The 115,343-nt window shown below is 39.0% G+C and carries 94 protein-coding genes and 1 tRNA gene (2 of these 95 only partly in view); 40 read left to right on the forward strand and 55 right to left on the reverse strand.

Features of this window, described 5'->3' with window-relative positions:
• The 15 genes from MR054_RS03460 to MR054_RS03530 all read left to right on the forward strand — a co-directional run.
• Positions 1 to 1,274, forward strand: partial view of an autotransporter outer membrane beta-barrel domain-containing protein gene (locus tag MR054_RS03460; RefSeq protein ID WP_242156190.1) — the 3' portion only. It extends 67 nt beyond the left edge of the window; 1,274 of the gene's 1,341 nt are visible here — the last part of the coding sequence; its start codon lies off the left edge, out of view; its stop codon occupies positions 1,272 to 1,274.
• Positions 1,267 to 2,043: an MbnP family protein gene (locus tag MR054_RS03465; RefSeq protein ID WP_242156191.1), complete on the forward strand. Its 777-nt coding sequence runs from the start codon at positions 1,267 to 1,269 to the stop codon at positions 2,041 to 2,043. Before MR054_RS03460 ends, MR054_RS03465 begins: the two co-directional genes overlap by 8 nt.
• Before the next feature lie 62 nt (positions 2,044 to 2,105).
• Positions 2,106 to 3,173: a cytochrome-c peroxidase gene (locus MR054_RS03470; protein ID WP_276520140.1), complete on the forward strand. Its 1,068-nt coding sequence runs from the start codon at positions 2,106 to 2,108 to the stop codon at positions 3,171 to 3,173.
• Positions 3,174 to 3,277: 104 nt separating this feature from the next.
• Complete coding sequence (locus MR054_RS03475; protein ID WP_242084011.1) at positions 3,278 to 3,607, forward strand: HesB/IscA family protein; 330 nt, start codon at positions 3,278 to 3,280, stop codon at positions 3,605 to 3,607.
• Between the two features lie 48 nt (positions 3,608 to 3,655).
• Positions 3,656 to 5,104, forward strand: a complete 1,449-nt coding sequence (sufB, locus tag MR054_RS03480; protein ID WP_242084010.1) for a Fe-S cluster assembly protein SufB — start codon at positions 3,656 to 3,658, stop codon at positions 5,102 to 5,104.
• A gap of 46 nt (positions 5,105 to 5,150) precedes the next feature.
• Entirely contained in the window at positions 5,151 to 5,573 is a 423-nt protein-coding gene (locus MR054_RS03485) for a hypothetical protein (protein ID WP_242084009.1), read from the forward strand.
• 25 nt (positions 5,574 to 5,598) lie between these two features.
• Positions 5,599 to 6,351, forward strand: coding sequence for a Fe-S cluster assembly ATPase SufC (gene sufC, locus MR054_RS03490; RefSeq protein WP_242084008.1), 753 nt, complete (start codon positions 5,599 to 5,601; stop codon positions 6,349 to 6,351).
• Positions 6,352 to 6,444: 93 nt separating this feature from the next.
• Positions 6,445 to 7,758, forward strand: coding sequence for a Fe-S cluster assembly protein SufD (gene sufD / locus MR054_RS03495; protein ID WP_242084007.1), 1,314 nt, complete (start codon positions 6,445 to 6,447; stop codon positions 7,756 to 7,758).
• Positions 7,759 to 7,879: 121 nt separating this feature from the next.
• Positions 7,880 to 9,094 carry an aminotransferase class V-fold PLP-dependent enzyme gene (locus MR054_RS03500; RefSeq protein WP_242156192.1) on the forward strand — a complete coding sequence of 405 codons (1,215 nt, stop codon included), beginning with the start codon at positions 7,880 to 7,882 and terminating at the stop codon, positions 9,092 to 9,094.
• Positions 9,095 to 9,236: 142 nt separating this feature from the next.
• Positions 9,237 to 10,310, forward strand: coding sequence for a zinc metalloprotease (locus MR054_RS03505; protein ID WP_242156193.1), 1,074 nt, complete (start codon positions 9,237 to 9,239; stop codon positions 10,308 to 10,310).
• A gap of 78 nt (positions 10,311 to 10,388) precedes the next feature.
• On the forward strand, positions 10,389 to 11,183 hold the full coding sequence (locus MR054_RS03510; RefSeq protein ID WP_242156194.1) for an META domain-containing protein: 795 nt from the start codon (positions 10,389 to 10,391) through the stop codon (positions 11,181 to 11,183).
• Positions 11,184 to 11,223: 40 nt separating this feature from the next.
• Positions 11,224 to 11,646 (forward strand): SufE family protein, encoded by a 423-nt coding sequence (locus tag MR054_RS03515; protein WP_242156195.1) that lies wholly within the window; start codon positions 11,224 to 11,226, stop codon positions 11,644 to 11,646.
• Between the two features lie 4 nt (positions 11,647 to 11,650).
• Positions 11,651 to 11,974, forward strand: a complete 324-nt coding sequence (locus tag MR054_RS03520; protein ID WP_242084002.1) for an SUF system Fe-S cluster assembly protein — start codon at positions 11,651 to 11,653, stop codon at positions 11,972 to 11,974.
• 53 nt (positions 11,975 to 12,027) lie between these two features.
• Entirely contained in the window at positions 12,028 to 12,540 is a 513-nt protein-coding gene (locus MR054_RS03525) for a DUF2480 family protein (RefSeq protein ID WP_242156196.1), read from the forward strand.
• Positions 12,541 to 12,604: 64 nt separating this feature from the next.
• Positions 12,605 to 13,549 (forward strand): DUF3078 domain-containing protein, encoded by a 945-nt coding sequence (locus MR054_RS03530; protein WP_242084000.1) that lies wholly within the window; start codon positions 12,605 to 12,607, stop codon positions 13,547 to 13,549.
• 44 nt (positions 13,550 to 13,593) lie between these two features.
• On the opposite strand, the gene MR054_RS03535 is transcribed toward MR054_RS03530, so the two are convergent.
• A complete protein-coding gene (locus MR054_RS03535) occupies positions 13,594 to 15,909 on the reverse strand; it encodes a penicillin-binding protein 1A (RefSeq protein WP_242156197.1) in 2,316 nt (771 codons plus the stop codon).
• Positions 15,910 to 17,124, reverse strand: a complete 1,215-nt coding sequence (hflX, locus tag MR054_RS03540) for a GTPase HflX (protein WP_242083998.1) — start codon at positions 17,122 to 17,124, stop codon at positions 15,910 to 15,912.
• A gap of 73 nt (positions 17,125 to 17,197) precedes the next feature.
• Here hflX and MR054_RS03545 point away from each other — a divergent pair, with 73 nt between their 5' ends.
• Entirely contained in the window at positions 17,198 to 18,199 is a 1,002-nt protein-coding gene (locus MR054_RS03545) for an endonuclease/exonuclease/phosphatase family protein (RefSeq protein WP_242156198.1), read from the forward strand.
• Between the two features lie 13 nt (positions 18,200 to 18,212).
• Here the strand turns inward: MR054_RS03545 and MR054_RS03550 are convergent, their stop codons facing one another.
• Together MR054_RS03550 and MR054_RS03555 are read right to left on the reverse strand one after the other, a co-directional pair.
• Complete coding sequence (locus MR054_RS03550) at positions 18,213 to 19,571, reverse strand: DUF5689 domain-containing protein (protein WP_242156199.1); 1,359 nt, start codon at positions 19,569 to 19,571, stop codon at positions 18,213 to 18,215.
• 8 nt (positions 19,572 to 19,579) lie between these two features.
• Positions 19,580 to 22,348, reverse strand: a complete 2,769-nt coding sequence (locus MR054_RS03555) for a carboxypeptidase regulatory-like domain-containing protein (RefSeq protein ID WP_338081501.1) — start codon at positions 22,346 to 22,348, stop codon at positions 19,580 to 19,582.
• Between the two features lie 102 nt (positions 22,349 to 22,450).
• Between MR054_RS03555 and MR054_RS03560 the strand changes: the two genes are divergently transcribed.
• Positions 22,451 to 23,539: an endonuclease/exonuclease/phosphatase family protein gene (locus tag MR054_RS03560; protein ID WP_242156200.1), complete on the forward strand. Its 1,089-nt coding sequence runs from the start codon at positions 22,451 to 22,453 to the stop codon at positions 23,537 to 23,539.
• A gap of 19 nt (positions 23,540 to 23,558) precedes the next feature.
• On the opposite strand, the gene MR054_RS03565 is transcribed toward MR054_RS03560, so the two are convergent.
• The 10 genes from MR054_RS03565 to uvrC all read right to left on the reverse strand — a co-directional run bounded on the left by MR054_RS03565 (position 23,559) and on the right by uvrC (position 38,277).
• Entirely contained in the window at positions 23,559 to 23,999 is a 441-nt protein-coding gene (locus MR054_RS03565; protein WP_242156201.1) for a hypothetical protein, read from the reverse strand.
• A 94-nt stretch (positions 24,000 to 24,093) separates the two neighbouring features.
• Positions 24,094 to 26,679: a TonB-dependent receptor gene (locus MR054_RS03570; protein WP_242083993.1), complete on the reverse strand. Its 2,586-nt coding sequence runs from the start codon at positions 26,677 to 26,679 to the stop codon at positions 24,094 to 24,096.
• 159 nt (positions 26,680 to 26,838) lie between these two features.
• Positions 26,839 to 28,458 carry a glucose-6-phosphate isomerase gene (pgi, locus tag MR054_RS03575; RefSeq protein WP_242156202.1) on the reverse strand — a complete coding sequence of 540 codons (1,620 nt, stop codon included), beginning with the start codon at positions 28,456 to 28,458 and terminating at the stop codon, positions 26,839 to 26,841.
• Between the two features lies 1 nt (position 28,459).
• Positions 28,460 to 29,779, reverse strand: a complete 1,320-nt coding sequence (locus MR054_RS03580; RefSeq protein ID WP_242156203.1) for a M23 family metallopeptidase — start codon at positions 29,777 to 29,779, stop codon at positions 28,460 to 28,462.
• The gene (locus tag MR054_RS03585; protein WP_242083990.1) at positions 29,737 to 30,657 is read right to left on the reverse strand and encodes a tryptophan 2,3-dioxygenase family protein; all 921 of its coding nucleotides are present in this window, start codon (positions 30,655 to 30,657) and stop codon (positions 29,737 to 29,739) included. The genes MR054_RS03580 and MR054_RS03585 overlap by 43 nt, the downstream gene beginning before the upstream one ends.
• Before the next feature lie 3 nt (positions 30,658 to 30,660).
• Positions 30,661 to 31,467 carry a DUF3108 domain-containing protein gene (locus MR054_RS03590; protein WP_420838781.1) on the reverse strand — a complete coding sequence of 269 codons (807 nt, stop codon included), beginning with the start codon at positions 31,465 to 31,467 and terminating at the stop codon, positions 30,661 to 30,663.
• A gap of 131 nt (positions 31,468 to 31,598) precedes the next feature.
• A complete protein-coding gene (hppD, locus tag MR054_RS03595) occupies positions 31,599 to 32,759 on the reverse strand; it encodes a 4-hydroxyphenylpyruvate dioxygenase (protein ID WP_242156204.1) in 1,161 nt (386 codons plus the stop codon).
• Between the two features lie 82 nt (positions 32,760 to 32,841).
• On the reverse strand, positions 32,842 to 33,999 hold the full coding sequence (locus MR054_RS03600) for a homogentisate 1,2-dioxygenase (RefSeq protein WP_242156205.1): 1,158 nt from the start codon (positions 33,997 to 33,999) through the stop codon (positions 32,842 to 32,844).
• A 179-nt stretch (positions 34,000 to 34,178) separates the two neighbouring features.
• Positions 34,179 to 36,419 carry a patatin-like phospholipase family protein gene (locus MR054_RS03605; protein WP_338081502.1) on the reverse strand — a complete coding sequence of 747 codons (2,241 nt, stop codon included), beginning with the start codon at positions 36,417 to 36,419 and terminating at the stop codon, positions 34,179 to 34,181.
• 64 nt (positions 36,420 to 36,483) lie between these two features.
• On the reverse strand, positions 36,484 to 38,277 hold the full coding sequence (uvrC, locus tag MR054_RS03610) for an excinuclease ABC subunit UvrC (RefSeq protein WP_242156206.1): 1,794 nt from the start codon (positions 38,275 to 38,277) through the stop codon (positions 36,484 to 36,486).
• Between the two features lie 84 nt (positions 38,278 to 38,361).
• Here uvrC and MR054_RS03615 point away from each other — a divergent pair, with 84 nt between their 5' ends.
• From MR054_RS03615 to MR054_RS03630, 4 genes are read left to right on the forward strand one after another with little or no spacing between them, the layout of a single operon-like run.
• The gene (locus MR054_RS03615; RefSeq protein WP_242156207.1) at positions 38,362 to 38,805 is read left to right on the forward strand and encodes an ATP-dependent zinc protease family protein; all 444 of its coding nucleotides are present in this window, start codon (positions 38,362 to 38,364) and stop codon (positions 38,803 to 38,805) included.
• The gene (gene rimK / locus MR054_RS03620; protein WP_242156208.1) at positions 38,783 to 39,658 is read left to right on the forward strand and encodes a 30S ribosomal protein S6--L-glutamate ligase; all 876 of its coding nucleotides are present in this window, start codon (positions 38,783 to 38,785) and stop codon (positions 39,656 to 39,658) included. Before MR054_RS03615 ends, rimK begins: the two co-directional genes overlap by 23 nt.
• 3 nt (positions 39,659 to 39,661) lie before the next feature.
• Positions 39,662 to 40,633 carry a succinylglutamate desuccinylase/aspartoacylase family protein gene (locus MR054_RS03625; protein ID WP_242083983.1) on the forward strand — a complete coding sequence of 324 codons (972 nt, stop codon included), beginning with the start codon at positions 39,662 to 39,664 and terminating at the stop codon, positions 40,631 to 40,633.
• Positions 40,634 to 40,636: 3 nt separating this feature from the next.
• On the forward strand, positions 40,637 to 41,203 hold the full coding sequence (locus tag MR054_RS03630; protein WP_242156212.1) for a 5-formyltetrahydrofolate cyclo-ligase: 567 nt from the start codon (positions 40,637 to 40,639) through the stop codon (positions 41,201 to 41,203).
• Here the strand turns inward: MR054_RS03630 and MR054_RS03635 are convergent.
• The 8 genes from MR054_RS03635 to panC all read right to left on the reverse strand — a co-directional run bounded on the left by MR054_RS03635 (position 41,200) and on the right by panC (position 50,787).
• Positions 41,200 to 41,832 carry a lipoprotein signal peptidase gene (locus MR054_RS03635; protein ID WP_242156213.1) on the reverse strand — a complete coding sequence of 211 codons (633 nt, stop codon included), beginning with the start codon at positions 41,830 to 41,832 and terminating at the stop codon, positions 41,200 to 41,202. The two genes, MR054_RS03630 and MR054_RS03635, sit on opposite strands and share 4 nt — an antisense overlap.
• A 127-nt stretch (positions 41,833 to 41,959) precedes the next feature.
• A complete protein-coding gene (locus tag MR054_RS03640) occupies positions 41,960 to 42,334 on the reverse strand; it encodes a TraR/DksA family transcriptional regulator (RefSeq protein WP_242083980.1) in 375 nt (124 codons plus the stop codon).
• A gap of 4 nt (positions 42,335 to 42,338) precedes the next feature.
• Positions 42,339 to 45,761 (reverse strand): isoleucine--tRNA ligase, encoded by a 3,423-nt coding sequence (gene ileS, locus MR054_RS03645; protein ID WP_242156214.1) that lies wholly within the window; start codon positions 45,759 to 45,761, stop codon positions 42,339 to 42,341.
• Positions 45,762 to 45,906: 145 nt separating this feature from the next.
• A complete protein-coding gene (radA, locus tag MR054_RS03650) occupies positions 45,907 to 47,265 on the reverse strand; it encodes a DNA repair protein RadA (RefSeq protein ID WP_242083978.1) in 1,359 nt (452 codons plus the stop codon).
• Positions 47,266 to 47,364: 99 nt separating this feature from the next.
• Positions 47,365 to 48,516: an alpha/beta hydrolase gene (locus tag MR054_RS03655; RefSeq protein ID WP_242156215.1), complete on the reverse strand. Its 1,152-nt coding sequence runs from the start codon at positions 48,514 to 48,516 to the stop codon at positions 47,365 to 47,367.
• A gap of 85 nt (positions 48,517 to 48,601) precedes the next feature.
• On the reverse strand, positions 48,602 to 49,567 hold the full coding sequence (locus MR054_RS03660; RefSeq protein WP_242156216.1) for a lysylphosphatidylglycerol synthase transmembrane domain-containing protein: 966 nt from the start codon (positions 49,565 to 49,567) through the stop codon (positions 48,602 to 48,604).
• A 4-nt stretch (positions 49,568 to 49,571) separates the two neighbouring features.
• Positions 49,572 to 49,922 (reverse strand): aspartate 1-decarboxylase, encoded by a 351-nt coding sequence (panD, locus tag MR054_RS03665; protein WP_242083975.1) that lies wholly within the window; start codon positions 49,920 to 49,922, stop codon positions 49,572 to 49,574.
• 13 nt (positions 49,923 to 49,935) lie between these two features.
• The gene (gene panC / locus MR054_RS03670; RefSeq protein ID WP_242156217.1) at positions 49,936 to 50,787 is read right to left on the reverse strand and encodes a pantoate--beta-alanine ligase; all 852 of its coding nucleotides are present in this window, start codon (positions 50,785 to 50,787) and stop codon (positions 49,936 to 49,938) included.
• Between the two features lie 108 nt (positions 50,788 to 50,895).
• On the opposite strand from panC, the gene MR054_RS03675 reads away from it, so the two are divergent.
• The 6 genes from MR054_RS03675 to MR054_RS03700 all read left to right on the forward strand — a co-directional run bounded on the left by MR054_RS03675 (position 50,896) and on the right by MR054_RS03700 (position 60,458).
• Positions 50,896 to 51,705: a glycogen/starch synthase gene (locus MR054_RS03675; RefSeq protein ID WP_242083973.1), complete on the forward strand. Its 810-nt coding sequence runs from the start codon at positions 50,896 to 50,898 to the stop codon at positions 51,703 to 51,705.
• 28 nt (positions 51,706 to 51,733) lie between these two features.
• On the forward strand, positions 51,734 to 53,392 hold the full coding sequence (locus MR054_RS03680; RefSeq protein ID WP_242156218.1) for a BamH family beta-barrel-assembly machinery protein: 1,659 nt from the start codon (positions 51,734 to 51,736) through the stop codon (positions 53,390 to 53,392).
• A gap of 120 nt (positions 53,393 to 53,512) precedes the next feature.
• Entirely contained in the window at positions 53,513 to 55,360 is a 1,848-nt protein-coding gene (gene glmS / locus MR054_RS03685) for a glutamine--fructose-6-phosphate transaminase (isomerizing) (protein ID WP_242156219.1), read from the forward strand.
• 227 nt (positions 55,361 to 55,587) lie between these two features.
• Positions 55,588 to 58,407, forward strand: coding sequence for a TonB-dependent receptor (locus MR054_RS03690; RefSeq protein ID WP_242156220.1), 2,820 nt, complete (start codon positions 55,588 to 55,590; stop codon positions 58,405 to 58,407).
• Positions 58,408 to 58,572: 165 nt separating this feature from the next.
• A complete protein-coding gene (gene atpD, locus MR054_RS03695) occupies positions 58,573 to 60,081 on the forward strand; it encodes a F0F1 ATP synthase subunit beta (RefSeq protein WP_242083968.1) in 1,509 nt (502 codons plus the stop codon).
• A gap of 98 nt (positions 60,082 to 60,179) precedes the next feature.
• Positions 60,180 to 60,458 carry a F0F1 ATP synthase subunit delta/epsilon gene (locus MR054_RS03700; protein ID WP_242083967.1) on the forward strand — a complete coding sequence of 93 codons (279 nt, stop codon included), beginning with the start codon at positions 60,180 to 60,182 and terminating at the stop codon, positions 60,456 to 60,458.
• 159 nt (positions 60,459 to 60,617) lie between these two features.
• Here MR054_RS03700 and MR054_RS03705 read toward each other — a convergent pair whose 3' ends face one another.
• From MR054_RS03705 to MR054_RS03735, 7 genes are all read right to left on the reverse strand, one after another.
• Complete coding sequence (locus tag MR054_RS03705) at positions 60,618 to 61,700, reverse strand: acyltransferase family protein (RefSeq protein WP_242083966.1); 1,083 nt, start codon at positions 61,698 to 61,700, stop codon at positions 60,618 to 60,620.
• Between the two features lie 43 nt (positions 61,701 to 61,743).
• Positions 61,744 to 62,463, reverse strand: coding sequence for a LytR/AlgR family response regulator transcription factor (locus MR054_RS03710; RefSeq protein ID WP_242156221.1), 720 nt, complete (start codon positions 62,461 to 62,463; stop codon positions 61,744 to 61,746).
• A gap of 15 nt (positions 62,464 to 62,478) precedes the next feature.
• The gene (locus MR054_RS03715; RefSeq protein ID WP_242156222.1) at positions 62,479 to 63,549 is read right to left on the reverse strand and encodes a sensor histidine kinase; all 1,071 of its coding nucleotides are present in this window, start codon (positions 63,547 to 63,549) and stop codon (positions 62,479 to 62,481) included.
• 76 nt (positions 63,550 to 63,625) lie between these two features.
• Complete coding sequence (locus MR054_RS03720) at positions 63,626 to 66,940, reverse strand: VCBS repeat-containing protein (protein WP_242156223.1); 3,315 nt, start codon at positions 66,938 to 66,940, stop codon at positions 63,626 to 63,628.
• 116 nt (positions 66,941 to 67,056) lie between these two features.
• Complete coding sequence (locus MR054_RS03725) at positions 67,057 to 68,727, reverse strand: SusD/RagB family nutrient-binding outer membrane lipoprotein (RefSeq protein ID WP_242156224.1); 1,671 nt, start codon at positions 68,725 to 68,727, stop codon at positions 67,057 to 67,059.
• A 14-nt stretch (positions 68,728 to 68,741) separates the two neighbouring features.
• The gene (locus tag MR054_RS03730; RefSeq protein ID WP_242156225.1) at positions 68,742 to 71,900 is read right to left on the reverse strand and encodes a SusC/RagA family TonB-linked outer membrane protein; all 3,159 of its coding nucleotides are present in this window, start codon (positions 71,898 to 71,900) and stop codon (positions 68,742 to 68,744) included.
• 321 nt (positions 71,901 to 72,221) lie between these two features.
• The gene (locus MR054_RS03735; RefSeq protein ID WP_242083960.1) at positions 72,222 to 72,665 is read right to left on the reverse strand and encodes a LexA family protein; all 444 of its coding nucleotides are present in this window, start codon (positions 72,663 to 72,665) and stop codon (positions 72,222 to 72,224) included.
• 369 nt (positions 72,666 to 73,034) lie between these two features.
• Here MR054_RS03735 and MR054_RS03740 point away from each other — a divergent pair, with 369 nt between their 5' ends.
• Entirely contained in the window at positions 73,035 to 73,508 is a 474-nt protein-coding gene (locus tag MR054_RS03740) for a regulatory protein RecX (protein WP_242156226.1), read from the forward strand.
• On the opposite strand, the gene MR054_RS03745 is transcribed toward MR054_RS03740, so the two are convergent.
• The gene (locus tag MR054_RS03745) at positions 73,501 to 74,367 is read right to left on the reverse strand and encodes a cupin-like domain-containing protein (RefSeq protein WP_242156227.1); all 867 of its coding nucleotides are present in this window, start codon (positions 74,365 to 74,367) and stop codon (positions 73,501 to 73,503) included. The genes MR054_RS03740 and MR054_RS03745 overlap by 8 nt on opposite strands.
• Positions 74,368 to 74,917: 550 nt before the next feature.
• Positions 74,918 to 76,006, reverse strand: coding sequence for a biotin synthase BioB (bioB, locus tag MR054_RS03750; RefSeq protein ID WP_242156228.1), 1,089 nt, complete (start codon positions 76,004 to 76,006; stop codon positions 74,918 to 74,920).
• Positions 76,007 to 76,100: 94 nt separating this feature from the next.
• Here bioB and MR054_RS03755 point away from each other — a divergent pair, with 94 nt between their 5' ends.
• Entirely contained in the window at positions 76,101 to 77,027 is a 927-nt protein-coding gene (locus tag MR054_RS03755; protein WP_242156229.1) for a Gfo/Idh/MocA family protein, read from the forward strand.
• A gap of 83 nt (positions 77,028 to 77,110) precedes the next feature.
• Here the strand turns inward: MR054_RS03755 and MR054_RS03760 are convergent, their stop codons facing one another.
• From MR054_RS03760 to MR054_RS03785, 6 genes are all read right to left on the reverse strand, one after another.
• Positions 77,111 to 78,166 carry an agmatine deiminase family protein gene (locus tag MR054_RS03760; RefSeq protein ID WP_242156364.1) on the reverse strand — a complete coding sequence of 352 codons (1,056 nt, stop codon included), beginning with the start codon at positions 78,164 to 78,166 and terminating at the stop codon, positions 77,111 to 77,113.
• A gap of 5 nt (positions 78,167 to 78,171) precedes the next feature.
• Positions 78,172 to 79,059 (reverse strand): carbon-nitrogen hydrolase, encoded by an 888-nt coding sequence (locus MR054_RS03765; protein WP_242156230.1) that lies wholly within the window; start codon positions 79,057 to 79,059, stop codon positions 78,172 to 78,174.
• Between the two features lie 91 nt (positions 79,060 to 79,150).
• Complete coding sequence (locus MR054_RS03770; protein WP_242156231.1) at positions 79,151 to 80,302, reverse strand: beta-ketoacyl synthase N-terminal-like domain-containing protein; 1,152 nt, start codon at positions 80,300 to 80,302, stop codon at positions 79,151 to 79,153.
• A 21-nt stretch (positions 80,303 to 80,323) separates the two neighbouring features.
• Positions 80,324 to 81,589: an adenosylmethionine--8-amino-7-oxononanoate transaminase gene (gene bioA / locus MR054_RS03775; RefSeq protein WP_242156232.1), complete on the reverse strand. Its 1,266-nt coding sequence runs from the start codon at positions 81,587 to 81,589 to the stop codon at positions 80,324 to 80,326.
• The gene (bioD, locus tag MR054_RS03780; protein WP_242156233.1) at positions 81,586 to 82,197 is read right to left on the reverse strand and encodes a dethiobiotin synthase; all 612 of its coding nucleotides are present in this window, start codon (positions 82,195 to 82,197) and stop codon (positions 81,586 to 81,588) included. Before bioD ends, bioA begins: the two co-directional genes overlap by 4 nt.
• A gap of 79 nt (positions 82,198 to 82,276) precedes the next feature.
• On the reverse strand, positions 82,277 to 83,566 hold the full coding sequence (locus MR054_RS03785) for an aminotransferase class I/II-fold pyridoxal phosphate-dependent enzyme (protein WP_338081503.1): 1,290 nt from the start codon (positions 83,564 to 83,566) through the stop codon (positions 82,277 to 82,279).
• Here MR054_RS03785 and MR054_RS03790 point away from each other — a divergent pair.
• A complete protein-coding gene (locus MR054_RS03790) occupies positions 83,565 to 84,116 on the forward strand; it encodes a GNAT family N-acetyltransferase (protein ID WP_242156234.1) in 552 nt (183 codons plus the stop codon). The genes MR054_RS03785 and MR054_RS03790 overlap by 2 nt on opposite strands.
• Before the next feature lie 95 nt (positions 84,117 to 84,211).
• Entirely contained in the window at positions 84,212 to 84,664 is a 453-nt protein-coding gene (locus MR054_RS03795; RefSeq protein ID WP_242083949.1) for a DUF3157 family protein, read from the forward strand.
• Between the two features lie 30 nt (positions 84,665 to 84,694).
• Here MR054_RS03795 and MR054_RS03800 read toward each other — a convergent pair whose 3' ends face one another.
• From MR054_RS03800 to gdhA, 4 genes are all read right to left on the reverse strand, one after another.
• Complete coding sequence (locus MR054_RS03800; protein WP_242156235.1) at positions 84,695 to 87,103, reverse strand: TonB-dependent receptor plug domain-containing protein; 2,409 nt, start codon at positions 87,101 to 87,103, stop codon at positions 84,695 to 84,697.
• Between the two features lie 3 nt (positions 87,104 to 87,106).
• Positions 87,107 to 87,826: a DNA repair protein RecO gene (recO, locus tag MR054_RS03805; RefSeq protein WP_242156236.1), complete on the reverse strand. Its 720-nt coding sequence runs from the start codon at positions 87,824 to 87,826 to the stop codon at positions 87,107 to 87,109.
• Complete coding sequence (gene porZ, locus MR054_RS03810) at positions 87,826 to 90,168, reverse strand: type IX secretion system anionic LPS delivery protein PorZ (RefSeq protein WP_242156237.1); 2,343 nt, start codon at positions 90,166 to 90,168, stop codon at positions 87,826 to 87,828. Before porZ ends, recO begins: the two co-directional genes overlap by 1 nt.
• Positions 90,169 to 90,282: 114 nt before the next feature.
• The gene (gene gdhA, locus MR054_RS03815) at positions 90,283 to 91,626 is read right to left on the reverse strand and encodes an NADP-specific glutamate dehydrogenase (protein ID WP_242156238.1); all 1,344 of its coding nucleotides are present in this window, start codon (positions 91,624 to 91,626) and stop codon (positions 90,283 to 90,285) included.
• Positions 91,627 to 91,870: 244 nt separating this feature from the next.
• On the opposite strand from gdhA, the gene MR054_RS03820 reads away from it, so the two are divergent.
• On the forward strand, positions 91,871 to 92,710 hold the full coding sequence (locus MR054_RS03820; protein ID WP_242156239.1) for a THC0290_0291 family protein: 840 nt from the start codon (positions 91,871 to 91,873) through the stop codon (positions 92,708 to 92,710).
• Between the two features lie 73 nt (positions 92,711 to 92,783).
• Here MR054_RS03820 and MR054_RS03825 read toward each other — a convergent pair whose 3' ends face one another.
• Positions 92,784 to 93,248, reverse strand: a complete 465-nt coding sequence (locus tag MR054_RS03825) for a DinB family protein (protein WP_242156240.1) — start codon at positions 93,246 to 93,248, stop codon at positions 92,784 to 92,786.
• A gap of 57 nt (positions 93,249 to 93,305) precedes the next feature.
• On the opposite strand from MR054_RS03825, the gene MR054_RS03830 reads away from it, so the two are divergent.
• Both MR054_RS03830 and MR054_RS03835 read left to right on the forward strand, forming a co-directional pair.
• A complete protein-coding gene (locus tag MR054_RS03830; RefSeq protein WP_242156366.1) occupies positions 93,306 to 93,662 on the forward strand; it encodes an arsenate reductase family protein in 357 nt (118 codons plus the stop codon).
• 244 nt (positions 93,663 to 93,906) lie between these two features.
• Positions 93,907 to 94,599, forward strand: a complete 693-nt coding sequence (locus MR054_RS03835) for an SGNH/GDSL hydrolase family protein (RefSeq protein ID WP_242156241.1) — start codon at positions 93,907 to 93,909, stop codon at positions 94,597 to 94,599.
• A 64-nt stretch (positions 94,600 to 94,663) separates the two neighbouring features.
• Here the strand turns inward: MR054_RS03835 and MR054_RS03840 are convergent, their stop codons facing one another.
• Positions 94,664 to 95,917 (reverse strand): hypothetical protein, encoded by a 1,254-nt coding sequence (locus MR054_RS03840; protein WP_242156242.1) that lies wholly within the window; start codon positions 95,915 to 95,917, stop codon positions 94,664 to 94,666.
• Positions 95,918 to 96,098: 181 nt separating this feature from the next.
• On the opposite strand from MR054_RS03840, the gene MR054_RS03845 reads away from it, so the two are divergent.
• The gene (locus MR054_RS03845; RefSeq protein ID WP_242156243.1) at positions 96,099 to 96,869 is read left to right on the forward strand and encodes a DUF6090 family protein; all 771 of its coding nucleotides are present in this window, start codon (positions 96,099 to 96,101) and stop codon (positions 96,867 to 96,869) included.
• Between the two features lie 18 nt (positions 96,870 to 96,887).
• Here MR054_RS03845 and MR054_RS03850 read toward each other — a convergent pair whose 3' ends face one another.
• From MR054_RS03850 to MR054_RS03890, 9 genes are all read right to left on the reverse strand, one after another.
• Entirely contained in the window at positions 96,888 to 97,247 is a 360-nt protein-coding gene (locus MR054_RS03850; RefSeq protein ID WP_242156244.1) for a hypothetical protein, read from the reverse strand.
• A gap of 10 nt (positions 97,248 to 97,257) precedes the next feature.
• Entirely contained in the window at positions 97,258 to 98,460 is a 1,203-nt protein-coding gene (locus MR054_RS03855; RefSeq protein ID WP_242156245.1) for a hypothetical protein, read from the reverse strand.
• A gap of 174 nt (positions 98,461 to 98,634) precedes the next feature.
• A complete protein-coding gene (locus tag MR054_RS03860) occupies positions 98,635 to 99,396 on the reverse strand; it encodes an outer membrane lipoprotein-sorting protein (RefSeq protein ID WP_242156246.1) in 762 nt (253 codons plus the stop codon).
• Positions 99,397 to 99,414: 18 nt separating this feature from the next.
• The gene (locus tag MR054_RS03865) at positions 99,415 to 101,793 is read right to left on the reverse strand and encodes an efflux RND transporter permease subunit (RefSeq protein WP_242156247.1); all 2,379 of its coding nucleotides are present in this window, start codon (positions 101,791 to 101,793) and stop codon (positions 99,415 to 99,417) included.
• Positions 101,790 to 102,404, reverse strand: a complete 615-nt coding sequence (locus MR054_RS03870; RefSeq protein ID WP_242156248.1) for a DUF2461 family protein — start codon at positions 102,402 to 102,404, stop codon at positions 101,790 to 101,792. The genes MR054_RS03865 and MR054_RS03870 overlap by 4 nt, the downstream gene beginning before the upstream one ends.
• Before the next feature lie 3 nt (positions 102,405 to 102,407).
• On the reverse strand, positions 102,408 to 103,130 hold the full coding sequence (locus MR054_RS03875; RefSeq protein ID WP_242083934.1) for a hypothetical protein: 723 nt from the start codon (positions 103,128 to 103,130) through the stop codon (positions 102,408 to 102,410).
• A 22-nt stretch (positions 103,131 to 103,152) separates the two neighbouring features.
• On the reverse strand, positions 103,153 to 104,289 hold the full coding sequence (locus MR054_RS03880) for an acyl-CoA dehydrogenase family protein (protein ID WP_242156249.1): 1,137 nt from the start codon (positions 104,287 to 104,289) through the stop codon (positions 103,153 to 103,155).
• A 113-nt stretch (positions 104,290 to 104,402) separates the two neighbouring features.
• Positions 104,403 to 105,266, reverse strand: coding sequence for a helix-turn-helix domain-containing protein (locus tag MR054_RS03885; protein WP_242083932.1), 864 nt, complete (start codon positions 105,264 to 105,266; stop codon positions 104,403 to 104,405).
• Positions 105,267 to 105,728: 462 nt separating this feature from the next.
• Positions 105,729 to 105,800: transfer RNA gene (locus tag MR054_RS03890), tRNA-Arg, on the reverse strand.
• A gap of 573 nt (positions 105,801 to 106,373) precedes the next feature.
• Here MR054_RS03890 and MR054_RS03895 point away from each other — a divergent pair.
• Positions 106,374 to 106,619 (forward strand): hypothetical protein, encoded by a 246-nt coding sequence (locus MR054_RS03895; RefSeq protein WP_242156250.1) that lies wholly within the window; start codon positions 106,374 to 106,376, stop codon positions 106,617 to 106,619.
• 510 nt (positions 106,620 to 107,129) lie between these two features.
• Positions 107,130 to 108,593, forward strand: a complete 1,464-nt coding sequence (locus MR054_RS03900) for an MltF family protein (RefSeq protein ID WP_242156251.1) — start codon at positions 107,130 to 107,132, stop codon at positions 108,591 to 108,593.
• Positions 108,594 to 108,822: 229 nt separating this feature from the next.
• Here the strand turns inward: MR054_RS03900 and MR054_RS03905 are convergent, their stop codons facing one another.
• Genes MR054_RS03905 through MR054_RS03915 form a run of 3 tightly spaced genes read right to left on the reverse strand, consistent with a single transcriptional unit; the run spans position 108,823 to position 111,400 of the window.
• Entirely contained in the window at positions 108,823 to 110,211 is a 1,389-nt protein-coding gene (locus MR054_RS03905) for a hypothetical protein (RefSeq protein WP_242156252.1), read from the reverse strand.
• A 23-nt stretch (positions 110,212 to 110,234) separates the two neighbouring features.
• On the reverse strand, positions 110,235 to 110,858 hold the full coding sequence (locus MR054_RS03910) for a porin family protein (protein ID WP_242083928.1): 624 nt from the start codon (positions 110,856 to 110,858) through the stop codon (positions 110,235 to 110,237).
• An 8-nt stretch (positions 110,859 to 110,866) separates the two neighbouring features.
• Positions 110,867 to 111,400, reverse strand: coding sequence for a T9SS type A sorting domain-containing protein (locus MR054_RS03915; RefSeq protein ID WP_242156253.1), 534 nt, complete (start codon positions 111,398 to 111,400; stop codon positions 110,867 to 110,869).
• Between the two features lie 618 nt (positions 111,401 to 112,018).
• On the opposite strand from MR054_RS03915, the gene MR054_RS03920 reads away from it, so the two are divergent.
• The 3 genes from MR054_RS03920 to MR054_RS03930 form a co-directional block, all read left to right on the forward strand.
• Positions 112,019 to 112,606, forward strand: coding sequence for a hypothetical protein (locus tag MR054_RS03920; protein ID WP_242156254.1), 588 nt, complete (start codon positions 112,019 to 112,021; stop codon positions 112,604 to 112,606).
• A gap of 179 nt (positions 112,607 to 112,785) precedes the next feature.
• On the forward strand, positions 112,786 to 114,837 hold the full coding sequence (locus MR054_RS03925) for an ATP-binding protein (protein WP_242156255.1): 2,052 nt from the start codon (positions 112,786 to 112,788) through the stop codon (positions 114,835 to 114,837).
• A gap of 206 nt (positions 114,838 to 115,043) precedes the next feature.
• On the forward strand, positions 115,044 to 115,343 hold the 5' end (the start) of the coding sequence (locus MR054_RS03930; RefSeq protein ID WP_242156256.1) for an alpha/beta hydrolase. 855 nt of this gene lie beyond the right edge of the window; the window shows 300 of its 1,155 coding nt (coding positions 1-300); it begins with the start codon at positions 115,044 to 115,046; its stop codon lies off the right edge, out of view.

Raw genomic sequence — 115,343 nt, forward strand, 5'->3', positions numbered from 1 at the left:
CGAAAGAACCGGATAACCCTTCAGACCAGGAAAAAATAGCTTTTGTAAAAACGCTTGGCGGTACAAATAATGATAGTGGCCGATCCATAATAAAAACTGCAGATGGCGGATATGCCATCGCGGGCTATACCCAAAGTGTAGATGGAAATGTTACCGATAAATCAAACACCAGTTTCGATTATTGGTTGTTGAAATTTGATGCTAATGATATCATACAATGGCAAAAGACTTATGGAGGCACAGATGAAGATAGAGCAAACGATATGGTCCAAGCTACAGATGGTGGATTTGCCATTTTAGGATTTAGTAAAAGTTCTGACGGTGATGTAACGGCCAATGAGGGCTTAACCGATTTTTGGTTAACTAAATTGAATCCAAATGGCGAAATAACTTGGCAAAAGCAATTTGGGTTTTCTGGGGCAGACAATGGTATTTCTTTTATTCCCACTAATGATGGAGGATATTTACTCACTGGAATTCTTGATGTTACGGCTTCAAATGGGCTTGGCAACAGTAAAACAGTTGCTGCAAAGCGGCATGCTGGTGGAGATTATTGGGCCATTAAATTGGATGCTTCTGGAGTCCGACAATGGAGTAGATATTACGGCGGCACCTTTACCGACACTCCAAATGGAGTGGTTCAAACTCAAGACAACGGTTACATTATGGTTGGCTTTTCAGATAGTACCGATGTGGACATTTCCAATAATCTTGGCACCTATGACTTTTGGGTCATTAAAATTTCGGAAACCGGAGCGCTAATTTGGGAAAAATCCTTCGGGGGTAGTGAAATTGATGAAGCTTGGGCCATAACGGACTCTGGTGATGGTAATTATCTCATTGTGGGTAATACTAGAAGCGACGACAAAAATGTTTCTCAAAATAATGGTGCTGCAGATTTATGGCTTATAAAAATAAATGATAATGGCAATTTACTTTGGGAAAAAAGCCTTGGAGGAAGCAATTTTGATGTGGGCAGATCCATTTCTAAAACCCATGATAATGGCTTTATAATATCAGGAAATTCACGAAGTGAAAATGGAAACGTATCGGAAAATAAAGGTCAGAATGATGTCTGGGTGATTAAAATAGATGACGAGTCCAACATACTTTGGCAAAAAACTATTGGAGGCTCCAATATTGATCTCGCCTTTGATGCTGTCGAATTAGAGGACAAGAGTATTATGGTCGTGGGAGAGTCTAATAGTGCCGATCAAGATATTAAAGAAAATAAAGGATTTACCGATTTACTAATTATTAAAGCCATTGAATAGAAAAGTCTGCATACTACTTGTTCTTCTATCTCTTTTATCTTGCCATACCGATAGCGATGATAAAATATCTAATGTTACCATTTCTTTCCATTTCTCACATCTTTGGGATGGCACACCGGTAACAAACGAAGATTTTAATGATATCAAGTTTACTATTGAAAATGGAGAACGACTGAGTATAGAGCGACTGCGCTATTTAATTTCGGACCTTACATTTACGAATCCAAATGGAGATGTTTGGGTTATTGATGCTTATAATTTGGTAGATGTTACCAATGCTGAAAACTTGACGTTTTCACCTGAAAGTTCCATTCCTGGTGGCGTGTATTCGAATGTATCTTTTACATTCGGTCTTAAAAACGAAAAAAATATGGACGGGGTCTATCCGGATCTTAACTCGACCTCCTGGAATGTTCCCCAAATTTTAGGTGGAGGTTATCACTATATGCAATTTGACGGAAAATTTTTAACCAACACCAACGTCGAGCAGGGATATAATTATCATGCCATTAGAGCAGTAGATAATTCGGGAGACCAAATAACATATCCACAGGACACCTTCATCATTGTTAATTTAGGCCCGGTTACCCTAATCAATAATGCCATGTTCCAAATAGAAATGAATATCGCTGAGTGGTTTAAAAACCCTAATACCTGGGATTTAAGCAGCTTGAACCAAATGTTAATGCCAAATCCCACTGCCCAAATAATGATGTATGAAAATGGACAAAATGTCTTTAGCTTAAAATCTGTGGAATCATCCCCATAAAGTGGTTAAAAATTGAAATGAGATATAGAAGGCTTCAACAAAAAATAACTTAGTATAAAATCTTGCAACACTGGTTAGCACATATTAGTTTGTTTCTGACACTGATTGGACTCTCCTGTTCCAATGAAGGTGTAGATGCCTATAGCCCTACACCAAGTTCTTTAAAGATCCCTCCTTTATTTCAAGAAAAAATATTAAACCCGATACTACCTAGTGATAATCCGCAAACCGTTGAAGGCATCACCCTGGGTAAAAAGCTCTTTTTTGATCCCCTATTATCAGGTGACAACACACAAGCTTGTGCCGATTGTCACATGGCCAAAAACGCCTTTACCGATACTCGAAGATTCAGTGAGGGCATAGATGGTTCCATGGGAACAAGAAATTCAATGCCTTTATTTAATTTGGCCTGGAATTACGATGAAAAATTCTTTTGGGACGGTCGCGTTTTTAGTTTGGAACATCAGGCCTTTCAGCCTGTAACTGATCCCGGAGAAATGAAAAGCACATGGGTACAAGTTGTTCAGAAACTGGAACAGCATCCGGAGTATCCCGTTTTATTCCGGCGTGCATTTGGCCAATCAAGCATAGATTCCATTTTAGTTACCCGAGCTATTGCTCAATTTGAGCGCACATTGATCTCCTCCAATTCCAAATTTGATAAATTCCTTATGGGGAAATCCACCCTAACTGTAGAAGAACAAAACGGGTTTGATGTGTTTATGGATGAAAACAGGGGCGATTGCTTTCATTGTCATGGTAGCGATAACAATCCCCTTTGGACGGATAATTTATTTCATAATAATGGTTTAGATGAGACATTTACAGATTTAGGTTTAGGCAAATTTACAGGTGATCCTGCCGATAATGGAAAATTTAAAACCCCATCGCTTCGCAATCTGGCATTCACGGCGCCGTATATGCATGATGGGAGATTTACAACATTGGAAGATGTTATTAACCACTACAGCGAGGGTCTAAAACATTCTCCAACCATAGACCCGTTAATGAAAAAAGTAGCACAAGGCGGTGTGCAATTATCAGCCCAAGATAAAGCCGATTTAAAAGCCTTTCTCTTATCGCTATCGGATTTTGAATTCGTCATTAATCCTGACTTCAATACCCAATAACAAAAAACTATCAACCCATATACCAATATAATGTTAGGTTATATGGTTTTGCAGGACTTATATTGTATATTTGCACTCTATTTAGAAGAAATCTAATTAAGGATATGATTAAAGTTTCAGAAACAGCTAAAAAAAAGGTCATTGAACTTATGACTGAGGATGGCTATAACCCATCAACAGATTATATTCGTGTTGGCGTAAAAAGCGGGGGTTGTTCTGGACTATCTTACGATTTAAAGTTCGATAGGGAACAACAGGATGGTGACAAATTATTCGAAGATAACGGGGTTAAGATAATTGTAGATAAAAAAAGCTTTTTGTACCTTATAGGGACAACCTTAGAATATTCTGGAGGATTAAACGGTTCCGGTTTCGTATTCAATAACCCCAATGCCAATCGTACTTGTGGATGTGGGGAATCTTTTTCACTATAGCACGATTTGTCCTTCCCTATCAATTAATTTTAAAACCCAGCTCAACAGATGAGTAAATATACCGAAGACGATTTAAGAGAAGAACTGAAAACCAAGGAATATGAATACGGTTTTTACACCGATATTGAATCAGATACGTTCCCCAATGGTTTAAATGAAGCTGTCGTTAAGGCTATTTCAATAAAGAAAGAAGAACCCGAATGGATGACCGAATGGCGTTTGGAATCTTTTAGAATTTGGCAGCAAATGACCGAACCGGAATGGGCTAACGTTAAATATAAAAAACCTGATTTTCAGGCCATTTCCTACTATTCCGCTCCAAATAAAAAGCCAAAATATAACAGTTTAGATGAAGTAGACCCGGAATTGTTAGAAACTTTCAACAAATTGGGAATTTCCTTGGACGAACAAAAACAATTAGCCGGTGTTGCCATGGATGTGGTTGTCGATTCGGTTTCGGTAGCAACGACCTTCAAAAAAACCTTAGCCGAGCAAGGTATTATTTTTATGAGTATTTCAGAGGCCATCAAGGAGCATCCTGAACTTGTAAAAAAATATATTGGTACCGTTGTCCCTCAAAAGGATAATTTTTATGCGGCCTTAAACAGTGCCGTGTTTAGTGATGGCAGTTTTTGTTACATCCCCAAGGGTGTAAAATGCCCTATGGAGCTGTCCACTTATTTTAGAATTAATCAAGCCGGCACAGGACAGTTTGAACGAACATTGGTCATTGCAGACGAAGGCAGCTACGTCAGTTATCTTGAAGGCTGTACGGCACCAAGTAGGGATGAAAATCAATTGCACGCTGCAGTAGTGGAGCTTATTGCTTTAGAAGATGCCGAAATTAAATACAGTACGGTTCAAAACTGGTTTCCAGGAGATGCTAAAGGAAAAGGTGGGGTTTTCAACTTTGTAACCAAAAGAGGACTTTGTGAAAAGAATGCCAAAATCTCATGGACACAGGTTGAAACAGGATCGGCCATAACATGGAAATATCCAAGCTGTGTGTTAAAAGGTGATAATTCCGTAGGTGAGTTTTACTCTATCGCAGTAACCAATAATTACCAACAGGCTGATACCGGCACTAAAATGATTCATTTGGGGAAAAATACAAAATCCACTATTATATCCAAGGGAATTTCGGCAGGGAAGTCTCAAAATAGTTACCGTGGATTAGTACAAATAAACTCTCGAGCCGATAATGCACGAAATTTTTCGCAATGCGATAGCTTATTAATGGGGAATGAATGTGGGGCACATACGTTTCCTTATATTGAAGCCAAAAATAAATCGGCTAAAATTGAGCATGAGGCCACTACCAGTAAAATTGGTGAAGATCAAATTTTTTATTGTAACCAGCGTGGTATAGATACCGAAAAAGCAATCGCTCTCATTGTTAACGGTTTTAGTAAAGAGGTGTTGAACAAACTCCCCATGGAATTTGCTGTTGAAGCCCAAAAATTATTGGAAATAAGTTTAGAAGGATCTGTAGGGTAATAAGTAAATATTTAAGATCCATCAGGTATTATATTGACACAATAACATGATAAAAAGAGCATTATTTATAATTGTAGCTATGGCCATATTGTTAAGCTGCAAAAATGAAACCAAATCAACCCAGGAGGAACTTACAAATACTGCTGATGGTCCGGAGCGCACTGCAAAACAAAGCGATGGTTTAACCCTATTAAAGGGCGAATTTGTCTACTTTGATGGTGCAGCTGTATTGCAAACCCATGCGGACATCTATGGCGTTTTTATAACAGATAAAATGCGGGAATTGGACAAATTGGTACAGCCTTATAAAACCGTGCCAACCGATATGGTTCCGGTAGAAATTAGAGGAAAAATTACGGACAAAAAAGATAATGTAATTCTTTGGGAACACAAAGTAGAGATCGTGGAAATACTCCATATTTATGAGCCCAAAAAAGAAAATAATGATGTCGTGAACTTAAGCAATTAAAAATTAAAGATTTTAATATAATGATATGCTAAAAATTGAAAATTTACACGCAAGTGTTGAAGATAAGAACATATTACAAGGTATTAACCTTGAAGTGAATGCAGGTGAAGTACATGCTATTATGGGTCCCAATGGATCTGGAAAAAGCACTTTGGCATCGGTCATAGCAGGTAAGGAAGACTATGAAGTAACCAAAGGTAGTATTCAATTTAATGGTGAAGATATCGAGGAATTAGATGCCGAAGAGCGCGCCCATAAAGGCGTGTTCATGTCCTTTCAATATCCCGTTGAAATTCCAGGAGTGTCGGTTACCAACTTTATTAAAACAGCCATAAACGAATCGCGTAAAGCACAGGGTTTGGAGGAGATGTCTGCAAAAGATATGCTAAAACTTATCCGTGAAAAGGCTGATTTGTTAGAAATTGACAGAAAATTTTTATCCCGTTCACTTAATGAAGGGTTTTCAGGCGGTGAGAAAAAGCGAAATGAAATTTTCCAGATGGCTATGCTTGACCCTAAATTAGCCATTCTTGATGAGACCGATTCTGGTTTGGATATCGATGCATTGCGAATTGTGGCCAATGGCGTCAATAAATTAAGGAGTAAAGACAAAGCCATTATTGTAATTACGCACTATCAAAGGCTTCTAGATTACATTATACCTGATTTTGTTCATGTCTTGCACAATGGTAAGATCGTAAAATCTGGCACTAAAGAATTAGCTCATGAACTCGAAGAAAAAGGTTACGATTGGGTGAAGGAAGGCGCAAGTGTGTAAGGAATTTTGGTATTCCTGCTAAGGCAGGAATACCTATTAATAGCATTTAATTACAATTTAAAAAATTCCTGCCTTAGCAGAAACTAAAGTAATATGGATTTAAAAGAAAAACTATTATCATCCTTCATGATTTTTGAGGACAAAGTAGATGCAGATACCTATGTCCACAATGTGAGAAATGATGCTATAAAAACATTTGAAGAAAAAGGATTCCCTACAAAAAAGGAGGAAGCTTGGAAATATACCAGTTTAAATAAAATTTTAAAAGAAGATTATAGCGTATTTCCAAAACAGGAAAATGCTTTGGAGTATAGGGATGTGAAAAAATATTTTATTCATGACATAGACACCTATAAAATTGTGTTTATTGATGGTAAATATTCATCGCATTTGTCACAAACGACACATGAGGGTATGGATGTTTGTTTAATGTCCGCTGCTTTTTCTAAACCTAAATACCGATTGGTCATTGAGAACTATTTTAATAAAGCGGCAGGTAAAGACGGTTTATCCTCGTTAAACACGGCATTTTCGAGTGAAGGCGCATACATTTTTATCCCAAAAAACAAGTTGGTAGAAAAACCTATTCAAATTATTCACCTGTCAACTGGAAACGAATCTGCTTTAATGCTCCAACCAAGAAATTTAATTGTAATTGGAGAAAATTCATATGTGCAAATTATAGAACGCCATCAAAGTTTAACCGATAACCCTGTTTTAACCAACAGTGTCACTGAGATTTTTACCAAAAAACGTGCTATTGTAGACTACTATAAAATTCAGAATGATAATTTAAATGCCTCATTGATAGACAATACATTTATCAAGCAACAACAAGAGAGCATTGCCTCAATGCATACGTTTTCATTTGGCGGTAATTTAACGCGTAACAACCTTAATTTCTATCAGGAAGGTGAACGTATTGATTCTACTTTAAAGGGTGTTACCATTATTGGTGACAAGCAGCATGTAGATCACAATACACTAGTGCATCACCTAGAACCGAACTGCGAGAGTCATCAGGATTATAAAGGTATTTTTTCTGACAGCTCCACGGGGGTGTTCAATGGTAAAGTGATTGTTGAAAAGGAGGCCCAAAAAACAAATGCATTTCAGGCCAACAATAATATTTTGGTTAATGACAGAGCGACCATAAACACCAAACCCCAACTGGAAATATTCGCAGATGATGTAAAGTGCTCACATGGTTGTACCATTGGGCAATTGGATGAAAATGCTCTCTTTTATTTACGCACACGGGGTATCCCCGAAAAAGAGGCCAAAGCGCTATTAATGTATGCCTTTAGCAATAATGTGCTGAGTTCTGTGAAAATAGCCGAACTAAAACAACGCATCACGAAAATCATTGCTAATAAGTTGGGAGTCAGTATTGGGTTCGATTTATAATATTTCTTGAAGCTGTTTCCCGTTTTCAGCAGTCGTTCTTAAACTTTTATCTCCGCTATATTAGCTGTGACAGTTTAAGTAGCTTTAACAAACGCCGCAGAAGGAGCTTAAACAAAAATTCATGTTCAACATAGAAGACATCCGAAAAGACTTCCCAATTCTTTCCCGTAAAGTTAATGGGAAACCTTTGGTATATTTCGATAATGCCGCTACATCTCAAACCCCCAAACAGGTTATTGATTGTATAGTGGCCTACTATTCGAATTACAATGCCAATATTCATCGGGGAGTGCACCGTTTAAGTCAGGAGGCCACAGATGCCTACGAACATGCCCGTAAAACAATACAAAGGCATTTCAATGCAAAGTATACCCATGAAATCATTTTCACGTCAGGAACAACCCATGGTATTAATCTAGTAGCTCATGGATTTTCTTCCTTTTTAAAGCCTGATGATGAGATTATAGTTTCGGCTCTTGAACACCACAGTAATATTGTGCCCTGGCAAATGCTTTGTGAGCAAACAGGGGCGACTTTAAAAGTCATTCCTATGAATGAGGATGGCGAATTGGTGATGTCAGAATATATAAAACTTCTTTCAAGCCATACCAAGCTGGTATTTGTAAACCATATTTCCAATGCCTTAGGCACTATAAACCCCATTGCGCATATTATTGAACAGGCACACCAAGTTGGTGCCGCCGTTTTAATTGATGGAGCACAAGCTTGTCCGCACATAAGACCGGATGTACAAGAACTCGATGTTGATTTCTATGTCGCCTCGGCTCATAAAATGTGTGGCCCCACGGGTGTAGGGATCCTGTATGGAAAGGAATCATGGCTAAATACACTTCCTCCTTATCAAGGAGGTGGAGAAATGATAGCCGAAGTAACCTTTGAAAAAACCACTTATGCCGATTTACCGCATAAATTTGAGGCAGGAACTCCCAACATTTGTGGGGGTATTGCTTTTGGTGCAGCAATTGATTATTTGAACGGGATTGGTTTTAAAAGTATTGAAGCCTATGAAAATGATCTTCTTGATTATGCCACTCAAAAGCTTTTAGACATTAAAGGTTTAAAAATATACGGTACATCAAAGCATAAAACCTCGGTCATTTCATTTAATTTGGAAGGCATTCATCCTTATGATGTGGGTACCATTTTAGATAAACTGGGTATTGCGGTACGTACCGGACACCATTGTGCACAACCTATAATGGACTATTATAAAATCCCCGGTACGGTTCGTGCCTCGTTCGCTTTTTACAACACCAAATCCGAAATAGATGCTTTAGTGGAGGGCATTAAAAAAGCCCAAACAATGCTGTCATAAGGGATTACTTTTTTTACTATCAGGGCAATAACAATTAATATATTGGTGTTTTTATCGAATACTTTATACCTATAAACAAATTTTGTCATAGCTTTAATAATAATTTATAATTTAGTGTTATCCGTATAAAAAACCATAACAAATGAACACTTATCTATTAAAAATTACAACTGTTTTATTATTGGTATCGTCGTGTAACAGTTATGACATGGATCCTGCGCAACAACAAATGGATATTGACATGAGTGACTTTTTTGTCTATACCGAAACGCCTTCAGATTTATTGTCAAAAACAACAGCAAGCAAAACCGATAAACGAAGTTGTTATACCATGCTTAACTTAAACAGGCTTTTGGATGAAAATCCGGGTCTGGAAAAACGCATGTATGCCATAGAGTACCAGACAAGAAAATTTATGGCTTCAAAAAAGCCCTCCGGCACACCAGGTAGCGGCCCTCCAGGCAGCAACCAAGATCCAACCCCCGAACCCTCGATTCCCTACGATGGAACTGTATATATTCCTGTTGTTGTGAATATTATTGAAAAATATAACAATGAAGTCAGCGATGCCCAGATTACGTCACAAATAGATATTTTAAATGAGGATTTTAATAATGCCAACTCCAATACCGCTGGTGTTCCCGACGTATTTAAAAATTTGGTGGCCAATTATAATATTCAATTTCGAAGAGCTGCTGTTAATAGAATAGTTTCCAGTAAAAACAGCTGGGGCACAAGAGATGCCATGAAATCCTCAAAGAAGGGAGGAATTGATGCAACCGACCCGTCACATAATTTAAATATTTGGGTTTGTGAAATAGGTGGGGGTATTTTAGGATATGCACAATTCCCTGGCGGCCCCGAACAAACGGATGGTGTCGTAATTGGCACCGACTATTTTGGCGAAACTACAGGTCCATATGGTGATGGAAGAACCGCAACCCATGAAATTGGCCATTGGTTGAACCTGAGACATATTTGGGGCGATGGCGGATGTTCTGTCGATGATTTTGTAGAGGATACGCCCGTTTCCAATGGTCCAAATTATGGCTGTCCCGGTGAAACCATAAATTGCGGATCTATAGATATGACCATGAACTACATGGATTATGTATATGATGACTGTATGTACATGTTTACTATTGATCAAAATACACGATCGCGAGCGTTATTTGCAAGTGATGGCTACAGAAGTAGTTTTGTCACTTCAAACTAAACTCTTTTTAATAAAAAACGAAAAGCGCCCGGTTTGGCGCTTTTTTTGTACATTAAACCTAAACTGTTTGAAATACTTATGAAACTTCATTTAGTGCTATTGAGTTTAATTATGTTGACATGCTGTTGGGGCCCTTCAGAATTTACTTTATTGATGAAACTTCAACAAGACGATCATATGGATAAAACACTACATGGGAATTACCTCATAAAGGAACTGGGTAAATCAGATGTCTCTATTTATAATCTTAACATGACCTTCACAACCAATTCTAACCAGGTTTTTGGTTATTCGGGTTGCAACCGGTTTTTCGGTAATTTTTCCATTACAGGTAATAACATAGTATTTCGGCATTTAGGTATGACCAAAATGATCTGTAACGATGAATCCAATCGTATAGAAAAAAAACTTTTCGATGTATTACAAGATGTTAATGTTTTGCTGTTTAGTGAGAATGGTGTGTCATTTGCTAAAAATAAAACCATACTGTTACGGGCCACGAAAGAAATGCAGGAAGACAGCCTAAGAATTGAATATGCTGCCTCCTCCAGAGGCTTTTACAAGCATATTGTGATTACACATAAAACCATTTCAACCGAAACCAAAAGAGGAGAAAATGCGCTAATTAAAGCGTGCTCCTCTTCAGATTGGGAACGCCTAACCCAGGCATTACAGGAGATTGATCTTGCCGCTATCCCAGACCTCGATCCCCCTTCAAAGCACCATCAGTTTGATGCTGCAGCTGTTGCCCGATTAACTGTAAAGATCAAGGGAAAGACCTACAAAACACAAACATTCGATGATGGTAACCCCCCGAAAGAAATTGCCAAACTTGTTAAAGAAATCTTATCAATTTCAGAAAACATTGAATAGCAACATTTGTTGTTGTATTTTTGCATAAAAATTTATGATTGTGACTATAGAATCTATACAAAATGAAATAATTGACGAATTCTCCATGTTTGAAGATTGGGAAGAACGCTACCAATATATGATCGATTTGGGAAAAGAATTACCCTTAATTGAAGAGCAGTACAAAACGGAAAGCAATATTATTAAGGGTTGCCAAAGCAAGGTTTGGGTGCATGCTGAAATGAAAGATGATAAAGTAATATTTACTGCAGATAGTGATGCCATTATCACCAAAGGTATTATCGCCATATTAATACGCGTGTTTTCAAATCAGCATCCAAAGGACATTATTGATGCCGATACCAGTTTTATAGATGACATCGGATTAAAAGAACACCTATCACCTACTCGCGCCAATGGCTTGGTGAGTATGATAAAACAACTGAAAATGTATGCCATAGCATACCAAACGCAATTAAATTAATATTATGAGCAATACTATAGATACTGCCTTATTAGGTGAAAAAATAGTGAACGTTTTAAAAACGATATACGACCCTGAAATCCCAGTGGACATATATGAACTTGGACTCATCTACGATGTGTTTGTTAATGAAGATTACGATGTAAAAATTCTAATGACCTTAACGACACCCAACTGTCCGGTAGCCGAAACATTACCTCTTGAAGTAGAAGAAAAAGTTAAATCTCTGGACGCTGTTAAAAGTGCAGAAGTAGAGATCACATTTGATCCCCCTTGGACCCAAGAACTAATGAGTGAAGAAGCCAAATTGGAATTGGGAATGTTGTAAAAAATGATACACTTTAGACTTATTGATCGGCATAACCTTAATAAACTCTCTTTATGAAGGACGACATCATAAATCGGGTAGCGAATAGTAAATTAATGACCCTGGATCTAGAAGATTACTATCCCAAGGGGAAACGCATCTTGTTGGATTTAAAAGAATGGCTTTTTGAAGGGTTGGTATTACGTGAAAAAGCGTTTAGAGAGATGGCCTCAGAACACGATTGGTCTCAATACCAAGATACCTATGTGGCGGTAACCTGTAGTAGTGATGCAATAATTCCGGGCTGGGCCTATATGCTATTGGGTATTCAATTAGAACCCTTTGCTAAACAGGTGGTTGTTGGGGACCTTGAAGCTCTGGAAACAGCAATATATCAGGAAGTATTGAACAGGCTTGATCTTTCAGCATTCAAGAATAAGCCGGTCATCATTAAAGGATGTTCTAAAAAACCTGTCCCCAGAAATGCCTATATAATGGCCATAAATAAGCTTAAACCCATAGCCACATCCATCATGTATGGAGAGGCATGTTCTTCAGTTCCCCTATATAAAAAGAAGGCAACTTGAGTTTATTTGATATTTAATCGTTCTTAAATATTATCTTTGCCTAAATTTTTAATCCCAAGAATAAATGAAATATTTAGTACTCACTGCGTTTTTATGTTTTGCAAACTGGTCAATTTATGCACAAACTAAGGAAGAACTACAAGCAAAAAAAGCTGAAAAACAGGCTGAGGCTGATGCGGCATTAAAAGAAGTAAAAGCCATTCAATCCCAAATAGATGCTTTACCGGGCTGGCGTATTGGAGCCTTTGGCACCATTGGCGGTAGCTTGTCCAACTTTAACAACTGGTACGCCCAAGGGGCACCGAACAACGCTTCAGGGAATTTTGGTATTTCCTTTAATGGATATGCCAATCTCATTGAGGAAAAATTCTTTTGGCGAAATGCATTGTCTGCCAATTTAAACTGGCTGAAATTTGATAATAAGGACATTGATACCGACGATAGTAGTTTTAACCCCACTACCGATGTTTTTAACCTATCTTCACTTTATGGTCGAAACCTGAGTAAGGTTTTTGCGCTATCCGGACTCATGGAATACCGAACCACCCTTCTTGATAATTTTAACGATCCCGGCTATTTGGATGTTGGAATTGGGGCTACCTGGTCCCCTATTAAAAATCTAATAGTGGTTGTCCATCCATTAAACTATAACTTCGTATTTAGTAGTGGTGATACTGTTTTTGAATCTTCAATGGGGGCAAAAATAGTTGCGGATTATACCAGGCAAATTGGTGCCATAAATTTTAAAACCAATTTGTCCATGTTCCAAAGCTATAAAAGCGCCGATTACTCGAACTGGACCTGGACCAATTCTTTTGGTTATACCCTTTGGAAAATGATAGGTATTGGTTTCGATTTTGGTTTGCGAAGTAATAAACAAGAGGCTCTGAATTATGCCTTGGGACAATACGATCCGCTTGCGGTTCCAACTCAAACCGAGCCAACTTTTGACAATATTGACAATAAATTGCAAACCTACTACACGATTGGTTTAAGCTACAAGTTTTAAAGTATTGAGGTCTTAAAATTCAAAACGAATGCTTTTCCAGTTGCTTACTTGTTCCCTTTAAAAGTCTTTTTTTGGCGCTTAGATCTGAACAAGCGTTCTAAAAAACTATCTCTTTTTTCAGGTTTACAGTCAAGGTCTTTAATGACCTGAGATGAGCTAACTTCAAATTTAGATTTTGTAATGATGTCAAACTTTGAATCTGCATTTAGTTTTTGGTAGAACTTGGCGAAAATGGGTAATGCAGAATTAGCCCCCTGTCCCAATTTAGTGGAACTAAATCCGATATTATGATTATCATTACCAACCCAAGTTACAGTAACTAACTTTGGGGTAATTCCCACAAACCAGCCGTCCTTATTGTTCTGCGTGGTCCCGGTCTTTCCAGCAATATCATTTTTTAAATTATAGACGTGTCTTATCCTTGAAGCCGTGCCATGGTTAACCGTAGATTTCATTATTTCCAACAAGACCTGCCGCGTATAATTACTGTATGCAGGTGTAAGGGCGACTTTAGGCTTTATGGAAGCAATAACCTTTCCAGCTCGATCTCTAATTTGCGTAATACTGTATGGTTTTACAAACTTACCATCATTCACATAACTGGCATATGCCCCTGTAACTTCCTTTAAAGTAACTTCAGCTACCCCTAAAGCCAGAGACGGTTCATGAGGTAATTTTTTTGAAATGCCTAATTTTTGGGTTAGCTCAATAACCTTAGAAATCCCAACCTTGTTCAAAACTTTTACAGCTATGGTATTGACTGAATTACTTAAAGCCCTTTCCAAGCTATAATTTAAATACTGATCTTCTGTTTCTTCACCGGAATTTGTTGGTGTCCAATTATCATAATTGGTATAGGTGATGGGTCTTACTGAAAAATAAGTACAAGGATTCATCCCATTTTCTATGGCTGCAGTGAACACAATAGGCTTAAATGTTGAGCCCATTTGCCTTTGACTTTGTGAAATATGGTCGAATTTAAAATACCTATAATCTATACCTCCCACGTAAGTTCTTATCGCTCCGGTAGCAGGTTCAATTGATAACATTCCTGTATTTAAAAATTTTAAGAAATGTTGTAAACTATCCGTTACGGTCAGTTCCTTTATGGTGTCACCTTCCCACCTGAAAAGTTCTATTTTTCGTTTTTTATTTAAAGAATCCTGTATTTGTTTGTTATTTAATTTTGCGTTCAAATACGATTTATAGACCGGTAAATTTCTTAATGCGGCATGAATCAGCTTAGTATTTGTTACCCATGGTGCCCTGTCGCCAAAAGCGCTTTCAAAATTACGCTGCAATACCATTAAGTGTTCTCTCATAGACGCTTCTGCAAGTTCTTGCATGGTGGCATCTAAAGTGGTATACACTTGTAACCCATCCTTATACAAATCGTAAGGTTCGCCATCAGGTTTTTTTAAAGAATCTAAAATAGTTTCTAACTCTCTTTTAACCTGTTCTCTAAAATAAGATGCCAAACCTACATTATGGTTGAAGGATCTAAATTGTAATTTTATACTATCCTGTGCTAATAGGTCTAAAGAATCCTTGGAGAGATATTGGTATTTAACCATTTGATGTAAGACGACATTTCTTCTTTCTTGACAACGTTTTGGGTGTAATCTGGGGTTATAATAAGTATTAGCCTTTAAAGTCCCAATTAAAACGGCCGATTCCGCTAACGATAAATCTATAGCCGATTTATTAAAAAACTTTTGGGCGGCACTCTCAATACCATAGGTATTATCAGGAAAAGGTACGGTATTCAGGTATAGTGTTAAAATTTCTTTTTTATTGTAAATCTCTTCAATCCGTCGCGCTATTACAGACTCCCTGAGCTTATTAATAACCAAACTGGCAAAGGCGTAATCTTTACGTCCAAATAAGTTTTTCGCCAATTGAAGTGTGATGGTGCTTCCTCCTCCCGAAGATTTATCCTGTAGGAGAATAGACTTAAAAAACACCCTAAATAAACTAATATTATCAATGCCATCGTGTTCATAAAAGCGAATATCCTCTGTGGCGATTAGAGCATCTATGAGATGTTTTGGAATATCTTGATATTCCAGTGGCTGTCTGTCATAAATAAAATATTTCCCAAAAAGTTGCCCATTTCGATCATACAATTCGGTAGCAGCCTCTTGTTTTATGGAGCTAAGTTCTTTTTTAGAGGGGATGACTCCAAAAGCCCCCAGATAAATACTGATATAAAACCCTATAAAAGCTACAAGTACACCACCAAGGACTATAAACGACCACTTTAGCTTATTTTTTCCCGGACCCGTTTTAATCCATTTGAATGCTTTGGTGTCTTTTATCCTTTCAAAGGATACGTTATGTTTCTCCGTATGCTTTGGCATTTAATCATTGCTTTCTTGATAGTCTGGATATAAAAAGTTGTTATATGGAAAACGTGTCACATGAATTTTTCTTACTTCATCATACACTCGTTTTTTAAACTCCTCCAAGTTTTTTTTGTTCAGTGCTGATATAAAAAGTGCATTCTTCCCCACTTTACCCATCCAGGTATTCTTCCACTCCTCCAAAGAGTAATGCCGTTCTGTTTTTTCAACTTCCAAATCGTCTTCATCAATGGGTTCGGCTCTATAAGCATCAATTTTATTAAAAACCATGATAGTAGGCTTATTACTACTATCGATCTCCCCTAAAATTTTATTTACAGATTCTATGTGTTCTTCAAAATTAGGATGTGAAATATCCACAACATGCAACAATAGGTCTGCCTCACGAACCTCATCCAGAGTACTTTTAAAGCTTTCAACCAGTTGTGTAGGCAATTTTCGAATAAATCCGACAGTGTCACTTAATAGAAAGGGCAGGTTTTGAATAACCACTTTACGAACGGTCGTATCCAGGGTAGCAAATAATTTGTTTTCTGCAAACACCTCACTTTTACTAATTACGTTCATCAAGGTAGATTTACCAACATTAGTGTAACCTACCAATGCTACACGCACCATTTTGCCACGGTTACCGCGTTGTACCGACATTTGTTTATCGATGGTTTTAATGCGCTCTTTTAACAAAGCAATTTTATCCCGAACGATACGTCTGTCGGTTTCAATTTCAGTTTCACCAGGACCACGCATTCCAATACCTCCTTTTTGGCGTTCCAAGTGGGTCCACATACCTCTTAATCGTGGCAGCAGGTATTCGCATTGTGCCAGCTCAACCTGGGTACGGGCATAACTTGTCTGAGCACGTTGAGCAAATATATCGAGGATCAAATTAGTCCTATCCAATACCTTTACGTTTAGAATTTTACTGATATTTCGCTCTTGAGCTGCCGATAGTTCATCATCAAAAATGGCCGTACCAATATTGTTGTCATCAATAAAACGGCGAACATCGTCCATTTTTCCAGAACCTATAAAAGTTCGTGGGTTAGGCATGTCCATTTTTTGAGTAAAACGTTTAATGACTTCACCACCAGCCGTATAGGTTAAAAATTCCAACTCATCCAAATATTCTTTAGATTTATTTTCGTCTTGCTCTTTTGTAATTATACCTATTAATACGGCTCTTTCTAACTCAATTTCCTTTTTCTCAATCATATTATCAAATAATACGCAAAGTTACGTAATTACAGACATTTTAATTTTTATATTTTTAAGGAATAATTTATGAATGACGGCATACACGAAATATGATATTGTTCGGCACGACATGCAAACTATTGCATTTTATAACCTAGAAAATTTATTCAATCTTGTTGATGACACCCTTAGCAATGATCCAGATTTATTGCCAAGATCACCCAAAAAATGGACGCATAGACGCTACCAAAACAAACTGAGAAAATTAGGCTTCGCCATTGGGAATATAGGTAAAAAAGAAACAGGCAAACATCCCGCTATTGTGGGGTTGGCAGAAGTTGAAAATGCCAGTGTTATTGAAGACCTTATAGCCTCTAAACCCTTAGAGGACTGTAACTACAGTTATGTCCATTATAATTCTCCCGACGAACGTGGTATGGATGTCGCCTTACTTTATGATACAACTTCTTTCGAAGTTTTAGAATCTGAAACCTTTACCATTGACCTCAGCAATGAAAGTGGATGTCCTGAATATACCAGGGATATTTTATTGGTCACCGGGACTCTGGATGCAGAACTAATCCATGTTGTAATTAACCATTGGTCTTCCAGGCGTGAAGGCATAAAAGAAACAGAAACTAAACGCCTGGCATCTTCCAGAAAATTGAGAGCCATTATCACGGCCATACAATTAAAGTTTGAAAATGCTAAAATTGTGGTTCTCGGCGATTTTAATGATGGCCCTCACAACACAAGTATCAAACAATTGGTCAAGGATCTGAACTTATATAACCCCATGGAAACATTACAATCTTATCACAGAGGTTCTGTTTTCCACTTCGGCAGGTGGAATTTATTTGATCAAATTCTATGTACTACTAATTTTTTTAACTGGTCTAAAAAAGGGTTCGAATTTCATAAAGCAGAGATTTTTGACGAAGATTTTTTAAAATTAATTAAAGGCCCCTTTAGGGGAACCCCATTTAGGACTTTTGTTGGAAAAAAATATAAAGGTGGTTACAGCGATCATTTTCCAGTGTATGCTATTTTTAAAAAATCAGATAAACTTACTGGATTAAACGAGGTAATTTAATTATTTATTAGGGTTATTCCCCCCTAACCTTGACATTATCTATTTCGTAGGTTGATGACCCTGTAACGGTGGATCTGTACCTAAATGCTATGAATAAATTACCCCCGACTGCCTCGGATACATCGATATCTCCTGAATCCTTCCAGGAAGACCAACTCCCCGTGTTCGTATCTAAATTAGCGTTGAGCATTACCCAAGTTCCATCACTATTGGGGTCACCACCTTTATAATTCGTGGACATATAAACTTCTAATGATGGTCCACTATATCGAACAACAGATTGAAATGTTAACGTAGCCGCGCTGTATGGGCTTAAATCAATTGCATTTGAGATTAACCAATCGTCATTAGGTTGATTCTCTCCATTAAACCCTGACATGGTGGCGCTATCCCTTGGGTTTCCATACGAATTATAATACCATGTTTCATCTCCAAGGGTGCTATATATCGTCCAGTTATTCAAGTTTCCTTGACTGAAGGTATCAAAAAAGACAGGATCACATCGCGCATCTGTAAAATCAATATCATCAATATCATTTAATACCATAACTTTTTCTTTACCTCCATAACTTTGGGTAATAATTCCAGATAGGGTTCCTTTGGCATCAAGTGGTAAGGGTACCTGAGTGAAATTTGCAAAGGAACTTGTTTCTATGGGAAATTCAAAGTCACTATCACAACTTCGTATATTTCGCTGCGTATCAAAATCATCGTTGGGGTCTAAAAAGGTTTTGCCTTGTAAGTCAAGATCAAATTGGACATTTTCAAAAGCCAGAAACATCCCTAAATGTGAATCGTCCACTAATGAGGGAGGAACCCCCAATGGCACAATTTCCATAGTGTTTTTTGACCTAAAAATATGATTAGGTATTTGATTTGCCGTAATTTGTCCCACATGATCACCATCTACTGTGCCTCCAATGGTTAATACTTCCAATGCATTCTTACCCAGATATAAGCCTTTTAGCTTAATATATACCTCACGTCCAATATTAAACTGATTGTACGAATCCAACTGATTTAAAACCACATTAATTCCTACTGTTGGATTTTCAGGAACATCTTGCATATAAAATTCTTTATAGAAATTTCCAGTTCTATCTGAAGAGGTGACATAACCCTTTGTAACAATATCGGATTCAATCAAAGTCACCTGACCCTTGTATAACCCTAGTAACTCAGAAAGACTTATTTCTGTTATACCACCATTTTGAAGTTCTTGAATAATCTCTTGTAACTGTGCGTTCTCTTCATTACCTAAAAGTTTAGGAATGTTGTAATCATCATCTTTCAAACACGATATCAGTGTCATAATCACAATAATTAACCGGATTTTTAATAGCTTAGCGTTCCTCATTGTTATTGTTTTCATTTCAATTTTTAAAATTGAATATTCATATTAAAAAAGTAAGTTGCCCCACGACCAAACCAATACTTTGGACCGAACACCTGTTTTGGACCAGCCAGATCCTCTCTCAATTCCTTGTAATTTGAGTTTCGCCCTTGTTCAAATCCACCTGTTTTAAATTCATTATCCAGCACATTGTTCACACTAATAAAAGCACTTATATACTGGTCTCCTATTCTCCAAGACTTTCCACCAATCAAGTTTCCTACTATATACGGATTGAACTTTTCTTGTTTTAATAGGACACTGACCAAATCTTCATCATAATTATTAAATGGCAACCCATCCTCATCCAAATAAAAATTTGAGGTTCGAATCAATTTATTAATATCTAAATAGGCATTTGAAAATACGTTTATGGTAGCTCCAAACCACCAGTTATCCGGGTCCCTATATTCAAACCCAAGCGAATAAGCCCGCTGGGGTCCACCGGCGATTTTATAATTTTTTAAATAGGACTTCCCGTAAGCAACCGTACCGTCAGCTGAGGTAAAACTTGAGGAGGTTAAATATAAATTAGGGTTGTTATTGTAAGTATATTGGCCCACAGAAGATGCGCCCTTTAATTTAATTGTTGGTGTTACTTGAGCCTCAATTCCCAATTCCAGACCAAGATGCTTTTCATTAATCCCTTGAAGCACTTCCTGCACAAATGCAGAAGTCCGGTTATCTTCAATACGCCCGCTAGCACTGAGGCCATCAGCATAATATCCACTAACATCGATAGCATCATAAATAGTGATATAATATCCTGTGAGCTTTGCCTTAACAAAAGGCGATCTAAAATGGTAACTAACATCGCCGTTCATAACCTTTTCATTAACCATATGTTTAACGACGTCATGGTTTTCCCTTACGTTAGTATAGATGTTTTGTAAATTCGGAGCTTTTGTAATATATCCCGTATTTATATTTAAAATATGCTTCCCGGAGAATTTATAGGTTAGTCCCGTTTTAATCCCTATTCCTGTAAAAGCCCATTCTCTTCCTTTACCAAGCGAGGAACTTCCCGGAAACCGACTATGTTCCCACAAACCTTCTCTTTGGTATTTTGTTTGGGTAATACGCCCTGCAAGATATAGGTCTATTTTTTTAAAGTTAAACTGACCCTGACCAAAACCTGAAATCACCTTTCCAAAAAGATTATAGGAATACCTATATTTTTCACCTTTCCCGACTAATCGATCAGGATTTTGGGCATCATATTGGTACCGATTAAAAGGATCAACATTTAATAACCCTACATTAGACCCCAATAGATTAATGACCTCGGCAAAGTTTTCAGAGATTAGCGTTTTATATTGAACGGAAGCATTTAATTGGATATGTTCGTTAAGTTTTGAGCTCAAAATAGAATTAATGGTCCATTGTTTATCATCAGTCCTATCCTCATATAACCCATAAGCGGCGTTTAGACCGCTAGTATTATTAGTTAGATTGGCATCAAAAATTCGTGACCAATCTATTTGTCCATATGTAATAATCCGTTGTTCTAATTGGTATGCCAAGGCATAATTTGGACCTTCAGGATCTGACAGGGCATAACTCGGTAATTTTTGATAATACACCGGACTTGGGTTTGCCCCGGCGGAATAATCCAATCTGGAATTTCCTAACCTTCCAGACTGATATCCAATATTGGTATTCCATTTTAAATTAGGTGAAACAGTCCAATAATGATTGAGTATAAAAATAGGCTCCTTGACGTCTTTAATACGTGAATTTCTAATTTCCCCATTTAAATAACCCCAATATTCACTGTATCTCCTCCCCTTTAAATCATAAACTTCCTGGGTGTTAGGTGACGATTTACCACGTTTATTTGGGGCATAAATGGTTAAAAAATTTATATCATGTTTGTCATTGATTTTCTTTTCAATGGAGGCAAAGAAGGACTGTGATTCGTATAAGGTCCCTTTTTGATACCCTTCATGGCCCCAACGCGTGCCTAAAGACAGGCTTAAGGACCAGTTATTTTTTGACCACCCTGATATATAGGTTGCCATCAAACGGTTTACATAGCTTCTGTTGGATGAAGAATAGGTTATTTTAAAACCGGGCCTGGATTGGGATGCTCTTAGATTGATATTCGTTGTTCCCAGCACACCACCAAAATTATACCTTGACGGACTTAATCCCCAGGTCAGCTCTTGATTACGCATCACATCATTTATACCACCCCAATTACTCCATTGTGGTCTCCCATGATAAAGTTTATTCATTTCAATACCATTAATTAAAACGGTCCCATGATCGGAATTCAAACCCCTAACCTTAAAAAAGGAAGGACTAAACTCGAAAGCAACAGCTTTTTGAAACATATCTCTTGAAGACACCAGTAAACCTGATATATTATCGGCATTGTTAGAATCCTCATTAAGCGCATCGTCCGAAAGAATTATGGTATATAACTCTAAGGAAGACACATCCTTTTCTAAAGTGATAGAATCCATATTTACCTCTTGATTTTCATTAACTACAATGGGGTATCTTTTGGTAACATATCCGTCTTTTGAAATCTTCAGGGTTTGTTCTCCTAAAGGGAGATGGGATATGAATTGGAATGCACCCAATTGGTTGGTTCGCACAGTTTGGCCTGTTTCTTCAATCGTAACCCTTACATTAATGACTGGATGCTGAGTCAATGCCTCTTTTACAATCCCTTTAATAAGCGTGGATTGCGCAAAAGTCATACATACCGAAAAAAACCCAAACCCCATACACCATACATTTCTATTCACAATTTAAATATTTTTATAATTTTTTATAGGTTAAAGATTACAAATATAATTATTTGTAGGATTTTATTATATTTGTAATAAGAAATAATTTAAAAAATGACTATGAATAGGAGTAAAATAAAGGAGCGATTAGTTATTTTAGTACTGTTCCTGTTAACAACAGGTAATGCACAGGAGAAAATGTATATCATACATACTATTGCCTTTTATAATTTGGAAAACTTGTTTGACACCATTAACGACCCCCATAAATTAGATGAATTAAGCCCCATAATGAAAATGAAATCTAATAAGTCTTATGCTTTTGAGAAAAAAATAAGAAACATGGCCAGGGTTATTGCCGACATTGGTAAAGATATTGCACATAACGCTCCTGCTATTATAGGCGTTTCGGAAATTGAAAACATTGCTGTTTTAGAAGCGCTTGTTAATACCCCTGAATTACTGGGGAAAGGGTATGGCATTGTACATTTTGATTCCCCTGATGCCAGAGGCATAGATGTGGCCTTACTTTACCAAAAAGAAATTTTCACTCCGACCCATATCAGTAAACACGAACTGTTCCTTTTTGATGATACTAGAAGAAAGCGCATCCATACACGTGACCAATTGTTGGTGAGTGGTAAACTTAATGATGAACGCATTCATATAGTAGTGAACCACTGGCCGTCCAGACGTGGAGGCGAAGCCCAAAGCCGACCCAAAAGAGAAGCTGCCGCAAGGCTTAATAAACAAATTATAGATTCATTACAACATATCAACCCCTACGCCAAGATATGTATTATGGGCGATTTAAATGATAACCCCATTAATTCGAGCCTGAAATCTGTTTTAAAAGCCAAAAGGGATAAAAATAGTCTGGCGTTAAAGGCTATCTATAATCCATTTGAGAAGCTCTATAAAAGAGGTTTGGGGACGACGGCCTATCAGGATACCTGGAGTTTATTTGACCAGATTCTTATTACAAAACCGCTATTGGAAAAGGACCGTAAATCCTTTCGCTTCTATAGAGCGGGTATTTTTAATAAAAATTATTTAATTACCCAAGCCGGACGCTACAAAGGGTATCCGTTTAGAAGTTTTTCCGACGCCTCTTTTACGGGTGGGTATAGTGACCATTTTCCTGTGTATATTCAGGTCATCAAAGAAGCCCCCTCAGCTTTACTGGTGGTCACTTCTGAATCAAATTAATTCCTTTCCTATGAAACTATTAATTCAACCAAGTATTCCATGGGATTCTGGATAAAAGCAGTAACAGTGCAAGACTGTAAAAAATGGACAGTATCTTAAACTTGGCCTTTGAGGTCAATTTCTTTTTATGCTTGGAATAACCTATGGTGATTAAGGCTATCGCGATAATATTGACCAGAGGATGTTCCACCAGATAAAGTCGCGCTATGGCATCTCCCATAACACCTCCCCCTAATTCACTCCACAATTCAAATCTCGGAGTTGTAAAGTAGAGTACGAATCCTATCAATAACTGAATATGGGATACTATAAGTGCAAAAAGTGATATTCTAAAATCCTTCGCACTGTATTCCTTACTTGAAACCGATTTAAACAAGGCATTCCCGGTAGAAAGTATAACGATTAGCAGGACCAAATAAGCCCAATATGAATGGAGATTAAGAAGGGTTTCGTATAACATGGTGTAATTTTAAAGGATTTTAGCAAATGTAATAATTTAAACGCATAAAAAACCGCTTCATAAGAAGCGGTTTAATTTTACTCTAATTAGTTACTTAAAAGTTGTAACGCATACTCACGTTCCAAGTTCTGCCGTAACCAAATCTAACGCCGTTATTTACATTAACACCCTTCCATGCTGTATCCCCTGAGTCAACATGAATGTTATCTCTTGAATTTTCAATATAAACCTCATCAAACAGGTTATTAATATTTACACGAAATTGTAACGAGTTTTTATCATCTTTACCTAATAACCATTTATATGAAACTCCAGCATCCACGGTATCATAGGACGGCAATTTAATTGATCCCCTGTTGTTTTCATTTTCAAACTCATCACTACCAAAATCCGCAGCACCATATAAATTATCATATTGGTTCCAATTAGCTCCAACTCTAAAGCGAGGTAAAATTTCATAATCTGCACTAATACCCGCCGTAAATTGTGCCGCTTGACCAACTTTAGCCCCATCTATATAACTGGTATCTCCTTGAGAAATTATAGATCCCGTATCATCTCTAGTTAATGTTGTTATGTCACCCTTATAGGTCCAGTCTCCCACTGATATGAATCCATTTATATCAAGTCCTTCCATAAAACGAGTAAATACTTCAAGTTCTACACCCATATGAACTTGCTTTAAGGGGCTGGTTTGTGTAAATAAATCATCAAAATTATCGTTATCCGTATCTCTTGAGCTATAGTCTATCTTGTCATTCCAAGTGGTATGATATAGGTTTAAGTTAGCAGAAACTTGATCACCCAAAAACTGATATCCAGCTTCAAATCCAGTAATCTTTTGATTTCCTTTAACAAAGGGATTCAATTGATTTGAAGATCTGTCATCGACAAACAAGTCGGAATGGAAAGGTTGACGGGAATAGTGCCCTGCATTTATAAACACAATGTTATTTTCGTTAAAATTGTAAGATGCTCCAACCTTTACATTAAATCCGGTATTATTAATCTTATCGGATTCTTCTGATACACCCTCAGCCGCTGCATAGGCATACTCAGTTCTTACATGGGATTGAGTAGACACAGAACCCTGGAAAAATGCAGAAAAATTATCGTTGGCATATTCTAATTGACCAAATGCACCGTAATAGTTAATATCCTCTTCATAATCGTAATTTCCGGAACCATGTAATCGCTGTCTGTGATCATCGTTAGGGTTAAAGAATACATTCCATGGATTTATGCCGCCGAAAACTTTCGTAATTTCATATGAACCTCCATTATAAGCACTTGAAGCACCAAGAGAATTCCCAACAAGAAATTCATTAACACTTCTAAAGTGGATACCATTATAAAGTCTGGTATCTATACCTACATTTAAACTAAAGTTCTCATTTAACTGATTGGTATAGTTACTCAACAAACCATACCAGTTGTGATTGTTATTTGAACCTCTGGCATATTGTGGAACACGAGGAGTACCTCCAGTTCGTGTGGATGCAAATGCTCCTCTACCCGCAGAGGCATATAACACCGATGACAAAGAAGAATGATCATTAATAGTCAAGTCCCAGCTTAAATTAGCTACGGGTTTATGATAAACATTTCTTCCTGTTGGATAAAATCCGCCTTTCAATAAATTTGGACTATCAACCCCTGTATAAGCAAAATTATAACGTCTGCCTCTTTCTAAATAGGTCTCAAGGCTATTAAAACCATCAGCTGCATGCCATTGAGGTGCTCCGGTAATCATTAAATTAAAAATATTATTGTCATTGGGTTTATAACCTATAGATAAAAAATACGTTTGTCCTTGTCCGTCCGTATGGTCCTTCCATCCGTCTCCTTGCCAGTGACCCAATAATGCGGTAAAAGCCCAACCCCCTTTTAACATTCCAGTTGAATAGGCGGCTGTCGTTTTTGTATAATTATCGTTGGCAACCATCTGTTGTAAAAATCCACCTTCTCTTTTATCAATCGTTTTAGTAACAATATTAACGGTACCACCAACAGATGAAATAGCTAACTTAGATGACCCTAAACCGCGCTGTACTTGGACGGCCTGGGCGACATCCAGTACACCTGACCAGTTAGACCAAAACATTCTACCATCTTCTGGACTATTTATAGGTTGACCATTTAACATAAAAGCTGTATTCACCTGATCAAAACCTCTTAAAAATAATTGTCCATCACCAAAACCTCCACCTTGTATGGATTGTACCGAAGGTGTCGATTTTAAAATTTCAGGTAAGTCTGAATTACCCGTTTTCTCTTGAATTTGGTTAGCCTTAATAGTGGATACTGCAATAGGCGTTTGTCTATCTTCAGCTAAGTCAATAACTCCTGATCCAATAATAACTATTTCATCTAAAGAATTATCTGAAGCCAATTTTATACTACCCAGATTAGTACTCCCGTCAAATGACAAGGTAATTGATTCATAACCCACATAAGAAATAACTATTTGTCCGGAAGAGGCCTCAGTAGTTAATGTAAAATTACCGTCGAAATCTGTAGAGGCACCATTGGTTGTGCCTTTTTCAATAACATTCGCCCCCGGTAATGGCGAATTAAGATCTACATCCCTTACTGTTCCAGTAATAGTGCTTTGTGCAAACAAGGCTGATGAGCATATAATACATACAGCCACCAATAAAAATTGAGTAGTTTTTTTCATAATTAATTATTTGAATTAGTCGAAACAAAATTAAGGATAATGACCTGATTATCATTACCTCAATGTTAAGAAATTTAACATTTGTTAATAACTAAAAAAACTATTAACATTTTTGACGTTAATAGTTTTTTACCCCGTTTTATTTGGTATTATCTTATTTTAAGCCTTCTTTTTGTAATGATTTAATAAGTGAAGCGTTGAAGAATCGTGTTTATTAACAGTGTCACTGTTAAATTCCTGTAAAATTTTGGTTGCCAATTGCTTCCCAAGTTCGACTCCAAACTGGTCGTAACTAAAAATATTCCAAATTATCCCCTGTACAAATATTTTATGTTCATACATCGCAATAAGTTTACCTAAACTTTCGGGGGATAGTTTATCAATAAATATGGTATTGGTTGGTTTATTGCCTTCAAATATCTTAAAAGGAACAATGTCTTGCTTTGTTCCTTCAGCAATTACCTCGGCTTCAGATTTCCCATTTAACAGGGCTTCGGTTTGTGCTAAGAAATTAGACGTTAATTTATCCTGATGGTCCTGATTGCCGTGAAGACACTTTACGAAACCTATAAAATCGGCAGGGATCAATTTTGTCCCCTGGTGTATCAATTGAAAAAACGCGTGCTGTGCATTGGTTCCGGGCTCTCCCCAGATTATGGTTCCTGTTTGGTAATGTATAGGATTTCCGTTTCTATCCACACACTTGCCGTTACTTTCCATAATGCCTTGCTGTAAATAGGTTGCAAATTGATTGAGGTATTGGGAATATGGAATGATCGCCTCACTTTCGGCGTTAAAGAAATTATTATACCAGACACTAATTAAGGCCAGGATAACCGGAATATTACTTTTAAAGTCTTCATTTTTAAAATGGTTGTCCATTTTGTTCGCGCCCCTTAACAGACTATCAAAATGGTCATAGCCCACTGCTAAACTTATGGTTAGACCTACCGCACTCCACAATGAAAACCGTCCACCAACCCAGTCCCACATAGGGAACACGTTATTTTCATCGATACCAAATCCTTTTACGGCATCCATATTGGTTGACACGGCTACAAAGTGCTTCGCAATATCCTCTTTGGAAGCCGATTTTAAAAACCATTGTTTTATGGTTGTCGCATTGGATAAGGTTTCCTGAGTGGTAAACGTTTTGGAAACTACAACAAATAAAGTGGTTTCCGGATTTAATTTTTTGATGATTTCATTAACATGGTCGCCATCTACATTACTCACAAAATGAGTGGTCAAATGGTTTTTATAATATTGCAAGGCGTCTACAACCATGGCTGGTCCAAGGTCCGAACCACCAATGCCAATATTCACAATATCGGTAAAGGCTTTCCCGCTATATCCTTTTAAGGTACCACTAACAACCTTGTGTGTAAAGTTTTTAATTTTCTCCTTGACTTCATACACTTCAGGAATGACATTGACCCCATCAACATAAAACGTATCAGATCTTGCCGCTCTTAACGCACAGTGAAGAACAGATCGCCCTTCCGTCTCATTAATCTTCTCCCCGGAAAATTGACTTGTAATCGCGTCTTTTAAATGAACCTCATCGGCTAATGCTAAAAGAAACTTTAAGGTCTCTTCGGTAATTCGGTTTTTGGAATAGTCCACGTAAAAATCATCCCATCTTATGGTAAACTTAGCTGCTCGTTCCGGATTTTGTTCAAATAAATCCTTCATTTTTATACTTGAAACCAAGTTATAATGATCCTTCAGTTTGGTCCAGGCTTTTGTTCGTGTTGGGTCGATGTTTGGAAGTGCCATATTACGATTCTGCTTGTTTTATTATCGGTTCATTGAATTCATTATTATCTCGTACTTCTGGTTCGAAAAAAATATTATCCAACTGATATTTTATGGGTTTAATATAATCTAAATACTTTTCCTTTAAACTATCGGATATCGGTTTGGCCTCAGGAAGTTTTTCTCTAAACGGATCGACTTGCCTCCCATTTTTCCAAAAGCGATAACACACGTGGGGACCTCCGGTATTCCCCGTCATACCAACATAACCAATCACATCCCCCTGTTTCACAAACTGTCCGACATTAACATGACGTCTGCTCATATGTAAATACTGGGTTTCGAAAGTGGCATTATGTCTTATCTTAACATACTTGCCATTACCCCCCCGGCGTGTAGACTCTGTTACGGTTCCATTCGCCGTTGCTCGAATTGGGGTGCCTACAGGTGCAGCAAAATCGGTGCCTTTATGCGGACGTAATTTATAACCGTAATAGGCTATGCGTCTCTTCAGGTTATAACGTGAGGATATCCTTCCAAAGGCTATAGGTGATTTTAAAAAGGCTCTACGGAGGTTTTTGGCTTCCTCATTAAAGTAATCGACAATCCCTTTCAAAGAATCGGTTTGAAAACGAAATGCATAAAACGGTTCATTATTGTGTTCGAAATAAGCGGCCTTAACATCATGAATACCACCATAAATCGTATCGTCTATATACTTATCCGTATAAATTACCTTAAAACGATCGCCTTTTTGTAACCGATTAAAATCAATAGTCCAGGCATAAATTTCGTCGGCCAACTTATTGGTTAACACCGGGCTAATTCCCTGTTCGTCCAAGGTTTCGGAAATACTGCTCGTTATAACCCCTGTGACCGTTTTTTCAATATATTTAATGGGTTTTTTCCGTTTGTAAGCATGAATGGAATCCTTAAAATAGATAACGACATAGTCTTCTCTAGTGGGCTGATAAACAAACAATTCGGGCAACTCCAGGGAGTCTTTGGAGAACAATAAGGTATAGGGCTTACCAATCTGCAACTTTCTGATATCGAACGTATCTTTGGCCTTTTCCGCAATATGAAATATTTTAGGATATCCTAACTTATTGCGTTCCAAAATCACACCAAAACTATCTCCCTTCCTGATAGTATCACGCTTCACAATGAAGTCGTTTAATTTAAACCCAAATTCAAACACCTCTTTGGGCTGCTCTACCTTTGCAATATCTTCTTTTATTTCCGGTTCTGGTTTGTCGTTTTTGCAGCCATAAAATGCCATGCTTAGCGCTGCTAGAATTACATATTTGTTCCCCAATTGTCTCGTTCTTTTGTTGTCCATAATTCTGGAAAGAATATTCGCTTTTGATATTTTGGATGCATATATTTTACCCACTCGCTACCCCCTGTAGCTTCGGCTGTCTTACCACCAATGTTTAAATAATGATTAGCTGTATTATAATGTGCCATTACCCATTTTATGTTGACCGTATAATCGTAATGCCGCATGGCTTTAACCAAAGCTTTATTAGTTTGCTCCTTGGCTGGTAAACTTTTAAATTTAGACCAAAGATTATTTTTGTTATAAAATTGCGTAAATCTAATAAATTCGTCTTTATATCGTTCCTCAAAAACTGTTAAAGTGTAAGACTTCTTTCCTGTTTTATAATCTTTGCCTGCAGCCTGCCAGTAGAGGTGCTCGAATGCATTCTCGTAGGACGAATTTCTATCAATGGTATTCCTGAAACGCTTGTCTATAAGGTTGATGAGTTCTGTGGATGCAAACTCAATTTTCCTGTATTGTGCACTTTGAAATCCGCTTGCCGGGGTTAAGGTGGTTCTAAACTTATTGTATTGTTCTACATCCATACCATCTTTCATGATACTGAATGACGAGGTAAGCACATCAAAATATCTGCTTACACGCATAATTTTATCGGCAAAAACAGAAGCCGTTAACTTGGGGGCTTTAGCCACTTGTTCTATCTCACTTAAAATCATTTTAAAAAGTAATTCGGTAACCTGATGGTACATGATAAACACCTTCTCGTCCGGGAGGGAGGTTCTGGTTACTTGAAGATTTAACAACACATCTGTTTGTATATAATCCCAATAGTTCATGGGTTTACTGTAAAGCAGTCCGTCGAGATGGGTCTCAAGATCCTGACCTAAGCTTTTATATTTTTCTTCAAGTTTATGGGTAATGCCTTCTTTTAGCATGCTTTATCTATTAACAACTATTTTAAAAGGGTGTTTTAAGCCTTTAAAGGCCTCAAGATCTGCTCTTAATGATCCCACAGCTAAATCGGCCTTAATGCGCAAAGGTACTTTATTTTTATCTTTTGAAACCCACAGGGTAAGACTTTCCTCCTCCTTGAAAACGCGTCCGGCCATAACATAAGGCCTGAATTTCAATGCCTCCACAATTCCGAAATCTGTATTGATGGTGTCTTCTCCCAAATATTTCAGTTTGAAGCCATAGTTTTCTTGATCAAAAAACATGTCAACCCTTACTTCATCCCCTTTTTGTAATTTCTCTGTATCAAGGTTATTTCGAAGATAATAGAACGTAGATACCATATCCTGAATATTTGGTCTGGTATCGAAAACCGACTTTTCATTGTGCTTTTTATCGTTGACGAAAGCTTTATTATTTTCTTGATCGAATTCAATCTCGATATCCTTGGTATGACCGCCTTCATCAATATTTCTTATAAACCGATATGGTTTTATGGTATGCTTGTCGAAATAGCTTTCATAACGATCCTTTACCCTAAAGAACCACTTAATCATACCAGTGGTCCACCCCTTACCTATTACGTGGTATACATCCTTGTCTTTGAAGGTAGACTCCTTTAGTGTAAGTGTTGCGTTTCCGGCCTTCAAAAAGCCACTGTAACTCATCTTGAATTTAAACCATTCTCCCGAGTCAAAAGCAGATTCACTGGTGTTGGCTTTCATGAAATGAGATTGGGCAATTCCCATTTGAGTAAAAAAAATGATTAATATGCCGAGTTTTATCTTATTCATAGTATTCGCATCATTGTAAACTAATGGTCTTTGTTCTTGACAGAAATTACAATTACTGTTCCAAAAGTATTAAAACAAAAAAACTCCATCAAAATTAATTGATGAAGTTTCTTATAATGTTTGATCTAACATTATAACGTTCCTCGCTTGGCCTGTTCCCTTTCTATAGACTCAAACAGGGCTTTAAAGTTACCAGCTCCGAAGCCTCTTGCCCCCATCCGTTGAATAATCTCAAAGAAAAGCGTTGGCCTGTCTTCAACGGGCTTTGTAAAAATTTGCAGTAAATACCCCTCATCATCTGCATCGATCATAATGCCCAAACTTTTTAGGGTCTCAATATTTTCCCTCAGCTGATGACTGTGTTCTTCTAAACGCCCGGGAACCGCTTTATAATATTCTTCGGGAGGGGTGGATAAAAACTCCACTCCTCTAGCTCGTAATTGACTAACCGTACTAATGATATCATCGGTAGCCACGGCAATATGTTGCACCCCGGCTCCTTCATAAAATTCAAGGTATTCTTCTATTTGTGATTTCTTCTTGCCTTCTGCAGGCTCGTTAATAGGAAATTTAATTCGCCCATTGCCATTACTCATGACCTTGCTCATAAGCGCCGAGTATTCGGTGTGAATCTGTGTATCGTCGAATGACAGGAAGTTTTCAAATCCCATCACATCCTCATACCACTTCACCCAGGTATTCATTTGGCCCCAACCTACATTGCCCACCATGTGATCTATATATTTTAACCCCACCGGAGTCGGATTATAATCACTTTCCCAGGCGACATATCCGGGTAAAAAATTACCCTTGTAATTTTTACGCTCTATAAATAGATGGACTGTTTCCCCATAAGTGTGAATTCCGGATTTTACCACCTCACCGTATTCATCCTGTTCTGCAACAGGTTCCATATAAGAGGTTGCACCGCGACTTGTCGTTTCCCGATAAGCCTGTCGGGCATCATCGACCCATAAGGCAATGACCTTTACACCATCGCCATGTTTTACAATATGGTCATTTATTGATGACTTACTCGTAAGTGGTGTGGTTAAGACCAATTTGATTTTATCCTGTTTAAGAACATAACTTACCGCTTCCCTTGAACCGGTTTCCAGACCTTTATAGGCATAGGATTGAAAACCAAAAGCGGTTTTGTAGAAATGCGCCGCTTGCTTTGCATTGCCCACATAGAATTCTACGTAATCTGTTCCAAGAAGAGGCAAGAAATCTTGAGCCCCTTCAAATATCTTTTCTAAACCGTAGTTTACTGATTTTATCTCTTTGCTCATTTTTAAATTTTTGTTTTATTGAATTTCGATGTCCTGATATCAATCGATAATCGATATTCAGCAACATACAGAAATCCCAATCTTAGTCTAACCATGATGTATAATAGTCATTATCAACTATTTTAATTGCGTCCTCCGTAACCATTAAAGGTTTAAAGGTATCCACCATAACAGCCAATTCATCAGTTTTAACCTTACCAATGCTCCTTTCAGTTGCGCCGGGATGCGGTCCATGAGGTATTCCTGCCGGATGTAAGGACATATGTCCGGCTTCAATATCATTTCTGCTCATAAAATCCCCATCTACATAATATAACACTTCGTCACTGTCGATATTGCTATGATTATATGGAGCCGGTATGGATTGCGGATGATAATCATACAAACGAGGCACAAAACTACATACTACAAAGGCATCGGTTTCAAAGGTTTGATGTACCGGTGGGGGTTGATGAATGCGTCCGGTTATGGGTTCAAAATCGTGAATGGAAAATGCATATGGGTAGTTGTATCCATCATAACCCACCACGTCAAAAGGATGTGAGGCATAAACCATTTCAATAATATCCCCTTGCTTTTTAACTTTAATCAAAAAGTCTCCTTTCTTATTATAGGTCTCCAATTCCTGTGGCCTGCGAATGTCCCGCTCACAAAATGGGGCATGTTCCAATAATTGCCCAAACCAATTACGGTAACGTTTCGGGGTATAAATGGGACGATGGGACTCCACAATGAACAATCTGTTGTCCTCTGTATCAAAATCTATTTGATATATGATTCCTCTGGGAACTAAAAGATAGTCTCCATATTTAAAATCGAGATTACCCAACATGGTACGTAATTTACCCGTCCCTTTGTGAATGAAAATCAACTCATCCGCATCCGTGTTCTTATAAAAATAATCCTTCATTGACTGTTCAGGTGCTGCCAGAACAATGGCACAGTCGCTATTTACCAAAACCGTTTTACGACTTTCTAAAAAATCCCTTTCCGGTTTTATCTGAAATCCTCTTAAACGATATGACTGAATGTTATTGGCAATAGCTATTTTTGGGGCTACTCTATATTGCTTTTTAATCGCTTTTACCTGGGTTGGCCGTTGCTCATGATAACTGTTGGTGTACATTCCATCGAAACCTATTGTACCAAACAATTGCTCGGAGTATAAACTCCCATCAGGCTTTCTAAATTGTATATGACGTTTGTGGGGAATAGTCCCGAGTTTATGATAAAATGGCATTTTTTTAATATTAAAGGTTAGATATTAAAGGTTTAAAACCTTAGATTCCAATTACATATAAAAATACAAAAAAAAGCCCGCTTACTCAGGATTTCTCTTGATAAGATCGTGTAGAAATAGCAATAAATCGTTCCAATACCATTGCATAGGCAACAAATATCGTAATTTTATGACATCTTTTAAAACCAAAAACCAACATTAAAAAACCAAATACTTTGTTTTTGTTCCGTAGAGTAGGAATATTTTGCCTGTACGGGTCCGATAAATGTATTAATCGCATAACCTATGGCGTAACCCCTATAATCGGGTAGGGTAAACCATTCTCCGTTTTCAAATAAGTCATCATCCACATTTGCCCAGTTACCTTCTATGGAAATATGATGATTTTTCAAGAACTCATAATCAATCAAAGCCGCTCCCTTTACATAACTATTCCCCGTAATAGAGATGAAATCATAACCAACAAAAGGAATAAAATTATTAATAAAATTGTTGCCATATCCTCCCAGGGCAAAATCAAGCGTTTGGGTTGATTTATCTCCTAATTTAAACCCACCACTAACATCCAAATTAATGGCTATTTTACTGGACATAGAAAACGCATAACCCATATTAGCCCGAACAATTGAAAAATTATCGAAATTTTTATTGAACTGTGATGCCCACAAGTACCAATGTATATCCCCATTAAAATACACTCCCTTTTTAGGAAAATATTTATTGTCGTAAGTATCCAGTTTTACATTTCCAAACAAACTGATATAATCTGTATTTTCAAATATAAATTCATCATTCGGGTTAGTGGAGGAAATGGTTTCAGATTTTACCTCCAATCGTTTATGTTCCAATCCTAAACTCAAGGCAAAATCCTTTCTAAATAGGGTCTGTAAATAAAATTCATTCGTTTGGTCCTCCAATTCAACATCAATTTTATTTATCCCTGTAGCGTCAATTTCGCCATCGTCCAGTAATAGTTGCGCATTTATGCCTTTGTTAAAGGCATTGTATCTAGAACGAAGGCCTATACTCCAATAAAAACCCTTGTCAATTAAATATTCGAAATTATAACGCACATGATCCCCCAAAATAACATCCAATGAAGCAATATCGTTATTAAATAAAAATCTTTTTTTTGTAACATTAATTAACGCAGCACTTTTATACAAATCGTCATAGTGGAGTCCTAGTTTTAAAAAAGTTGTTGATTTGGATTCCCGAAGATTAGCCTGTAAATCATAAATCCCTTCCTGTGTTGCTTCATCAAATTTAAAGTAAAAAGATTCAAAATTATTAGTCGCTACGAGGTTATTTACCCCCCTTTCAAAATCTTGGTAACTTATCTTTTCCTTGCTTTTAACTTTTAACTTCCCAAGAACATACGCTCTTGTGTACTTATTAATTCCGTTAACATGTATTTGATTTATTTGAATACTATCAATTCCTGTCCTCTTAATTGCTATTTCTTTCTTATGATCCTGCTGCCTTATTAGGTCCTTTAAATCCTTAATTTTAGCCAAGGCGGCTTCCTTCCCCATTTTAACGATGGATTCGCCTTCATTGAATGAAACTACGGTAAAATCCTTAATCATCGGCTTGATATATATGTCGGTCTTTTTAGATTTCAATTTCATGGCATTTATGGTTCTGAAATTATTTACCTGTAACAACACATCTGGGGCAGATGTTAATTCATCTCTACCTAATAAGCCATCTTGCACATCTACCCCTATAACAATATCAACTCCTTTTGCACGTAATTCATCAACAGGATAATTGTTAACCACACCTCCATCTGTCAAGACCTCATCCCCTATTACAACGGGCTGAAACAGGGTAGGGAGCGCCCCACTTGCCACAATGGCCTGAGCCAGATTGCCCTGTTCTAAATGCACCTGCTCCCCTGTTTCTATGTTGGTAGCAATACAAAAGAAAGGGATTGGCAAATTTTCAAAATTTTCTATATGACTAACATGCAACAACAATCTTGTCAAGGCGTTATACGCATTTTGACCTCTCGATAATGCAGAGGGCAATTTTAATTTAAAATTCTCAAACGGTAAGGAAATGGCGTATTTTTCTGAATTACCACGTTCAAAAAAGGCCTTTGAGGCCCTGGGAAGAGCATCATTTATAATTTTATCAAAATCAATCTTTTTAAAGATGGAATCCAATTCATTTCCTGAGTAACCCGCGGCATATAATGCTCCTATTATGGCTCCCATACTGGTTCCCGCCACATAATCTATAGTTACACCCAAGCTGTCAATGACTTGTAAAGCCCCTATATGGGCCAATCCCTTCGCCCCACCACCACTTAATACCAAACCCACTTTGGGTGTCGTTGGTTCCTTGATGTCTTGTGCTTTTACGGGAAACGCAAGAAGAAGACATACAATGATTATGGTGATGCTTGGTTTCAAATTAATGTATAGGTATTATATTAACTTATTTGGTATTAATGGTTTAACATGAAATCTGTTCAAATCACTTGTTGTTATAGTAATTATAAACTTTCTCTGCACGGGACCTTCCCACTACTCCTTCAAGTTCATCCAATTTGGCATTAGCGACCCGCTTCGCCGATTTAAAATGCTTTAACAACTCAACAACCGTTTTTTCGCCTACCCCATTAATGGTTTCCATTTCCGTACTTAAGGCACTTTTACTTCGCTTATTTCTATGATGCTCAATTCCAAAGCGATGGGCTTCGTTACGTAATTGTTGTATGATTTTTAAAGTCTCGCTTTTTTTATCTAAATATAACGGAATTGGATCATTTGGATAAAACAATTCTTCTAAACGTTTTGCGATCCCAATAATAGCTATCTTTCCTCTTAAGTTCAAGGCCTCCAAACTTTTCAATGCGGACGATAATTGGCCCTTGCCCCCATCAATGATGATCAATTGTGGTAGGGACCGGCCTTCCTCCATCATCCGCTTATACCGTCTGTATACCACCTCTTCCATAGAGGCAAAATCATCCGGGCCTTCAACGGTTTTTATATTAAAATGTCTGTAGTCCTTTTTACTGGGTTTACCATTTTTAAACACGACACAAGCGGCTACCGGATGAGTTCCCTGTATGTTACTGTTGTCAAAACATTCTATATGTCTCGGTGCGTCATTAAGTCTCAAATCGGCTTTCATTTGTGCCATAATGCGGTTGGTATGCCGATCGGGATCCACAATTTTGATTTGTTTAAACCGTTCCATCCTAAAGTACTTGGCATTGCGGACTGATAAATCCAGTATATGTTTTTTATCCCCCAATTTAGGCACGGTAACTTTAATATTTTCGCCTAAATACACTTTAAAGGGCACATAAATTTCTTTCGAATTAGAATGAAATCGTTGTCGAATTTCGGTAATTCCCAATTCCAATAATTCCTTATCGCTTTCGTCCAATCGCTTTTTTAGTTCTAAGGTATGAGACCGAATAATAGATCCATAAGACAGTTGTAAAAAGTTGATATACCCGTAGCTTTCATCACTCACTATGGAAAACACATCCACATTGCTAATCTTAGGGTTTACAATGGTGGATTTGGCCTGATAATTCTCTAATACTTCAATCTTTTCCTTCATCTTTTGTGCTTCTTCAAACTGCATATGTTCAGCAAATCCTCGCATTTGCCTTTTAAATTGATGCAAAGAGTCCTTGAAATTCCCTTTTAAAATTTGTTTAATGGCTTTAATATTTTCGTTGTATTCCAATTCGGTCTCCAACCCTTCGCAAGCCCCTTTGCAATTGCCCAAGTGATATTCCAGGCATACTTTAAATTTACCTGCTTCAATTTTTTCCTCAGATAATTGATAATTACAGGTCCGCAAACTATAAAGTCCTCTTATGAGTTCCAAAAGGGTATGCACTGTTTTAACACTGGTATATGGACCGTAGTAGTCCCCTCCCCCTTTAATGACACGACGCGTAGAAAATACCCTTGGGAAGCGTTCATTTTTTATACAAATCCATGGATAGGATTTGTCATCCTTCAACATGACATTATAACGCGGTTTGTGTTTTTTAATGAGGTTGTTTTCCAATAACAGGGCGTCCGTTTCAGTGTCAACCACAATATGCTTAATCTTGGCAATTTTTTTAACCAGCACCCTCGTTTTGCCGCTATCATGTGTTTTTGTAAAATAAGAACTTACCCGCTTTTTTAAATTTTTAGCCTTTCCTACGTAAATAATAGTACCTTCCTTATCAAAATATTGATAAACTCCGGGCTGATTTGGTAGGGTCTTAATTTGTAACTCTAAAGCTGGGATATCCATTTTCTCAAAGGTAAATAATATTTGAAATCTAATGTATTTTGAATGAACTAATTTATTACCTTGCGCCACTTTTTAAATACGCTAATGAGCAAAAAAATTATTGGTCGGGTAGATAAAGTGGACTTCCCAAAACTAGGCTTGTACCATATTGATGTAAAAATGGATACCGGTGCCTATACCTCCGCTATTCATTGTTCAGAAATCATAAAGGAAAATGACACATTACGCTGCATTTTTAATAGTGCAGTGCATCAAAATTTTGGTAAAACCGAAATTGTATTTCATAATTACAGGCATACTAATGTTAAAAGCAGCAATGGATACAAGGAAAACCGATATAAAGTAAAATCTGAAGTTATATTTTTTGGAAAAACGTACAAGATTAACTTAACTTTAAGCACGAGAGACGACATGAAGTTTCCTGTACTTATCGGCAGACAATTTTTAAAACAGAAATTTTTAGTTGATGTCGATTTAGAAAACGTTTCTCATTTATCAAGACAGTATGAATATAGTCATCCTTTCTAGAAATTCCAATTTATATTCCACTCAGCGTTTGGTTGAAGAGGGTGAAAACCGGGGACATCTTATGGAGGTTATTGACCCTTTAAAATGCGACATCATCATAGAAAAGGAAAAACCAACTGTTTATTATAAGGACCGCTATTTAGACTATGTTGATGCTATCATACCTCGAATTGGAGCATCGGTAACGTTTTTTGGATGTGCGGTAGTTAGACAGTTTGAAATGATGAATGTATTTACGTCGGTTACTTCGGATGCCATTATACGTTCACGGGATAAACTTCGCAGCTTCCAAAGGCTTTCCAAAGCAGGTATCGGTATGCCCAAAACCGTGTTCACTAATTATTCTCGTGATATCGAACAAGTACTTTCACATGTTGGCGGTACTCCGGTTATTATTAAATTATTGGAGGGAACGCAGGGTTTAGGCGTGGTTCTGGCCGAAACCAAAAATGCAGCAGAGTCCGTTTTGGAGGCTTTTAACGGATTACAAGCAAGAGCCTTAGTCCAGGAATTTATTGCCGAAGCCAAAGGTGCCGATTTAAGAGCATTAGTGGTAGACGGTCACGTGGTGGGTGCTATGAAACGCCAAGGAAAAGAAGGTGAATTCCGTTCTAATCTTCACCGCGGTGGTTCTGCCAAAGTGGTTAAACTCAGCGAAGCGGAATTACGCGTTGCCATGAATGCAGCACGTGCGTTAAAATTACCTATCTGCGGTGTGGATATGTTACAGTCCGGTCGAGGTCCGTTGTTATTAGAAGTCAATTCCACCCCAGGATTAGAAGGAATAGAAGCAGCCACGGGAAAAAATATTGCAAAAAGCATTATTACCTATATTGAAAGAAACCGACATTAGCGTATGCATGCAGAAAGTAAACCATTAGTTATCCTTAATCAAACCATAAAACCCGGTGAAAGTAGGGAAGTCAATTTTAGTGTTGCTAATTTGCATACCTCCTCGCCCGTTAATGTCCCTGTAATTATTGAACGCTCCAAAAAACCTGGTCCGACCGTGTTGTTTACGGCCGGGGTTCATGGCGATGAAGTTAATGGTGTTGAAATAATCAGACAACTAATTGCCAAAGGGATCAACAAGCCAAAAACAGGCACTGTTATCTGTATGCCGGTCATCAATATTTTTGGTTTTATCAATTTAAAACGTGAATTCCCTGATGGACGGGATTTAAATCGTATTTTCCCCGGTAGCCCAAGTGGATCATTAGCCAGTCGAGTAGCCTATAAACTTGTGAAAGAAATAGTCCCCCATGCCGATTTAATTATCGATTTTCACACGGGCGGATCAGGTCGGTTTAATGCGCCACAACTTCGCTATTCAAAAGACAATAAGAATCTTGACCTTTTGGCAAAGGTTTTTGGTCCTCCATTTGTATTGTATTCCAAAAATTTATCCAAATCCTTCAGAACCACTTGTAATAAGTTAGGGAAACCCCTACTTCTTTTCGAAGGCGGAAAATCGTTTCATATTGATGAGACCGTAACCAACTCAGGGGTTAATGGTTGTAAACGTATTTTAAAGCATTTAGGCATGTTAAAAACAGTTTTTAAATCTACAAAACCTAAAAAGGAATGCATTTTTATAACGGACAGTAAATGGCAGCGCGCCAAATATTCCGGCATGTTTAAGGCGGTGGTCCCTGTCGGATCCCTAGTAAAAAAGGAAGATATTATTGGTAATATTACCGATCCCTATGGTAAGTTTAATTATTTTGTAAGGGCTTCAAATTCAGGGTATATTATAAATGTCAACGAATTACCGATTGTTTATCAAGGGGATGCCCTTTTCCATATTACCACCAAACTTAAAAAGTGATGCATGGTTAAAAAAGCTGAACTAAGAAAAAAATATAAAGCCCTTCGCCATAAGTTAGACCCAAAGGATATCGAAGAATGTAGTTTGGCCATTGCCAACCAACTTTTAAAATTACCGATTTGGAATTATTCCTTTTACCATATCTATTTGTCCATACAAGAATTAAAGGAAATCAATACCGAGTACATCCTTAATATCCTTTCAGGAAAAGACAAACATATAGTGATATCCAGGAGCAATTTTAAAACTGGTACCATGGTTAACTTCCTGTTAACCGATAATACCGTTATAAAGAAAAATAGCCGGGGCATTCCGGAACCTGTTGATGGCATTGAAATTGAGAACACGACCATTAATGTGGTTTTTGTGCCGCTTTTGGCCTTTGACAGGGTGGGTCACCGCGTAGGCTATGGCAAAGGCTTTTATGATCAGTTTCTAGGCACTTGTAATCCCGAGGTCCTCAAAATTGGGCTTTCTTTTTTTGAAGCTGAAGACGCTGTTGAGGACCTCAATCCAAACGATATTAAACTAAACTATTGTGTTACACCACATACCGTTTACGCGTTTTAACGGCTCTCTTCCTTTTTGGGAAATGCCCTTTTATTAAACACAATGAGCATAATAAACCCGGTACTAATAGCCATATCGGCGATATTAAAAACGGGTTCGAAAAAGGTGAAAAACTTACCTCCAAAAAAAGGCAACCATTCCGGTAAATATCCCTTGTATAATGGGAAATACAGCATATCGACCACTTTCCCGTGAAACAGGGTGTCATAGCCCCCAGTTTTCGGGAGAAAAGTCGCTAATTGTCCATGACTATCGTTAAACCAGATGCCATAAAAAACGGAATCAATAATATTGCCTAAAGCACCGGCAAAAATAAAAACTATGGCCATTATCAAAATTTTTGGATTTTTATTTTTTGTGGCACTGTACAACCAATATCCTATACCAAAAATGGCAACCACTCGAAACAGGGTTAAAACCTTTTTGGCAGTTCTATCGGACATAATCGATAAAAAATCACTGATTTTGGTCCCCCAAGCCATGCCGTCATTCTCAATGAAGTAAATCTTAAACCAGTTAAACACGGGCACATCTTCGCCTAAAACAAAATGGGTTTTTACATATATTTTACTGATCTGGTCAATCAATAAAATAATAATGATGATGATACTAGATTTTTTTAATGACATTCAGAACTCCGTTTACCTCCAGCAGGGCCAAAACATTCCATTTCGCATTTGGTCCTCATGAATAAAAAACGTCTCAATTCCAACACCTATCAGAAGAGACGTCCTTATATAAAATTAAAACTTAAAATTATTGCATGTTTTTAGCCTCAATGCTTAAGGTCGCATGCGGCACTAACTTTAAACGTTCTTTGTTTATAAGTTTACCTGTAACACGACAAACCCCATAAGTCTTGTTTTCTATTCTAATTAAAGCATTTTTTAAATCACGAATAAATTTTTCTTGTCGAATAGCCAATTGTGAATTGGATTCTTTGCTCATCACCTCACTACCTTCATCAAAGGCCTTAAATGTGGGTGATGTATCATCCGTTCCATTATTATGATCGTTCATATAGGCACTTTTAATGAGCTCCAAATCGTGTTGTGCTTTTTTAATTTTTTCTTGAATTAAGGCCTTGAATTCGGCTAAATCCTTATCTGAATATCTTACATTTTCTCCCATTTCTCTAATGTTTTTGAATGAAAAGTTTGGTATTTACATCATCAAAAGCAACTTCAATACCCTCCTTTATTTCATCTTTAATTTTTAATTCTTCCGTTAATGTCTCCGTTTTAATATAATCCATATTAGTCTCCACTGCATGGACTATAAGTTCATCTTTTTGAAGGGTTACATCAATTCGGTCTGTTACTTCAAAACCAGAATCTTTACGTAAATTTTGAATTCGGTTTACTAATTCCCGTGCAATACCTTCTTTGCGCAATGCATCAGTGATCGTAACGTCCAGCGCCACCGTTAAAGCCCCCTCGTTTGCAACTAACCACCCTTCTATATCCTGTGATGTAATTTCTACATCTGTGCGTTCTAATGTAATATTTTTTCCATTAACAGCAATATCCAAACTGCCATTTTGTTCCATAATGTTAATATCTTCTGCCGTAAAACCAAGGATAACATGAGCAATCGCTTTCATATCCTTACCAAACCGAGGGCCAAGTTTTTTAAAATTAGGCTTTATCTGCTTCACCAAAATGTCAGAAGCATCCTCAAGCAGTTCTATTTCCTTGACGTTGACTTCATGCTTAATTAAATCGGACACCGCTGCAATTTCTTCTTTTTGCTGGGCCCCATCTACGGGAATCATTATTTTTTGAAGCGGTTGTCTTACCTTGATTTTTTCTTTTGCTCTTAACGATAAAACCAAGGAAGATATTGTTTGAGCACTTTCCATTTTACGTTCCAGGATCTTGTCCACATACCTCCCGTCAAAAACAGGGAATTCAGCTAAATGGACACTCTCGAACGGTTCTTTTTGGGTTATCGTATTTAAGTCCAAATATAATCTATCCATAAAGAACGGGGCTATGGGTGCACCAAGTTTGGCGATGGTAACCATACAGGTATATAAGGTTTGATAGGCCGAAATTTTATCCAGTTGGTAATCGCCTTTCCAGAAACGCCTCCTACTTAACCGTACATACCAGTTGCTCAAATAGTCCTGAGTAAAATCCGATAGGGCTCTGGCGGCCTTTGTAGGCTCATAATCCTCATAGAAAGCATCCACTTTTAATATTAAGGTATGTAATTCTGACAGAATCCATCGATCTAATTCCGGACGTTGTTCAATCGGTAAATTGGCTTCGCTAAACTTGAAATAATCCAAATTGGTATATAGTGCAAAGAACGAATAGGTGTTGTAGAGGGTTCCAAAAAACTTGCGTTTTACTTCCTCTACCCCTTCTATATCAAATTTTAAATTATCCCAGGGGTTAGCATTGGAAATCATGTACCAACGGGTGGCATCGGCACCATACTGATTCAGCGTTTCAAAAGGGTCTACGGCATTGCCTAAACGCTTAGACATTTTTTGTCCGCTCTTATCCAGTACCAATCCATTGGACACCACATTCTTATAGGCAACCGAATCGAATACCATGGTACCAATGGCATGAAGCGTGTAGAACCATCCCCGAGTTTGGTCAACCCCTTCAGCAATAAAATGAGCCGGAAAGGTTTTGCCTTCGTCGATCAGATCCCTGTTTTCGAATGGGTAGTGCCACTGCGCATATGGCATAGAACCGGAATCGAACCATACATCAATCAAGTCACTTTCACGTAACATCGGCTTGCCGCTGTCTGAAACCAATACAATTTGATCGACAATGTTTTTGTGTAAATCGATTTTTGCATAGTTTTCTTCGGACATATCTCCGATTTTAAAATCGTCAAATATAGCCTGCTGCATCAGCCCTGCCGCAACAGCTTTATCCATTTCATGCTTAAGTTCTTCAACAGAACCGATACATTTTTCTTCCTGACCATCTTCGGTTCTCCAAATAGGTAAAGGGATTCCCCAATACCGTGAACGTGATAAATTCCAATCGTTAGCATTGGCCAACCAGTTACCAAAACGCCCTGTACCTGTTGCCTTTGGTTTCCAATTGATGGTTTCATTGAGTTCAAACATACGATCTCTAACCTCGGTAACTTTAATAAACCAGGAATCCAGTGGGTAATAAAGGATGGGTTTATCGGTACGCCAGCAGTTAGGGTAACTGTGCTTGTATTTTTCAACCTTAAAGGCTTTGTTTTCTTCTTTTAGTTTGATAGCCAGTTCAACATCGACAGAGCGGTCCGGTGCTTCACCTTCGTTATAATATTCATTCTTCACATATTTACCGGCAAATTCACCCATCTCTGGTCTAAACCTGCCCTGTAAATCTACCAATGGCACTAAATTCCCATTCTCATCCTTAACGAGCATTGGAGGAACCTCTGGGGTGGCTTGTTTGGCTACTAGGGCATCATCAGCTCCAAAGGTTGGAGCCGTATGGACTATCCCCGTACCATCTTCAGTGGTTACAAAATCTCCCGAGATAACCCTAAAGGCATTTTCCGGATTTTTATTGGGCAAGGCATAGGGCAACAGTTGCACGTATTTGATCCCTACTAAATCAGTTCCCTTACATTCCGCAATTATCTGGTATGGAATCTTCTTGTCTTCTTTGGTGTAGGCATTTAAATCCGCATTTTTCTCAACCCTAACGAACTTCCCCGAAAATTGATAATTTACCAATTTCTTCGCCAGGACCACATTTACAGGTTCAAATGTATATTGGTTATAGGTTTTAACCAGTACATAATCTATTTTAGGCCCCACGGTCAATGCGGTATTGCTTGGCAAGGTCCATGGTGTGGTCGTCCAAGCCAGGAAATGAATATCTCCAAAACCTTGTAACACGTCGGGTAACGTTTCGCTCTTGGCCTTGAATTGTGCCACCACCGTGGTATCCGTTATATCCTGGTAGGTTCCCGGTTGGTTCAATTCATGTGAACTTAAGCCCGTACCCGCTTTTGGTGAATAGGGTTGAATGGTATAGCCTTTGTAAAGCAATTTTTTATCATAGATTTGCTTCAGTAACCACCAAACGCTTTCCATATATTTAGGTTCATAGGTAATATATGGATCCCCCATATCTACCCAATAGCCCATCTTTTGGGTCAAATCGTTCCAAACATCTGTGTAACGCATCACCGCTTTTTTACAAGCTGCATTATAGTCTTCAACAGAAATAGATTGACCAATATCTTCCTTGGTAATGCCTAATTCCTTTTCTACACCAAGCTCAATGGGCAACCCATGGGTATCCCAACCTGCTTTGCGCTTTACCTGAAAGCCTTTAAGGGTTTTATAGCGGCAAAAAATGTCCTTTATGGCTCTTGCCATAACATGGTGTATCCCCGGCAGACCATTAGCCGATGGCGGCCCTTCATAAAACACATAGGACTCCTGTCCTTCTCTTGAAGTTATACTCTTCTCGAAAATGGCATTATTTTGCCAATAGGTCAGAATATCTTCCGACACTTTTGGCAAGTCCAGTCCTTTATATTCAGGAAAATTCATCTGGTATATATTATTTTCTTTCATTCACAGATGGAAACTTTCAATATTAAACCCTAGCAATACTTTAAATGACTAGGAATGAAAGTTTTCCCTTCATTTGATCCTTTTTCTAATAAGGTTGCGAATTTAAGGAATTTTGAGAAAAAAGTAATGCTGTTAAGGCCCTAATTTAAACTATAAAATCCACTACATCTTCAATCTTTGAAACTAACATGATTTTAATCCCTGCAGGCTTCAATGAAATTTTATTGAATTTCGAAACAAAAATGCTTGAAAACCCTAATTTTTCGGCCTCAAGTATGCGTTGTTCCACACGTTGTACGGGACGGATTTCTCCGGATAGACCCACCTCAGCGGCAAAACAAATATTTTTTTGAAGGGGGACGTCTTCATTAGAAGATAAAATTGCAGCAACTACGGCCAAATCTATGGCCGGATCATCAACTGTTATACCTCCGGTTATATTTAGAAACACATCTTTTGCTCCCAAACGGAAACCTGCCCGTTTCTCTAATACAGCCAACAACATGTTTAACCGCTTGGCATGGAAACCTGTGGTGCTGCGCTGTGGTGTTCCGTAAACCGCCGTACTTACCAAGGCCTGAACTTCAATCATCAAGGGACGTAACCCCTCTAATGTAGCGGCAATGGCATTACCGGATAATTCTTCATCCTTTTGGGAAATCAATACCTCCGATGGATTGGATACTTCACGCAATCCTGAACCCTGCATTTCATAAATCCCCAATTCATTGGTTGATCCAAAACGATTTTTATGGGCTCTTAAAATTCTAAAAACATGATTACGGTCGCCCTCAAACTGGAGAACCGTATCGACCATATGCTCCAGAATCTTAGGGCCTGCAATCGTCCCGTCTTTAGTAATATGACCTATTAAAAGAACAGGTGTTGCCGTTTCTTTGGCAAATTTTATAAGTTCAGTTGTGCATTGTTTAATTTGTGAAATACTCCCCGACGATGATTCTATATAATCACTGTGCAAGGTTTGAATAGAATCAATAACCACAATATCAGGGTCTAAGGCTTCAATTTGCTTAAAGATATTTTGAGTTTTGGTCTCTGTTAAAATGTAACAATGCGTCTTATCGGAGTTAATACGTTCTGCGCGCATTTTTATTTGCTTCTGACTTTCCTCCCCTGATACATATAAGGTTTTATAGGGCAATTTTAAGGCTACTTGAAGCAGCAAGGTACTCTTACCAATACCGGGTTCACCTCCCAATAAGATTAACGATCCCGCCACAATACCTCCTCCTAAAACACGATTGAACTCAGCATCGAAGGTATCCAGACGTGGCTCTTTGGAAGTATCAATATCATTAATATGTAATGGTGTAGTCGTTCGTTTTTCAACAGATGTCGGGGATTTCCAATCCCCTTTTTCCGGTTTTTGGATAAGTTCTTCAACAATGGTATTCCATGCCTTACAGGCATTGCATTGCCCTTGCCATTTGGCATATTGATTGCCACAGTTCTGACAAAAAAAAGCCGTTTTTACCTTTGCCATAGGGTTAGTTGGTTGTTAACCGGGAGTTGGTTGTCATTTCTTTTATTTGCTAAAACCCATAAACAATAAGGCTTTAACCTCATTCAAAAAATGATTTGTTTAATACCCAAAATCCTGTTTTATTAAATCGGCCTTTTCCAACATCAAATCTTTGGTGAGACCGGCTATTTCATCTAAAATATATGCTGATTGATAGGTTCGCATTGCCTTTTTGGGTTCACCCGTCTCTTCGTAAAATCTTGCTAAATAATAGTTCCCCAACAATGTTTTCGGATAGTGGTCCCGAGCCATTTTACCCAACTCCTCATAATACTTAAAATCTTCATTTTTCTCGATAGCCGCAGCAATTGCCTTGAAGTCATTGATCAGAATTTGCTTTTCAATGGCAAATAAATCGTATATCGTTTGGTATTTCTCCTGAAGATAGGCCACCGGGGACTCTTCCAACTTTAAAATGGTGTCTTGGTATTCCCTTTTAGATATGGGCTGAAACACAAAAAAGATGCTTTCCAAAGCCCGAGGAATGGCATGTGCCGGAACCGAATAATGTGATGGGTCCTCAAACGTATCATATTTATAGAACACATTCGGGTTATCTGTAGTCTTAATGCTCGTATTCAAGGCCTGCGTCATATCCCTTATGGACTTGGAATCATTATTGGTGTTCGCCAAATAATAAAACAATTTGGATTCCAGTTTAGCCAAACGTTCCGGGACATACTCCAACATATTCGGCGCCAATTCTGGGCTAATCACCACATAGGCCTGAAATAATGGTTCCGGCTTTAGCAGGTAGTAATTTATAAAATTTGCTGTTTCACCATGGCCGATGGCCACACGAAAATTAACAGTTCGGTACTTGTTTTCAATATAAGGCATCAGTTCCATGCCTACAAACTCAAAAAAAGCAGCACCGGTATCAATGGGTAACGAATTTTGTTCAGAGTACATGCAATCCTCATAGCGTTTATCCATTTGGTTCACTCCCACCACTATCGCTTCCGGCATATCTTCCCAATAGGAATAATAATCGACATTGCCCGCTACAGCTTCAAACAAATAATCGCCATCCAAAACAATAACAATGGGATAGGCTTTATCTTTATTACTATTATATCCTCGTGGTAATTGTATTTTAAGCTGACGGGATTCTCCCAGTCTGGATGATTCTAGGGTTTCGTAAATGACCTGGGCGTTGAGGATGTTAAACCCAAAAAAAAGTAGCAAAACATAAATGATTGAGCGCTGCATTGTATAACTGATTTGAGATTGACCTGAGCAAGTTAATAAAAGTATTTCGGATTTTTGACTTAAGATCCAAAAAGCAAAGGTCCCACTATTGCTTTTGTGCCCTTTTTCTATTGTAAATAGGCAGAATCATAAAGGATAAGACCCCCAAAACAAAAATCATAAAGGTTTGCGATGACCAAATAATCCATCCAAAGGCATAACTTGGATCTTTAGGCAGATCAAAAAGTAACAAGGCTCCCAATACGGCAGCAGGATAGAAAAACAAACCTCCATTGGTCGCGGCGATGGTAAAACTACCAGCGATAAAAGCTATAATGGCTGCAGAAAATGAAATGTTTTCTAAACCATCTATAGCAAAAGCGGTCACATAAAACATGAGGACATACATGGCCCAAATAAACAGGGTATGAAAGATATAAGCCCATTTTTTTTTCATTTTAAATATGCTTAGTGAACCTTCTATCAGACCATTGACGAAGGCCTTTATTTTTAACGCAAATTTGGAGTGCCCTCTTTTTACAACCCACAAAAAAAATAACAGTAATACCCCCAATGATACCATGGCCAATATTACTTGCTTCGGGTCAAACTTCTCAATTAAAAACCCATAAATGAAATCAAATTGAAGGCATAGCGTCAAGATAATGATTCCCAACATGACCAACATATCGGCAATACGCTCGGCGACTATGGTTCCAAATCCTTTTTCAAACGGGACCCCTTCATAATTAGATAATACAATGGCTCTTAAAACTTCTCCGGATCTTGGTATGCCATAATTCGTAATATAGGTAATGAAAACCGCCATAATACTATTGGGAAGTCTGATATGGTACCCCATGGGTTCCAACTGAAATTGCCAGCGATAGGCTCGTGACAAATGGCTTAAAACCCCAAAGAAAACGCCCAAAGCCACCCACCAATAATTAGCGGTCTTAAAATAAGGAATGATATTAGAAATTGGTATTTTTGAAAACATATACCACCCAAAACCAATAGCCAATAAAAGTGGAATTAGGATTTTTAAAACTTTTTTTCTCTTGGTATTCAAAAGTCTATTTTAATAGATTGGTTGCTTCATCCGGGAAAACTAATGAAGGTTTGAACCCTTTTGCTTCTTCTATATCCATAAAGGCATAGGTAATTAATATGAGTGTGTCACCCACAGAAACTTTTCTGGCAGCAGCTCCATTGAGGGTAATTTCACCAGTTTTACGGGGACCGGGGATACAATAGGTTTCAAGACGTTCTCCGTTATCGTTATTCACGATCTGAACCTTTTCTCCTTGAATAATATTGGCAGCATCCATTAAATCCTCATCAATAGTTATACTCCCTATGTAATTGAGGTCTGCACCAGTACATTTTACCCTATGAATCTTAGATTTTACTACTTGAATTTGCATGTCGCAAAGATAATTAATTTAGTCCGATATTATCAATAAGTCTGATATCATCTGCATATACGGCAATAAAGGCTCTATATGATTTTTGCCTCGTTTTCCTCTGTATCGGTTTTAAGGTGTCTTGGTCGGCAATATTAAAATACTCCAGTTCGAAAAACTCGTGAGCAGAAAACTGTTGTTCAACCCATTTGGTAACCTCATCGGCACTTTTTGTAACAAATTGCGCCTTTGCAGTCGTTAAGGTTTGATAAATGAAAGAGGCTGCCTTTTTCTGTTCCGAAGTTAACCGTGCATTCCGGGAGCTCATGGCCAATCCATTGGGCTCGCGTTGAATTTTGCAGCCTATAATCTGAACAGGAATATCATATTTATGAACCAGCCTTTTTATAATGGCCAATTGCTGAAAATCCTTTTTCCCAAAATAAGCCTTATGAGGGGCAACAATTTCAAAAAGCCGTTTCACCACAGTACCAACACCATTAAAATGACCCGGTCTGAATTTACCTTCCATTTCCTGCTCCAAACCATCAAAATCGAATTGTTGGGACTCGATGTGTCCTCCATAAATATCTTCTACTGTTGGGGCATATACCACAACCCGGTCTTCTCCAAGGGTTTGAAGCAAGGCAACATCATCCTGTAATGTCCTCGGGTATTTTTCTAAATCAATCGCATTATTGAATTGCGTGGGATTGACAAAAATACTAACAACAACCTTGTCGTTTTGATTTAACGCTTCTTTCACCAGGGCCAAATGCCCTTCGTGCAATGCCCCCATGGTTGGCACAAAACCAATGGAAAGATGTTCGCCCCTAAAGGATTCCAATTCAGCTTTAATTTGTTTTTGTTCTTTATAAACCTGCACCTTTAATAAAAAATTAACGCGTGCAAACTTAAGATTTTACAGTCAATCTGCATAAATTTTTGTAATTTTGCGTGTTTTTTATTTTGAATCTTCAAAAGCAATCTATTTATGAAAGATAAGAGGATATTGTATGTATCATCTGAAGTAGTGCCTTATTTACCAGAAACTGAAATTTCTTCAATGTCATTCGAAGCTCCCAGATTAGTGAACCAGCAAGGAGGCCAGATTCGAATTTTTATGCCGAGATATGGAAATATAAATGAAAGAAGGCATCAATTACATGAGGTTATAAGACTTTCTGGAATAAATTTGGTGATCAACGATTTAGATATGCCTCTTATCATTAAAGTAGCCTCAATTCCTAAAGAACGTATTCAAGTTTATTTTATTGATAATGACGAATATTTCAAAAGAAAGGCGACCTTAACCGATGAAGACGGGCAATTGTTTTCCGATAATGATGAGCGTGCCATTTTCTTTGCCAAAGGTGTTATTGAAACCGTGAAAAAATTAAATTGGTCTCCGGATGTCATTCATGTTCACGGCTGGCTGGCATCTCTTTTACCACTATATCTAAAAGAATACTATAAGGATGAGCCTTTATTTAATGACAGCAAAATAGTCACGTCAATTTACAATCAAAGTTTTAATGACACGTTAAACAAGGATATGTATAATAAAATTAAATTTGACAATATCAATGACGAGGCCATTAAACCACTTGAAGAACCGACCTATAACAATCTAATGAAGGTGGCCATAGACTATTCAGATGCCTTAATCATCGGTTCTGAAACCATTCCAGAAACTTTAGAAACTTACTTAACAGACTCCAAAAAACCAGTTTTAGAATACAAATCTAAAGATGAATTTGGTGAGGCATATACTAACTTTTTTAACGCCGAAGTATTAAGCTGAACCCCTATAAATTCATTAGACAATCCCTATGAAGAAGATCATTAAAGCCCTGAAGCCCTTACTTATTTTTGCATTAATGCTAGCTACTTTTATTGCCTGCGACAAAGATTTTAATTCCATAGACAGTGATGTTTTGGGTAAATCTAATGCAAATTTCAATACGGCCAAGCTCAGCATTGAAAGTGTTCGTGCATACAATAAAAAGTTAAGCAAAATTCAAGTGAATGGTCTAAACTCAAATCTGTTGGGCGTGTACAATGACCCCATTTTTGGATTGACCACGGCAAGTATTGTGACTCAAATTACGCCAACTTCCTTTAATCCCGATTTTGGCGACAATCCTGTTATCGACTCGGTTATACTGAACATCCCCTACTTCAGCAGGCAGGATGGTGTGGACGATGATGGCAATGCGACCTACGTCATGAATAAGCAAGATTCTTTATATGGTGATGAAAACAGTAAAATAGTACTCTCCATTTACAAAAACAATTACTTTTTAAGGAGTTTTAATCCGAATTCCCAAAATCAGGAAGCACAGAATTATTACTCGTTCGCCGAAAACACACCGAATATGGCGGAAAACTTCATTGTGACAGAAAATGGTGAGGTCAATTTTGATGCCTATAAAGGCGAATTAATATATAGTAATCCTGACTTTTTTCCCAGTAATAATCCGATAATCACAAAAACCGGTGAAGGAGATGAGGCCAGTCTTAACTATGCTGCTCCAGCTTTAAGGGTGAAATTGGACGAAGCTTTTTGGAAAACAAATATATTGGATGTAGAGGGTAGCAGTGAACTCAGTAACGACAATAATTTCAAAAATTATTTCAGAGGGCTATATATAAAAGCAGAAGCCATTTCCGGGGATGGCAATATGATTCTATTAGGTTTAAATTCCACAGGTGCCACCATTACGATTTATTATTCAAAGGATTCGACTTCCGATAGTAATAGTAGAGTACAGTCTACCTATGCCTTTAATTTTTCCGGCATCAAGCTAAACACCTTAACGAATGATTACAGTACTGCACCGGAACCATTGGTAGACGGCAACAGTACTGAGGGGGATCAAAAACTCTATTTAAAAGGGACCGCAGGATCCATGGCCGTTATCGATTTATTTGGCAATGCATATACTTATGGTGAAGACGTGCCAGACGCCCTGGTTGATTTGAGGAATGTATTTCTCGATGCAGAAAACAATCCAACCAAACTTATAAACGAAGCACATTTGGTTCTTGTCGAAGACCAATCCCTAACGAGTGGAGAGGACCACAACTACGACAGGCTTTATACGTATGATATAAAAAATAATACCAAAATCCTTGATTATGATTTCGACCCTTCCGAAAATAGCACCTCACCGGCTTTTTCAAAACTCGTCCATCTTGGCTTAAGAGACACCTTATCAACAAATCCCCTTACCATCGGGTATAAAATTCGGATTACCGAACATATTAAAAATCTGATATATAGAGATTCTACCAACACGCAATTAGGACTGGTTATATCCAACAATGTGAACTATACCAACAATGTCAATCTCTTAAACAGCACCGATGATGTGTCCAGAGTTCCTGCAGCGACACTATTAACCTCACGGGGAACGGTTTTATTCGGAAACAACACAACCAGCGATAGCAAATTAAAACTAGAACTCTATTATTCTGAACCCGACTAACCTAAAATGGGTTTCAAACCATTTTTGGTAACCCTCATCACTCATTATTTTGAAGACCGGTTCAGCATGTAGTTAATATTATTTTTGCATATTTGTTTAGGCTATTAAAATGTATGACTTATGTGTGGCATTGTAGGATATTTAGGAAACCGAGAAGCTTACCCCATAATTATTGAGGGCCTGAAACGTTTGGAATACCGTGGTTACGATAGTGCGGGAATTGCTCTTTTGGACGGCAAAACTTTAAATGTATCCAAAACCAAGGGGAAGGTCGCCGATTTGGAACAGCAAGTGCTTCATAATACAGATCCAGTGGGTCATATGGGCATTGGGCACACCCGATGGGCCACACATGGGATTCCTAATGATATAAATTCCCATCCCCACCTTTCCAATTCCGGTAATTTGGTCATCATCCATAACGGTATTATTGAGAATTATGGATCCCTCAAGCTGGAATTAGTTTCACGAGGTTACTCCTTTACATCAGAAACGGATACCGAGGTTCTCATTAATCTTATTGAAGATGTCAAACAAAAAGAAAACCTTAAACTCGGCAAAGCGGTACAAATTGCATTGAACCAGGTTGTAGGCGCTTATGCTATAGCGGTATTTGACAGAACCCAGCCGGACGAAATAGTGATTGCCCGTTTGGGCAGCCCTCTAGCGGTAGGAATTGGTCAAAACGAATACTTTATTGCCAGTGATGCTTCACCATTTCTGGAGTACACGAAAAACGCCATTTATCTGGAAGATGAAGAAATGGCCATCATCAGATTACATAAAGACATTAAAGTTAGAAAAATTAAGGATGATTCATTGGTAGACCCCTATATCCAAAGGCTTCAAATGAGTCTGGAGCACATTGAAAAAGGGGGTTTCGACCATTTTATGTTGAAAGAAATCCATGAACAGCCGAGGGCCATAAAAGACACCTATCGCGGACGCCTTAACAAGGAACAAGGTTTGATTAAAATGTCCAGCATAGAAGACCATCTCGAAAAGCTTCTTAACGCCAACAGGGTTATTATAGTTGCCTGTGGCACATCATGGCATGCAGGACTGGTAGCCGAATATATTTTTGAAGATATTGCCAGAATACCCGTCGAAGTAGAATATGCTTCGGAGTTTAGATACCGTAATCCCATTATTACCGAAAAAGATGTGGTCATTGCCATATCCCAATCCGGTGAAACGGCCGATACCCTGGCGGCTATAAAATTGGCCAAATCTAAAGGGGCTTTTGTATATGGGGTATGTAATGTGGTAGGTTCCTCAATAGCCAGAGAAACGCACACCGGAGCCTATACCCATGCGGGTCCGGAAATTGGAGTGGCTTCGACCAAGGCATTTACCACCCAAATAACCGTATTGACCCTTATGGCACTGCGTTTGGCAAAAGCCAAGGGCAGTATTTCAGATTCACATTTCAGACAACTGCTTATCGAACTGGATCTCATTCCACAGAAGGTGGAATTGGCCTTACAATCGGACGCCCATATCAAAATGATTGCAAATACCTATAAAGACTCCCGTAATTGTTTGTATCTGGGGCGAGGATACAACTTCCCGGTCGCCCTTGAAGGGGCTCTGAAATTAAAGGAAATTTCCTATATCCATGCCGAAGGGTATCCCGCTGCCGAAATGAAACATGGTCCGATAGCCTTAATAGACGAAAATATGCCTGTGGTGGTCATTGCAACCAAAAAGGGCCATTATGAAAAAGTAGTGAGCAATATCCAGGAAATTAAATCCCGCAAGGGCAAAATCATAGCCGTAGTCACACAAGGTGATACCCAAGTGAGAGCCCTGGCCGATCACATTATTGAAGTCCCCGAAAGTTCAGAAGTGCTGTCACCACTCATTACCACCGTGCCACTCCAACTCTTATCCTATCATATCGCTGTACTGCTGGGTAAAAACGTAGATCAACCCAGAAATCTGGCAAAATCGGTTACGGTAGAATAATAAGATCTGTCCGGAATTATCTTTAAACTATTATTTCGGATAGTTTGAAGGAAAAAATAATAAACTTTGAATCAGAAAAATTTGTAAATTTATAAGAAAATATCTCACCTTATTAAGGTATTATCAAATTAATTGGGGTCTTTTTTAATACTTTTTACTATGCATGCATAATTTTTATTTATTTTTAAAAACTAAATGGTCTTCTTATGACTTTTAAATACATCTCTATGAAAGCAATTCTTCCCTTCTTAATTTTGTTTTTTAGTGCAATAGCAACCTCCCAAACTACAATTACGGGTACTGTAGTCGATGACAGTGGACTGCCAATTCCCGGAGCCAATATTCTTGTATTAGGAACCTCTTCGGGGACCGTGACCGATTTCAATGGTGATTTTACCCTGACATACAGTCAAACCCCACCATTTACCATACAAGCAAGTAGTGTGGGATTTGAAACAGTGACTGTTGAAGTTACAGCTAACAACCAGGTTTTGAATATAGTGCTTGTAGAGGGCACATCGCTGGACGAAATCGTCATTTCTGCTTCCAGAACCCCAGAACGTATTTTCGAATCTCCTGTTACGGTTGAACGTTTAGGTATTAAGGATATTAAAACTACTACTGCTGTTGATTTTTATGACGGATTGGAAAACCTCAAAGGGGTTGATGTCAATACCAACAGTTTAACTTTTAAATCGGTAAATACCAGAGGATTTGCGACCTTTGCCAACAACCGCTTTATGCAATTGGTGGACGGTATGGACAACTCCACACCCGCATTAAATTTCCCCATAGGAAATTTGGTGGGAATGATAGAAACCGATGTCCAGAGTGTTGAATTGTTACCCGGGGCTTCCTCGGCCCTATATGGTGCCAATGCCTTTAACGGGATTTTATTTATGAGAAGTAAAAGTCCTTTCGACCATTCCGGAATCAGTAGCCATTACAAGCAAGGTATTACGTCCCAGGAATCGGCCGGAGATAATACATACACAGACTTTGGCCTTAGAATAGCCCATAAGTTTTCCGACAAATTTGCCGCTAAAGTGAATTTTGGATATATAAAAGGAACCGACTGGATGGCCACCAGTGAAGAAGACAAACTGGCCAGAGGATATACTCGAGCCAACCCTGACTACGACGGCATAAATCTTTATGGTGATGAATTAGCGGTTTCTTTAAATTTCGACAACATTGCCATTGGGTTAGGCCTTTTACCCCCCGACACACAATTAATGGGGCAACAGGCCATAACCAGAACGGGGTATAACGAAAGAGATTTGACCGATTATAATGCGGAAAGTGTTAAAGCCGATTGGGGATTATACTATCGCCCATGGGGAAATGATTTCGAAATTCAATATGTCGGTAAGGTGGGTACAGGTTCTACCATTTATCAAGGATCGAATCGCTACTATATTGATGGCTTTTTCCAGCAGCAGCATAAACTGGAAATCAGAAACAACAATTTCTTTGTAAGAGGGTATATTGTAACAGATAAGGCGGGAGATTCGTACGACATGACCAACACCGCGAGTAAAATTAATAACGCCTGGAAACCACTTGAGGATTGGTATGAAGATTATGCAACTTATTATATTGGAACTTTTTTGACCACATTGGGGATGGGCGGTACGCCTAACCCAGGTATCATACATCAAGATGCGCGTGATTTTGCAGATACCGGCAGATATGAACCCGGAAGTCCTGAATACACAGCGGCATTCAACAGGAGTATCACGGATCCAAATTATATTACAGGATCTAAATTCCAGGACCAGTCCAAATATTATCATGGCGATGCCAATTACAATTTCAGCCATTTATGGGATGTTGCCGAAGTGCAGGTTGGGGGTTCCTTCAGACAATACAGTTTGAATTCATCAGGAACCATCTATACCGATTATGACGACACCATAGACTATTCGGAATATGGACTGTACACTCAAATTCAAAAGAACTTTGATCTGGATGAAACATTAAATTTAAAATTAACGGGGTCCGTCCGTTACGACAAATCCGAATTTTTTAATGGCTTCTTTTCTCCTCGGTTTTCCGCGGGATTAACTATAAATGAAAACCACAATGTAAGGGCCTCCGTGCAAACCGGATTTAGAAATCCAACCACCCAGGATTTATTTATCGGGTTGGATTCCGGATTAGCGCGATTAATAGGATCAGCTCCGGACAATTTAGATCGGTACTCTGCTAATTACACGACAAGTGCCTTTGCCCAACAAGTTGTTGGACAGCCCGGCAGCATTACCCAAACCGGAAGGGCCGCCTATGAGAATTCATATACGGTGAGTTCTGTTTTTGCTTTGGCCGACACCGGCGATCCAAGCGTTTTAGAGGTTGCTAATCCGGACATCGTAAAACCGGAGCAAATCACCACTTATGAAGTCGGGTATCGTGGCAAGATGTATCCGGTTACCATTGATTTTAGTGCTTATTATAACACCTATAAGGACTTTTTAACCCAACCTGCTGTGGTGTCTCCTTTATACGGCGATGTAACCGACACTACACCAGTACCTGGTGTCGGTTTACCACTATCTACCTTGGCCATTGCCAACGGCGATTACGTGATATACAGTACATACACCAACTCACCAGCCGATGTGAGTTCCTATGGGGCTTCGTTAGGCATTTCAACCAAGATCTTTGGGAATTATGATTTAAGCGGTAGCTATACCTTTGCCAAATTAGAATTTGACCAGGAAAAATATCCGGATTTTACAACCAATTTTAATACGCCGGAACATAGAGTTAAGGCTTCTTTTGGAAATACGGCCTTATTTAAAAACTTTGGATTCAATGTAGCCTGGCGTTGGAGTGACGATTACTTCTGGGAAGCCACTTTTGGTAATGGTGCCGTACCTGCCTATCATGTTTTAGATGCGCAAATCAATTTGACCATCCCAAGTTTAAAATCCATCTTTAAATTGGGTGCTACAAATCTCATGGGGGATGAATATACCACCGCTTTTGGTACCGGTTTTATCGGTTCGATGTATTTCGTTTCCTGGACCATAAATAACCTGTAAAATAATTTGTAAACGAAATAAAAGCGCCTTGATCTACAAGGCGCTTTTTTCTTGTCAAAAATGAAAAAAACAACTTTTATTTTAAATTAAAAACTATATCTTTGCAGCGCGAAAACGGAAAGGGTTTTCAATCAATTAAATAGCTTAACAAAAACATAAAAAGTAATGTCTAAAGTTACAGGTAAAGTTGCACAGATAGTAGGTCCGGTTATCGATGTTGAATTCGCTGCTGGTTCAGAACTTCCAAAAATTTATGATTCATTAGAAATACATAGACCTGATGGTTCTGTATTGGTGTTAGAGGTACAATCGCATATTGGTGAAGATTCTGTTAGAACGATTGCCATGGATTCATCTGATGGATTGAGCCGAGGAACTGAAGTAACGGCTACAGGAGCACCAATTCAAATGCCTGTTGGAGAAAATATTTATGGACGTTTATTTAATGTTATTGGCGATGCCATTGACGGTCTCGGTGACTTGCCCAAAGCTGGAGAAGCCGGATTACCCATTCACAGACAAGCCCCTAAGTTTGAAGACTTATCCACATCAACAGAAGTGTTGTTTACCGGTATTAAAGTGATCGACCTCATTGAACCTTATGCCAAAGGGGGTAAAATTGGATTATTTGGTGGTGCAGGGGTAGGTAAAACGGTATTAATTCAGGAGTTGATCAACAATATTGCCAAAGGACATGGTGGATTATCGGTATTTGCCGGTGTGGGAGAACGAACCCGTGAGGGAAATGACCTGTTAAGAGAGATGCTGGAATCTGGGATTATCCGTTATGGGGATGCATTTATGCACTCCATGGAAGAAGGCGGATGGGATCTGTCTAAAGTGGATAAGGCTAAAATGAAGGAGTCTAAAGCCACATTCGTATTCGGACAGATGAACGAACCTCCAGGAGCACGTGCTCGTGTGGCCTTATCGGGTTTAACCATTGCCGAGTATTTCCGAGATGGTGCCGGTGACGGTCAAGGAAAAGATGTGTTATTCTTCGTCGATAACATTTTCCGTTTTACCCAGGCAGGATCGGAAGTATCTGCACTACTCGGGCGAATGCCTTCTGCGGTAGGATACCAACCCACATTAGCTACCGAAATGGGTGCCATGCAAGAACGCATTACCTCAACTAAAAAAGGATCCATTACCTCCGTGCAAGCCGTTTATGTGCCTGCGGATGACTTAACAGACCCGGCTCCTGCAACAACCTTTGCACACCTGGATGCCACAACCGTATTATCTCGTAAAATTGCGGAGTTAGGAATATACCCTGCTGTGGATCCTTTGGATTCCACCTCAAGAATTTTAACTGCTGATATTTTAGGAGCAGACCATTATAACTGTGCCCAACGTGTCAAAGAGTTGCTACAACGCTATAAAGAATTACAGGATATCATTGCCATTCTTGGTATGGAAGAGCTTTCTGAAGATGATAAATTAGCGGTAGGTCGCGCAAGACGTGTACAACGTTTCTTGTCACAGCCTTTCCATGTTGCGGAGCAGTTTACCGGTATCCCAGGGGTTTTGGTAGACATTAAGGATACCATTAAAGGCTTTAATATGATTATGGATGGTGAGTTAGACCACTTGCCGGAAGCCGCATTTAACCTCAAGGGAACCATTGAAGATGCCATTGAAGCTGGTGAAAAAATGCTGGCGGAGGCCTAGTCCATAAAAGACAGATAAATTCCAAAACATTAAATTCCATATTCCCTAAAGTCCCCTTGAAGGAATTTAGACGTTTAATATTGAAATTTTAAAACCATATGTATTTAGAAATTGTATCCCCAGAGGCGACCTTATTCAGCGGAGAAGTAACCAGTGTTGCCGTCCCCGGGGTTAATGGTGAATTCCAAATGTTAAAGGACCACGCCCCTATCGTGTCCTTGCTAAAAGAAGGTCTTGTAAAAATCTATGGAAATATAGAATTGGATGAAGAGGTTGAACATAAATTTACCAAGGGGGAGAAAGGGACTACGCTGTTGAAAATCAACTCCGGAACTATCGAAATGAAAGATAACAAGGTTATTGTTCTTGCAGATTAAGGGCGATCACTCGGATAGATATTAAAGGCCGTTAAAAAAGTAAAGGTACTGTCACGCGGAGCACAGTGGAACTGTATTTAATTGTTGAAAATCAATGATGGTTTCAACACCGCTCAAACTGACAAAGAAGACTTACGACTTTCTTAACGGCCTTTGTTATTACACTTTTATAAATATCTTCCTTCTATACAGGATATAGGCTAAACATAAATAAAAGGCCACCACACTTAAAGCATATAACAATGAAGACATGTTATCGCTTATAAATTCATGAACAAACACATGACGATACAACCAAGAGTGAATATTAGTGTCTCCAACCTTCGTTAGATAAAAGGTTTTACTGATAAAACTGGATAAAAAGTAAATGGTAATCGCATTCATTCCGGTGTATTTAAAAATAGTTCCAAATTTCACCTTCCTTTCATCACTTAAGTAATAAATAATGCTCAGGATGAGCGTTCCCCAACCACTGGTTACCAAAACAAAACTACTGCTCCAAAGGGCCTTGTTTATTGGAAACCATAAATCAAAAATATAGCCTGTTAGCAGTAAGCCCCCTGAAATTAAAAGTAAAAGTTTAGAGCTTTTAAAGGCACTCAGCACTTTCCCTACCAGAATTCCAAAAAGACAAGTCACTACAGCCGGAAAGGTACTTAAGATCCCTTCCGGGTCGTAATCTTCTTTCCACATATGGCTTCCTAATACGTTTAGGTCCAGATAATTCGCCCAGTTATTGGGAGCACGATCAAAGGTTGGCCATTCGCCATTGGGCAATGGCACAAATCCCAGCAACAGCCAATAGCCTATTAATATGCTAACGCTCAGACCCAATAATGCTTTCCAGTTAAAATTGAGGTATAAAATGGCGGAGATAAAAAATACAATTCCTATACGCTGCAAAACACCAAAAAACCGCAGGGTTTCAAAATCCTTAATAAAAGGAGCATAGGGTAAAAACAGACTTAAAAAAAGTCCCAATCCAATAAGTTTGACACTTCTAATGGTTATTTTTTTATATGTTGAGGCCTCATTGGCTTTATTTTTATAGGCCAGATGAATGGAGATCCCTACGATGAATAAAAAGAATGGGAAAATCAAATCTGTAGGCGTCAACCCATGCCAATCCGCATGTAATAGGGGCGGATAAACATGGCTCCACGTCCCCGGCGTATTCACCAAAATCATAGCTGCGATGGTAAATCCTCTCAATAGATCGACAGATTCTATTCGGTGTGCCATATGCTGGTTTTAATTTTTAGGTTTTCAGGACGCTTCCAAAAGTTTAAGCCCCACTGTCATTAATATTAAAAATACGTTCTTTGGCCTCCTTTAGGTACATCCTCCCAATAGGTATTTTTTTATCTGCTATTTCAATCGTATTACCATCTAAGGCCTTCACCTGACTAATAGACACCGTGAATGATCGGTGTACCCGAATAAAATTGGAGGACGGCAATTCTTCGGTTATGGCCGTTAATGATTTATGGACCACATAATCTCCTAAATTAGTGATAACTTTTATGTAATCTTTTAAACTTTCAATATAAAAAATATCCGATAAGTAAACCTTGATTAGTTTTTTATTAACTTTTAAAAAAATATGGGGTTCCTGGTGCAGATTAGAGTCACTCGAACCGCTGGTTGATTGCTTGAGTTTATACACCTTATTTATGGTTTTTAAAAACCGGTTAAATGGGATAGGCTTCACCAGATAGTCGGTCACATCCAGTTCAAAACTTTCAACGGCATACTCTCTGTAAGCTGTGGTCACCACAATTAAAGGCTTATATCCCAAATTTTGCAAAAAGGTAAATCCGGTCATTTGAGGCATATTGATGTCCAAAAAAATCACATCTGGTTGGCTCTGTTGAAGCTCCTCAAATGCTTTTAGGGGGTTGTTAAACGTATTGGAAACCTCTATATTATCAAATTCCTTCAAATGGCTTTCAATAACTTGAATAGCTAAAGGTTCATCGTCTATAATGGCACATGTAATTTTCACGTGATTAATTTTTATTTAGTTCACCGGAATTTTCAAAAATAAGCTGTAAATCCCATTATCCACGTTTGTTTGTAAAATAAAATCCTTTCCAAACAAAAGTTTTAGCCGTCGCAATGAATTAGAAATCCCTATGCCCTTTTTCTCTTCATCTACAGTTTCAGGATTAAAATTGTTCGAGATCCTAAATTCGAGGTACCTTTCATTAATTATTTCAAAACTCATATCAATCTTAATCTTATCATTGCTCTTTAATCCATGTTTAAAACAATTTTCAACAAAGGTGATCAGCAGTAATGGAGGTATTTTAATGTCATCTAAATCTCCCGTAATATGCATTTCGGTTTCCACCCTGTCCTTAAACCTGAGGTTTTCTATATCTATATAATTATTGATATGATCTATTTCTTGCAATAAACTTGCTTTGGAATCCTGTACTTCATAGAGCACATATTCCATCATATGCGATAATTTTAAAAGGAGTCGGGGCATACTATCGGACTTGCTTAACGCAAGTGCGTATAGGTTGTTAAGGGTGTTAAAGAAAAAATGGGGTTGGACCTGGGTTCTTAAAAATTTCAATTCCGTACTTAACTGCAATTGGGACAGTTCCTCATTGCGCTTTTTTTCTATACTCCAATCTACCAGTACCTTAATAGCAGTAACAAAAGTAATCACATAAAGCTCTCCCAGTGCAACGACGATAAAGTGATTGAAATCCAAAAAGGATACCGGCCTGCCCAATTCAGGGGATAAAACCCCAGTAACCGTAAAAATAAGTGACGTTCTTATAATGTAGACCAGTACTAAAATAAGAAAAATAGCCCCTATATAGTTTAGATACTTTTTCTTTAGGAATAAATTGGGTATTAAATAGTACACATTGAGATAAATAACAATAATGTGTATGGGGAATTCGACTAAATTGGTTTTAAGGGAATACGCAAAATCATTGAAGAAACTCCCCCATCGTATCACATTAAACGTAAAATAGCCTATCCAAAAAATAACGTGATATTTAATTGGAATCGTACTTCCGACTCTTTCCTTGAGAGGTGTAAAAAAAGGACCTTTAATAATTGTTCTCATTTCAGGATGGGCTATTTTTGGTATCTATTTATGAATTCATTATCATTTTTTCACAACCCTTTTTATTCAAATGATATTAGGGACCTAATAATCTAAAAACAGATGATTGGTTATTATTATTTCCTGACACTAGATACTGTTGGTTATTTATGCTAATCCATTCTAACTGCTTCAAATCGAATGGCAAAAACAGTCCAGTTTTATCTGAATTTAAAGGTTTAAAACTAAAATCCCCTTCATTTAATAAAACCAACCCATATCCGGCATCATTTCGAGGGGTTTCTATCTCTGAAACGAATAAGTTGCCTCCAATGATAATATCTTCATCCCCATCATCGTCAATATCGGTTGTTAAAATATCATTAATTGAAGATATCTGAGTCAAATCGGGAAAAGGCATAAAACTATAATCCCCATTCCCGTTATTCTTCATCACGCCACTTTTAAAGTTGTAACATAATAGATGTAAGGCTTTTTCCAGGTTCTCTTTGCCATAAATATCCGCTACTGTAGATTTACCAAATTCGTCATAGGTGGGAATTATTTTTTTTATTTCTGGAATTTGTTCTGTAGAACAGGATTTGCCCCGCACCGGGAACAATTCTCCAAAATTGTAGTAACTCAAAACAATATCACGCTTTCCATTCTCATCAAAATCATCGTAATACACTTCAAATGGTTCGCTTGAACTTGCTTTGTATTTATAATTATCTCCAACATTACCTAGGATATAATCGTCATCACCATCTTGGTCCAGATCAATCGCTTTAAGAGAAAAATACCATCCTGTTAAACTATCCAATTTCGTTAAGGTTGTTTTTTGAAAATGGTTATCGGTATTCTCTAAAAATGTTGGTGCCATCCATTCTCCTACCACGCAAATATCGAGATCATCATCATTATCAAAATCCGTCCATACAGCATCAGTAACCAACCCAATGTCTTTTAAATCAGGGGCATTTTCCAATGTAATGTCCTTAAAAATACCTTTATCGTTCCTTAAAATATAGCTACTTGCCGGTGCCGGGTAATCATGTGGTATATGCCTTCCGCCTACAAAAATATCCAGATCACCATCCTTATCAAAATCGGCCGTACGTATTCTCGATCCACTATAATTTAAATGTTCAGGCAGCAAATCCATTCTCTTAACAAATCTTCCTGATCTGTTTTCATAGAGTCTATCTGCATAACTTAAAGCATTTGCCGGAAATTCATTTCCACCACTTACCACAAAAAGGTCTAAATCGCCATCATTATCAAAATCGAAAAACGTAGCATCAACATCTTCAAAAAGAGCGTCATCATTAAATGCCTGGTGCAGGTCAAATCCCCCTTCTGTGTTTTGAGTGTAAAGTGATGACACCGTACCAGATGCCTGTCCAAAATAAAGATCATCCCTTCCATCAGCATTAATATCTCCAACCGCCATGGCTGGTCCAAACTGAGACAATTTATGCGGTAAGAGTACCTGTTCCTGATAATCATCATAATCATTCTCTTGATGGACTAATTGTTCCATTACATTCGATTGTACAAAATACTGAGGGCTAGAATGATGTCCCGTAGCCTTTGTGATATTTTTTTCATCATAGGCTATAAGCATGCGCTTGTTGATTTCAGGATTAAAGAATTTTTGATACTTCTTATTAGGCCATATCACTAGCATAGAATCAATTACCGTTTCATCACCTAAACCAACATGAATTCTTGGGGGTATGGACGATTGATAGCCCCGAACGCTGTAGTTCTCAAATACCTGTTCCTTGTCGTTGGTATAAATAATGGTTTTAACACCTATCCCCTTGGAATTATTGGGCAACCCTTTAAATTCAATATCCAAATAATTACGGTGTTGTTCATTGGAATTATTCCTTAAAATTAAGGCCGTCTCATCTACATTATTTACAACAAGATCCAAATCACCGTCATTATCCAAATCGGCATAAGCAGCACCATTAGATAATGATTTTAAATTATTCTCCAACCATACATCAGAACAATTTTTAAAGGAAAGGCCTCCTTCATTTTTATAAAAATAATTTTTATGGGGCCTCGATGGCATTTCCTCCAGTAGAAACATGATTTTTTTCTCGTTCGTCAAGGCATCGGGATTGTCATGCCTATACTGCTTCATCATGTTGTAATAATCCTTATTCCTGAAATCCTTTTTTATACCATTAGTAATAAATATATCCTTCAATCCATCATTGTCAAAGTCCGCTAACAAGGGTGCCCAGCTCCAATCGGTATTGGAAATTCCGGTAATTTGACCAACATCGGAGAAAAATGGTACACCCGTACTGTCAATATGGGTGCTGTGTTTAAGCAAAACATTGTACATGTATTGGTAATGCTTTCCAGCTTCAACATTTTTGTTGAATTTCTCCGGATTCATACTTGCCATACTGGTTTTCATCCCATAATTATCTTCAGAAACCATGTCCAATGTCATGATATCCATGAAACCGTCATTGTCGAAATCGGCAATATCATTACCCATTGAGAAATTGGCGATGTGATTGGTCGCACTTTTTATAACCTCTTTAAATGTGCCGTCCTTTTGATTGATATACAAATAATCCGGTTCATCATAATCATTAGAAATATAAATGTCCGGCCAGCCATCTATATTTAAGTCGGATACTGCAATCCCCAAACCATAGGATATGGAGTTGGAGTAAATTTTAACCTCTTCTGTTCTGTCAATATATTTGCCATCCTCATTAACGAAGAACTTATCCCCATAGGCAGAAAACAAATTGGAATCATTATTTATTGAAATGGTCTGTGGATTATGATTCATTAGATACATATCCAAATCACCGTCGAGGTCAAAATCTATAAAAGCAGATTGAATAGAATTGGAGGTATCATCTAAGCCATAGTCTTTTGCCGCTTCCTTAAAAACAGGAATCCCATCGCCATTGATTCCTGTGTTTATAAATAATTCATTGGTTAACATCGAAGGTCTGGCATAAGGTCCGGAGCGACATACATAAATGTCCAGCAGTCCATCATTATTTATATCGACCATGCTCGTCCCTGTTGCCCATCCCCTTTTACCTTTGGTATGCGATACCTCCGATATGTCCTTAAATTCAAGATTACCCTCATTTAAATACAGATGATTATCTCCCAGATTGGAGGTAAAATAGATGTCATCCAAACCATCGTTATTAACATCTCCAATGGCCACACCACCTCCGTTATATACATATTCATAAATGAACGAATTGGTGAGTTTATCTACGGGAATTATATTTTTAAAGTTTATTTTGGAGTGTTTACTATTTACTTCTTCAAATAAATAGAATGTCCCGGAGTCCTTCTTACAGGAACAAAAACCAATAACAACCAAAAGGATAAGGTATCCGCTTGAAATCTTCATGAAGTTTACTTTTTGTTTACTAATTGACCTAATCTAAAGTATTCAAAAATCGTATAAAAAAGAGGTTGATTATATAGCAATCAACCTCTTTAAGAAATTCACATTATTAACACTTATTATTTCGCATACCAAAGTTTGGTTCCCTGTAGATCAGGCCCTTGTGCAGAAAGTACAGCATCGTAATTCGGATTGGACTGGGCTCCGCCTCCGTAACGCATACGTTGAGGATAGGCTCCGTTTAATTCTCCTAATCCAAAAATAACAGCATCCGATACGCCGGCTGCTAATTCCGAAGGATATCCTGTATCTCTAACTACAGCCCAGGCTTCAAAACCATCAGTATATGAAGCAATCCATCTTTGAATGGCAATCTTTTCAAGTTTTTCTTCCATGGTCCCCGTAGTGATATCGGCCATAGGCTCACTGGCAATGTAATCATCGCCGGAGACATTCCATAATTTCATAGCCTCTCTAATACCGGACTCATAAAGAGCTTGGGCATCACCTGATCCTATTCCTCTGACAACGGCCTCAGCCTGCAAGAAATAAGATTCCGCACTGGTTAAAATGATCTCCGGATAGGCATTTACCTGAGTCCCTCTTTTATGGGTTACTGTTTCACTCGGAATACTGAACATTTCATATCGTATGAACGGATACGTATCACTATTTATTCTGGAGGGCTGTCCAATATATTGGCCAGACGGTACCTCTATAGTGGTTACATTTCCTGCAACCGACATTGTATACTCAGCACTAGAGGCATCTAAAGCAGAAATAACGAAATTCAAGCGATCCTGAAAGTTAGGATCAGTACCATCATCAGTATAGGCAAAACTACCTCCAGGTGCCGGTAAAGCATAGGCGGATAATCTTGGATCATTACTGTGTTTCAGTGTATTTAAAAGCGTTGCTCCCATCGTCCAGGAAGCACCACTACCAACTCCAAAGTCATGCCACATGTCGCCGTAGGAAGAGGAAGCCCATTCACTAATTATAAAGTCTTTTTTCATTACTGCACTACCTGTTTGGTCATCCAAGAGCGGTGCACTTAAGGCACTGGTAATGGCCCCTTGGGCGAAATTATCCCCATCGGCTCCTAATGCACGCATGGCTATTCTTAACTTTAAGGTGTTGGCCAATCGCTTCCACTTTTGCAGATCTCCACCACAATAAATATCGTTGGAACCGGCATCATCTACACCAAGACCGGTACGCTCAGCAGATCCTATAAGGGTCATTGCATTTTCCAGATCGGCTATAATGCCTTTATAGACATCTATTTGAGCATCGAATTTTGGATTTAATATGCCATCCACGCCAGCTTCACTGAATGGAACCATTCCATAGATATCCGTATACATCTGGAAATACAAGCCTTTCATGATCAATGCCATGGCATACATGTATTGGTTTTCAAATTCACCGCCTTCCTTGGTCAAATCAAGAAAGCCTTTAATCTGGCCGAAATGACCAGCTATCCAACCATATGTGGCTCCCGAATAACTCCCGTTATAATTATAGCATAAATCATCGCCCCACCATGAATTGTCATGCCCAAAGGTAAAATGCCCGGCAAACCTATCCGAATGGATTAAATGTGCCCGCCAATATGGAAAACGATCCGGTGCATAAAGTCTTACTTGAGCACTCGTTAAAAAGAACTTTGCACTCACCTCGTCTGAAGTAAACCCAGTCTGGCTGGTGTTTATCTCATCGAAATCATCGGTACATGATATAGCCAGTAATGCAAACATGGCTAACATCGAAAGTTTAATATATCTCATAGTTATCAATTTTTTTAAAAGTTAACATTTAAGCTAAAACCAATACTCCTTGTTGTTGGTAAAGCATAAAATAGAACACCTTGACCAAAGTTAGAAGTGGAATAACTCGACTCAGGGTCAAAATTATCTGTTTTCTTACTTATGAAGAACAGATTTCTTCCCGTAAAACTGACCGATGCATTCTGAATAAATGTATCCTCCAAAATACTTCTTGGAAACCGATATGTGAGGCTTAATTCCCTCAATCTCACATTCGTTTGATCGAAGACATATTCAGAACCAATACCACTCACAGCGGCCCAGTATTGTTGCCCTGTAATAGTAGTAGTGTTGGCAGCGCCTGCATTCGTAGTCCCTTCATCGTAAACACCTTCTACTATCACGCCACCTTCTCTGTATTGCAGTGATCTTTTTGTTACACCGGCACCATCTAAAGCGGCATCGGTAAAGGAAAATACTTCACCCCCAATTCTAAAATCAACAAGCGCATTAAGCGACCAGTTCTTGTAATTGAATGTATTGGTTATACCACCGGAATAATCAGGTTGGTAATTACCGAATTTCTCACGTCCGGAAGTTGCCTGTGGCCGTCCTTCTTCGGTGATCAATAATTGGCCTGCATCGTTACGTTTCCAAGTTGTGGCATAAATGTCGCCATAACCTTCACCAACCTGAGCTCGAACATCTACAATACCCCCATTACTCGAACTAAACTGGAAAACTTCCTGCCCTTCTATCAAACTTACTAATTTATTGTTATTATGCGAAATATTGGCCGAAATATCCCAGCTAAAGTTGTCATTTTGTACAGGTTTTCCTCCAAGTAATATCTCAACACCCTTATTGGACAACTCTCCAACGTTGGTCCTTGCTGCCGAATATCCGGAATTCGGATCAAGCGGCACATCGAAAATTAGATCCTTGGTCGTTATATCATAAACAGATATATCGCCATACAATCTACTCCCCAATAATTTAAACTCCAAACCAAACTCTGTTGATCTGATATCCTCAGGTTTTAAACTTTCACTAAATAAGATGGAACTCCTATTAACCTGAATATTACCTAAATAACCATCACCTGCAACACTAAATAAATTGACGATTTGCTGGGCCCCTGTATCGTTACCCACATTGGCCGTACTGGCTCTTACCTTCAGAAAATCGATTGGGGCATTACCCATATCAAAAATATTATGTAATAATAAGGACAAACTTTGTGAGCTGTAGAAATAGGATCTGTTTTCCTTTGCTAAAGCCGAAGACCAGTCATTTCTTCCGTTAAGATCCAAATACACCATATCCTTATAAGACACAGAAGCCTGAGCATATAATGAATGTACTTTTTTCTCAATTAAATCCCCTTGACTGGCTGTTATTCTTTGACCATCAGTATTATTGAGGAAATATTTACCGGGAATTTTAAAGTCTGCACCTGCAGAACCAGAACCAATATCCGTAGTATGTCTTGCATTACCACCAACACTTGCACTTAAATCAAAATCTTCATTGATATCCTTATTAAAAGAGACTAAGAAGTCATAATTGGTTTCGGTATTATCTCTCTGGGAGTAACTGATCCGTCCATCCCTGAAGAAGTGATATCCTTGAGGAATAACATTTTTAGTATCATGACTTATGGCATCATGCCCAACTCTAATAAAAGCAGTCAACCAATCTGTAAATTGATAATCCAATTTGGCGAAGCCTGTTATCCTCGATCTGTTATCTCTCTGTTGGTTCTGATACATGATCCAATACGGGTTACCCGTGCCGGCCAGTGGGGCAATAACATCAAATGGAGAAATTTCATCCGCTCCAGGATGATCATGTATGGGACTCGTTAAGTCCTGATATACTCTTAAGTCTGAATCTCGAACGTTTCTTGGTAAATTATATAAATATGCTGCTACACCCTCTGTTCCCTGAGTGGGTCTGTTTCTCCCGTCTTGTAAAAAATAGGTCACCCTTCCATCGAAAGTCATCTTATCCGAAAGTTTGGCATAGCCCCTTAAATTAAAGTTATGTCTTTTGATTCCGGAATTCGGTAAAATGGATTGTATATCAGAATTGGTATAGGAAAAACGAACTGAGGAGTTCTCATTACTGTTACTAAGGGCTATGGTATTTACAAAGCTCGTTCCCGTCTCGAAGAAATCCTTAACATTATCAGGCTGGGCCTCGTAAGGTCGCATCTCACCATTAAACTCCAAATGTGAAGACCCATCAAATCGTGGTCCCCAGGAATTGCTACCTCTTACCGTAATGACATTGTCGTACAAGGTGGCATTAGGATCGTTTAACACCGGGAAATTACCGTTCGTACCACGACCATACTCGTTTTGATATTCAGGTAGGACTAAAGGCGTATCAAATAAAGCACTTGTGGTATAGGTTACACCTAACCCACGTTTTAAAGCCCCTTTTTTGGTAGTTATAAGGATAACACCATTGGCTGCGCGCGAACCATAAAGGGCAGCCGCATTAGGTCCTTTTAAAACCGTCATGGATTCAATATCATCGGCGTTGATATCAGAGATCCCTGTACCCAAATCAGGAACGCTAAATTCTGCTGCGCCTTGAGATACTCTAGCTGAGTTATCAATCGGAATACCATCCACAACATAAAGTGGTTGGTTATTGCCGGTCAGCGAACCGTTACCTCGAATAACCACACGGGTCCCACCACCGGGACCGGAAGTCGATTTAGACACCACAACTCCAGCCACTTTACCGGCTAAAGAACTGGCAACGTTGGCCTCTTTAGCCAACGATACATCCCCACCATCTAATTGTGTCACAGCATAACCTAAAGATTTTCTTTCCCGACTAATACCTAAGGCTGTTACGACCACCTCATCCAATTGACTGGCATCTTCTTCTAGTGTTGCATTTACAACACTTTGTCCATTTACCGCTATTTCCTGGGTCACATAACCTACATAAGTTATTTGTAAAACTGCATTATCGCCGGAAAGTGTAATGCTGTAATTTCCATCAAAATCGGTGGAAGCTCCATTTGAAGTTCCTTCTTCAATAATATTAGCTCCTAATAGTGGAACCCCATTATTATCGGTAATTGTTCCTGTTACTGTCGCTCCTGTTTGCGCAAACACGCCTTGAATACTTAAGGCACAAACAAAAACCATGAGTTTTAGTAATTGTTTAATCATAATTGTTTTTGAATTAGTTAATTTAATCTTGAATTAGTGTATTAAACTCTTTTATAGTTTAATGAATCATTTAGGATTAAAGGGTTTTTACCATACACGAATTGTTTTAAGTTAGTATTTGAATTGTTGAGTTTATCGAAATAAAAATTTAAAGTATTAATTTTTGGATGCCACGAGAAAAAAAATATATAAACAACATCATTTTACACACAAACAACTAATTCTAAAAGATGTCTGTTAATTTAGTAAAAAAACCATCTCCAAAATGTTAAAATCAAAATAGGTTTGGGGTTAGGCTGTGGATGTGATAAATAATTTCAACTAATAGACCCGTTTAATGACATTGGTAACAATACCCCAAATCACAAAGTGGTTTTCTTCGGTAATTTTGATGGGTAAGTACTGGTCATTTTCAGGTTGTAACCAAATGCCATCCGATTCTACCTTGAGACGCTTAACGGTAAACGCTCCATCGAGAAAACAAACGGCTATTTTATTGTGCTCTGGTGCCAAACTGCGATCTATGACCAAAAGATCATGATCATCCAGTCCGGCATTAACCATAGATTGTCCGGAAACACGCGCAAAAAACGTGGTTTCTTTATTTTTAATAAGTTCACGATCCAAAGACAATCGTCCTTCATTAAAATCTTCAACCGGTGATGGGAATCCTGCAGAAATACCTGTATCCATAAATAAGGCCCCTAATCCGGACTCATGATCCGGATTAAAAAAAGACAAATGCTTGGCGGTATGTAACTGCATTACTTGTGGAAACTCAGGCAGAGCATTAGTGCTCCGCTTCAGATTAAAAGTAAACAAAATAAATGAGAACACCATGTGTTTTTGATTTCAAAATCCATAAATTTAGGTATCCGGTTCTTATCCTGCCAAATCCTCCATCTTTTCTACCAAAACCCAATGGGTTATCCCCCTTTTTGAAAATTACATAAGCATAAGTTCATACCATTCAATCCCGCTCCCCTTTATATTTAGGAGTAAAGGCTATGCAAAATCAACATCGCTATATTCTCTTGAATGGCAGGTGAGATCATGGAAAGACTTTTTTATTTTTTCATATTTTGAAGTCGATAAGCCATTCCTAATGTCAAAATAATCGCCTATTTTTAACTTATGTATCAAAATACCACATACACCGTAGAAGAGGCTATAAAAAAACTCGAATATTATTGTGCCTATCAAGAACGTTGTCATAAGGAGGTAAGACAAAAACTCCTGGGTATGAGAATGATTCCCGAGGCTATTGACCATATTATGGTGCATTTAATTGAACAAAACTTTTTAAATGAAACGCGTTATGCCAAAGCATTTGTGCAAGGCAAGTTTCGAATAAAGCAATGGGGCAAACGCCGTTTAACTTTAGAGTTAATGAAAAAAGATATCTCCAAATCTCTGATACATGAAGTAATTAATGATATCCATGACAACGATTACCACCAGACCCTGCATAATCTGGCCCAAAAAGCCCTGGCTGGCATTACTGAAAAAAACCGTCTGAAAAAGAAAAAAAAATTGTCCGATTATTTACTATATCGGGGTTGGGAGCCCCATTTGGTTTACGAGAAAGTGAATGCGCTCATTACATAGCCATTTTTTTATGTGTTCTTACAATGGCCTGCTCATTTTTCCAGTCTATCCATTTTTGTCCTTTCCACTTACGCATGCCATTGTCCAGCATTCGCATGATAACTATATTATAAATAGCCCGAGCCAGATTTTTAGGATTTCTGGGAACAGCACGCAAACTCATAGAAAACCCCGGTGTTAGATAACGCATATAGTGCCAATAGCCCTCCGGCATGTATAATATGTCCCCATGATGGAGTTCACAAATCCACCCTTTAGCCCGTTTAAGTGCCGGCCATTTTTCAAAATCGGGATTATTAAAATCAATATCCTCCCTGGTGATCAATGAATGAGGGACCTTATACAAAAAGTCATTTTGCTTTTGATCAAACAAGATGCATTGTTTTTTGCCATCAAAATGAACATGTAAAATATTGGCTAAATCGATGTCATAATGCATGAAGGTATAGGAATTACTGCCACCAAAAAACAGCATGGGCAGGCCTTTCATCAGTGACAACCCCAAATCGGGAAATGAGAAATCCCCTTGAAGATGGGGAACCTCCTTCAATATATTCCAAAGAAAAATACGATATTTTGTAGGTTCGGTTTTAAGCAAATCCACATAATCACTCATCTTCATTTTGGCATGTGCCTGGTTAAATCCTTCTTCATAGTCAACAGGTCTGTCGTCGTACAACGGTACTATTTTATCTCCTGCCGTGGTTTTCATATAATCCAAATTCCATTTGCTGTATGCGGGCCAATCTTCAATAAAATGTTCAATCACCACAGGTTTTTGTGGCCTAAAATAATGCCTTAAAAAGTCCGCTTTGGACGGGTTCTTAACACGTGGAATGTCTTGCAGGTTTAACGACACAAGCCTAAATATTTAGAACCCCAAAGTTAAGAAAACCATACCAGAATGGAAATAATATTTAAGGGTAGTGCCATCCCCTTTTTTATGTACATTACCGTAATTAGCTTAACAGGTATGTCATGCCTAATCCAATGGACCTATTCCTTTATTATTGGGTTACGAATAATATATAGCAGGGCATGACCGCATTGGTGGTAGCAGTTTCTGAAGCCCCCAAATGAAATCTCCAGGGATAAGGCCTCAATTATCGAATGGCTGCCTGAGTATGGCCCCTTTTATAACCGGGAATCATTAAAAAACTCCTGTGAATTTCTAAAAAACTCCTGTGAAATTTGAAAATTCACAGGAGTTTTTAGCTCATATCTGCCGGTTCAATGAAGAATCCCTAAGCAGATATTGGTGAAAGTCTGCTTACAAAATGGAACCTTGGTGAGCACGAGCATGTTATAAAGAAAATATCAATATAATATGGCAAAGGCCTATGAAGTGATCGTACTTTGCCTAATGGCCCTATGTCGCTACCGTAAAAGCACCTTTAATGCCATTTTATTTATCTGTTTTTAGCTTTCCTCGCTGCCTCGTTACGTGCAATGGAATGCTCCGGCCTGGTCCATTTCGGGTTTTCTCCTAAAGATTGGTATTGCGAGTTTTCGGCATCTACGGTCTGTGGATGGACGTGCTTTAAAAATGGTTTTTGTGGATGCAACCCGAGTACTTCGAACATTTCCATATCTTCATGCACATCCGGATTTGGGGTCGTCAACAATTTATCTCCCGCAAAAATGGAATTGGCTCCGGCAAAAAAGCACATGGCTTGTCCCTCGCGGGTCATCTGGGTACGACCTGCACTCAGGCGCACCTGGGTTTCGGGCATAACAATCCGCGTGGTGGCCACCATGCGGACCATTTCCCAAATGGATACAGGTTCTTGATCTTCCAATGGTGTTCCCTCTACCGCCACCAGGGCATTTATCGGTACGGATTCCGGTTGTGGGTTTAAGGTAGATAAGGCCACCAACATTCCTGCCCGATCTTCAATCTTTTCGCCCATACCAATAATACCCCCGCTACATACGGTAACATTTGTTTTACGGACATTATCAATGGTTTTGAGTCGGTCTTCAAAACCACGGGTGGAAATAACTTCTTTATAATAGGCTTCCGAAGAATCTAAATTATGGTTGTAGGCATACAACCCGGCTTCGGCCAATCGCTTGGCTTGATTTTCGGTAAGCATGCCCAAAGTACAACAGACTTCCATATCCAGTTTGTTAATGGTCCTTACCATTTCCAGCACCTGGTCAAACTCGGGTCCATCCTTAACATTACGCCAGGCCGCACCCATGCACACGCGTGAACTGCCTGTAGATTTGGCTCTTAAGGCCTGCGCTTTAACCTGCTGCACCGACATCAAATCATTCCCTTCAATAGGGGTGTGGTAACGGGCTGCTTGTGGGCAATACCCACAATCCTCCGGACATCCTCCGGTCTTTATGGATAACAATGTGGACACCTGTACCGTATTGGGGTCATGATGTTCTCTATGTATGGTCGCCGCTTGATAAAGCAACTCCATTAATGGTTGGTTATATACCGCCAGGATATCCTCTTTAGTCCAATTGTGTTTTGTCTTGCCCATAGTTAAGCTCAATTTTAAACAAAAGTAAGTATTATGCCAAATATAGTTAAAGATAAAAACTATTAATTTATCATGAAACATTTAAATTAGAGGCATGGCAAATGTATTAAAAAAGCGAATGGGACTCATAGGTCTGGGTAGCATTGCACAAAAAGCTTATTTACCTATAATAACGAACCACCCCAAAATAGCACCTGTTTTTTGTACGAGAAATGTAAAGGTATTGAACACTTTAGCCGATACCTATCGTGTTGGCGAATGCTATACGGATATCGACACCCTCATAAAAAGCCGACCCCATGCGGCCATGGTCCATACATCTACGGAAAGTCATTATAAGATTGTAAAGGCCCTTTTAACACACCGTATACCTGTATTTGTTGACAAACCCATTTGCTATACCCTAAAGGAAACCGAAGCCCTTCTGGATTTAGCCATCGCAACCCAAACCCCTTTGTGTGTCGGATTTAACCGCAGGTATGCGCCCTTAATTGCGGATTTAAAAAAGAAACCAGCTCCATTACATGTGCATTGGCAAAAACACAGGGTGAATATTCCAGCAGACCCAAGGGTGTTCATCTTTGATGATTTTATACATGTTGTGGACAGTTTACGGTTTTTATCTCACGGAAAAGTTGAAGATCTGCAGGTCTTCCCTGGATTACATAACGGTTTGCTTGAGCATATTCATGTGCAATGGAGACAAGAACACACCTTATTAAGTGGGACGATGAACCGTGTGAGTGGGATCACCGAGGAGCGCCTGGAATATTTTACCCATGGACACAAATGGGAGATTCATGAATTGGAATCCGGATACCATTGTCATAACGAAAGCAAAACCCCGTTGTCATTTGATCCTTGGACCCCCACACTGCATAAAAGAGGGTTTTACCATTTAATAGAAGATTGGTTGCAGACATTGGAAGAAGTCCCCTTTAATACCCAAAGACTGGATGATATTTTTGAAACCCACCGCCTTTGTGAGGTTATTTTAAATAAGGCATTAAAACACTCTTGACGCCTAAAATGCCCATCCTGACCCTTGTCCATGACGTTCATAACGGGTATCGACGAACTGCACTACGGCTTCAACCAATCCTTTCATTCGGGAGGCAACCCTCCATGAGGAATTTGCTGACTGAGGCAATGCAAGGTGCCAAAACCCCAGATAAGATCAATGGCATGTATCGGTACGACTTCCCGGTTTGGAAAACAGGATGCCAGAATATTCAAGGCTTCTCTGTCTTTAGAATCGTTAAACGTAGGCACCAGGACCAAGTTGTTAAGGATTAAAAAATTAGCATAGCTGGCCGGTAATCTAATGCCATTAAACCAGATAGGTTTAGGCATGGGCAAGTGTAGAATATTAGGTTTTTTACCATTCTCAAGGGTAGCCTGTTCTAACCGATTAAGGTTATCCTGAAGGGCTCTGTAATTGGGATCGGTTTTGTTCGTTTCCACGACGGTTACGATGGTGTTTTCATTCACAAAACGGGCAAGATCGTCAATATGGCCATGGGTATCATCTCCTGCAATACCGTCTCCCAACCAAATGGTATGGGTAACCCCCAGATAGGTTTTAAAAACAGCTTCGTAATCTGCTTTGGTCAGCCCCGGATTTCTTACCTGTACCTCCTGGTCCAGAAGACATTCCTCAGAGGTCAGTAAAGTCCCTTTGCCATTAACATCAATGGCGCCCCCTTCCAGGGTTACCGGCCTGCCGTTATACAATGCCTGTTCAAACTCCAAATCAAGAAAAGAAGCGACCTTACCGGGCACTTGGCGATCCCGTTTAAAATTGGAATATTTTGCCCAACCATTAAAGTTGAAGTCGATCGCCTTTCTTTTATTTCCCTGCTTGACCACAATGGGTCCGGCATCCCTCATCCAGCTTCGATTGGTTTTATAGGGTAAGTAAGACACGTGGTCCAGGTTAACCTCTGCCAGAGCCAGCATATCATGCAATCTATTTTGCAGTTTTGGTGTCGCTACAATAATAAAGACCCGTTCAACCGTGGCAATTTTTTTTATAAATTCTACGAAAGCCCACTGTACTGCCGCATATTTACCGGGCCAATCCTTACCGTTATATGGGAAACAAAGCAATATACCTTCCTGTTTTTCCCATTCTGCGGGAAACCTCCAAAACGTATCCATCATCCTTAATCTATTACCCGTTTGGTGATATTCCCATACGCGTCAATTCTGCGATCTCTGAGAAAGGGCCAATTTTGCCGGACGTTTTCCTGCAATCCCGGATCGACCTCAGCTATTAATAGCTCTTCCCGGTCGCTCGATGCCTGAGCAAGGATTTCTCCCTGAGGGCCACAAATAAATGAAGATCCCCAAAACTGAATTCCGTCGGTCCCCGGCACATATTGTTCCAGGCCTATCCTGTTGGCTGCCGCTAAGTACACGCCATTAGCAACGGCATGGCCTCTCATCACATTCATCCAGGCGCCATGCTGATTTTCGCCAAATTCCTCCTTCTCCCGGGGATGCCATCCAATGGCGGTAGGGTAAAAAAGTACCTCAGCGCCTTGAAGGGCGGTTAACCTTGCTGCTTCGGGATACCACTGGTCCCAGCATATTAAAGTCCCTATTTTTCCTTTTTTGGTTGGAATGGTTTTAAATCCCAAATCCCCCGGGGTAAAGTAAAACTTTTCATAATAATGCGGATCATCCGGAATGTGCATTTTTCTGTACAATCCGGCCTCAGATCCATCCGAGTCGATAACATATGCACTGTTGTGATATACCCCGGCCATGCGCTTTTCAAAAAATGGCACAATAATAACGACCCCCAATGCCTTGGACAACGCACTAAAAGCGTTAAAAGAGGTACTGTATAAAGGCTCGGCCAAGGCAAAGTTCTCTGTATCTTCACTCTGACAAAAATAATGACTGCTATACAGCTCCGGAAGGGAGATCACTTCTGCTCCTTTCGCCGCAGCCTTTCTAACCCATTCCATACATTTTTTTAGGTTGTTTTCGGGGGTATTATTAAGATTGAGTTGAATTACCGAAATCTTATAGTTTTGTTTGGACATGTCTTAATGGTTAAACAATTTAAGTTTTCTAATCGGGTCTAAATGAGGGCGTAAATATAGCCAATTTTGTGGCTAAATCCCCTTTTAGACTTTATTTTGAAATCAAAATACTCACCGCATTACCACCAAACCCCACCGCATTTACCAATATATATTTAAGGTGTTTGGGCGTTTCCTGCGCATAAAATGGCACATGGATAAACTGTTGGTGGCTCAACATCAATACAGCCATTTCCAGACTCAAAAGTCCTGAGGCCCCAAAACTGTGGCCTATTTTCCATTTATTGGTCGTTAAACCGGGTATCTTATTCCCGAACACGGCTTTAATGGCATTGTATTCGCTTAAATCCCCCTTCACCGTTCCTGGAGCATGCATGACAATGGCATCGACATCATCCGGCTGAAGATTTCCCAAAGCCATGGTCATGGAACGCTGAAAACATTGGGCATCACTGGAAATAGAAATGTTATGCTCCAATATTTCCGTGGCATAGCCGTAGCCTTTTATTATAGCCAAAGCGTTATCTTTCACCCCTGCTTCCAGGCAGGCCATGGAAGCCCCTTCACCCAAAACCATGGTATTTTGTTTTTTAGCCAAATCCAAGGCCCTGCAGGGATACTCCCCTTTTTCCTTTGAGTAAATTTTTAAGGCCTGCATCTGTGCAACTGTAAAAGGGGTTAACGGTGCCTCACTACCCCCAACCAAAAAGGATTTGCACATCCCTGAATTTATCCACGCAATACCATTTAATACCGCATGCAAGGCGGTAGAACAGGTTATGGAATGACTTACTTCCGGTCCTTGAGTCTGCAAGTCATGTGCCACCCAGGACGATATGTTTCCCAAAGTAGTCGTTGGAGAACTGAGCGTTTTGGCTCTGTTTTTCTTTAAAAAGTTTTCATGATAGGACTCAAAAAGACCGGTTGCACCCCGCGAGGAACCAATATTAATCCCGAAATGGTCCAAAGCGGTCCAACCCGCCTCCTTTACGGCCTGCCGGGAGGCAAAAATGGCAAACAAAACCGTATCGTCCAGTGCTTTGTATTTATGATCATACTGTCTAAGGTATTCAATCTGCTGTCTGGCTTCTTCAGGAATTTCAGCCACATAAACAGGTGTATCCGATAGTGGTTTTGGGACCAAACCGTGATGATTATTCTGGTAGCCTGTCCAGGTTTCCTGTAATGAGGTCCCCAGGGGCGAGATAGAAGATATAGCCGTTATGGAAATTGGTTTTTGCAAAGCCTGATTTTGGATGCAAATTTATACTATTTCTAAGGCTTCTTCAATAACTTGATAGATTTTCTGTAATTGTTCATCGGAAATCACATAGGGCACCTGAATGTAAATGGTATTCCCAAGCGGTCTTAAAAATACACCGCGGTCCATAAAGAATTTTAACAATTTATCCCGCAAATGGCCATACCGTTCTATTTTAGTATCCATATCCAACGCGAAAACTACACCTAAACACCTAATAGCCTTTACTTTTGGATGCTCCCGTACTTTATTTTTAAACCTTTCGTGGGAGGCTTCAATGCGCTTGATATTTCCCTGAATGTCTTTGGAGGTTAATAATTCAATCCCCGCTATAGCCGCCGCACAGGCCAGAGGGTTAGCCGAATAGGTATGACAATGAAAAAATCCTTTTGCAATATCATCGCTTAAAAAGGCCTCATAAACAGATTCCGTACAAGAGGTAATGGCCATGGGTAACAACCCGGCCGTTAGTGCTTTGCTCAAACACATGATATCCGGCTTGGTGTCCATGTGATCTGAGGCGAAATACATTCCCGTTTTTCCAAATCCGGTCATGACCTCATCGGCAATGGTTAGAATGCCATGGGTTTTACAAAACGAAAGGATATCGTTCAGGCCCCGGGCATCATGAATGGTCATTCCCGCCGCACCCTGCAACAGGGGTTCATAAATAAACCCTGCAATCTTATGGGAGGTGTTAAGGGTTTCGAGTTGTCTTAAAATACGCTCATGATTAGAGCCATCTGGAGTTGGAATGCGCTCAACTTCTATTAAAAAGTCCTCGAATGGGCCATTATAAACCGATAACCCGGACACACTCATAGCACCGAAGGTGTCCCCGTGAAACCCATTTTCGAAGGCAATAAACGTAGAGCGCTTGTCCCCGGTATTGAAATAATACTGAAGTACCATTTTTATGCCGGCTTCTACGGCCGTGGAACCATTGTCATTAAAAAAAATGCGGTTCTGATTATCCGGGAGAATCTGCATCAGTGCTTCCGATAATCTCACGGCCGGTTCATGGGTGAAATCACTAAACATCACCTGGTCCAACTGTTGCATTTGTTTATAAACCCGGTCTACAATAAATGCATTGCAATGCCCATAAACAGCGGTATACCAGGAGGCAATCGCATCAATATACTCATTGCCCTGTTCATCGGTTAAGATACAGCCCCTGGCTTTTACAATACCCAAACTATTCGGGTTTAATTGATGTTGCCTCAAGGGGTGCCACAAATGTTTTTTATCACGATCCTGTAAACTCATAAGCTTGTTTTAAACCGTTCGGCATATTCTTTTATGACATTATGGTCAAAATAGGGTTCTTCCTCAATGCGTCCTATAACGGGAATCCCTGTCATTTTTTTGATAATCTCCTCGGTACTGGCATGTTCATTCCCACTAAAAATCAAAGCCACCTTAAACCCTTTATCCTTCAGCGTATTAACGGTTAACAAGGTATGATTGATGCTGCCTAAATAGTGTCGTGAGACCACAATAACCTTATAACCGGGCTTTATCATATCCAAAACAGTATGTCCTTGGTTTAAGGGTACCATTAATCCTCCGGCACCTTCAATAACCAAATGATTGTTGGTTTTAGGAGTTTTAATGGCTTTCAATTCAATTTCAATTCCATCAATTTTCGCCGCTGCATGCGGACTCATAGGGGTTGTAAGGGCATAGGCATTAGAATGGAACACCGATTTGGAATTGGACACCCATTTTTTAACTTTATAGGTATCGCAATGATCGAGATCCCCCGCTTGAACGGGTTTCCAATAATCGGCTTCCAGGGCTTCCGTAACTATGGCAGAAACTATGGTTTTACCGACGTCGGTTCCTATACCTGTTATGAAATATGTTTTTTTCATGTGCTTTTATTCTGAAGGCTTAGCCCAAAATGATCCTTTAAATATCATGGTTCTGTAGTTTCAGGGATCAAAATAACGATTAAATCTCAAACATGGACAGCGTCTCTAAAACATGGATTATTTCTTCTTCTGAATTATAGGCGTGCAAGCAAAAGCGCAAGCGCTCCTGACCTTTAGGCACTGTAGGCGATAATATCGGCTTAACCCCATAACCATTGGATTGTAAGATCCTTGCCAGATGCTTCACCTTCGCATTTCCGGGAATGACACAACTATGAATGGCCGAGTCACTCTCTATAAAGCCCCGAATCTCTTCGGGCGCCTCACCCCGGGACACTGCATTCAGTTTTAATCGTTTAATTTCAGCTTTAAACACCATAATGTTTTGATGTAATTTTCGAATATTGGGATGCCATTTTTCCCTATGTTGATCCCCTGATAGGGCGTTGTCGGTCTTGTACAGTTCATTGTAAATGGTATGGACTGTTGCCAAACTATGCGGTGGCAAGGCCGTTGTATAGATCAGGCTACGTGAAAAGTTAACCAAGTATTCTTTTAAGGTTTCACTGCCTAAAATGGCAGCACCATGACACCCCAATGCCTTTCCAAAAGTAACGAGTCTGGCGAACACCTCTTTCTCAATTCCAAATTTTTGGACCAATCCAACCCCATTTTCACCAAACACACCAACGGCATGGGCCTCATCGATGATCAAATGGGCAGTATGCGCTTTGCAGAGTTGTACCAGCGTTTCCAGATCCGGGGAATCCCCATCCATGGAGAATACCGATTCTGTGACGATATAGACCACCTCGTTATTTCGCGTCTTTAGAAGTCGAGCCAGATGAAGACTTAAATCTTCGATGTTATTATGTTTAAACTTATAAGCCTTTGCATGACTCATACTTATGCCGTCCCGTATGGAGGCATGGATGTATTCATCAAAAAGAATGATGTCTCCTCGTTGTGGTACACAGGAAAAAAATCCCAAATTGGCATCGTAGCCCGAATTAAAAACCAGCGCCGCCGCACTCTGGTGAAATTCACAAAGAACAGCCTCTAAAGCGGCATAAAGCGGATGATTCCCGGAAAGCAATCGAGAACCTGTACTTCCATTTTGATGCATGTTATGATGCATTAAATAGGCATGTGTTTTTTCAAACACGTCTTTAGCCCTTGCAAAACCTAAATAATCATTCGATGAAAAATCCACCAAATGACCTGGTGTCTCTAATTGACGAAAGGCATTAGTTTCTTTTCTAAAATCGAGTTTTTTCTGAAGGTTTTGAGGAAATGGTCCCATAAAACAAATGTATATAAAATACCTATCTTTATACGCATGTTTTTCTTCTTGAACATAACACGTCATGCATATACTATCTGGCACTATATCCTATCAAAGGGCGGCATCTGATGATGAGCTCCGTCAAATTTTAGCGCTTCAACAAAAAAATTTGCCTCAATCGCTATCTTTAAAAGAGCGAGAACAAGAAGGTTTTGTAACGGTCGTCCATTCTTTTGAGCTATTGAAACAAATGAATGCCGCCTGTTCGCATATTATTGCCAAATACCAGGGTGAGGTTATAGGTTATGCCCTATGCATGACCAAAGATTTTAAATTAAAAATTCCCGTTCTTATCCCCATGTTCAACGAAATTGAATCCGTAATTACCGATACTTCCACTTATGTAGTTATGGGGCAAATTTGTATCGACAAGCACATGAGGGGGCTAGGTATATTCAGGGGATTATATGAATACATGTCACGGACCTTAAAAAACAAATTTAATATGATCATCACTGAGGTGGATATTAAAAACACCCGATCTTCCAATGCCCATAAATCGGTAGGATTTAGACTCTTAACCCACTATGAATCCAATCATCAGGGCTGGGAACTCATTGGATTGGATCTGTAGTTCCGTTCCTTCAAAGTTTTAGCTCATAACCATTGCCGGGAGCGCATTGAAGAATAGTTTTGTATTTTTGGAATTCATATTAAACCAAATGAGCTATGAAAAATGGATTTTTTCTTTATCTGTGTCTTTTGTTTTCCGGTTTGGGTTTTGCTCAAAACAATTATATTGTAAAAACGGAAGATGGTCGTCGGGTATTACTTAAAGCAGACTATACATGGGAATATATTGATGCCGCACCCAATAAAACGATGACGGAAGTCCCTCAAATATCCCATTCCAAAACGGACAAGGCGTGTCAGTTAACCCCGGATTTTGTAGAACCAAAATTGGACCAAAAGATTCAAAACCAATTAAAAAAAGGTCGGGCAACCCTAGATCATATCAAACAAAAAGTAGCTAAAGATTACGAGTGTTCCGTTGAAGATGTCCTATTATTGCGGGTCTCGGAGCAAAAATCCAAAGGAAGCTATGACTTCTGTGCAAACGGCCGGAAGGTCTCCTATAAACGTGTCGGTAATGCCATTATTGAAAAAGGCAAACTATTTTAAATTTTAAAAAATGGCATGCTTGGTGGTTTATTAGTAACTGTACTTTAACGACAGTATGTAATTCCTTCCTGCAGCCGTTATGCCAGAAGAATAGGGTCGATACCGTTCATCGGTGATATTCTCAATGCCGGCCGTAAGGACTAAGGACTCATGAAGTTGATACTGCGTCCTTAAATTTAATGTCATCCATGACGGAGAATAGGGATTGCCCCTAACATCTGAGGCATATAAATACGCTTTACTGGTCTCTGAAGGCGCTAACTGGTTAAATGAAAATGGGCCATTGAAATTGATAAAGGCATCCGCTTTAAAATGGTTTGAGGTCCAAATGACATGTACATCTCCGAAATCTGGCGCGGCATGCCGAACAGGCACTTCGGTACCGTCGTCTTCCTCCATGCCTCCAACAACGCTGTAATGGGCCTTTAACCTCAGGTTTCTGGAAATCTGTGCATTACATCCCATTTCAAATCCATATATCCGTGCTTCGGAGGCATTTTGAATGGCCTGAACATGGCTCAGTTCGCCATCATAATCAATTTGGGTATCCCCATTTAAGGTATAAGCCCTTCGGACCAGGGCATTATCCAAATAGGTATAATAAGAGCTTAGATCCAGCACTATATTTTTAAAATGTAATTTCAGACCCAATTCGCCTCCATAGGCGTATTCCGGCCTTAAATGGTCGTTTGGTACCACGACGGAACCGGGTTCAGAATCGAATACTTTGCCAATATCGTCAATGTTTGGTGCTCTGAAGGCAGATGATGCATTTAAACGCCACACCAGGGTAGAATTGGGCATCCACGTTATACCCGCCGTTCCCGTCAATGCTCCGGATGTATTTTTGGAGGAATTAAACGGTAGGTTTAAAAAGACATTATTCTCCTCAAAATCAGCTTTAGAAACAACATGGTTAAAACGTAATCCCGACTGAAATACAAATTTAACATGGGGTTTGTATTTTAAGCTCGAGTACACCGCAGCGGATTGCCAGGTGGCGCCATTGGGGTATCTCGAAACATCCGGAGAAACCATTTTGGTATCAATGTTTTCCTCTCGCCCGCTAGAGTGCACCTTATTGAAAACATATTCTGCGCCATAAAAGAATTCTGTCTTTGAATTTAGCCGCTTTTCAAAATCAACGTTTACGGAATAGGCCTCTACCGTTTCTTCCCGTATATTTCTCAGGCTGGATTGAAAGTCCCGATCCATCCTACTTTCCTGGAAATTTTGGTAGGCTACAGTTGCCTTTATTTTGTCGTATAAGTTCGACCCACTGCTCAACTTAGTCAGGTGAAAGTTAGTCATGAACCAGTTTTGCGGGCCATAATTCCATTCGGCAGAACGCAAGTTATCCCCTCTGTATCGAATTAAACGGTCGTACCTTGGTATATTTGAACTTGATGTATAGTAAAGCCCCAGGTCAAAACTTAAGTGTTTGGTGGCTTCGTGTCGTATTTTTTGAAGCAGGTTAATTTGATGGTATCCCGTGTATTTTTGAACCAGGGGATCACTATTTTCAACCATGAGGTCCTCGTTGTTGATACGTGCAATGAATTCCGGTCTTAAATAGGTTTTGGGGCCATGCTTACCCATCCTTAAATCACCAAAATCCGTATAGCTTAAACTTGTATAAAAGGCCCATTTTTTATAGCCTAAATTCACATCGACATGCCCGGTATTTTCCTGATTCGCCGAGGCGTATCTCAGCACGGCATGAGACTTATACAATAAGGAATCTTTATAGGAAAGTTCTGGTTGTTGCGAATAAAACCCCATGACCCCGCCTATGGCATCACTACCATAAATAACAGAGCCGGCTCCTAAGGTGACTTCGGTTCGCTGAATCGAAAAGGGGTCGATTGAGATCACATTATGTAAATTACCCCCTCTAAAAATAGCATTATTCATTCTCACCCCGTCGACAGTAATTAACAACCTGTTGGTAGAAAATCCCCGAATCATGGGACTTCCTCCCCCTAACTGACTTTTCTGCACAAAGACTTGCCCGGTGTTCTCCAATACATCTGCACTGGTTTGGGGATTTTCGAAGTTGATTTTTTCTTCATTAATACTGATTATCTTTTGAGGAATATCGCGTTTATTTTGTTCAAATTTAGATGCCGAAACCACAATCTCTTCCAATCCTAAGGTATTCGATTCTAAAAAGACCAGACCATTTTCATCGATATCCTCTTTTCTCATGGATGTCAACACATGGGTTAAATGCTGAAAATAGATGAATTCTGAATCATAAAACCGATCTAAAGAGGCCTCTCCTTTAAAATTGGATATCACACTTTTAGATTTATCTGTATTATAAATGGCCACCCCATAAACCGGTTCATGGGTTAGTTTGTTGAGAATTTTAATTTGCTGTGCTTGCGTAACCCCTATAACTAATAAAAAGAAAAGTGTTGGTTGGAAGCGTTTCATGTTTTAGTTAAAAACTTGGTTAAAGATTGGTAAGGATCTGGGATATTTAAAATGTCCCAAATGCATCCCAAAATAGCGCAACATCAAATCCAAAAAGGATTGCCTTTGTTTTGATTTGATTTTTACTGTGTTTAAGTCATCAAATGTCGTGCCTAACAGTTGTTTTAAAAGTACAATATTTTCACCTGAAATCGTATGGTTATGGACTTCCCTGGCGACAAATTTTCCCTCCTGCAAATTAAAAAATGGATGTCCCATAGTGCTGATATCAGGATAGAACCCTAAATATTTGGTTAGTTTAAGTAAAAATAAGACATGGAAGTTGGTATACTCTGAATGGGAGTCCAGCCATTGCAAGGTCGTTTCCAAATAGCTGAATAGGATCTTATTCTCCTCTTCCTCCTGCAACACTCCGGAGAGCACTTCAGCGATGAACATGGCTATGGCACTTTTAAATACATTGGTATGAATGGTTTCATATAAATAACCCGTTTTCATTTCCTTAATGGTCTGTAACGCTCTGTTTTCTTTATATATCATCACCACTTCCAACTGGGATAGCAGCTGAAAATAAGCGGCTTTGGCATGCCCTCTCTTACTCTGCAGCACGTTGCGCAACAGGACGCTAACAACACCCCGCTTTTCGGTATAACATCTTATAATTAAATCACTGTCCCGATATTTAATTTTTGATAAAACAATGGCTTTTGTTGATATCAGCATTATCTAACCACCATTAATTTTAAAACCTTCGTTTCGAAAGTATCTAAATCCGACAGCATAATGAGGTAAACCCCGGAGGCCACAACATGATTAGCCAAATTTTTACCATTCCAATAGGCGGTACCACCGTCGATTTCGAGATTATAACCTCTATATCGCAGATTGTTTCTGGATTGGGCCTCGGCCACCAAATTCCCCTCGATATCGGTTATTTTGATATTTACATTTTCCGAAATGTCTTTAATTTTCACTTTCTGGTCTACAATATCGAACTGAGGCCTTACGGGATTCGGATAGGCATATGCTTTTTGTAAATCTTCTAGCGGACGCGATCCTCCAGATTTAAAGGACACCAAGCCTCGTGAGGTCGCTATGTAAACCTCCCCGTTGTTATTATCAATGGAAATATCGTTTATAGTGTTGGAAGGTAAGGGAGAATTATCTGTAGTAAAATGGAAAATAGTCTCTTGTCCGTCCGATGAAAAATAAAATATACCCGAATCACCGGTACCCACCCATTTATTGTTGGACCCGTCAACTTTTATGTCTGTAATTTGCTGTTGAAATAACAATTCCTTTGCAATCCCATCTTCCAGAATAATAATTTCGTTGGCTTCGACGCCTTCACTGGAAAAGAAGTTGGATGTATTGTACAGCACCCTAAGACCTCTAAATGTCCCTATCCACAATTGCCCCCTGTTATCCATGGCTAAGGCTGTAACGTAATCGTTGGGCAGGTTCCCGTCTTCCACATCTATACGTTTGGTGGTTTGACCGCTGTTATTTTCATTAAAAGCCACCAAACCGTATTCATAGGTGCCAATCCATTTCGTACCATCGCTGCCAATAACCAAATCCGGATATCCATTATTATCTAATTCTGCAGCGGCCTCAATACTGTAGGACTGCCACGAATTACCGGATGGATTAAATGCTTTTAAGGCAGGGTCCACGAAATTAGTAAGCGTCCATAAGATGCCGTTGGTATCAAAAGCGGCGGATGCCAATCTAAGATCTCCGGTATAATTTGGCAAATTCGGAAAAAACGCATCCTCTAAACCACTATTGTTTTCGTCATATAACACCGTGGGGACCTCTTCATTAATTTCGAGCAGACCATCAATGTACGATCCTATAAAAACCTGGCTGTTGCGCAGTGGATTAATCACAATTTGTTTCAGGCATCTGGCTCCCAGAAGTTCACTGAATGGCGTATTAAGCCATGTCCCCTCTTTTAAATGGCTCATACCGCGACTATTTAAAGGATAGGGATTCAAAAATATATCATGCTCCCCAAAGGTAACCCACAATCCGTTGGCTTCCGTTTGTATGGCAAACGGATTGTTTAATAAAGGCCCGTCAGGTCTTATCTCTTCAAAGGTAGTGGGGTTAAGCCATGCCGTTTTTAACATCCCATATTCGGCAGTCCCGATGTACAGGTATTCCTGATCGATCATGGCCGAGCTGAAGTCGGTTGGAAACATGGGGTCATCTGCAACTTGCACGATCAGGTTAAAACTGCTGTCGTAAACAAACACATTATCCTTGGTGGTTACTATTACATAATCATCCACAAGTTTTAGGTCTACCGGAACACTCCCATATAAGAACAGCTCGGTAAGGGTGTCATTGGTAATGCTGTAAATTCTTCTATTTGTACTTGTGGTATACAATTGGTTAAAAGCAGATTCTATAGCTACAAAATTACCCGTGGCAATGGTTTGCCAATTGTTATAATCAATACTATTTGAATCGTTTACAAGTGCTTTCCTTATCCCCTGACCCCCGAGACAAGAGGCGTAAATATAATCGCCATAAAGAGTGGTTTGACTCACCTGGATCTGCTCTCCGCTACTGCCGATAAAATAGGTGTCCCCAAATTCAAGGCGTTCCAGATCGTAAACAGAAATGCCGTAGTCTGTTGCAATATAGACCAAATTATTTTCAATATTAAAATGATTAATACGTCTGTTTGTGGGTAATATGGTTGGCTTTTCTATGATATCAACTATGGAAAGGACATCATCATCACCATCAAAACGAATTTCAATTAGTCCGTTGTCATACCCAATAATTAGGAGCGCATAGGCTTCACTATAGTTGATGGTTGATATGGTCTGTCCGGACAACCCATTTATGGTCGTAATGGTTTCTAATGTATTCGTTTGCGTATCGTAGGTGAAAATGGCATTTTCTGTAGCGGCATAAATGTTATTGTTCCCCTTAACGACATGGGAGACCATATTATAAGAAAAATAGCCCTGCCATAAACTCGAATAATCCTGAGCGTTTAGCCAAAAGGGCATAACCAAACCTAAAATTACAATTAATCTTTTGTACATGACATCCTTTAGAGGTTCAAATATATTTATATATAACGAATTATGATTGAAAATCATATAAATAAAAAAGCTCCCTAACTCTAGGAAGCTTTTACACTCTAATTACCCTTGAAATTAAACAATTCCCTGAGCCAGCATAGCATCGGCTACCTTAACAAAGCCGGCAATGTTTGCCCCTTTAACATAGTCGATATATCCGTCTTCTTCCGTACCATATTCGATACAGGATTGGTGAATATCGGCCATGATTTCTCTTAATTTATTATCGACTTCCTCTCGTGTCCATTTATATCTTAAGGAGTTTTGTGTCATTTCCAATCCCGAAGTGGCCACACCACCCGCATTCGATGCCTTGCCTGGTGCAAATAAAATTTTTGCTGCATGGAAGCTATGAACGGCCTCTTTGGTTGAAGGCATGTTGGCGCCTTCACTTACACAAATACAACCATTTTTCACCAGGGTTTCAGCATCTTCCTTGTTCAATTCATTTTGTGTTGCACAGGGTAAGGCGATATCGCATTTTATTCCCCATGGTGTTTTTCCCTTAACGAACTTCGCTTTAGGGTAAGTATTAACATATTCACTAATTCTGGCCCTTTTTTCATTCTTGAGGTACATGACGTGTTTCAATTTCTCCTGATCGATACCTTCCTCATCATAAATATATCCTGAAGAATCGGACAGGGTCAATACTTTTGCTCCCAGTTGTAATGCTTTTTCCGCTGCAAACTGTGCCACATTTCCTGAGCCAGAAATAACCACATTTTTCCGGTCAAAGCTGTCCCCTTTTAATTCCAACATGTTTTGTGCAAAATATACCGTTCCATAACCTGTAGCCTCCGGTCTAATCAAAGAACCGCCCCAAGACATTCCTTTTCCGGTTAACACGCCTGTAAATTCATTCCGAAGTTTCTTATACATCCCAAAAAGGAATCCGATCTCACGTGCCCCTACACCAATATCCCCAGCCGGGATATCTGTATTCGGGCCTATATGTCTAAACAGTTCACTCATGAAGGCATGGCAGAAACGCATGATCTCATTATCGCTTTTCCCTTTGGGGTCAAAGTCACTTCCTCCTTTACCACCACCCATTGGTAAAGTGGTAAGGCTATTTTTAAAAACTTGTTCGAAGGCCAAAAACTTTAATATACTTAGGTTTACGGTAGGATGAAAACGCAATCCTCCTTTGTAGGGGCCAATCGCCGAATTCATTTGAACGCGATATCCCCTGTTAACTTGAATTTCACCATCATCATCTACCCAACAAACTCTAAAACTAATAACCCGTTCCGGTTCTACCATTCGCAATAAAATGTTCTTCCCGTAATAAATGTCATGTTGAACGATATAAGGAATTACTGTTTCAGCAACTTCCTCTACAGCTTGTAAAAACTCCGGTTCATGCCCATTACGTTGTTTTACAAGATCCAAAAATTCATTAATGATATCTTTCATGTGTTTAAATTTAATACTTTTTATTTGTCAATCTTCTACAAAGTTTAGCTTAAAACTGATTATAAATTATAAAATACATAATTTTAAAGCGCAAATATACGTTATCTTTAAAAATTACACCGTTTTTTTTTGAATTTCGTAATACATTTGGACTTATCCTCCCGGTTAATTTTATAATCATTTGAATGTTAGGCGGGTTTTCATATATTTGCTAATGTAACTCCCCAAAAAGCAATGCCAATTTATGCTTAGCTTAAAACACGTATTAACCGCTTTTCTCTTGCTTGCTTTTGGTAAATCAACCTATTCTCAGTTGGGATTTTCCCATGAAATAGGCGTCATTGCGGGTCCTGTTGAATTTCGATCGGATTTTGGAAGTCGCTTTGACGAAGCCACAAACCTCGGTAACTCGGGTATTGGGATTGGGATTGTCCATTACATAAATTTTGCTTATCGCGCTGATTGTAACTGCTACTCTACGGACACTTATTTTAACGACCACTTTAAACTGAGAAATGAAATTTCATGGAATTATACCGTTTTAGACCATCACGGGGAATGGGTAAGACCCTTTCGCACCTCGGTTAATGCGAATAAACTAAGAGCACACCATGGTGTAGCCGAAAATTTTGATATTGGGACACAAATAGAATATTTTCCAAGAAGCATCCGCTCGTTTCAAGCCTTTAGTTACTTACTGGCCCCTTATGTAAGCCTCGGGATACACTACACCGCATCATCGCCACAAGCCAGCACGACCTATGGTGATGGGAACGTTTTTGATGGTAGGAATATCTATTCGTTTTGGTATCAAGATCCAAGATTTTTACCCCCACTCCCGGCAGGCGTACCGGAAAGTGAACGCCAATATCCCATCGATGTGAGCCCGCGCTCAGACTGGTCTATGGTAACCAGTGTAGGGGTACGTTATAAAATTGGCGTTTTATCCGATTTACTTCTGGATTTACGTTGGCAACTCTATTTTAACGATTGGGTAGATGGCTTTAACCACAAACTAAGCTATAATAAGTTTAATGACTGGTTGATATGGCTAAACTTTGGATATATCTATTATCTCGATTAAGCGCTACCGTAAAATCCCTGGAATGAAATTATACCCTGCCATGACATTTACGCACGGCTAATATCCCGGTCCGTTATGCCTTAATTACTTTAAAAAGGGCTAAAATATAACCGTAATGAAGCCCTTCGTGAACCGCTATAAATTGTAGGGCATCATCGATATGACGCAAGGTGTTGCCTGTTGTAGATACCGTATACGAAGTATAGTCTTCAAAAACACCGTTGTCATAATCGGTTTTGGTCTGGCTTATGGTTGTACTTAACAAGTCCTTGATCTCATTAACGGCTTCTTGGCTTAAAGGGTGGCTTGGTTTACTGCCCTTTCGGTAATTGTCAATCATTTCGTCCGACAGGGACGATTCCAATCCAGATAGCTTATAGGCCAATAACTGCTCCGTAACTAAAACGTGTCCGATATTCCATATGATGTTATTGTTAAAGCCCGCAGGGATTTTATTTAAATCTTCAAGGGTGTTGTCTTCGATGATCCCTTTGAAAATTTTACGTGTATTACTTAAAACTTGAAACACAAAATCCATATTATTTAATTTTTCGATAAATATAGTTTTAATTTGTTTTTAGAAACTCATGGAATGATGAAAAAAGTATATTATCTAAAAACCTGTAATACCTGCATTCGCATTTTAAAAGCACTGAATCTCCCTCCGGAATTTATTTTACAGGATATAAAGCACGATGCCATTACGGTAAAACAACTGGAGGAAATGAAATCCCTTGCCGGAAGTTATGAAGCCTTGTTCAGCAAACGCGCAAAGTTATACAAGGAGATGGATTTAAAAAACCAAAAGCTTGAAGAACGGGATTACAAGCATTATATATTAGAGCACTATACCTTTTTAAGCAGACCGGTAATTATCATTGACCATGATATTTTTATTGGTAATTCCAAAAGGTCGGTGGAGGCCGTTAAATCCAAACTCCAAGCGCACTGAGCCTTACTTCATATTCCTATACCGAAACGGATATCCTCAGGAAAGAGCGTTCCGTTCTGTTAAGGGAAATGATACAATTTGCGATGTTAATCCATGAATATTACCACTTAATTTAAATTGTCCTTCATACCATTAAAGCAGCATGTTACACCCATTAAAAAAGCGCCAGGTCCCATTCATATTAATTTTATCTTTACTATCTTTTGGGACTTTTAAAGCACAAAATCGATTATCCACTGGAAAGATGGATGGAAAGACAGAGCAACAGATCCTGGAAGAATACAAGTATTGGTCTGCCGTAAAGGAGGATTGGGCCAATTTAGCGTATTACAGAGACGCCAATGCCTCACTAAATGCTCCGGGAGAAAACGAGAACCGGGTGGTATTTATGGGAAATTCCATAACCGAAATGTGGCAAGTCCATGCCCCACCATTCTTTAAGAAGACCGGGTTTATTAATCGAGGGATTAGTGGGCAAACCACACCTCAAATGTTAGTTCGTTTTCGACAGGACGTTATTGAACTTCGACCAAAGGTCGTGGTCATACTTGCCGGCACCAATGACATTGCAGGGAATACCGGCCCTACAACAAACCACATGATTTTAAATAACATCCTGTCCATGGTCGACATCGCTCAATCAAACCGTATTCATGTCGTGTTATGCTCTGTGTTGCCGGTTAACCATTATCCCTGGGCCCCTGAACTGCAACCGGCCCAAAGGGTGATCTCACTCAATGCATCACTGGAGTCCTACTGTAAAAAGCACAACATCCCTTATGTCGATTATTATACCGCTATGGTTGATGCTGAACAAGGCTTACCTACCAGGTATGCCCCGGATGGCGTGCACCCCAACACACAGGGCTATGCCGTTATGGAACCCCTGGTTATGGCCGCGATTAACACCATTTTAGAAACAAAGGGCAAAGATTAATTCGAAGGATACCAGGCCTTCCTTAAGGTCTTCAAAGACCTTTAACACATCTGCGGGCAAGGTGTTAGGGGTAATACTCCAGGGTTCTTTCAACGAGAATATAAAGCGGTTGATTTTTTTCATGATCAGAAAGCAAACATTCTATCCAATCGCCATGAGTGTTATAGGTGTATTTGGCCATAATCTCGGATACTTTTTTATCCTTTTTAAATACGGTATGGCTTATATGATTGCCCTTATCATTGTATTTATCCACGGATTTACGCGTTCCTGCAGCTTCCAAAAATTCCATTAACTGATGCGCGTCATTAAAAATTTCGGTCGTTGTATACTCTAAATTCCCTTTGTCGTCATAGGTATAAATAATATGCTTTTTGTTATGGTCCAAATAGTCATGGGTCCGCTTAAATGTTCGTGTCGTTCCCTTTATTTTCAAAAATCCCGTCTTACTGGGCATTTGTTCCACAATTTTAATTTCTTCCTTCAGGTTATCATCTTCCGTGTAGTTGTATTCCCAGGTCGTGATACTCATATCGTGCATTCTAACAGGTGGCAACCCCTTTTGCAAGGACCTTTTCTCCAAGCTCTTTTTTTTCATCTTCAAAAGGCCGTTTTCCAAATAATCATATTCCCACTGAACCGTTATGGTATCGATGGTTTTTGGATATAAAGGCCCCATTTGAGTAGTATCCACGTACATCAACTTCTCTTTCAGCAAATGCCCTTGTGCATCAAATAATTCAAAATGATGATTCTTCCATAACTCGAGGGTATCAAATGTCCTTTCGGTTATATGGTTCAGGCTATCCTGGTCTGAAAGATAATATCTGTGAAAGTCTTCGTCGGTAAGGTCCTTACTAAAATACTTATAAAACAATTTATTAAACCACCCTTTTATAGGAACTGCCCTTTTATTCCACCTTGTTTTTTCAAGACGCCCCAGAGCATCATAGGACATGTTTAAGACCACACTGTCTTGTAATTCAAACATGGTCATTACCGCTTTAACCACATGTTGGTTGTTATCATAGTAATAATTATCTTTTAAATAATATTCCCCTTTGTTATTGGGATAATATATTTCTGATGTCAGACCATCCTCGGTATAAACCATTTTACCCGTAAAAAAGTTTTCCCTAATGGGGTATCCGGCCCTGATAGTAAAAACAGGCTTTTCCTTAAACATTTCACCATTTAAAAATGTAACCTTATACAGCTTGGTTTCACTACTTTTTATCTGCTGTTTTTCATTGGCATCTTGAGTCCAGGAAATGAGGCTGACCAACATTAACAGCACTGCACAAAATGACGTCTTCATTTTCCTTATACTAAAATTCTTTAATTTAAAATTTCATCTTAGTAATTTACCCCTTTAATTCAACCCTTAAAATGATTTGCATCATTTTCCCATAACGGTAAAAAGGCATCCGAATTTTAAAAGGTACGCGCCCGACTGTATTTGCATTTTTACTATATTTCATGGCTCAAGTACACAGCCCATGGTAAAATTCTTTCGTAAAATCCGGCAACAATTGCTCGCTGAAAACAAATTCAGAACATATCTCGTTTATGCCTTTGGTGAAATTTTTCTTGTGGTGATTGGTATTTTGATTGCCTTGGGCGTTAACAATTGGAACGAAGAAAACAAGGAGCATCAATTGGGTAACGATCTATTGATTAGAATTCACAGGGATTTGGTGCAGGACACCATACAATTCAGCCGTTTAATCAACCGCAATAACGCCTTAAGAGAAGAGCTCAAGCAGGAACTCGTCAATGTATACGATGGGATCGGATCTATGGAAGAGGTACATCGCTTGAGCGATACCTGGGACAACTTACTGGATCAGCAATTTGCGCCTAATGACAACACCTATCAGAGCATGTTACATTCAGGCTCCGTTGGGTTCATTAAAAACCCCGAATTAAAAGATGCCATCATAGATTTATACAGTGATTACGATCAAATTAGTACGTTGTTAGGATCTATTAGCGATTGGATGATTGGTATTGCCTCCCATATGGATTCTGAAACGGACTTTATTAAATTCGGCAGTGGGGTCTCTGACCTGTTTACCACCCCGGAAATGTTCAATGCGGATGATTATGCCTTTCTCAATGAAAAGGATCATCCCAAGTTTAAATTGTTTATTAGGGCCATGTCTTCGGTCGCATTCTACCAAAAAGTCAATAACCATTATCGGTCAGAATTAATTAAGAAATGCACTACCGTTTTGAACCGTATTGATCACGAACTACAGAAGCAGTAAACCATTAGAAAAATCAATTTAGAATGTTCGAAACACCAGGTCATGAACATCAAAAAAATACTTAGTAACCTTTATGGCAATACCATTATCAAAATCTTTACAGGTATAAATAATTATCGATAAAAACGTCTCGGAGGACCAATAGTATAATGAAATACCGGAGTCAATTAAAGGGACAAAGGCATCATACCCCCGATTTTCCTCTTTACCCTCTCCCCCTGGTGAAAAAATAATGGGTTGTCCATACATTCTTAAGTTCAGCGCCTTTGTAATTTCATTAAAATAGGCTGTAATTACGTATTGGTCTACTCGCTTTCCTGAAAACCCTTCCATGAGCAACCGCTGCCTTGTTATGGTTGGTGCTAAATCTGTCATCATTAAGATTGATTTAAAAATATTTTATTAAGGTAAGTCCTATAAAACTATCCTTCCTAAAGTTCGATAAAAACAATTCATTATGGTCTATACGGCTAAATATTCGCCCTTCTAATTCAAGTTTCATACTTTCTCCTAGTCGTCTTGAAGCCTCTATTCCTATTATTTTACTGCTCCTTTCCAAATCGCTTATAACTCCCAATAGAATAGACGTGTCCTGCACATCATTAAAGGCAATTCTTGAACCCAAAAAGCAATCATTTTGCAAAGCATTAAATGCAAGATCACCCCTGTCGTCATAAAGATACTCCATTATTAATCCGACATCAATTCCTGAGCTTTTTATATTGCCAATGGTATATTCAAAACCAGCTGTAAGCGCCAAAAAATTCTGAAGTTCGCCGGATCTGTAAATAGATTCCAGTTTCCACAAAAAGGCATTATTGGTAATCTGCAGGTCCAGTCCCACCTGATGAATAACGGGATACAAGGCTGATATACCGGATGGTGCATCAAATTGTACAAGGGGTTCCCGGCCTGTCCCATAAAAATAAGACAACCCTAAATCAACACTGTTAAAGCTATTGTTATACCTCAAAGCAACATCCTGATGCCATTCCTGAGCTGCACTTTCATAAAGCACATCATCGGTGTTAATGATTATGGGAAATCGGAATCGCCCTTTTGCCCCTGGCAAGGTTCTCTTTCTGTGATAGGGCAAATAAAACAGATCCAAAGTGCCAAGGTTGGTATAAATGGAAAACTGCACCATGGGCTGGCCCAGTTTTTCCTCACCATCAAAACTTTCGATGGCATCGGTCTGATTGATAATGTCAACCAAATGGTTGCTCTCGGTAACACCCCAAAAGACCTTCTTTAAGCCAATACTCAATTCCCAGTTCCCTCTTACCTTATGGAAATAGAATTCCCTGAAATCAAAATGAGTTCTTTCATCATCACGATCCATCCTTACAAACCCTTCTATGTTCATACTATGGTCTCCATCATTCCAATCCAGAGTGTATTTGGGTCTTAATGCCACCGACGGATAGTATCTTTTCTGGTCGTTGAATGCCGGGGCTTCCAAAAAATATCTGTTTTCCAATTCAACATCCAACTCCAAGTCATGATTGTGTACTTTAACAATGGTGTCATTCTGAGCATTTGCAACACTTAGAAACAGACCCACTAAAATATATATTATATGTTTTTTCATCATTTTTCTTTTAAGTTCATTAAACTAATTCCCGTTAACCTCACGTGCCTACTTCCTGTAATGAACTCACCTGGCAGCTGTACTATTTGTTGCCGATTTTAAAACATCGGGGGCTTTAATCAAGGCCCCCAATGTCATCATCAACCAACAAATTAAAATCGAAGCAGCACGATTCTAATTTCTCTTTAAAGCATTTTGGGTGAAATCATCATCCGTTAAGTTCACATCAAAATCATAGCTTAAAAATTGCAACTGTGTTTCCTTTTTACTTTGGTGGTTCACCATATGCAGTTCCGCTGCTCTCCAAAATTTGTTCTTATAAAGGTTATAATTGGCATAGGTTAAGGTCTTTAACAAGGCATTCTTCCTATCATAAAAATCAATTGATTCTATCCGGTAACCCGCATCCTGGTTATAGGTCACGACTCTTCTGGTATATCCGGATTTTGGATCGACGGGATATTGTTCAACGACCAGATAGTTATTCTGCTCCTTCAAAAATTTGTAGGTGTATTTCTCTACTTCCTGTGATGATAAATCCTCATAAGCAAATTCACTTCCCACAAAAGGTCCCGATTTGTTACTGGAAGAAATGCGCTTCACTCTTTTAATCGAGGGCAAATACAACCACTGATCGTCGGGTTCAATCTTATGGGTATAGGTTAAGGTGGATGTCCCCTTAACATCCTTAGGGCTGCTGAATACAATCAAAGATTTGTCGCCGTCCTCAACCAACTCGAGAGTTCTCACCTCTAAGGCACGTTCACTCACTTGTCCGTTCTTGTTTTTTAAAACCATCTTTAAAGTCGAGGCGGAGCTCTTGAAGCCCATATCTGCCTTTTCAGCAGCTATTGCAATTTCCAGTCCTCTGTCTTGTGCCTGACTTGCCGTGTAGACGGTAAGTAACAGGACCATTGTTAATACTGTATTTTTCATGTTTTCTGTTTTTAATTGTTATCTGTAAAATAAAATTGAGGTGTATTTCCTCCTGGCCCTTTTTATGGGGCTTGTTAATATGAGCAATGCCGGTAGTAGTAAAAAGTCGATGATGAGCGCTGCTATAATAATGACCACCGTAATTCTGGCCATATAACTATTTAGTGCAAAGGAAGAGGTAGACAGGACTAAAAAACCGGACAGTAACACTATGGTTGTTGTAACCAAGGCCTTCCCCACGGTTTGGAAGGCATATTCCACTGCCCGTTGCGGACTGTGTCCATACTCTCTCCTGGCTCTCAGGAATTTACTCATAAAGTGTACGGTGTCGTCCACTATGATGCCCAGAGTCATTCCAAAAACTATGACCATTCCTGTATTGATCTGGGCCTTGTACAACGCCCAGATCCCAAACCCAACCAATACTGGGGCCACATTTGGTATTAAGCTTAAGAGCCCGAGTTTAAAATTCCTTAATGCTAACATGAGGACAAGAGAAATTAACAGAAGGGCTACGATATTACCCTTAAACATACTGTTTGCCTGTCTAAATCCAAGTTTAGAGAACATGAGCATCGGGCTTACGCCAATGGCATGCATATAGTCCGGGGTATGTTGGCTTAACCAATCTTCACCTCTTTTGGCAAAAGCGATCATATCCGGGCTGTCTAAGTTTTTAACCGTAACGGTAACCCTGGATTCAGATTTGTCAACATTAATCTGGTTATTTAAGTCCAACCCAAATGGCAAGGACAATTCATAAAGCAATAAATACTGTGCAGCTTCCTCACGTGAATCCGGTATCCTATAATACCCTTCATCATCCCCATGCATCGATCTATTAATGCGCCGGGCCACTTCACTAAAGGCACTCACATGAATGACTTCAGGTTGTTCGTATAGCCAATCTTCAAATTCATTTAGCTTCTTTAAATAGTCGGGGTTGTTGATGCCCCCGCTCTCACCACTTCCAATGGAGTATTCGACGTTATAAACCCCTGTTAAATGGTTGCTGATATAATCGGTATCGGATCTAAACTGAACGGTTTGATCAAAGTAATTGATGAACTCGTCATTAAAGCTGTTTTTGGTGGACAGATAAGTTAACCCCCCAATAATTGCTACGGAAATTACGGTGATGGCTATAGGCTGTCTAATCACCAGACTTGATAAAATCGTATGCCATTCGTAATTAAACCTGGAGACCTTTCCAGTCTTATCCACTCGACCCTTTTTTAATGGCAAAATTGCCATAAGTGCCGGTAATACCGTTGTCGAATAAAGAAAGGCCATCGTCATGCCAAATGCAACTATGTTTCCCAAGTCCCAAAACGGTGGTACATCCCCAAAATTCATGGTCAGGAAACCAATAACCGTTGTTAGACTGGTTATAAAAACCGGCATAAAATTCAGACGCATCGATTCGATCAAGGCATCAAACTTGCTCATACGCTCCTTTCTGATTTTCTGAAGCATGGTCATTAAGATATGTATGCTATCGGCAACTGCTAAGGTTAGAATCATGGTAGGGAATACCGACGAGGGCGGTGTTAATTTAATTCCCATGATCCCTACAAAACCCACTGAGCTAATGATAGAAAACAGCACGACCAATAGGGTAGCGAATGTGCTTTGAACACTTCGGGTTAAAATAAAGGTAGTCAGAATTACAATGAGTAACATGATACCGGTTAGGGCCATATCCTTCATTGAGGCTTCAAAAAAGGCCGTGGTTAAGGGCACCATTCCAGAGGTATGAATCTCGAATTGCGGGTACTTTTTCTGAAATTCAGTAATCATTGCCCTAATGGAATTCATTACCTCAGGCACTTCCAGGGCACTGTCTTCTCCGGGTAGTCGAACCGTTATGTTAATGGCCGTTACACTACCCTCAGGGTTAATAATCCTATTAACCAACATGGGCTCGCTTAAGGCGATTTGCCTAATATCCTCTATTTCCGATTCACTCTTATTTATGGAATCATAGGACAAATCATCCACATACAGATCGTCATTCTCGGCCCTGGTATATTGAAAATTGGTAATTGCATCAACTCTGGACGAGTAGGGGGTGTTCCATGCCTGTTGGGTTAGTTCCTCAATAGCGGTAAGGTTGACCTTAGTAAAGATATTTTTGTTTTTTGGGGATAAAACCAAAATAACATTATCATCCTTGGTGTACTTATCCTGCAAAGCATCAAAGGCTTCCAGCTCAGGATTGGATTTACTAAAAAATACATGGTAATCCCCATCAAATTTCATCGCCCCTTGTAACCCCAACACGGTGGTTAACACAACGGCTGACACAAAGACATACCATTTATTTTTGATCACAAATCTTGCCCAGTTGATGGCAAATTTGTTTGCTGAATTTTTTATTTTTTTAAACGCATTCATAAGGATTTATTTAATAGTGTTCTTAAAGTTTTGATTACCGGATTTGCCATCCGCCAATAGGTTAGAAACAGTTCGTTTAAACCTACATTATCGATAATATGAACGGGTATTATCGTTTGAAATACCACGCTGTTCTCCGTTCGGAGCAACGCTCCAAAGGTGCTTTTGAATCGGGCATCCTCAGTAAAAACATTAATCTCATGTATGTGACGTTCAAGCATTTTCATTTGAGGCTTTGTGAGCTTGAAACATCCTATGGCAATCTTGATATATCTCGCGCCTATCTCCAGATAAAATCCAGGCTCATCTCTCTGCCTCCTGCCTTTAGGACTAATCAATGCGGACTTGAACAGTTTATAGGGGGTCCCATCTCTATTGAATCGCATGTCCTTCTGAATCCTGAATACCGCATCATTAGCTTGAATGTCGATAGATGGATCTTCAAAGTTTATGGCTTCCAAAAGGTCTTCAACAAGTCGATTAAACGGACCATGAACATCGTTCTCGTAACGGGATTTGTTAAGTACGAACCATTCGCGACTATTGTTTTGTTCGAGCGCTTCAAAGAAGGATATATAGTCTCGTGTAAAGTATTTTGAATCTGTTTCCATGCTTTATGATTTTAAGGGGTCCATTTGTTTCGAAGGGTTAAGCACTAATTTTCGCAATGTGAAGATGTGCAACAGCAGCGCTATGGGAGCAGCTATACCTATTATGAGCATCATGGGAAAAGCACCGGCCATGGCCGTGTTTGGGAACTCCTTGAACCATATGGGATCGTGTTTTAACAAAATAAAAAGCACAACCAACAAGTCTATAGTACCAATTATGGTTAACATCCAAAGCCCCGGTCTGAACCATTTGCTGCTCTTCAGGAACGCAACCAAAGTCAATATGGCAATAAGACCGGTAGTGGCATCACCATACCCGGAAGCCATAAATGCTTTTGGTCCTATGCCCCACAGAGCAATCAGGAAAAATAGGGATCCCAACATTCTCCAAATCTGGCCCAGTGCCAGATCTTTAAAGGAAATAGCATTCAGTATGGTTCGAAAATGTTCGCTTTTAAACATAAGCAGTACGGCAATTACCGGGACAAACAGGCCAATTAAGAATTTGGGAAAGGCATCCTCCTGGTCATGGACAAAGGTTCCCGCTAAGGTTAAGATGTATATTGCTATAACCCAGATCCCTATTCCTGCAAGCCCTAATTTTTGATACCATTTTCTTAATGAAGGCTCCAGGTTGGATTTTTTTATCCCATTCCAAAACACAAGGACAAAAACGGCAGCCGCTAAAAGACTTATTATTACTGAAACTGTTTTAATGAGTAACATAGTTATTGTTTTTTAGTTTATTTTATTTTTCATTCTTATAATCACTGAGCAATTCGCGCCCTGTAAAGTCATATTGATCCCATTTTGGTAAGGGGTGAAAATGTCCGGCCTGAACATCCCTGAACATTCTTTCAATAGCATGAGATTTATAGAAGCTCTGGCCTCCAATCATATCCATGCATTGGTTAACCGTCGATATACAGGCCTCTGTTACATTCGTTTTCAAGCTTAAAATATCGATGGTCGTTTTATGGTTTGGTTCGAAAAGCAGGTCCCCAGCCTGTTGCACCATATACTGCCATTGCGTCCAGGCCATTATGAGTGCGTTATAAGCTTTTCCTACGATATAGTTGAGGTGCTTTTGATTTCTGGAATACGTTTTACCTATCCCAACGGCATCATGAAACGCACTTTCCGCGATACCAACATAGGCGGACATGATAAGCGGCATGGCCACTGGTATCACAACATTCCATACCCCATGGTATGCCCCCTGAGGCCTTTGTAATGAAATGGCCGAATCCGGAATAAATACCTTATCGAAAACAAGGGTCTGCGATCCGGTGGAACGCATACCCATAACATCCCAATCATCCAAAATATTAACACCGAATGAATTGGTTGGAACCCCAAAATGAAATACCGAATTGCCTTTATCTGCATCTTGGTAAATACCACTGGTAACGATCAGGTCGCCGGCAATGGACTGAGAGGCAAAATGTTTTTTACCTGAAAATAAATAGCCTCCCTCTGTCTTTATTAAAGACCCATTAGAACTGAGCCAATCCCTGGCACCCGTACTGACAAGAACCAGTTGGTGTTTAGCGACATTCTTGAGTAACACCTTATTGGATCCATCCTGGTAATATTTCCATACACTGGCTGCTATTAAATGCTGGTGCATGGATAGTGCTAAAGCCGTAGAACCACATGATTTACCAATAATTTTTAGGCATTCACATATGTCCTTGTAGCTTACGCCCCTGCCTCCCAATGCCTTGGGAATCATTGCAGAAAAATAGTGGTGCTCTTTTAAGACCTCATAATTGTCGTAAACAAAACCACCGTTGTCGTCATGCGCTTTAGCATTTTCTTTAAATGCTGTTGCTAAGCGCTCCGTTAAAGCAACCCATGAAATATCTGTTTTCTCCTTAAACATGATTGAACTCTTTTTAAGTTTCCATGCAAAGGAATAGAACAAATAGGGTTTAGATTATTCAATAAAGTCCAATGTTTTGACTGAGAAGTCCAGACTAGTAAACTGAAGGTTTTTTAGTTTGTTTTCCTAAAGGAAGAAGGTGTTGTACCGTATTTTGATTTAAAAGCTCTGCTAAAATGAGCAACACTTTCAAACCCGCAATCGTACGCAATTTGAGAAATCGTATCTAAATTATATGTTAAGAGTTCGGCTGCTTTCTTCAGCCGTCTTTCAAGAATCCATTTTCCGGGACTCGTGTTATAGTGATTTTTAAAATCCCGTTTAAAACTGGACTTGCTTCTGTGACATAACTTTGCCAATTGCTCCAAACGTAAATTGTAATGAAAATTCGCTTCCATAATATTAGGAAGTGAAGGGAGGTCGCTTAGGGTGGTACTTTTTAAATAAGAAGCAATCTTAACATTATTCTTGCTGTTGGCCAGGCTTAGCAAAAGTTCCTTGGCCTTTAACTGAAGAATACTGTTCAGTGGTTTATTGGTATCGTAAAAATATCCCAATAAGGACTGAAAAAAAGATTTAAATTCAACATTTATTTTAATGCGGTCTATAATAAAGGTATCGGCCCCTTCCACATGCTTAATAGGAATATTTTTTATATCCTCTTTTAGACTTGACTTTATAATATCGTCTGAAAAGAATATCCCCAGCATACAGAACTCTTCCTTGAAATTTTGCTTGATTATCGAAGCTCCCTTTTTAATATATATGGCTTCCCCCTTCTTGACCGCCCATTGTGACTCCTTAGTACTCCAAGTTTTTTCACCACTTAATATGTAAATAATATAATCGTACTGTGACCAGATTTCTACAGTATCCTGTTCAAGAGGGCATTTATACTCAACAAATAAGAGATTATCGACTTCAAATTTATTGAAGACGATATCACTCCTCATGGTTTCGTAAAAGTCGTATACCATAACTATGTATGACAGGATCCCTCAAAATTAATTAATTTTTACCAATTCCATCACCCATCATAAACCTGTACTATACGTTAAAGGGCATCATTCCATTAAGGAAAAGTCCAGCCCTATGATCATGCTTAAAATGATAGTTATGCCGGGTAAAACTATAATGCTATCCGGAATGTATTTAAAAAATGGTCACCTTTAATAACCACGAAATATGAGGAATTACCAGGACTCGAACCTGGATCTAGACCTGCCCGAATTGCTTCAGGAAGGCGGGGTTTAGGAAACTCCTATTCCCTGCCTGCCGTAGTGGCCTTACCAGGACTCGAACCTGGATCTAGACCTGCCCGAATTGCTTCAGGAAGGCGGGGTTTAGGAAACTCCTATTCCCTGCCTGCCGTAGTGGCCTTACCAGGACTCGAACCTGGATCTAGAGTTTAGGAAACTCCTATTCCCTGCCTGCCGTAGTGGCCTTACCAGGACTCGAACCTGGATCTAGAGTTTAGGAAACTCCTATTCTATCCCTTGAACTATAAGGCCATTTGTTTGGCACGCAGGCAGGTATCCCTTGAACTATAAGGCCATTTGTTTGGCACGCAGGCAGGTATCCCTTGAACTATAAGGCCATTTGTTTGGCACGCAGGCAGGTATCCCTTGAACTATAGAGCCATAAATGGCGTCAGGCAGGCGGGGGTCCCATAGTCGCTATGCCCAATGGGTAGCAAACATACTAAACTTGGATAACATAAAAAAGCTTAAATAAGTCGATGTTAAGGCATTCTATTGTGCTTCCCCCCTTATCTATGGTATTGAACAGATATGCAGCATGACCCGGATATTAAAGCAAAGGCATTTCAATAAGGAGATATAAAGCATATAATAGGTACGAAACCCCTATAAACTCACGGTGTTTGCTGCCTTTCCCGGAACTATACGAATCCCCTGTTTGAATTTTCCTGTACTTCTGTAGCAATCCTATCAAAATTTACTATCTTTAAATGCAACTTTGAGATCTCATGCATTTATGTATATTCATATATTATATATATCACCTTCTAACCCATTAAATTATTGACTTATGGATTTCAAGAAAACCATTATTAATCTTTTCACTTGCCTTATTCTATCGCCTATTATTGTTTATATCATTTTAGGTATTGCCAGCTTAGCGGGATCGACTTACGAGATGTCGCACGGAGAAACCTGGATCATTTGGCTGCTTATGGCCATAATGATCAATCTATCGATTTCGAAGAAATCAACCTGAATACGGAGACAGCCTATTTATTAGGCAGCTATCGTGTGGAAGGATTCCATTTTAATCACACCCAAAACCACTTCATTGGAGTGGTTTTTTAGTGCTCTTCCGCTTTGGATCCAAACAGGTGAACCTCAGTAGTTCGCCAAAAAAACATATTTAGCGTGCTTTTAGTTGCCATTGAGGGCCCGATGTTTAAATTAGGACAACAACATCGGGAAATGGTTACAGCCTTTCCTTTTGTTGAAGAATTAAAATCACCCTTTATCATTATACACGCGGAGTTCCGGCACAATAAGGCTGTTCCATATAATATGGCAGAATTATAATTTATGACTTCTCATACCCATTGGCATTTTGAATAAAATTTGTCAACCCGCCTGACCGGACGGGTAGCTTCGAGTGAATTTATGGAATGAAATAAATTAGCCTGCCTGCCTTTGGTAGGTATGGAAAATCCCATTTTTGTTCTTAAACTCGTGTTCGCGATACCATTTTCTATGGAAAATCACTCCACCTGACATTCATTTGTAACCTATAAATCAAAATACACAACGCGTTTCTCATTTATTTATGTATCTTATTCACATTCAATTTATAAAACGCCTATAATGTACTTTAAGCTAAGAACAATCGCTCTAATGGTATCCCTGTTTGTCATGTCCTGTGGACATATAAATGAATCATCCGACATCAGGGATCCTCATAATTTTTATAAAAAAGGATTATCAAAACCCATTGCTTTTGATTTGGACAAGATTAAAGCCAGGGGTACTTTGCGTGCCATTGTCTTTGAAGGTCCCACGAGCTATTTTTTGTATAAAGGACAACCCATGGGTTTTGAGTATGAACTCCTAAAACATTTTGCCAAATATTTGGACGTCGATTTAAAGCTTATCGTTGCGAAGAATTTTGATGAATTAGGTGAACTTCTAAATACGGGAGAAGGGGATCTTATTGCCCATGGATTCACGGTAACCCTGGATCGCCAAAAATCGTTTTTGTTTTCAGATTATCTCTATCTCACCAAGCAAGTGTTGGTTCAAAAAAAGCCCGATAATTGGAGAAATATGAAACTTCATGAAATAGACAAAGTGCTGAAACACGACCCTATTCATTTGATTGGGGACACCGTAACCATCAGGGACCACTCTTCCTATAAGATGAGACTCGAAAATTTAATGAATGAAATTGGCGGATTAATTCACATGAACATTGTCGATTCGGCGATTTCTACAGACGAATTAATTCATTTAGTGCATAACGGTGACATTAAATACACCATTGCGGATAATACCATAGCGAAAGTTTTTGCATATCACTTTAAGGACCTCCATGTTTCTACACCCATTAGTTTTTCACAGCGGGCGTCCTGGGTCTTAAGAAAAAATACGTCTAAACTAAAAGCGGCTTTGGACCAATGGATTAGTTCCATGAAGAAGCGCACCGATTATTATGTCATTTACAATCGTTATTTTAAAAACAGATCCAGCATATTAAGACATGTAGAGAGTGATTACTATTTTAACCGGACGGGACAAATCAGCCCCTATGACGATTTAATAAAAAAATATGCCGAAAAACTTCCATGGGATTGGATCCTTCTGGCGAGCCAGGTCTATCAGGAATCGCGTTTTGACCCTAACGCCAAGAGTTGGGCCAGAGCCCATGGCTTAATGCAAATTATGCCCTCTACCGCGAAAGAGCTTGGTATAAAAAATACGGCCAATCCCGAAGAAAGTCTAAAAGGGGGTACTTCCTATTTACTTGATCTGTGGAAGGCATGGACATCCATTCCCGACCACAACGAACGTATCAAGTTTACCCTGGCAAGTTATAATGCGGGACTATACCACATTAAAGATGCGGTGCAACTCACCAAAATAATGGGAGGCAATCCCATGCTCTGGGACGACCATGTTGAGCAAGCCGTACTAAAGTTAACCTTAAAAAAGTATTACACCTTACCGGACATTAAATACGGTTACGTTCAAGGGACCGAACCTGTGAACTACGTAAAAGATATTTTAAAACGGCACCGTTTGTATCAATCTTTTTTTGAAGAAGACATTTAAATACTTGTTTAGCATTCCTTTCGACGGTAAAGAGGGGTTCCCGATTGATTTTAATATCGATCTCAGAAAAAAAGGTAAGTATACCAACGAGAACCGGTAAATTAACAACTGCAACGGACGCTATACGTAGCAGGCTAAAAAAGAGCATGGCTATTTTTCATACCTCCAAAACAGTCGCTCCTTTTTAACCTATTCCATTCATGATGACGATGGTCACTCCCTATGGAACCTACTTCACAAGTAAGAATTTAAAGGTAACCGGGGTTTGCAAGGTGACCGGGTTATTTTTTGGATTAAACAAGATCACCTGAACATTTGCCTGTCCATTACCATCAATACTTTGCAGATAGACTGATAATATACATCCCTGTAAATCAATATCGGCCGACGCCAGAAAAATATCCCCCATTTCAAAAGGTTTGTCCGCCGGAGGATCGACCTTCAGACTATTGGGTGAATACCAGGCAGTATTAGGCCCAATAACGCCGTTACTTCCAACAGGAATATTAAAAGAGCCATCGGCACTGGTGGAAACAGGTGGTGAGATAATGGTAACATTACCCGGGGTGTTTTCAATTACAATGCCTGTGCCCGCAGTAAGTGTTGTTAAATTGAAGGTATTGGTCGTGCCATCTCCAATTAAAATTTCACCATCTGCAACAGCAGAGGCATCGAGACCTGTACCTCCATTTTCAAGCGGTAAAATATCGGTCACCTTGGTGGTTAGGTTTATCGTATTGTTCGCAATATCTTCATTAAGAATGGTTTCATTTAAGATCTCAGAGGTCTCCACAGCACCCTCAGCAATATCTTCGGCCAGAATGGTTTCATTTAAAATCTCTGAGGTCTCCACAGCACCCTCAGCAATATCTTCGGCCAGAATGGTTTCATTTAAAATCTCTGAGGTCTCCACAGCCCCCTCGGCAATATCTTCAGCCAGAATGGTTTCATTTAAAATCTCTGAAGTTTCAACCGCACCCTCCGCAATATCTTCAGCCAGAATGGTTTCATTTAAAATCTCTGAGGTCTCCACAGCACCCTCAGCAATATCTTCAGCCAGAATGGTTTCATTTAAAATCTCTGAAGTTTCAACCGCACCCTCCGCAATATCCTCGGCAAGGATTTCTTCATTGAGTATTTTTTCTGTTGTAATGGCATCATCGGCAATATCGTCGGTATAAAAAGCATAAGGCACTGCCATAAATTTCTGATTGCTCACTATTTTGTAATTACCGTCATTTTTGGTGGATATTTCCACCTTTAAGAACTGATCTGCGTCAATCCAGGGAATATCCAGTAGCCTTGAATAGGTTGAACTGGACACCACCCCTTTTCCTATAACCAGGTTAAACAGACCATAGGCATCTGTGGTGGTCACATGTGTTTCTTCCCACTGGACTGCTCCATCCAGCCCTTTTGTAATGGTGAACCGCACGCCAATTTCCCGATTATACAGTGGTTTTGCTTCTATATCGAGACCCACAATCTCTTGCGTTTCATCGTTAAGGGCGACAGCTTGATAATATATGCCGTCCAGATTCCCTATGCGCTGTGCCGAAACAAAATTAACAGCGATACTAAAAATTACGATTAATAAAATATATTTAAATTTTTTCATGACAATCAAATTAATGGTTTTTACTATTCAGTTAAATTAAAGGCAAGACCCAAGGTGATCCCGAAGCTTCTGTTAGCCGTTGTCTGACCCGAATCTTCTTCTATATTACTCAGTCCAAATAGATACAGCCCTTCTGCATAGGCCGATATGAAATTAGAAATTTTAAAGTTGAGTCCAATGTTTCCTATGAGTCCAAAATCTGATTTTTTCAATATCCCGGACTCCGTAATATTAAACTCCTCGTTGTTTAACACCTGAGTCCCCCGTAATAAATGTCCATAGTAGGCATTAATAACAGCATAGGGACTGAACACGCGTTTTTTTAACATATAGCCTCCCCCAACTTTCAGCTCTGCATACTCCAGGCGCCATGAGTAGTTCGTATTGTCATAAACGTAGTTAGCACCTCCGTTCCGCTTGCCCAGGCCTGCTTTTAACATGATATTATTGTCAAAAATATTACGGTATCCTATACCGTAAGCGCCTGTAAAAATCGATTGATAATCAGAATTTAGTTTGTTGTTATCGCTATCCACAAACCTAAAGGTACTGGTCAATTGAGACGCCTCCAAGGTTAAACTTGACTCTTGTGCATAACCTGTAAGTGCTATAAGAGTCGTGGTTAATACTAGTATAATTCTTTTCATATTAATGCTTATTTAGATATTATTAATTTACTGACGGATCGTTTATTGTTCTCGTTTTGAACCTGTAAAAGGTATATGCCGGTAGCCCAGGTACTGCAATTAATGCGGTGTTCTTTTATGCTTTGAATGTGTTGTTCATAAATAATATGCCCCTGTACGTTAGTAATCATTATAAAGGCTTCCTTTAACACAAGATTACTTTTTATGGTAATACTATATTGAGATGGGTTGGGAAAGACCTTAAGATCTAATGCCTCAAACGCATCCTGTTCTACCGGCACAATTTTATAACTGACCGGCTGCAGAAACCCCTGAGTGGCATTCAGGTTTTCAATATGTTGTGTATTGTAGGCTTGTCCAACGGTTTGCGCGTAAGAATGACCGCCTACCGATGAGGTGGAACCATAGCTCGAAACACTTTGCCTAGCTATCGTTTGCGCGTAACTATAGGAGGAGAACAGCATAATAATCCATCCCAGATGGACCAGCCCTGTCCTAAATTTTACTTTTTCTAAAAGCGATTTAACACTCGATTTTTTCATGGTTATAAAATTTAAATTCTTAGGTTGAAAGCAACACCATATGTTCCGTTCTATCCGGGTATAATTGCGGTAGAAGCTACTCGTTAAACGTCCTGCCCGGACCAACAAAAAAACGGTTTAACCCCTGAAGGAGCCTTTTTGTTTTTTATCTATCCCTAAAATCAGAACACATGTGATTCAATCCCCTTTCAAATATAAAACCCATAATTTTTTAATAACAATTTATTTGTTGAAATACTTATTTCATCAACTGTACTGCTCATTAACAGATCATTATCGCATTTTTGACATGGTTATACGGGGTATTCAGGGTTAACGTGTTCCGGTTATTTTTCCGATGTAAATACATGGGGCTCCAAAACAGGGCTCTCCGATGATGATGACAACAGATGCATCGCTTTGGTCGGTCTTGCCCTGCGCAAAACGATTTACCAACACCTTTTTTTCGCCCTTTAGCATAGCATTTTTGAAAGCCCCTATGAACTTTTAGACAAGGACGGACGATGCACAGTATGTAGGACTTGTCCATAAAAGACAATTGAACCCCAAATACTATCTAAATACATAAATTATGGTTTCATCCTTCAGAATTTTAGTGGATATGATTATATTTAAAATATGGTAAAAATTCTATTTCCACCAGTTATACTGGTCCTTTTAATTGCAATACTTTCAGCATCAGATGTTTTAAAAGAATTTGGTCTATTATATTACCCCATTTCATTTGGTCTGGTGATAGGCATTACAAATTTTAACAGGATCAGATTTAAAGTGCAACCTGTCATTCTAAAAATTAGTTTTTCAGCAGGCTTAAGTATTTTGGTGAGCCTCATCGCTTTTGTTATCGGTTATTACAGCCTGGCCATTTATGGTGTCTTTGAGGAGGATTTACAGCAGTTATTTGGGGAGGATCGTTCAAAAATAGTCACCATTACTTTTGGCACTTGTGTGGTTGCCACCCTGGCACTATTCGTTTTATACCAGTTCGTTTTTAAACTGAAATCCGGTCGATTTGGTTTTTATGTAAAATTAAGTGCCATAGTCCTACTGGTGATCTATTATTTCTTATTCTTTGAGCATTTTAAGACGAAGGAGACAATTAATGAAATATTCTATCCAAACACCATTTGGCAAGGCATTATGGCCCTGGCCTTGCAACTCATCCTTGTTCAAAAAAGAAGTCAAAAAGAGCGCGTAGGGGCATAGTAAGGGCACACTTAAAGGACTGATATTTATCATAGTTAAAAAAAAGATAATACACTATTTTTAGTAATTAGACCTTAACCACGTGTATCATTAAATCCATTAAACCCCTCATACAACACCTAAATGTAGCACTGTCCAACTATGTTTATCAACCCGGGGATAGTTCGGATATTATTGTCTTGAAGATCACCTGGTGGCTACTTAATGTAGGGGGTCTCCTGTTCCTATTGCCCTTTACGTTCCTCTATGGATTTACTTCAGGTTTATGGGTATATATATTGAACCTTTCGTTCATTTTGGGTTTAGGCATGCCCCTAATCCTTTTTCATTTCGTTAGAAAACACATTGAAACCTATGCCTTTGCCACCCAATTGGTACTGGTCACGCTGGCCTCAGCAAAGGTATACTTAATGGGGGGTATGTTACATGTAGGCACCCCGGTTTATGTCGGGTTGATGGCCCCGGTTTATGCATTAACGCTGCCCAATAAAAAAAGAGCCGTATTTGTTTTTGTATTGTTGATCGTTTCCTTGATTACTGCTACCCTTTTAAATCCGCATCATCCGGACGATCATTTGTTTGCCCATTATTTTATTGGATTGTTCATTTTTGCCTCATTCATATTCTTTACGTTGTACTATTACACCACAGCCCTGCAGAAAATCAAACGGCAAGAAAAAAAACAATTAAAGGAACTGGATGAGCTTCGCACTAAATTTTACACCCACATTACCCATGAATTTAGAACTCCCGTAAATATCATCACCGGAATGGTCGATCAGATGAAAAACAACCCTTCAAGGTGGCTCCATGAAGGGCATAGTATAGTGAAACGAAACAGTATGAGTCTCATGAACCTTACGAATCAGTTACTGGATCTTTCAAAATTAGAAGCGAGTTCCATGCCGTTGCAACTCATTCAGGATGATTTGGCGATGTACATCCGTTATCTCGTGGAGTCCTTTCACTCACTCGCCGCGGTAAAGGCCATCACACTCCATTTTTCAGCTGAACCCAAAACCATCCTAATGGATTTTGATCCCGACAAAATCCATGATATCATATACAATCTCATATCCAATGCCATTAAGTATACGCCTCGAGCCGGTTCGGTAAAGATAAGACTTGCAGTAACTCAAGATCATATGCTGGAGTTAAGTGTTAAGGACACGGGCATTGGCATCCCAAAAAGCGATCTTCACAAGATATTTGACCCTTATTTCCAGGCCAAAAACCATCTTGAAACACTTAAGGAAGGATCGGGCTTAGGCCTTGCTCTAACCAGGGAACTGGTGAAGCTCCTCAACGGCACCATATGTGTGGACAGTGTTTACAACAAGGGTTCTGTGTTCACCATAACACTCCCCATTACCAATACGGCGCAAAAGGTACAACTTCCTTTAGCTACAGAGGGTTCTAGTGAAGATGCCTTTCGATCAAATCCTTTAACAGCTCCTGACAAAACCAAAAAGCAACTGACTTTGCTTATTGTTGAGGACAATGCCGATGTAATTCGATATCTTCAATCCTTACTCGAAGCAGATTATCATATAGAAATCGCCCGTAATGGATTTGAGGGCCTTAACAAAAGTTTGGATAAGATCCCGGATCTGATCATCAGTGATGTGATGATGCCTTTAATGGATGGATTCACCATGTGCAGGGAGTTAAAGGAAAATATCAAAACAAGTCATATCCCGATAGTGCTTCTAACGGCTCGTGTGGATAGCCATTCCCGTAATGAAGGCCTTAAATCGGGCGCCGATGTTTACCTGGTAAAACCCTTTAATCGGGATGAATTATTCATTCGTATAGAAAAACTAATAGAACTACGCCATAATCTGCAGTTACGATACCAATCATTTCCAACACCACACTTCAATCTCAATGCTCTGAAGAGTTCAACCCGCAACAAAGAGGATCTATTTTTACAAAATGTCCATAACATTCTGGAGGCCCATTTAAGTGATGAAGAATTTGGAATAGAGGCGTTATGTCGTTCATTGGCCATGAGTCGCGCCCAATTATACCGTAAATTTTCTGCATTGACCAACACAACCGTTTATGCTTTTATTCGTACCCTCAGGCTTAAAAAGGCAAAGGAACTCCTTTTAACCACCGATCGAAATGTCACCGAGGTGGCTTACGATACCGGTTTTAAAAGCCTCGCGCATTTTAGTAGAATTTTTACGAAAGAATTTGGTCATGCCCCCAGTAAAACCAAAATGTAATCCCGTTTCCTTCCCTCCATTTTTTTCACTTCAACCTGAGACGCGCCGTTAAACATTTGATACCTAAAGACAAGCCTCTATGAGGAAAGTATATTAATTTTCCTCTTGAAAGCAACGACGTTCCGCATATGGAACTCCTCCTAAGAGAGGTATCTGTAGTATGCAGAACCGATGAATATAACCGTAAACTTAAAACCATTTGTACCATGAAAACATTCCCGTTTTTTTACATAATAATTGCAGTAACCCTATCATTCTGGAACTGTGAGGTTGAACCGATTGAACCCATTGACCCAAATTCTAATGCCCTTTATTTGTCAAAAGAAACCCCTAAAGACCTTCATAAAAGTAAACTTCAAAACAAAGTAATCCTTAGTGAAGCCCTTACCAATAATAGCATTGGGAATTCCAACATCAGGAAATTACAGATATATACCCCCCCGGGATATGATAAACATACCGATCGCAGTTATCCCGTTGTTTATTTATTGCATGGTGAACCCTTT

The sequence above is a fragment of the Aestuariivivens sediminis genome (assembly GCF_022662105.1).
Lineage (GTDB): Bacteria > Bacteroidota > Bacteroidia > Flavobacteriales > Flavobacteriaceae > Aestuariivivens > Aestuariivivens sediminis.

Coding starts and splice junctions, on each gene's coding strand:
- MR054_RS03475 (WP_242084011.1), top strand. CDS start 3,278: ATGATTAAAGTTTCAGAAACAGCTAAAAAAAAGGTCATTGAACTTATG.
- sufB (WP_242084010.1), top strand. CDS start 3,656: ATGAGTAAATATACCGAAGACGATTTAAGAGAAGAACTGAAAACCAAG.
- MR054_RS03485 (WP_242084009.1), top strand. CDS start 5,151: ATGATAAAAAGAGCATTATTTATAATTGTAGCTATGGCCATATTGTTA.
- sufC (WP_242084008.1), top strand. CDS start 5,599: ATGCTAAAAATTGAAAATTTACACGCAAGTGTTGAAGATAAGAACATA.
- sufD (WP_242084007.1), top strand. CDS start 6,445: ATGGATTTAAAAGAAAAACTATTATCATCCTTCATGATTTTTGAGGAC.
- MR054_RS03500 (WP_242156192.1), top strand. CDS start 7,880: ATGTTCAACATAGAAGACATCCGAAAAGACTTCCCAATTCTTTCCCGT.
- MR054_RS03505 (WP_242156193.1), top strand. CDS start 9,237: ATGAACACTTATCTATTAAAAATTACAACTGTTTTATTATTGGTATCG.
- MR054_RS03510 (WP_242156194.1), top strand. CDS start 10,389: ATGAAACTTCATTTAGTGCTATTGAGTTTAATTATGTTGACATGCTGT.
- MR054_RS03520 (WP_242084002.1), top strand. CDS start 11,651: ATGAGCAATACTATAGATACTGCCTTATTAGGTGAAAAAATAGTGAAC.
- MR054_RS03525 (WP_242156196.1), top strand. CDS start 12,028: ATGAAGGACGACATCATAAATCGGGTAGCGAATAGTAAATTAATGACC.
- MR054_RS03530 (WP_242084000.1), top strand. CDS start 12,605: ATGAAATATTTAGTACTCACTGCGTTTTTATGTTTTGCAAACTGGTCA.
- MR054_RS03535 (WP_242156197.1), bottom strand. CDS start 15,909: ATGCCAAAGCATACGGAGAAACATAACGTATCCTTTGAAAGGATAAAA.
- hflX (WP_242083998.1), bottom strand. CDS start 17,124: ATGATTGAGAAAAAGGAAATTGAGTTAGAAAGAGCCGTATTAATAGGT.
- MR054_RS03545 (WP_242156198.1), top strand. CDS start 17,198: ATGACGGCATACACGAAATATGATATTGTTCGGCACGACATGCAAACT.
- MR054_RS03550 (WP_242156199.1), bottom strand. CDS start 19,571: ATGAAAACAATAACAATGAGGAACGCTAAGCTATTAAAAATCCGGTTA.
- MR054_RS03560 (WP_242156200.1), top strand. CDS start 22,451: ATGAATAGGAGTAAAATAAAGGAGCGATTAGTTATTTTAGTACTGTTC.
- MR054_RS03565 (WP_242156201.1), bottom strand. CDS start 23,999: ATGTTATACGAAACCCTTCTTAATCTCCATTCATATTGGGCTTATTTG.
- MR054_RS03570 (WP_242083993.1), bottom strand. CDS start 26,679: ATGAAAAAAACTACTCAATTTTTATTGGTGGCTGTATGTATTATATGC.
- pgi (WP_242156202.1), bottom strand. CDS start 28,458: ATGGCACTTCCAAACATCGACCCAACACGAACAAAAGCCTGGACCAAA.
- MR054_RS03580 (WP_242156203.1), bottom strand. CDS start 29,779: ATGGACAACAAAAGAACGAGACAATTGGGGAACAAATATGTAATTCTA.
- MR054_RS03585 (WP_242083990.1), bottom strand. CDS start 30,657: ATGCTAAAAGAAGGCATTACCCATAAACTTGAAGAAAAATATAAAAGC.
- MR054_RS03590 (WP_420838781.1), bottom strand. CDS start 31,467: ATGAATAAGATAAAACTCGGCATATTAATCATTTTTTTTACTCAAATG.
- hppD (WP_242156204.1), bottom strand. CDS start 32,759: ATGAGCAAAGAGATAAAATCAGTAAACTACGGTTTAGAAAAGATATTT.
- MR054_RS03600 (WP_242156205.1), bottom strand. CDS start 33,999: ATGCCATTTTATCATAAACTCGGGACTATTCCCCACAAACGTCATATA.
- uvrC (WP_242156206.1), bottom strand. CDS start 38,277: ATGGATATCCCAGCTTTAGAGTTACAAATTAAGACCCTACCAAATCAG.
- MR054_RS03615 (WP_242156207.1), top strand. CDS start 38,362: ATGAGCAAAAAAATTATTGGTCGGGTAGATAAAGTGGACTTCCCAAAA.
- rimK (WP_242156208.1), top strand. CDS start 38,783: ATGAATATAGTCATCCTTTCTAGAAATTCCAATTTATATTCCACTCAG.
- MR054_RS03625 (WP_242083983.1), top strand. CDS start 39,662: ATGCATGCAGAAAGTAAACCATTAGTTATCCTTAATCAAACCATAAAA.
- MR054_RS03630 (WP_242156212.1), top strand. CDS start 40,637: ATGGTTAAAAAAGCTGAACTAAGAAAAAAATATAAAGCCCTTCGCCAT.
- MR054_RS03635 (WP_242156213.1), bottom strand. CDS start 41,832: ATGTCATTAAAAAAATCTAGTATCATCATCATTATTATTTTATTGATT.
- MR054_RS03640 (WP_242083980.1), bottom strand. CDS start 42,334: ATGGGAGAAAATGTAAGATATTCAGATAAGGATTTAGCCGAATTCAAG.
- ileS (WP_242156214.1), bottom strand. CDS start 45,761: ATGAAAGAAAATAATATATACCAGATGAATTTTCCTGAATATAAAGGA.
- radA (WP_242083978.1), bottom strand. CDS start 47,265: ATGGCAAAGGTAAAAACGGCTTTTTTTTGTCAGAACTGTGGCAATCAA.
- MR054_RS03655 (WP_242156215.1), bottom strand. CDS start 48,516: ATGCAGCGCTCAATCATTTATGTTTTGCTACTTTTTTTTGGGTTTAAC.
- panD (WP_242083975.1), bottom strand. CDS start 49,922: ATGCAAATTCAAGTAGTAAAATCTAAGATTCATAGGGTAAAATGTACT.
- MR054_RS03675 (WP_242083973.1), top strand. CDS start 50,896: ATGAAAGATAAGAGGATATTGTATGTATCATCTGAAGTAGTGCCTTAT.
- MR054_RS03680 (WP_242156218.1), top strand. CDS start 51,734: ATGAAGAAGATCATTAAAGCCCTGAAGCCCTTACTTATTTTTGCATTA.
- glmS (WP_242156219.1), top strand. CDS start 53,513: ATGTGTGGCATTGTAGGATATTTAGGAAACCGAGAAGCTTACCCCATA.
- MR054_RS03690 (WP_242156220.1), top strand. CDS start 55,588: ATGAAAGCAATTCTTCCCTTCTTAATTTTGTTTTTTAGTGCAATAGCA.
- atpD (WP_242083968.1), top strand. CDS start 58,573: ATGTCTAAAGTTACAGGTAAAGTTGCACAGATAGTAGGTCCGGTTATC.
- MR054_RS03700 (WP_242083967.1), top strand. CDS start 60,180: ATGTATTTAGAAATTGTATCCCCAGAGGCGACCTTATTCAGCGGAGAA.
- MR054_RS03705 (WP_242083966.1), bottom strand. CDS start 61,700: ATGGCACACCGAATAGAATCTGTCGATCTATTGAGAGGATTTACCATC.
- MR054_RS03715 (WP_242156222.1), bottom strand. CDS start 63,549: ATGAGAACAATTATTAAAGGTCCTTTTTTTACACCTCTCAAGGAAAGA.
- MR054_RS03720 (WP_242156223.1), bottom strand. CDS start 66,940: ATGAAGATTTCAAGCGGATACCTTATCCTTTTGGTTGTTATTGGTTTT.
- MR054_RS03725 (WP_242156224.1), bottom strand. CDS start 68,727: ATGAGATATATTAAACTTTCGATGTTAGCCATGTTTGCATTACTGGCT.
- MR054_RS03730 (WP_242156225.1), bottom strand. CDS start 71,900: ATGATTAAACAATTACTAAAACTCATGGTTTTTGTTTGTGCCTTAAGT.
- MR054_RS03735 (WP_242083960.1), bottom strand. CDS start 72,665: ATGCAGTTACATACCGCCAAGCATTTGTCTTTTTTTAATCCGGATCAT.
- MR054_RS03740 (WP_242156226.1), top strand. CDS start 73,035: ATGTATCAAAATACCACATACACCGTAGAAGAGGCTATAAAAAAACTC.
- bioB (WP_242156228.1), bottom strand. CDS start 76,006: ATGGGCAAGACAAAACACAATTGGACTAAAGAGGATATCCTGGCGGTA.
- MR054_RS03755 (WP_242156229.1), top strand. CDS start 76,101: ATGGCAAATGTATTAAAAAAGCGAATGGGACTCATAGGTCTGGGTAGC.
- MR054_RS03760 (WP_242156364.1), bottom strand. CDS start 78,166: ATGGATACGTTTTGGAGGTTTCCCGCAGAATGGGAAAAACAGGAAGGT.
- MR054_RS03765 (WP_242156230.1), bottom strand. CDS start 79,059: ATGTCCAAACAAAACTATAAGATTTCGGTAATTCAACTCAATCTTAAT.
- bioA (WP_242156232.1), bottom strand. CDS start 81,589: ATGAGTTTACAGGATCGTGATAAAAAACATTTGTGGCACCCCTTGAGG.
- bioD (WP_242156233.1), bottom strand. CDS start 82,197: ATGAAAAAAACATATTTCATAACAGGTATAGGAACCGACGTCGGTAAA.
- MR054_RS03790 (WP_242156234.1), top strand. CDS start 83,565: ATGCATATACTATCTGGCACTATATCCTATCAAAGGGCGGCATCTGAT.
- MR054_RS03785 (WP_338081503.1), bottom strand. CDS start 83,566: ATGACGTGTTATGTTCAAGAAGAAAAACATGCGTATAAAGATAGGTAT.
- MR054_RS03795 (WP_242083949.1), top strand. CDS start 84,212: ATGAAAAATGGATTTTTTCTTTATCTGTGTCTTTTGTTTTCCGGTTTG.
- MR054_RS03800 (WP_242156235.1), bottom strand. CDS start 87,103: ATGAAACGCTTCCAACCAACACTTTTCTTTTTATTAGTTATAGGGGTT.
- recO (WP_242156236.1), bottom strand. CDS start 87,826: ATGCTGATATCAACAAAAGCCATTGTTTTATCAAAAATTAAATATCGG.
- porZ (WP_242156237.1), bottom strand. CDS start 90,168: ATGTACAAAAGATTAATTGTAATTTTAGGTTTGGTTATGCCCTTTTGG.
- gdhA (WP_242156238.1), bottom strand. CDS start 91,626: ATGAAAGATATCATTAATGAATTTTTGGATCTTGTAAAACAACGTAAT.
- MR054_RS03820 (WP_242156239.1), top strand. CDS start 91,871: ATGCTTAGCTTAAAACACGTATTAACCGCTTTTCTCTTGCTTGCTTTT.
- MR054_RS03825 (WP_242156240.1), bottom strand. CDS start 93,248: ATGGATTTTGTGTTTCAAGTTTTAAGTAATACACGTAAAATTTTCAAA.
- MR054_RS03830 (WP_242156366.1), top strand. CDS start 93,306: ATGAAAAAAGTATATTATCTAAAAACCTGTAATACCTGCATTCGCATT.
- MR054_RS03835 (WP_242156241.1), top strand. CDS start 93,907: ATGGATGGAAAGACAGAGCAACAGATCCTGGAAGAATACAAGTATTGG.
- MR054_RS03840 (WP_242156242.1), bottom strand. CDS start 95,917: ATGAAGACGTCATTTTGTGCAGTGCTGTTAATGTTGGTCAGCCTCATT.
- MR054_RS03845 (WP_242156243.1), top strand. CDS start 96,099: ATGGTAAAATTCTTTCGTAAAATCCGGCAACAATTGCTCGCTGAAAAC.
- MR054_RS03850 (WP_242156244.1), bottom strand. CDS start 97,247: ATGATGACAGATTTAGCACCAACCATAACAAGGCAGCGGTTGCTCATG.
- MR054_RS03855 (WP_242156245.1), bottom strand. CDS start 98,460: ATGAAAAAACATATAATATATATTTTAGTGGGTCTGTTTCTAAGTGTT.
- MR054_RS03860 (WP_242156246.1), bottom strand. CDS start 99,396: ATGAAAAATACAGTATTAACAATGGTCCTGTTACTTACCGTCTACACG.
- MR054_RS03865 (WP_242156247.1), bottom strand. CDS start 101,793: ATGAATGCGTTTAAAAAAATAAAAAATTCAGCAAACAAATTTGCCATC.
- MR054_RS03870 (WP_242156248.1), bottom strand. CDS start 102,404: ATGGAAACAGATTCAAAATACTTTACACGAGACTATATATCCTTCTTT.
- MR054_RS03875 (WP_242083934.1), bottom strand. CDS start 103,130: ATGTTACTCATTAAAACAGTTTCAGTAATAATAAGTCTTTTAGCGGCT.
- MR054_RS03880 (WP_242156249.1), bottom strand. CDS start 104,289: ATGTTTAAGGAGAAAACAGATATTTCATGGGTTGCTTTAACGGAGCGC.
- MR054_RS03885 (WP_242083932.1), bottom strand. CDS start 105,266: ATGGTATACGACTTTTACGAAACCATGAGGAGTGATATCGTCTTCAAT.
- MR054_RS03900 (WP_242156251.1), top strand. CDS start 107,130: ATGTACTTTAAGCTAAGAACAATCGCTCTAATGGTATCCCTGTTTGTC.
- MR054_RS03905 (WP_242156252.1), bottom strand. CDS start 110,211: ATGAAAAAATTTAAATATATTTTATTAATCGTAATTTTTAGTATCGCT.
- MR054_RS03910 (WP_242083928.1), bottom strand. CDS start 110,858: ATGAAAAGAATTATACTAGTATTAACCACGACTCTTATAGCACTTACA.
- MR054_RS03915 (WP_242156253.1), bottom strand. CDS start 111,400: ATGAAAAAATCGAGTGTTAAATCGCTTTTAGAAAAAGTAAAATTTAGG.
- MR054_RS03920 (WP_242156254.1), top strand. CDS start 112,019: ATGGTAAAAATTCTATTTCCACCAGTTATACTGGTCCTTTTAATTGCA.